The 115,343-nt window shown below is 61.6% G+C and carries 99 protein-coding genes and 3 tRNA genes (2 of these 102 cut by a window edge); 47 read left to right on the forward strand and 55 right to left on the reverse strand.

All coding sequences use genetic code 11. The features are described from left to right. Nucleotides 1-326, reverse strand: partial view of a metal-sensitive transcriptional regulator gene (locus GLS_RS03790; RefSeq protein ID WP_011252248.1) — the 5' portion only. 16 nt of this gene lie to the left of the window's left edge; 326 of the gene's 342 nt are visible here — the first part of the coding sequence; it begins with the start codon at nucleotides 324-326; the stop codon falls past the left edge of the window. Between the two features lie 410 nt (nucleotides 327-736). Here GLS_RS03790 and GLS_RS03795 point away from each other — a divergent pair, with 410 nt between their 5' ends. From GLS_RS03795 to GLS_RS03805, 3 genes are read left to right on the forward strand one after another with little or no spacing between them, the layout of a single operon-like run. Beyond that, nucleotides 737-979, forward strand: coding sequence for a FeoA family protein (locus GLS_RS03795; protein ID WP_011252249.1), 243 nt, complete (start codon nucleotides 737-739; stop codon nucleotides 977-979). 5 nt (nucleotides 980-984) lie between these two features. Further along, nucleotides 985-2,853: a ferrous iron transporter B gene (feoB, locus tag GLS_RS03800; RefSeq protein WP_041111276.1), complete on the forward strand. Its 1,869-nt coding sequence runs from the start codon at nucleotides 985-987 to the stop codon at nucleotides 2,851-2,853. Beyond that, complete coding sequence (locus tag GLS_RS03805; RefSeq protein ID WP_041111278.1) at nucleotides 2,853-3,044, forward strand: hypothetical protein; 192 nt, start codon at nucleotides 2,853-2,855, stop codon at nucleotides 3,042-3,044. Before feoB ends, GLS_RS03805 begins: the two co-directional genes overlap by 1 nt. 18 nt (nucleotides 3,045-3,062) lie before the next feature. Here GLS_RS03805 and GLS_RS03810 read toward each other — a convergent pair whose 3' ends face one another. Then, nucleotides 3,063-4,652 (reverse strand): alkaline phosphatase D family protein, encoded by a 1,590-nt coding sequence (locus GLS_RS03810; protein WP_319424404.1) that lies wholly within the window; start codon nucleotides 4,650-4,652, stop codon nucleotides 3,063-3,065. 248 nt (nucleotides 4,653-4,900) lie between these two features. On the opposite strand from GLS_RS03810, the gene GLS_RS03815 reads away from it, so the two are divergent. The 4 genes from GLS_RS03815 to hpnR all read left to right on the forward strand — a co-directional run bounded on the left by GLS_RS03815 (nucleotide 4,901) and on the right by hpnR (nucleotide 11,004). Continuing rightward, nucleotides 4,901-5,374, forward strand: coding sequence for an RNA polymerase sigma factor (locus GLS_RS03815; RefSeq protein WP_052327451.1), 474 nt, complete (start codon nucleotides 4,901-4,903; stop codon nucleotides 5,372-5,374). A 12-nt stretch (nucleotides 5,375-5,386) separates the two neighbouring features. Continuing rightward, the gene (locus GLS_RS03820) at nucleotides 5,387-6,301 is read left to right on the forward strand and encodes a FecR family protein (RefSeq protein ID WP_052327452.1); all 915 of its coding nucleotides are present in this window, start codon (nucleotides 5,387-5,389) and stop codon (nucleotides 6,299-6,301) included. A 99-nt stretch (nucleotides 6,302-6,400) separates the two neighbouring features. Next, nucleotides 6,401-9,085, forward strand: a complete 2,685-nt coding sequence (locus tag GLS_RS03825) for a TonB-dependent receptor plug domain-containing protein (RefSeq protein ID WP_041111282.1) — start codon at nucleotides 6,401-6,403, stop codon at nucleotides 9,083-9,085. Between the two features lie 365 nt (nucleotides 9,086-9,450). Beyond that, a complete protein-coding gene (gene hpnR / locus GLS_RS03830) occupies nucleotides 9,451-11,004 on the forward strand; it encodes a hopanoid C-3 methylase HpnR (RefSeq protein ID WP_041111284.1) in 1,554 nt (517 codons plus the stop codon). A gap of 3 nt (nucleotides 11,005-11,007) precedes the next feature. On the opposite strand, the gene tmpT is transcribed toward hpnR, so the two are convergent. Continuing rightward, complete coding sequence (gene tmpT, locus GLS_RS03835) at nucleotides 11,008-11,670, reverse strand: thiopurine S-methyltransferase (protein ID WP_041111286.1); 663 nt, start codon at nucleotides 11,668-11,670, stop codon at nucleotides 11,008-11,010. A 97-nt stretch (nucleotides 11,671-11,767) separates the two neighbouring features. Between tmpT and GLS_RS03840 the strand changes: the two genes are divergently transcribed. After that, the gene (locus GLS_RS03840; protein WP_041111289.1) at nucleotides 11,768-13,090 is read left to right on the forward strand and encodes an ATP-dependent DNA helicase; all 1,323 of its coding nucleotides are present in this window, start codon (nucleotides 11,768-11,770) and stop codon (nucleotides 13,088-13,090) included. On the opposite strand, the gene panS is transcribed toward GLS_RS03840, so the two are convergent. Next, entirely contained in the window at nucleotides 13,062-13,982 is a 921-nt protein-coding gene (gene panS / locus GLS_RS03845) for a ketopantoate/pantoate/pantothenate transporter PanS (RefSeq protein WP_041111290.1), read from the reverse strand. The two genes, GLS_RS03840 and panS, sit on opposite strands and share 29 nt — an antisense overlap. A gap of 264 nt (nucleotides 13,983-14,246) precedes the next feature. On the opposite strand from panS, the gene GLS_RS03850 reads away from it, so the two are divergent. From GLS_RS03850 to GLS_RS03860, 3 genes are all read left to right on the forward strand, one after another. After that, nucleotides 14,247-15,452 carry a GGDEF domain-containing protein gene (locus GLS_RS03850; protein WP_080691887.1) on the forward strand — a complete coding sequence of 402 codons (1,206 nt, stop codon included), beginning with the start codon at nucleotides 14,247-14,249 and terminating at the stop codon, nucleotides 15,450-15,452. A 208-nt stretch (nucleotides 15,453-15,660) separates the two neighbouring features. Then, complete coding sequence (locus tag GLS_RS03855) at nucleotides 15,661-17,706, forward strand: FUSC family protein (RefSeq protein ID WP_041111292.1); 2,046 nt, start codon at nucleotides 15,661-15,663, stop codon at nucleotides 17,704-17,706. Nucleotides 17,707-17,917: 211 nt separating this feature from the next. Continuing rightward, on the forward strand, nucleotides 17,918-19,099 hold the full coding sequence (locus GLS_RS03860; protein ID WP_041111294.1) for an MFS transporter: 1,182 nt from the start codon (nucleotides 17,918-17,920) through the stop codon (nucleotides 19,097-19,099). Between the two features lie 19 nt (nucleotides 19,100-19,118). On the opposite strand, the gene GLS_RS03865 is transcribed toward GLS_RS03860, so the two are convergent. The 6 genes from GLS_RS03865 to GLS_RS03890 form a co-directional block, all read right to left on the reverse strand. After that, nucleotides 19,119-19,595 carry a hypothetical protein gene (locus GLS_RS03865; RefSeq protein ID WP_041112635.1) on the reverse strand — a complete coding sequence of 159 codons (477 nt, stop codon included), beginning with the start codon at nucleotides 19,593-19,595 and terminating at the stop codon, nucleotides 19,119-19,121. A gap of 135 nt (nucleotides 19,596-19,730) precedes the next feature. Beyond that, on the reverse strand, nucleotides 19,731-20,699 hold the full coding sequence (locus tag GLS_RS03870; protein ID WP_041112636.1) for an arsenic resistance protein: 969 nt from the start codon (nucleotides 20,697-20,699) through the stop codon (nucleotides 19,731-19,733). Between the two features lie 103 nt (nucleotides 20,700-20,802). Next, nucleotides 20,803-21,150 (reverse strand): hypothetical protein, encoded by a 348-nt coding sequence (locus GLS_RS03875; protein WP_024716630.1) that lies wholly within the window; start codon nucleotides 21,148-21,150, stop codon nucleotides 20,803-20,805. Between the two features lie 12 nt (nucleotides 21,151-21,162). After that, nucleotides 21,163-22,629, reverse strand: a complete 1,467-nt coding sequence (locus GLS_RS03880) for an efflux transporter outer membrane subunit (RefSeq protein ID WP_011252264.1) — start codon at nucleotides 22,627-22,629, stop codon at nucleotides 21,163-21,165. Next, nucleotides 22,626-25,802: an efflux RND transporter permease subunit gene (locus GLS_RS03885; RefSeq protein WP_041111298.1), complete on the reverse strand. Its 3,177-nt coding sequence runs from the start codon at nucleotides 25,800-25,802 to the stop codon at nucleotides 22,626-22,628. Before GLS_RS03885 ends, GLS_RS03880 begins: the two co-directional genes overlap by 4 nt. Nucleotides 25,803-25,808: 6 nt before the next feature. Then, nucleotides 25,809-27,005, reverse strand: a complete 1,197-nt coding sequence (locus GLS_RS03890) for an efflux RND transporter periplasmic adaptor subunit (protein ID WP_405002433.1) — start codon at nucleotides 27,003-27,005, stop codon at nucleotides 25,809-25,811. Nucleotides 27,006-27,137: 132 nt separating this feature from the next. Between GLS_RS03890 and GLS_RS03895 the strand changes: the two genes are divergently transcribed. Then, nucleotides 27,138-27,806: a TetR/AcrR family transcriptional regulator gene (locus GLS_RS03895; protein ID WP_225197490.1), complete on the forward strand. Its 669-nt coding sequence runs from the start codon at nucleotides 27,138-27,140 to the stop codon at nucleotides 27,804-27,806. Between the two features lie 7 nt (nucleotides 27,807-27,813). Here GLS_RS03895 and GLS_RS03900 read toward each other — a convergent pair whose 3' ends face one another. From GLS_RS03900 to GLS_RS03920, 5 genes are read right to left on the reverse strand one after another with little or no spacing between them, the layout of a single operon-like run. Next, nucleotides 27,814-30,363, reverse strand: coding sequence for a tetratricopeptide repeat protein (locus GLS_RS03900; protein ID WP_041111303.1), 2,550 nt, complete (start codon nucleotides 30,361-30,363; stop codon nucleotides 27,814-27,816). Then, the gene (locus GLS_RS03905; protein ID WP_041111305.1) at nucleotides 30,360-31,100 is read right to left on the reverse strand and encodes a MotE family protein; all 741 of its coding nucleotides are present in this window, start codon (nucleotides 31,098-31,100) and stop codon (nucleotides 30,360-30,362) included. The genes GLS_RS03900 and GLS_RS03905 overlap by 4 nt, the downstream gene beginning before the upstream one ends. 6 nt (nucleotides 31,101-31,106) lie before the next feature. Further along, nucleotides 31,107-31,604, reverse strand: coding sequence for a DUF6468 domain-containing protein (locus GLS_RS03910; protein ID WP_011252270.1), 498 nt, complete (start codon nucleotides 31,602-31,604; stop codon nucleotides 31,107-31,109). Nucleotides 31,605-31,618: 14 nt separating this feature from the next. Continuing rightward, a complete protein-coding gene (gene fliM / locus GLS_RS03915; RefSeq protein ID WP_052327455.1) occupies nucleotides 31,619-32,737 on the reverse strand; it encodes a flagellar motor switch protein FliM in 1,119 nt (372 codons plus the stop codon). Beyond that, the gene (locus GLS_RS03920; RefSeq protein ID WP_011252272.1) at nucleotides 32,734-33,207 is read right to left on the reverse strand and encodes a flagellar basal body-associated FliL family protein; all 474 of its coding nucleotides are present in this window, start codon (nucleotides 33,205-33,207) and stop codon (nucleotides 32,734-32,736) included. The genes fliM and GLS_RS03920 overlap by 4 nt, the downstream gene beginning before the upstream one ends. A gap of 63 nt (nucleotides 33,208-33,270) precedes the next feature. Between GLS_RS03920 and GLS_RS03925 the strand changes: the two genes are divergently transcribed. Next, a complete protein-coding gene (locus tag GLS_RS03925; RefSeq protein WP_041111307.1) occupies nucleotides 33,271-34,530 on the forward strand; it encodes a lytic transglycosylase domain-containing protein in 1,260 nt (419 codons plus the stop codon). A 191-nt stretch (nucleotides 34,531-34,721) separates the two neighbouring features. Beyond that, complete coding sequence (locus GLS_RS03930) at nucleotides 34,722-36,137, forward strand: amino acid permease (RefSeq protein WP_041111308.1); 1,416 nt, start codon at nucleotides 34,722-34,724, stop codon at nucleotides 36,135-36,137. Between the two features lie 69 nt (nucleotides 36,138-36,206). Here GLS_RS03930 and GLS_RS03935 read toward each other — a convergent pair whose 3' ends face one another. From GLS_RS03935 to pstC, 7 genes are read right to left on the reverse strand one after another with little or no spacing between them, the layout of a single operon-like run. Next, nucleotides 36,207-38,309, reverse strand: a complete 2,103-nt coding sequence (locus tag GLS_RS03935) for a prolyl oligopeptidase family serine peptidase (protein ID WP_041111310.1) — start codon at nucleotides 38,307-38,309, stop codon at nucleotides 36,207-36,209. A gap of 37 nt (nucleotides 38,310-38,346) precedes the next feature. Next, a complete protein-coding gene (locus GLS_RS03940; RefSeq protein WP_226986633.1) occupies nucleotides 38,347-39,600 on the reverse strand; it encodes a sensor histidine kinase in 1,254 nt (417 codons plus the stop codon). An 18-nt stretch (nucleotides 39,601-39,618) separates the two neighbouring features. Next, the gene (locus GLS_RS03945; protein ID WP_041111315.1) at nucleotides 39,619-40,341 is read right to left on the reverse strand and encodes a response regulator; all 723 of its coding nucleotides are present in this window, start codon (nucleotides 40,339-40,341) and stop codon (nucleotides 39,619-39,621) included. Continuing rightward, nucleotides 40,338-41,072, reverse strand: coding sequence for a phosphate signaling complex protein PhoU (gene phoU / locus GLS_RS03950; protein WP_011252278.1), 735 nt, complete (start codon nucleotides 41,070-41,072; stop codon nucleotides 40,338-40,340). Before phoU ends, GLS_RS03945 begins: the two co-directional genes overlap by 4 nt. A gap of 6 nt (nucleotides 41,073-41,078) precedes the next feature. Further along, nucleotides 41,079-41,867, reverse strand: coding sequence for a phosphate ABC transporter ATP-binding protein PstB (gene pstB, locus GLS_RS03955; RefSeq protein ID WP_041112638.1), 789 nt, complete (start codon nucleotides 41,865-41,867; stop codon nucleotides 41,079-41,081). A 38-nt stretch (nucleotides 41,868-41,905) separates the two neighbouring features. Continuing rightward, nucleotides 41,906-42,778 carry a phosphate ABC transporter permease PstA gene (gene pstA, locus GLS_RS03960; RefSeq protein WP_011252280.1) on the reverse strand — a complete coding sequence of 291 codons (873 nt, stop codon included), beginning with the start codon at nucleotides 42,776-42,778 and terminating at the stop codon, nucleotides 41,906-41,908. Further along, nucleotides 42,775-43,755, reverse strand: coding sequence for a phosphate ABC transporter permease subunit PstC (gene pstC, locus GLS_RS03965; RefSeq protein WP_041112639.1), 981 nt, complete (start codon nucleotides 43,753-43,755; stop codon nucleotides 42,775-42,777). Before pstC ends, pstA begins: the two co-directional genes overlap by 4 nt. 375 nt (nucleotides 43,756-44,130) lie before the next feature. Between pstC and dps the strand changes: the two genes are divergently transcribed. After that, complete coding sequence (gene dps / locus GLS_RS03975; RefSeq protein WP_041111318.1) at nucleotides 44,131-44,670, forward strand: DNA starvation/stationary phase protection protein Dps; 540 nt, start codon at nucleotides 44,131-44,133, stop codon at nucleotides 44,668-44,670. 63 nt (nucleotides 44,671-44,733) lie between these two features. Here the strand turns inward: dps and GLS_RS12925 are convergent, their stop codons facing one another. Further along, nucleotides 44,734-45,180 (reverse strand): hypothetical protein, encoded by a 447-nt coding sequence (locus GLS_RS12925; RefSeq protein WP_052327456.1) that lies wholly within the window; start codon nucleotides 45,178-45,180, stop codon nucleotides 44,734-44,736. Between the two features lie 194 nt (nucleotides 45,181-45,374). On the opposite strand from GLS_RS12925, the gene GLS_RS03985 reads away from it, so the two are divergent. Further along, the gene (locus GLS_RS03985) at nucleotides 45,375-46,520 is read left to right on the forward strand and encodes a glycosyltransferase family 32 protein (RefSeq protein WP_041111321.1); all 1,146 of its coding nucleotides are present in this window, start codon (nucleotides 45,375-45,377) and stop codon (nucleotides 46,518-46,520) included. A gap of 38 nt (nucleotides 46,521-46,558) precedes the next feature. Here the strand turns inward: GLS_RS03985 and GLS_RS03990 are convergent, their stop codons facing one another. From GLS_RS03990 to GLS_RS04020, 7 genes are all read right to left on the reverse strand, one after another. Further along, nucleotides 46,559-47,791 (reverse strand): glycosyltransferase family 4 protein, encoded by a 1,233-nt coding sequence (locus GLS_RS03990; protein WP_041111322.1) that lies wholly within the window; start codon nucleotides 47,789-47,791, stop codon nucleotides 46,559-46,561. 137 nt (nucleotides 47,792-47,928) lie between these two features. Beyond that, complete coding sequence (locus GLS_RS03995) at nucleotides 47,929-48,921, reverse strand: hypothetical protein (RefSeq protein ID WP_041111323.1); 993 nt, start codon at nucleotides 48,919-48,921, stop codon at nucleotides 47,929-47,931. 185 nt (nucleotides 48,922-49,106) lie between these two features. Next, complete coding sequence (locus GLS_RS04000; protein WP_226986634.1) at nucleotides 49,107-52,052, reverse strand: glycosyltransferase; 2,946 nt, start codon at nucleotides 52,050-52,052, stop codon at nucleotides 49,107-49,109. Nucleotides 52,053-52,057: 5 nt separating this feature from the next. After that, nucleotides 52,058-53,830, reverse strand: a complete 1,773-nt coding sequence (locus GLS_RS04005) for a tetratricopeptide repeat protein (RefSeq protein WP_041111325.1) — start codon at nucleotides 53,828-53,830, stop codon at nucleotides 52,058-52,060. Between the two features lie 93 nt (nucleotides 53,831-53,923). Continuing rightward, the gene (locus GLS_RS04010) at nucleotides 53,924-55,384 is read right to left on the reverse strand and encodes an HlyD family type I secretion periplasmic adaptor subunit (RefSeq protein ID WP_041111326.1); all 1,461 of its coding nucleotides are present in this window, start codon (nucleotides 55,382-55,384) and stop codon (nucleotides 53,924-53,926) included. A 2-nt stretch (nucleotides 55,385-55,386) separates the two neighbouring features. Then, nucleotides 55,387-57,591, reverse strand: a complete 2,205-nt coding sequence (locus GLS_RS04015; RefSeq protein WP_405002424.1) for a peptidase domain-containing ABC transporter — start codon at nucleotides 57,589-57,591, stop codon at nucleotides 55,387-55,389. A 379-nt stretch (nucleotides 57,592-57,970) separates the two neighbouring features. Then, a complete protein-coding gene (locus GLS_RS04020; RefSeq protein WP_041111327.1) occupies nucleotides 57,971-58,744 on the reverse strand; it encodes an SDR family oxidoreductase in 774 nt (257 codons plus the stop codon). A 132-nt stretch (nucleotides 58,745-58,876) separates the two neighbouring features. Between GLS_RS04020 and GLS_RS04025 the strand changes: the two genes are divergently transcribed. After that, nucleotides 58,877-59,794 (forward strand): LysR family transcriptional regulator, encoded by a 918-nt coding sequence (locus GLS_RS04025; RefSeq protein WP_041112641.1) that lies wholly within the window; start codon nucleotides 58,877-58,879, stop codon nucleotides 59,792-59,794. An 85-nt stretch (nucleotides 59,795-59,879) separates the two neighbouring features. After that, a complete protein-coding gene (locus GLS_RS04030) occupies nucleotides 59,880-61,334 on the forward strand; it encodes a protein adenylyltransferase SelO (RefSeq protein WP_041111328.1) in 1,455 nt (484 codons plus the stop codon). A 33-nt stretch (nucleotides 61,335-61,367) separates the two neighbouring features. Here the strand turns inward: GLS_RS04030 and GLS_RS04035 are convergent, their stop codons facing one another. Then, entirely contained in the window at nucleotides 61,368-61,574 is a 207-nt protein-coding gene (locus tag GLS_RS04035) for a hypothetical protein (RefSeq protein ID WP_041111329.1), read from the reverse strand. Nucleotides 61,575-61,824: 250 nt separating this feature from the next. On the opposite strand from GLS_RS04035, the gene GLS_RS04040 reads away from it, so the two are divergent. The 7 genes from GLS_RS04040 to mdoH all read left to right on the forward strand — a co-directional run bounded on the left by GLS_RS04040 (nucleotide 61,825) and on the right by mdoH (nucleotide 70,242). Further along, entirely contained in the window at nucleotides 61,825-63,105 is a 1,281-nt protein-coding gene (locus GLS_RS04040; RefSeq protein ID WP_052327457.1) for an adenosylmethionine--8-amino-7-oxononanoate transaminase, read from the forward strand. Next, entirely contained in the window at nucleotides 63,102-64,280 is a 1,179-nt protein-coding gene (locus tag GLS_RS04045; RefSeq protein WP_041111330.1) for an aminotransferase class I/II-fold pyridoxal phosphate-dependent enzyme, read from the forward strand. Before GLS_RS04040 ends, GLS_RS04045 begins: the two co-directional genes overlap by 4 nt. Then, complete coding sequence (locus GLS_RS04050; protein ID WP_041111331.1) at nucleotides 64,277-64,903, forward strand: alpha/beta hydrolase family protein; 627 nt, start codon at nucleotides 64,277-64,279, stop codon at nucleotides 64,901-64,903. Before GLS_RS04045 ends, GLS_RS04050 begins: the two co-directional genes overlap by 4 nt. Next, nucleotides 64,890-65,702: a methyltransferase domain-containing protein gene (locus GLS_RS04055; protein ID WP_041111332.1), complete on the forward strand. Its 813-nt coding sequence runs from the start codon at nucleotides 64,890-64,892 to the stop codon at nucleotides 65,700-65,702. The genes GLS_RS04050 and GLS_RS04055 overlap by 14 nt, the downstream gene beginning before the upstream one ends. Beyond that, nucleotides 65,699-66,349 (forward strand): dethiobiotin synthase, encoded by a 651-nt coding sequence (gene bioD, locus GLS_RS04060; RefSeq protein WP_041111333.1) that lies wholly within the window; start codon nucleotides 65,699-65,701, stop codon nucleotides 66,347-66,349. Before GLS_RS04055 ends, bioD begins: the two co-directional genes overlap by 4 nt. Nucleotides 66,350-66,511: 162 nt before the next feature. Beyond that, nucleotides 66,512-68,080 (forward strand): glucan biosynthesis protein, encoded by a 1,569-nt coding sequence (locus tag GLS_RS04065; RefSeq protein WP_041111334.1) that lies wholly within the window; start codon nucleotides 66,512-66,514, stop codon nucleotides 68,078-68,080. Next, nucleotides 68,056-70,242, forward strand: coding sequence for a glucans biosynthesis glucosyltransferase MdoH (gene mdoH, locus GLS_RS04070; protein ID WP_052327458.1), 2,187 nt, complete (start codon nucleotides 68,056-68,058; stop codon nucleotides 70,240-70,242). The genes GLS_RS04065 and mdoH overlap by 25 nt, the downstream gene beginning before the upstream one ends. A gap of 77 nt (nucleotides 70,243-70,319) precedes the next feature. On the opposite strand, the gene GLS_RS04075 is transcribed toward mdoH, so the two are convergent. Continuing rightward, nucleotides 70,320-70,832: a DUF2501 domain-containing protein gene (locus GLS_RS04075; RefSeq protein ID WP_041111335.1), complete on the reverse strand. Its 513-nt coding sequence runs from the start codon at nucleotides 70,830-70,832 to the stop codon at nucleotides 70,320-70,322. Between the two features lie 266 nt (nucleotides 70,833-71,098). On the opposite strand from GLS_RS04075, the gene GLS_RS04080 reads away from it, so the two are divergent. Then, on the forward strand, nucleotides 71,099-73,210 hold the full coding sequence (locus GLS_RS04080; RefSeq protein WP_041112644.1) for a S9 family peptidase: 2,112 nt from the start codon (nucleotides 71,099-71,101) through the stop codon (nucleotides 73,208-73,210). Between the two features lie 104 nt (nucleotides 73,211-73,314). On the opposite strand, the gene GLS_RS13240 is transcribed toward GLS_RS04080, so the two are convergent. The 5 genes from GLS_RS13240 to GLS_RS04100 all read right to left on the reverse strand — a co-directional run bounded on the left by GLS_RS13240 (nucleotide 73,315) and on the right by GLS_RS04100 (nucleotide 79,615). Next, nucleotides 73,315-75,516, reverse strand: coding sequence for an NACHT domain-containing protein (locus tag GLS_RS13240; protein WP_148295886.1), 2,202 nt, complete (start codon nucleotides 75,514-75,516; stop codon nucleotides 73,315-73,317). A 287-nt stretch (nucleotides 75,517-75,803) separates the two neighbouring features. Then, nucleotides 75,804-76,754, reverse strand: a complete 951-nt coding sequence (locus GLS_RS04085; RefSeq protein ID WP_041111336.1) for an efflux RND transporter periplasmic adaptor subunit — start codon at nucleotides 76,752-76,754, stop codon at nucleotides 75,804-75,806. A 52-nt stretch (nucleotides 76,755-76,806) separates the two neighbouring features. Then, a complete protein-coding gene (locus GLS_RS04090) occupies nucleotides 76,807-77,007 on the reverse strand; it encodes a DUF1656 domain-containing protein (protein WP_011252304.1) in 201 nt (66 codons plus the stop codon). Beyond that, nucleotides 77,001-79,010, reverse strand: coding sequence for an FUSC family protein (locus GLS_RS04095; RefSeq protein ID WP_041111337.1), 2,010 nt, complete (start codon nucleotides 79,008-79,010; stop codon nucleotides 77,001-77,003). Before GLS_RS04095 ends, GLS_RS04090 begins: the two co-directional genes overlap by 7 nt. Nucleotides 79,011-79,177: 167 nt before the next feature. After that, nucleotides 79,178-79,615 carry a hypothetical protein gene (locus GLS_RS04100; RefSeq protein ID WP_041111338.1) on the reverse strand — a complete coding sequence of 146 codons (438 nt, stop codon included), beginning with the start codon at nucleotides 79,613-79,615 and terminating at the stop codon, nucleotides 79,178-79,180. A 215-nt stretch (nucleotides 79,616-79,830) separates the two neighbouring features. On the opposite strand from GLS_RS04100, the gene ykgO reads away from it, so the two are divergent. The 3 genes from ykgO to GLS_RS04115 all read left to right on the forward strand — a co-directional run bounded on the left by ykgO (nucleotide 79,831) and on the right by GLS_RS04115 (nucleotide 81,003). Beyond that, nucleotides 79,831-79,956 (forward strand): type B 50S ribosomal protein L36, encoded by a 126-nt coding sequence (gene ykgO / locus GLS_RS04105; protein ID WP_007281615.1) that lies wholly within the window; start codon nucleotides 79,831-79,833, stop codon nucleotides 79,954-79,956. A gap of 41 nt (nucleotides 79,957-79,997) precedes the next feature. Further along, on the forward strand, nucleotides 79,998-80,669 hold the full coding sequence (locus tag GLS_RS04110) for a tetratricopeptide repeat protein (protein WP_193363846.1): 672 nt from the start codon (nucleotides 79,998-80,000) through the stop codon (nucleotides 80,667-80,669). 91 nt (nucleotides 80,670-80,760) lie between these two features. Next, nucleotides 80,761-81,003 carry a hypothetical protein gene (locus GLS_RS04115; protein WP_041111340.1) on the forward strand — a complete coding sequence of 81 codons (243 nt, stop codon included), beginning with the start codon at nucleotides 80,761-80,763 and terminating at the stop codon, nucleotides 81,001-81,003. Between the two features lie 10 nt (nucleotides 81,004-81,013). Here the strand turns inward: GLS_RS04115 and GLS_RS04120 are convergent, their stop codons facing one another. Then, complete coding sequence (locus GLS_RS04120; RefSeq protein WP_041111341.1) at nucleotides 81,014-83,254, reverse strand: primosomal protein N'; 2,241 nt, start codon at nucleotides 83,252-83,254, stop codon at nucleotides 81,014-81,016. Nucleotides 83,255-83,287: 33 nt separating this feature from the next. Between GLS_RS04120 and GLS_RS04125 the strand changes: the two genes are divergently transcribed. Continuing rightward, on the forward strand, nucleotides 83,288-84,253 hold the full coding sequence (locus tag GLS_RS04125) for a tyrosine recombinase XerC (RefSeq protein WP_080691890.1): 966 nt from the start codon (nucleotides 83,288-83,290) through the stop codon (nucleotides 84,251-84,253). After that, entirely contained in the window at nucleotides 84,250-85,170 is a 921-nt protein-coding gene (locus tag GLS_RS04130) for a retroviral-like aspartic protease family protein (protein ID WP_041111343.1), read from the forward strand. Before GLS_RS04125 ends, GLS_RS04130 begins: the two co-directional genes overlap by 4 nt. A gap of 82 nt (nucleotides 85,171-85,252) precedes the next feature. Here GLS_RS04130 and GLS_RS04135 read toward each other — a convergent pair whose 3' ends face one another. Beyond that, on the reverse strand, nucleotides 85,253-86,089 hold the full coding sequence (locus tag GLS_RS04135; protein WP_041111344.1) for an alpha/beta fold hydrolase: 837 nt from the start codon (nucleotides 86,087-86,089) through the stop codon (nucleotides 85,253-85,255). A 97-nt stretch (nucleotides 86,090-86,186) separates the two neighbouring features. On the opposite strand from GLS_RS04135, the gene GLS_RS04140 reads away from it, so the two are divergent. Beyond that, entirely contained in the window at nucleotides 86,187-86,696 is a 510-nt protein-coding gene (locus tag GLS_RS04140; RefSeq protein ID WP_041111345.1) for a MerR family transcriptional regulator, read from the forward strand. Here GLS_RS04140 and GLS_RS04145 read toward each other — a convergent pair. Beyond that, a complete protein-coding gene (locus tag GLS_RS04145) occupies nucleotides 86,693-87,385 on the reverse strand; it encodes a type 1 glutamine amidotransferase domain-containing protein (protein WP_041111346.1) in 693 nt (230 codons plus the stop codon). The genes GLS_RS04140 and GLS_RS04145 overlap by 4 nt on opposite strands. Before the next feature lie 151 nt (nucleotides 87,386-87,536). On the opposite strand from GLS_RS04145, the gene GLS_RS04150 reads away from it, so the two are divergent. Next, entirely contained in the window at nucleotides 87,537-88,466 is a 930-nt protein-coding gene (locus GLS_RS04150; protein WP_041111347.1) for an SDR family oxidoreductase, read from the forward strand. A gap of 176 nt (nucleotides 88,467-88,642) precedes the next feature. Here the strand turns inward: GLS_RS04150 and GLS_RS04155 are convergent, their stop codons facing one another. The 4 genes from GLS_RS04155 to GLS_RS04170 form a co-directional block, all read right to left on the reverse strand. After that, the gene (locus GLS_RS04155) at nucleotides 88,643-89,164 is read right to left on the reverse strand and encodes a hypothetical protein (protein ID WP_041111348.1); all 522 of its coding nucleotides are present in this window, start codon (nucleotides 89,162-89,164) and stop codon (nucleotides 88,643-88,645) included. Nucleotides 89,165-89,238: 74 nt separating this feature from the next. Next, complete coding sequence (locus GLS_RS04160) at nucleotides 89,239-90,597, reverse strand: ammonium transporter (RefSeq protein WP_319424405.1); 1,359 nt, start codon at nucleotides 90,595-90,597, stop codon at nucleotides 89,239-89,241. Further along, nucleotides 90,597-90,935 carry a P-II family nitrogen regulator gene (locus GLS_RS04165; RefSeq protein WP_024716650.1) on the reverse strand — a complete coding sequence of 113 codons (339 nt, stop codon included), beginning with the start codon at nucleotides 90,933-90,935 and terminating at the stop codon, nucleotides 90,597-90,599. Before GLS_RS04165 ends, GLS_RS04160 begins: the two co-directional genes overlap by 1 nt. A gap of 147 nt (nucleotides 90,936-91,082) precedes the next feature. Then, nucleotides 91,083-92,306 carry a mechanosensitive ion channel family protein gene (locus GLS_RS04170; RefSeq protein ID WP_024716651.1) on the reverse strand — a complete coding sequence of 408 codons (1,224 nt, stop codon included), beginning with the start codon at nucleotides 92,304-92,306 and terminating at the stop codon, nucleotides 91,083-91,085. 343 nt (nucleotides 92,307-92,649) lie between these two features. On the opposite strand from GLS_RS04170, the gene GLS_RS04175 reads away from it, so the two are divergent. From GLS_RS04175 to cysE, 3 genes are read left to right on the forward strand one after another with little or no spacing between them, the layout of a single operon-like run. Further along, complete coding sequence (locus GLS_RS04175) at nucleotides 92,650-93,330, forward strand: hypothetical protein (protein ID WP_041111349.1); 681 nt, start codon at nucleotides 92,650-92,652, stop codon at nucleotides 93,328-93,330. Nucleotides 93,331-93,382: 52 nt separating this feature from the next. After that, a complete protein-coding gene (locus GLS_RS04180) occupies nucleotides 93,383-94,600 on the forward strand; it encodes a UbiH/UbiF/VisC/COQ6 family ubiquinone biosynthesis hydroxylase (RefSeq protein WP_041111350.1) in 1,218 nt (405 codons plus the stop codon). Then, complete coding sequence (cysE, locus tag GLS_RS04185; RefSeq protein ID WP_052327459.1) at nucleotides 94,597-95,379, forward strand: serine O-acetyltransferase; 783 nt, start codon at nucleotides 94,597-94,599, stop codon at nucleotides 95,377-95,379. Before GLS_RS04180 ends, cysE begins: the two co-directional genes overlap by 4 nt. A 46-nt stretch (nucleotides 95,380-95,425) precedes the next feature. Here the strand turns inward: cysE and GLS_RS04190 are convergent, their stop codons facing one another. After that, nucleotides 95,426-96,586 carry an aldose epimerase family protein gene (locus GLS_RS04190; RefSeq protein ID WP_041111351.1) on the reverse strand — a complete coding sequence of 387 codons (1,161 nt, stop codon included), beginning with the start codon at nucleotides 96,584-96,586 and terminating at the stop codon, nucleotides 95,426-95,428. 316 nt (nucleotides 96,587-96,902) lie between these two features. On the opposite strand from GLS_RS04190, the gene GLS_RS04195 reads away from it, so the two are divergent. The 3 genes from GLS_RS04195 (at nucleotide 96,903) to GLS_RS04205 (ending at nucleotide 100,012) form a co-directional block, all read left to right on the forward strand. Next, the gene (locus GLS_RS04195; protein WP_041112647.1) at nucleotides 96,903-97,721 is read left to right on the forward strand and encodes an MlaA family lipoprotein; all 819 of its coding nucleotides are present in this window, start codon (nucleotides 96,903-96,905) and stop codon (nucleotides 97,719-97,721) included. Nucleotides 97,722-97,731: 10 nt separating this feature from the next. Beyond that, the gene (locus tag GLS_RS04200; RefSeq protein WP_011252324.1) at nucleotides 97,732-98,325 is read left to right on the forward strand and encodes an MlaC/ttg2D family ABC transporter substrate-binding protein; all 594 of its coding nucleotides are present in this window, start codon (nucleotides 97,732-97,734) and stop codon (nucleotides 98,323-98,325) included. 106 nt (nucleotides 98,326-98,431) lie between these two features. Then, on the forward strand, nucleotides 98,432-100,012 hold the full coding sequence (locus tag GLS_RS04205; protein WP_041111352.1) for a hypothetical protein: 1,581 nt from the start codon (nucleotides 98,432-98,434) through the stop codon (nucleotides 100,010-100,012). A gap of 12 nt (nucleotides 100,013-100,024) precedes the next feature. On the opposite strand, the gene GLS_RS04210 is transcribed toward GLS_RS04205, so the two are convergent. The 3 genes from GLS_RS04210 to GLS_RS04220 form a co-directional block, all read right to left on the reverse strand. Beyond that, complete coding sequence (locus GLS_RS04210) at nucleotides 100,025-100,522, reverse strand: GNAT family N-acetyltransferase (protein ID WP_041111353.1); 498 nt, start codon at nucleotides 100,520-100,522, stop codon at nucleotides 100,025-100,027. A gap of 74 nt (nucleotides 100,523-100,596) precedes the next feature. After that, the gene (gene ettA / locus GLS_RS04215; RefSeq protein WP_041111354.1) at nucleotides 100,597-102,276 is read right to left on the reverse strand and encodes an energy-dependent translational throttle protein EttA; all 1,680 of its coding nucleotides are present in this window, start codon (nucleotides 102,274-102,276) and stop codon (nucleotides 100,597-100,599) included. A 76-nt stretch (nucleotides 102,277-102,352) separates the two neighbouring features. Then, a tRNA-Ile gene (locus GLS_RS04220) sits at nucleotides 102,353-102,426 on the reverse strand. Between the two features lie 218 nt (nucleotides 102,427-102,644). Between GLS_RS04220 and GLS_RS04225 the strand changes: the two genes are divergently transcribed. The 4 genes from GLS_RS04225 (at nucleotide 102,645) to GLS_RS04240 (ending at nucleotide 107,889) form a co-directional block, all read left to right on the forward strand. Further along, complete coding sequence (locus GLS_RS04225) at nucleotides 102,645-104,813, forward strand: FUSC family protein (RefSeq protein ID WP_148295887.1); 2,169 nt, start codon at nucleotides 102,645-102,647, stop codon at nucleotides 104,811-104,813. Nucleotides 104,814-104,967: 154 nt separating this feature from the next. Further along, entirely contained in the window at nucleotides 104,968-105,369 is a 402-nt protein-coding gene (gene adhS / locus GLS_RS04230; protein WP_011252329.1) for an alcohol dehydrogenase subunit III, read from the forward strand. 174 nt (nucleotides 105,370-105,543) lie between these two features. Then, the gene (ppa, locus tag GLS_RS04235; RefSeq protein ID WP_011252330.1) at nucleotides 105,544-106,065 is read left to right on the forward strand and encodes an inorganic diphosphatase; all 522 of its coding nucleotides are present in this window, start codon (nucleotides 105,544-105,546) and stop codon (nucleotides 106,063-106,065) included. A 411-nt stretch (nucleotides 106,066-106,476) separates the two neighbouring features. Next, nucleotides 106,477-107,889 carry a carbohydrate porin gene (locus GLS_RS04240; protein ID WP_405002434.1) on the forward strand — a complete coding sequence of 471 codons (1,413 nt, stop codon included), beginning with the start codon at nucleotides 106,477-106,479 and terminating at the stop codon, nucleotides 107,887-107,889. Nucleotides 107,890-107,893: 4 nt separating this feature from the next. On the opposite strand, the gene GLS_RS04245 is transcribed toward GLS_RS04240, so the two are convergent. The 3 genes from GLS_RS04245 to GLS_RS04255 all read right to left on the reverse strand — a co-directional run bounded on the left by GLS_RS04245 (nucleotide 107,894) and on the right by GLS_RS04255 (nucleotide 109,735). After that, nucleotides 107,894-109,270: an FAD/NAD(P)-binding protein gene (locus GLS_RS04245; protein ID WP_080691990.1), complete on the reverse strand. Its 1,377-nt coding sequence runs from the start codon at nucleotides 109,268-109,270 to the stop codon at nucleotides 107,894-107,896. A gap of 168 nt (nucleotides 109,271-109,438) precedes the next feature. Next, nucleotides 109,439-109,513 (reverse strand) — tRNA-Gly (locus GLS_RS04250). A 147-nt stretch (nucleotides 109,514-109,660) separates the two neighbouring features. After that, nucleotides 109,661-109,735 (reverse strand) — tRNA-Gly (locus GLS_RS04255). Nucleotides 109,736-109,933: 198 nt separating this feature from the next. Between GLS_RS04255 and GLS_RS04260 the strand changes: the two genes are divergently transcribed. From GLS_RS04260 to GLS_RS04270, 3 genes are read left to right on the forward strand one after another with little or no spacing between them, the layout of a single operon-like run. Beyond that, nucleotides 109,934-110,887, forward strand: a complete 954-nt coding sequence (locus GLS_RS04260) for a thioredoxin family protein (RefSeq protein ID WP_041111356.1) — start codon at nucleotides 109,934-109,936, stop codon at nucleotides 110,885-110,887. Nucleotides 110,888-110,891: 4 nt separating this feature from the next. Further along, nucleotides 110,892-111,566 (forward strand): LON peptidase substrate-binding domain-containing protein, encoded by a 675-nt coding sequence (locus GLS_RS04265; RefSeq protein WP_041111357.1) that lies wholly within the window; start codon nucleotides 110,892-110,894, stop codon nucleotides 111,564-111,566. Between the two features lie 2 nt (nucleotides 111,567-111,568). After that, a complete protein-coding gene (locus tag GLS_RS04270) occupies nucleotides 111,569-111,748 on the forward strand; it encodes a Trm112 family protein (RefSeq protein ID WP_011252335.1) in 180 nt (59 codons plus the stop codon). 15 nt (nucleotides 111,749-111,763) lie between these two features. On the opposite strand, the gene GLS_RS04275 is transcribed toward GLS_RS04270, so the two are convergent. Continuing rightward, nucleotides 111,764-113,326, reverse strand: coding sequence for a globin-coupled sensor protein (locus GLS_RS04275; RefSeq protein WP_052327460.1), 1,563 nt, complete (start codon nucleotides 113,324-113,326; stop codon nucleotides 111,764-111,766). A 100-nt stretch (nucleotides 113,327-113,426) separates the two neighbouring features. After that, complete coding sequence (locus GLS_RS04280; RefSeq protein ID WP_226986635.1) at nucleotides 113,427-113,732, reverse strand: hypothetical protein; 306 nt, start codon at nucleotides 113,730-113,732, stop codon at nucleotides 113,427-113,429. 177 nt (nucleotides 113,733-113,909) lie between these two features. On the opposite strand from GLS_RS04280, the gene GLS_RS04285 reads away from it, so the two are divergent. Beyond that, a complete protein-coding gene (locus GLS_RS04285; protein WP_011252338.1) occupies nucleotides 113,910-114,572 on the forward strand; it encodes a protein-tyrosine phosphatase family protein in 663 nt (220 codons plus the stop codon). A 3-nt stretch (nucleotides 114,573-114,575) separates the two neighbouring features. Here the strand turns inward: GLS_RS04285 and GLS_RS04290 are convergent, their stop codons facing one another. Beyond that, a complete protein-coding gene (locus GLS_RS04290) occupies nucleotides 114,576-115,178 on the reverse strand; it encodes a helix-turn-helix domain-containing protein (RefSeq protein WP_041111358.1) in 603 nt (200 codons plus the stop codon). 38 nt (nucleotides 115,179-115,216) lie between these two features. Then, nucleotides 115,217-115,343: the 3' end of an apolipoprotein N-acyltransferase gene (gene lnt / locus GLS_RS04295; RefSeq protein ID WP_041111359.1), read on the reverse strand. It continues 1,397 nt past the right edge of the window; only the last 127 of its 1,524 coding nucleotides appear in the window; its start codon lies beyond the right edge, outside the window; its stop codon occupies nucleotides 115,217-115,219.

Below are 115,343 nucleotides of genomic sequence, written 5' to 3' on the forward strand. Positions count from 1 at the left end.
CGGACGACCTGGAGAAGCTCGTCAATCGCGTCTTCTCCACCGTCTTCCTGCACCGCGCGGCGCACACAGCCATTGGCGTGAGACGACAGGATCTGGATGGACACCCCATCCAGCGCCGACTTGATCGCGGAGATCTGGGTCAGGATATCGACGCAGTAGCGGTCGTTCTCGATCATGTTGAGAACACCGCCAACCTGCCCCTCGATCCGGCGGACCCGGTTCGTTAGGGCCTTCTTGCGGGGCTGTTCGACACGCCGGCTGTCATCGTCCAGCGGCGCGCAGCTCTCGCAGACATCCACTGCATGTTCTTTATGGGATAGTGCCATTCCAGGATCCGCCCTCTGCCAGACATTCCGAACGTAACATCATGGGTTCATGCCCGCCCAATCCGGCGCCCACTGGCCGGTGTATGCCCCCCTGCGTCCGGAATTTCCAGTCCAACGATACCCTCTCGTGTTTCGGGATCGGAAAAAACCGAGTCTCCGGGCAGGAAAAACATACCCCCCTCTTCCTCGGACAGTCAGGTCTTTCCTGTTGTTCCGGCTGCTTGTGCCGCGCCCTGCCCACCTGGCGGCGGGTTTCATAAAATTTATTATAAAACCGGCGATTTCGTTCAGTCTGCAGCACTCTTGATGCAAATCATTCTCACTCCTCTTCCCGGACGGGCAGGATGCGCCTATCTAGGATAAAGGTCCGGGCCGCTGAGCCCGCGCCATATTACCGGGGTACCGAACTGATGCTGTATCTGGATACACTGCCCAAGGGCGCTCATGCCGTGATCGAGAAGATCGAGCAGCGCGCGCCTCTGGACCCGATCGCCACACGACTGGAAGAGCTGGGCTTCGTCCCCGGCGAGGCTGTTCAGGTGGTCGCGACCGGGCCGATGGGCAGGGATCCGATCGCCGTGCGTCTGGGAACGTCGCGCTTTGCCCTGCGCCGGGGCGAAGCCGCCCGCGTGGGTCTGCGGACTGCCGCCTGATCTCCATGAGTTCGACAGCCTCGACGCAGACGCCCGCCCCCAGCCTGCATATCGCCCTCGTCGGAAATCCGAACTGCGGCAAGACGTCCCTGTTCAACCAGCTGACGGGAAGCCGGCAGAAGGTTGCCAACTATGCGGGCGTGACGGTCGAGCGCAAGGAAGGGTTCTTCACGACGCCCAACGGCCGCGCGATCCGCGTGCTGGATCTGCCGGGCGCTTACAGCCTTGATTCGACCAGCCCTGACGAGGACGTCACGCGCGATGTCTGTCTGGGCCGCCACCGCTCCGAACCACAGCCCGAAATGCTGGTGGCCGTCATTTCGGCGACCAATCTGCGCCTGCATCTGCGCTTTCTGCTGGAACTGAAGCAACTCGGCCTGCCCGTCATCGTCGCGCTGAACATGATGGACGAAGCCCGGCGCAACGGACTCCAGATCGACGTCGCCGGATTGCAGGCCGATCTGGGTATGCCCATCGTCCCCGTCATCAGCCTTAACCGCGCGGGCGTCGTACCGCTTCTTCAGGCCCTCGATCTGCCCCTTCCCGCGCCACCGGCCCCGCTCCCGCCAGGGATTGATCCCCACATGGAAGTGCGGCGGCTTCTGGCGACCTATGTCGTCGATCCTTCCGCGGGAACGGACCACCTGACCGACCGGCTGGACCGGCTGTTCCTGCATCCGGTCTGGGGTCCGGTCATTCTTCTGGTCGTGCTGTTCGTCATGTTCCAGACGGTTTTCGCCTGGGCACAGCCGCTCATGGACGGGCTGGACAGCGGGATTTCGACCTTCGGGCAGATCGTTCTCAAGCCCCTGCCGGATGGCATCCTGCACAGCCTGCTGGCCGATGGCGTGATTGCCGGTGCGGGCACGGTCATCGTGTTCCTGCCGCAGATCCTCATCCTGTTCCTGTGGATTCTCGCCCTTGAGGAATCCGGCTATCTGCCACGCGCCGCCTTCCTGCTGGACCGACTGATGGCGCTGGCCGGGCTGAGCGGCCGGTCCTTCATTCCGCTGCTGTCGAGCTTTGCCTGCGCCATTCCGGGCATTATGGCGGCCCGGACCATCCAGAACCCGCGCGACCGGCTCGTCACGATCCTGATCGCGCCGCTCATGACGTGCTCCGCCCGGCTGCCGGTCTATACGCTGCTGATCGGCGCGTTCGTGCCGCATCGGACCATCCTGGGGATTTTCGGGCTTCAGGGGCTGGTACTGTTCGGGCTCTATGCCGTGGCCATCGTCAGCGGCGTCATCGCGGCCCGTGTCATGACACGGGGCGTGAAGTCCGAAGAGCATCCGCTGCTGCTCGAACTACCGCCCTATCGCCGCCCGAACCTCAAGAGCCTGGCACTCGGCCTGTGGCAACGCGCGGTGATGTTCCTCTCCCGCGTGGGGACGATTATCGTCTCGCTGAACGTGCTGCTCTGGGCGTTATCAAGCTTTCCGTTGCCGCCCGCTGGTGCTCCGGGAGCCGCCATTGACTACAGTCTGGCCGGACGCATCGGCCATCTGATGCAATGGGTGTTCGCGCCCATCGGCTTCAACTGGCAGATCTGCGTCTCGCTGATCCCGGGGCTTGCGGCGCGTGAAGTGGCGGTCAGTTCACTGGCGACGGTCTATGCCATCGGGGCCACGGATGATGGCGCGGCCGACAAGCTCCTGCCGCTGCTCTCGACGCAGTGGAGCATGGCCACCGCGTTTTCGCTGCTGGCCTGGTATGTTTATGCGCCACAATGCATTTCCACGCTGGCTGTCATGCGGCGGGAAACCGGCTCCATCAAAACCGTTCTATGGGCTGCGGCGTATCTGTTTGGACTGGCCTATCTGGCGGCGTTCCTGACCTATCACATCACCCGCGCCATTACGGGAGTTCCCTGATGATCGAAGTTGCTGTTGCCCTGCTGATTGTCTGCGCCGCCGCCATTTACTGGTATGCGCGGCTCTTCCCCCAGGGGTGGGGCCGCCTGCGCACGGCCGTAGGCTTCGCCCCCACGCCGCAACCCACCATCGGCAAGGGCTGCGGCGGCTGCTCGGGCTGTGACCGGTCGGGCAAGGGCGGCTGCCACTAAGACAGCCGCCCGGCGGGATCAGGCCTTCTGAAGGCCCGGATTGCCGCGCTCGACGGCGAAGCTGGCATAGGTGGACAGCGCACCGTCCCGCACCATGACGCGGTCGATGATCTTCAGATCGGCATGCCACACTTCCGGCCCGACATCACACAGAACATAACCGCGCCTGTCGGTCGTGGCCTTCAGATGCGGATTCAGGCTGCGGGCGATCCGGCTGAAATGATCGTCGTCACCCAGCCCGTCCGCGCCGGATGAAATAGACGTCGCCAGAAACTCTACCGAGACCGGCTTGCCCCGACCCGGTTCGACCAGCAGATCCCCGGCGAAATGCCGATGCGCGTCTCCGGTCACGTTGACCACGTTGCCGGGGCAATGCGTGTCGATAAAATCCAGCAGGCGCTTGCGGCTGTAGAGATAGCCCGACCACTGATCCATGCTGTAGGTCAGCTCGGAATGGGCGGATTTGCGATGCACCAGATCCATGAGCATGACCTGATGCGCCAGCAGGTTCCATTTCGCATCCGACCGACCCAGACCATCGAACAGCCACTGCTCCTGCTGCGCGCCCATCATGGTGCGCTCGGGCGACCAGACGTCTTTGCCCTGCGCCGCATTTGTGTCGCCGTAAGCCTGATCGCTGCGATACTGGCGCGTATCCAGCACGAACATGTTCATCAGGTCGCCGAAGCGGAAGCTGCGATAGAGCTGCATGTGGCCGCCATCGGGAATGGATGTCGCCCGCAGCGGCATGTTCTCGTAATAGGCCTGTAGGCCCGAAGCCCGGCGCAGACGGAAAATCTCCGGCGGCGTGCCGTCCTGATCGGTATCCCCGGCCCAGTTGTTGTCGATCTCGTGGTCGTCAAAGCTGACGATCCAGGACGTCGCCGCATGGGCCGCCTGAAGATCCGGGTCCATTTTGTACTGGGCATAACGGCGGCGATATTCGTCCAGCGAATAACATTCCGGCCCGACATGGCGGCGCAGGACATGGGCCTTGTGACCGTCGATCTCGCGCAGATGATCGCCGCTGTCCGGGCCTTCGTAAATATAGTCGCCATAGTGGAACACGAAGTCGATCGGCTCGTTCGCGATGGCGCGCCAAGCGGTGTAGTAGCCATATTCGTAATGCTGACAGCCCGCGGCGGCAAAACGGACGCGCGACAGCGGTGCACCCGGCAGCGGCAGCGTGCGGCCCCGGCCAGTGGGGCTTTCGTAGCCCGCAATATGGAAGCGGTACCAGTACGGACGGTCCGGCTTCAGCCCTGCCACCTCGACATGAACCGAGTGCCCCAGTTCGGGATGCGCCAGCGTCTGTCCGCTCTGCACGGGTTTCGAGAAACTCTCGTCCTCGCTGACCTCCCAATCCACCAGAACCGGCTTGAGCACTTCCATGCCCCCTGCCTCTTCCAGCGGGTTCGGCGCCAGTCGCGTCCAGAGCACCAGCCCGTCAGCCGCAGGATCGCCGGACGCCACGCCGAGCTGAAACGGAGACGTCTTGAAGCTCGGGTTCTTTTCCAGATCGCGCGGGACAGCGGCCCGCAGGGCGCGGACGCGCGTGGACAGGAGGAGACCCGCGCCAAGGCCGGTCAGCAGGCTTCTACGTTTCATGAACACCATGGCAGCACTTCTTTCCAACAGAGCCCGGTCCGCAGCGGAACCGGGCTCTCAGAGGTCTTGGGACACACACCCTCCATTGTGTGGACACATGACAGAAGGTTTTGCCCACACCCCGAAGCGGCATTTCATGAAACTGTCACGAATGAGAGCGTGCGAATTCCCTAAACGCTTGTCCGCCATCGCCCGGGCAACGCCCCGGCGCGACGGTGATTCGAAAACATCCAGCAACGGGAACATGGATGCGCTGTCAGCAGGAATGGTTGCGTCTTTATCGCAGGGTGCGTTCCCGGACCCGCCGGGAGGATGCGGATGATCACCTTCAGAATGCGCTCGTGAATTATTTCGAGCGGCCCGAAGGCAGCGTGCAGCATCAGGAAGCCTATATCACCCGCAGCGCCATCAATTCCTCACTCAATGCGATCCGTCGCGAACAGCAGGGATACGTGCAGGCGGCGGAGGGGTTCGAGACGCTCCTCGAGACCCCGGATCCTGCGCCGTCGCAGGAAGAGATCTATGAATCGGGTCAGAAACTGGCGCATTTCCGTGCGGGCTGCGAACAGCTTCCGGACAGGACCCGTCAGATCTTTCTGATGAACCGTGTTGAAAAAATGAAGTACAGCCATATTGCGAAATCACTGGCAATCAGTGAAAGCAGTGTTGAAAAACATATCGCAAAGGCGCTGGTCTTCCTTTCAACATGGATGGATCATTGAAATACCGATCTGATGGATGTCACCAAAACCCGTGCGGCAGAATGGATTGCGCGCCTGCATGCCGAGGACTGCACGGAACTCGATCATGACAGGTTCCGGGACTGGCTGGCGAGCGATCCCCGGAACGGTCCGGTCTTCGAACATCTGACCGAACTGTGGGAACTGGCAGGTGGCGTCGCAGCACCCTCCGTTACGGTACCGCACCAGACAGTACGCCGTCGTGCGTTCAGCCGGCGCCATGCGCTGGCGGGGTTGGTCGCGACGGTTTTTCTGGCAGTGCCTTCCTGGGAAGGCGCGCATGCCAGCCGGATCGAGGAAACGGGAACCGGCAGCATCCGCGATATCCGCATCACGCCCCATACCCATTGCCGCCTCGATACCCAGACGCGCCTTGTGGTGGGGCGCAGCGGACAGCAGGCGCGGCTGTGTCACGGGCAGGTCATGCTCTCGACGTCGGGACCGGACGCGTTCCATCTGTCCGCCGATGGCATGACCGTGCAGCTTCACGGGCAGACGGCCGCCGATATCCGGATCAACAGTGGCGATACGGAAGTCACGGCCGTCCGGGGCAAGGTGTTTCTGAGTGCCGCGGCCCTGCGGGCGGCGGGACGCTGGGTCATGCCCGGGCAGCGCCTGCGGATGTACCGCAATGGTGGATGGAACATCGATTATCCCGATCTGGAAACGCTTCTGTCCTGGCAGGGGGGAGAGCTGGTGTTCCGGAATCAGCCGCTGGCGGACGTGATCCAGGAAATCAACCGCTATGCCTCGCGCCAGATCGTCCTGTCCGCGCCGCGTCTGGCCTCGCAGCGGCTGAGCGGCGTTTATCATGTGCGGCAGGGCGATGCGTTTTTGCAGATGCTTCCCCGTCTGCTGCCACTGCGCATCCGGCCCGCCCATAACGCTTACGAAATCGTTGCTTTGTGACGTTTCGATGAAAACCGTCACACCACGCTGAGGGTTCCGGTTTTTCATCTGTCTTCCTGTCGAGACCGCATTCAGGCCCGACGACAGGAAACGAGCCCCATGACCCCGCCCACCCGTTACCCCCGCCGCACCGTTCTGCTTCTGTCGGCAGGCGCGACCATTCTGACGCAGACGCTCTCCAGCGCCTTCGCTGCCCCCGCATCCAGCGTGCATATCGCACCGCAGCCCATGGGGCAGGCCCTCGTGACACTGGGGCAGCAGACGGGTCGCAACATCATCTTCACGTCCGATGCGGTGGCCAATCTCCGTGCCCCGGCTGTGGATGGCACCCTGTCGCCGGATGAGGCCGTCAAGCGCCTGCTGCGCGGCAGCGGACTGAAGGCCGAGGCCATGCCGGATGGCGGCGTCATTATCCGCAAGGGCACGTCCCCCCGCCCAAAGCCGCAGCGCCTGCGTGAGACGCAGGCGCATGAGATCGAGCAGATCGTCGCAACCGGCCACCGCACACGTTCGGTCATGAGTGTCAGCGGTGACGAAATGCAGACACTCATGCCGGGTCAGAGCCCCATGCAGGCGCTGGACCTGCTGCCAGGCGTGACGTTCACCAACGTCGATCCCTGGGGCAATAACGAGCAGAACTCCAGCATTTACGTCCACGGCTTCAACCAGAACCAGCTTGGCTACACGATGGACGGCGTGCCGCTCGGCGCCGGGGCTTACGGCAACTATAACGGCCTGTCTCCGCAGCGCGCGGCCATCAGTGAGGATATCGGATCGACGTCCCTGTCGTCAGGCGCCGGTGCGCTGGGCACGGCCTCGACCAGCAATCTGGGCGGTACGATCGAGTTCACCACGCGTGATCCGAAGCAGAAGGCCGGCGCTACGATCAACCAGACCTTCGGTAGCTATTCCACATTCAGAACATTCGCGCGCGTTGATACGGGCAATTTCGGCAACGGCAATTCGGCCTATATGGCCTTCGCCCGTCAGGATGCGCGTCCGTGGAACCTCGGGAACGCCAACCGTCAGGGCGGTTATCAGGTGAACGGGAAATTCGTCCATAAGGGCGAGGACACCACCATCACCGCCTATTTCGACTGGCAGAACAAGGCGGAACCGAACACTCAGGGTCTGACGGCGCCGACGGATCTCTATGCCCGCGGCGCCTTCTATCCGGACCTGAACGCCGCCATGGCAGGATACCCGGCTGAAAGCTCCACGAAGGCCGGTCCGGCAACGCCGAACAACAAGTATTATTTCTCCGCCGCGCAGCGGACCGATTACCTGACCTATCTGAAGATTTCCCACCGGTTCAGCCCGAACCTGACCTGGGACAACCAGCTATACTTCCATTACGACGACGGCGCGGGCGTGGTGGCGACGTCCATCCGCACGAATGCGATCCTGACCATTCTGGGCACGTATCTCGATCCGACCGGCACGAAATACATCAAGAACGGACAGTTCACCTATAGCGTCGCGGGGATCGATCCGAAGGTCTGGAACGCAACGGGCGGCACGGGTTTCGCTGTCCGCACCACGGAATACAACGACTATCGCGGTGGCCTGACCAGCACGCTGCATTACCATCTCGGCCATCACAACATCGAACTGGGTGGCTGGTATGAGCGCAACAACAACATGCAGGCCCGGCGCTGGTATCCGCTGACCGCCACAAATACCCTGACGCCCTACGAGCGCCCCACCAACCCGCTCTTCACGCAGTGGCAGAACAATTTCTACACCAACACGTTCGTCACCCATCTGCAGGACAGCTGGAAGGTGACGCCGCGCCTGACCCTGACGGCAGGTTTCAAGTCCGAACTGGTCTATACGAATGGCACGCTGCCGATTGCTGCCCTGCCGCAGTCCCTGGCCTCGTCGGTGAAGGGCGCGAAGACGATCGTCGATACCAGCACCCAGACCATCGCAGGCGGCACGATCCCGTCCTACAATCCGTTCCTGCCGGCCTTCGGCGCGCTGTGGAACTTCACGCAGCACGAGCAGCTTTTTGCCAATATCCAGGAGAACATGGACTCCTTTGCGTCCACCGGATACGGCTCGACTTCTCCCTGGGCCGTTTCCAGTCAGGCGGATTTCGAGAAGTTCAAACGCAGCGGCAAGCCTGAGTCTTCATGGACGTATGAAACCGGCATCCGCACCAGCCATCCGATCAATACGCGCATCCTGACCGGGATCAGCGGGCAGCTCGAATATTATCACGTCGATTTCTACAACCGTCTCGGCACCATCTCCCCGCCGGGTCAGGGCATTTCGGGCGTCGGCAATACGGTGGCGAACCTCGGCAGCGTCTCGACGAACGGCATGGACCTGTCCTTCACGCTGCGCTTTGGCCCGCATTTCTCGATCTATGACGCCGTGTCCTATGTCAGCAGCATCTACGGCAACGACTTCATGGACGGCGCGACGCTGTATGCCACGCAGGGCAAGAAGGTTCCGGCCATTCCGGCCTGGTCCGACAAGTTCGCCGTCAACTACAACCAGGGCGGCTTCAATGCCCAGTTCAGCGGCAGCTATATGGGTGTGCGTCCGGGCACGATCACCAACAGCGTCATGGTGCCGCCGCGTGTTCTGCTCGCTTTCAGTTCCAGCTACACGTTCCACCAGATCCCGCACATGAACAGCCTCAAGCTCCAGTTCAACGCCAGCAATCTCACGAACTCCCGCTCCTGGTCCTCGATCTCCGCGGGCGATGGCAGCACCTATACCGGCTATCCGACGGCACCGCGCATGTTCTTCGGGACAGTCTCGGCCGCCTTCTGAACCCGACACTTTACCCGTATCAAGCCCAGAGCCTCTTCCCGCGCAGCCTCCCGCTGTGGGGGGAGAGGCTTTTTCATGCTGGCAAGAGTCCCGCCGTCCACCCCTGCTGAACACCTCAGATCACGCAGTCGTGAAGCCAGAAATTTTCCCGCTGCCCCCTGAACCCGAGGGCGGTCTGAAGAATGCAGGTTTGCCGGGGCCTGCGGACATCTCGCCCTTTTGAAGAAGCGTGCATTCTCCGCCCCATATCAGCGCAACAGGATGTCATCACGGAAGTGTGTCATTTGATTGCAGCAAACCGAGCGCCTATGTCTCCCTGTGTCGAAGTTGTGACGCGACACGCCACAAGAGAATGGGATGACTTCATGAAACTTCTGGCCGTTCACCCAAGTGCCCTGATGTACACACGTGTGTTCCTGAGGCTTGAGCCACTTGGTCTTGAACTTGTGGCGGGTGCCGCGCGCAATGAAGGACATGACGTTCAGATCATCGATCTCCAGGTCGAGACGCATGAAGACTACTGGAAGCGTCTCGCTGACTTCAAACCGGATGCAATCTGTTTTTCCGGAAGCTATCTGGCGAACATTCCCGAGATCCTTGACCTGTGCAAGGAAACGAAACAGCGGATGCCCGGGAAGTTCATCTTCGTGGGCGGTCACTCGGTTTCCTTCATTGCACCTGACGTACTCCAGCTTTCCGAAGGCGCCATCGACTGCATCCTGAAGGGTGAAGGCGATGCGACGGTCGGCCTGCTGCTGGAAGCCATCGAAAAGAAGACGGACCTGCTGAAGGTTCCCGGTGCCATCACGGTGGATGGCGAAGGTCCGCCGCCGATCTTTGTAAAAAGCCTCGATACCGTGCGCCCCGCGCGTGACCTGCTACATCACCGCAACAAGTATTTCATCGGCACGCTGGACCCGGCGGCTTCCATTGAATTTGCCCGTGGCTGCCCCTGGGACTGCACATTCTGCAGTGCCTGGACGTTCTATGGCCGCTCCTACCGGACCGTCAGCCCGCAGGTCATTGCCGACGAGCTTGAGGCCCTGAAGGAACCCGGCATCTTCATCGTCGATGACGTGGCCTTCGTCCATCAGGAACATGGCATGGCCATCGCCGACGAGATCAAGAAGCGCGGCATCAAGAAGGAATACTATCTTGAAACCCGCGCGGACGTGCTTCTGCGCAACAAGGAAGTCTTCAAGACCTGGAGCGAGATCGGCCTGACCTACATCTTCATCGGGCTTGAAGCCGTGGATGAGGAAGGGCTCAAGCAGTTCCGCAAGCGCGTCTCGCTGGATGCCAATTTCGAAGCGCTGGAATATGCCCGCTCGCTCGGTCTGACGGTTGCGATCAACATCATCGCTGATCCATCCTGGACGCGCGAGCGCTTTGAAGCCGTGCGCCAGTGGTGCCTCGAAATCCCGGACATTGTGAACATCTCCGTCACGACGCCCTATCCCGGTACCGAGATCTGGCACCGCGAGGCCAGGCGTCTGACGACGCGCGATTATCGCCTGTTCGACATCCAGCACGCCGTCCTGCCGACCACCCTGCCCCTGCCCGAGTTCTACAAGGAACTGGTCAAGACGCAGCAGGTGCTGAACACCAAGCACATGGGCTGGGAAGCACTTAAGGGCACGGTCGGCATTGCGACGCGTCTTCTGCTGCACGGGCAGACGAACTTCGTGAAGATGCTGTGGAAGTTCAATTCGGTCTTCAATCCGAAGCTCCAGCTCTCCGACCACATGCGCAAGCCGCGCTACGAAATGCCGGTTCAGCCGGATGTCGTGGACAAGATCGACCGCAAGGCGCTTTACGTCCATGGGCCGGGTGGCCGCCGGACGCGCGCGCTCGACGATGCGACCGAGGGCTTTGTGGACAAGACCCGTATGGGCGCGGAAGCTGCTGCCGCGGAGTAAGGGTCAGGACGAAGGCGGGAGTAGGCTGAGGCGCCAGACGTTTTCGGACGCCGGGCATCGGCCTTTCAGCCCGCCTTCGACCACCTGGCTTTCCAGAAGCGTGAAAGCATAAGCCTGACCGTAGCATTCACGCAGGAACGCCTCGTCGACGGAGAAAGGCGGTCCTTTCAGGCAGGACTGATCGTAATCCAGCGTTACGAGAAGTTCGGGCACCGGACCGGTCAGGGACAGGAGATGAGCGGCATAAGCCCGGCGCAGATCTTCCGGCAGGGCGATCAGCGCGGCACGGTCATAGATGCCGTCCATCGCACCGAGCAGATCCGGCGTCAGATCGAAAATATTGCCTGCGAAAATACGGATGGTCCCGGCGGAAAAACAGCGCAACGGTCCGGCATCCACAATGTCGGGCGTGAGGCCGAGATCGCTGAAGAACCGGCGCACGGCGATATCGCTCAGCTCACATCCGGTTACGTAAAAGCCCTGCCCCGCGAGCCAGACCATATCCTGACTCATGCCGCACAGAGGGACGAAAATCCGCGCTTCCGCCGGAAGATCCAGAGCCGCGATATGACGGGTCAGGAGCGGATTGGCCTGCGTTTCATGAAAGCCCGTCTCACCGCGTTCCCATTTTTCCTGCCAAAAAACGGCATTCGATTTTGCGTCCATAAGTCCGGCTTTCTTCCTGCTTTTCCCGGCTGAGACTGTGCCGGGTTCTGCGGGCGAGGCAATGGCATGTGTCGGGAAAATATGAGAAAAGCCGCTCATGGTCATGCTCACCCCCTCCCAGCGGCAGGCGCTTGATGAAATCATTGCCGCACATGCCGCAGGACGGCCGACGCATCTTCTGACGGGATATGCGGGCAGCGGCAAGACAACGCTGATGCAGGCCGTCGCCCGGCATTTCATGGCCGAAAAGAAGGTGGTGGTCATCACGGCGCCCACCCACAAGGCCACCGCCGTCCTGCGCTCGAAGGTCGACCGGGACGTCGACTGCCGGACCATCCAGAGCCTGTTGAGCCTTCAGCCGTCCTCGCAGGGCACGACCACGACCCTCGTGCGCTCCAAGCGGCCGCAGACGATTGCCGATGGCATTGTGATCGTCGATGAATGCTCGATGCTCTCCGCCGAGCTGATGAACTGGATCCGCGATCTGCTGCGCTACTGTTTCGTGCTGTTCGTGGGCGATCCGGCCCAGCTTCCGCCCGTGGGAGAGGCTGCATCCCCGTCCTTTTCCGTACCCTCGCGCTCCCATCTGGAAACCGTCGTGCGGCAGGCAGCGGGTAATCCGATCCTCGAAGCCGCGACCATCATCCGCCAGAGCCAGGGCGGTGAAGCCGACTGGAGCTGGGTCCGCGATGCGCGTCAGGAGCAGACAGGGCTGTTTCTGCCGAAAGATGTGGAAAGCTGGGTTCGCAAGGCATTCCTGTCCGATGCCTTCGCTGAAGACAACGACTGGTGCCGCTATCTGTGCTGGACGAATGCGCGCGTCCATCAGATCAACCGGATGGTCCGGCTCTGGCGCTATGGCGGCGAAACGCCAACGCCTTTCATGCCCGGCGAGCGGGTCGTGTCACGCGCGCCGTTTTCCGTCCAGCAGGAAGAAGGTGGCCCGCGTCAGGCGATTGCCACGAACGAGGAAGTCCTCGTCATGGACATCAAACCCGGACGGCTTTCGTACAAGTTCGAACTCTGCAAGGACGTCCCGGCCTGGGTCGCCGATCTGGCCTCATGGGAAGTCACGCTGCTGACGATGGCGGGCGAGGAAATCACCGGCCATATCGTGCAGAACAAGAAGGAGCTGGAGGCTGTAGACCGGCGTCTGGTGCAGGAAGCGAAACAGCAGCACCGGCGCTGGAGCCATCGTTTCGCGTTTCACAATGCCCTGCTCCAGCTTCAGGCGATCTATGCCATGACGGTCCATACGGCACAGGGCAGCACGTTTAAAAACGTGTTCGTGGATCTCGGCGATATCGGCCGCCGCGCCCGCCAGAACCCGCTGGAGACGCAGCAACTCTGCTATGTGGCGGTGACGCGCGCCACTGACATGGTGTTTCTCGTCAACACGACGGGTCTTTCCGCGCGATAGGCCGCGCCGCCCAGAGCGACGCCAGAATGGACCCAGAAACATTGTGCCAGATGGAGAAAACCGCTCCCGGCAGCGCTGCCAGCGGCGAGAAATAGAGACGCCCCAGCGTGGCGGCGAGGCCCGAGTTCTGCATGCCGACTTCCAGCGCCAGCGTGCGGCAGATGCTTTCATCAAAACCGAGCAGCCGCCCGCCCCAGTAACCACCCAGAAGCCCGATCCCGTTATGCAGAATGACGGCCAGCAGCATGATCGGGCCCGCCTCTTTCAGGGACGGCCCCACGCCGGCGACGATGGCCCCGATAATGAGCAGGATCGACACCATGGCCACCAGCGGAAGCACGGGTTCCACGCGCTTCACTGCGCGATGGCATAGTGTGTTGAGCATCACACCGGCCAGCACGGGAAGCGCCACCATCGTCAGGATACTGCGAAACAGCGCCCAGCTATCCACGGCAACACCGGCAGACACATAGAACCGTACCAGAAGCGGCGTTGCGACAATCCCGACGAGGGTGGAGAAGGCACTGATGCTGACGGAAAGCGCAACGTCTCCGCGCGACAGATAGATCATGACATTCGAGGCCGTGCCGCTCGACACGCAGCCGACCAGCACCATGCCCGTGGCCAGCGCGGGCGGCATCGACAGCAGATGCGCAATCCCCCAGGCGGCGAGCGGCATGACGAGATAATGCAGCCCCACGCCCGCCAGAACCGGCGCGGGACGACGCAGGATGCGGCCGAAATCGGCGGGCGTCAGGGAGACACCCATCGTAAACATGACGAAGGCCAGAAGCGGCGTGATGACAGGGACCAGCGTCAGGAACGGTCCGGACACCAGCAGGGCGAAACCGGACACCAGAATGGCCCAGAGGGGAAAGAGGCGCGTCATCATCGGGGCGGAACCGGGGGGAAAAGGTATTTTTCAGGAGACATTCGACTCATCTTGGTGAAGATGACAGAAATGCCCTTATGCCGGGCAACAGCCGGCCCGTCATCCCTTCCAATGGAGAGCGCAGAACAGAGGCAGCCCGAAAAATGCCATTAACGCGGAGGTAAGGTCGTCCTGTGTTTATTACGGTTCAGGGAGTCGACGAGCGTCTTCCTGCCTTTAACGGGAGTGGCCTGTACAGCCTGTTCAATAGCCTATGCGCCATCAATGACTCCTGATCCACCTACCCTGCTTGGATGCAGTGCGGTTATTTTCCTGCTTCTGGGTGTTCATTTCATCCTGTCTGAACTCTCCAGCAGAAGATGGTCGCGTATGGCCTGGTACGCCGCACCGTTTCTTCTGGGATCGGCTTCCGGCCTGTTTTTCATTATTCCGACCATGCTTCCCGGATTGTGGGGACTGCGGCTGGGCGCCCTGTTCATGGTCATGGCCTATGGAGCCGCATGGCAGGCACTGCGCGTCATGCTGGGCTGTCAGGCGCGCCTCGTGCTGCTGGTGTCTGGCTGCGGCCTGTCTTTCATACTGTCGGTTCTGGCCGGACCGACTGGCCTGTTCCATGTGATCAGTACGGCCTTTCGTCTGGCGATCATCGCGGCCTTTCACGCTCTGGCGGCCCGTGACCTCCAGCAGAAGGCCCCGATCAGAACCCCGGCAAGACGCAGCCTGCTGAGGCTGCTTCACTTTTATGCCGCCCTCCATCTCCTTCTGGTACCCTTCGTCTTCTGGCTTCCGGCCCCCCTCGGCGCGGCACCGGCCACCATCTGGGCCGTAACGACCTACAATTTCCTGGTTGTCATCGAAGTGGCGCTGTTTGCGCTGGCGATGATTGCCATTCCCTGGGAACAGCTGGCGTTCCGGCAGCAGGAACTGATCCTGCAGGATCCCCTGTCAGGTGGCAGCAACCGCAGGGCCTTCCAGGCCTGGCTGGAAAACGATGGCAAGGTCTGCGCGCACGAAGCCCTGCTCATGGTCGATATCGATCATTTCAAGTCCATCAATGACGCCCATGGCCATGCGGTCGGGGACCAGATCATCATTGCCATGGGCCGTGTCTGTACGGACATCCTCTATCCCCCGACTGTCCTGTTCCGCATTGGCGGCGATGAATTCGTGGTGGTGTTCCAGTGTGGCAGCCTTGACGAAATGCTCGCAACCGCACACCGCCTCAGAAAGGCCTTCTCGACAGAAACCCGCCTTATCGGCGGCGGAGCCGTTACGGCAACGCTCAGTATCGGCGCAGCCCTATGTCCCGGCCGGGGCATCCCGCGCACAGAGCTTCTGGCCCAGGCCGATAACGCGCTCTACATCGCCAAGCAGTCCGGCCGGAACCGCGTGGTTCACGCCCCATGGGACGAAAGGCCCGCCCCGGCCCAGCATATCTCCCTGGCCGACAGGACTGCTCATCAGGCCTGAAAACCAGACATGAAACCCGACGCCTGCGGCAGTGGTCCGGAGAAATGTGTCCAGAAATATGAATAATTATTACAATTGATTTTCCTGTCCTCGAAGGACACATATCAGCCCGTCCAATCTGTTTTACTGGAAGCGGGGTTTCATGGGGCCATTCTTCAACCGGGCGGCACAGGAAATACAGTCATCACTTACTGTATTTTTTCGTGATTTGTCCTGGTTATATGCCCCTCGTCTTTCCGCTCTCGGTTTTTCGATCCGCACGACAATTGCTGCCCTGGTGGCCCTGGCCATCGCATTATGGATGGAACTGGGACAGCCCCAATGGGCGCCCATGACGGTCTGGATCGTGGCACAGGGCACCCTGGGCGAAAGTCTTTCCAAGGCGCGCTGGCGCGTGGCCGGAACACTGGGCGGGATCGTCTCGGCGATCGCTCTGGCCTCGGCCTTTCCGCAGGCGCCCTGGCTGTTCTTTCCGGCTCTGGCAGTATGGATCGGGCTGTGCACGGCGCTGGGAACGCTGGTCCATAACTTCCGCAGCTACGCGTTCGTTCTGACGGCCTATACCTGTTCCATCGTCTCCCTGAGCGCACAGGCGCAGCCCGATCAGGTGTTCAGCATCGCGATGGCACGGGGCACCTACATTCTTCTGGGCGTGATCTGTGGCACGGTGGCGGACATGGCCTGCCGGAGCAATGTTCCCGGCAAGGCCCGCGCCGCCATCCGCACCCAGCTTCAGCAAATCGTTCTCGAAGCCGCCAATGCCTCGCGCGATATCCTGCTCGAACATGGAACGCCCGAAAGCGATCTGCACAACATCTTCTCGCTGTCCCTCAGCCTGAGCGACCGGATCGAGTTCAGCGCCATCGAGGTCGGCCGCACACGGGGGATCGTCGATTATGCCCGGGCCACGCTCGGCCTTGCCTCCCGCCTGATGTCACGGGCCCTTGGCATGCGCAGCCGTCTGGGCGCCGTGACCAGACGCTCCGCACGGACCCAGGACCTGCTGCAGGACGCGGCCGGGCTTCTGGATCGGCTGCGTGCGGATATCGATGACGAAAAGGCGCTTCAGGCCCTGCGCCAGGCGGTTCTTGCCCTGATCGAACGATGTCAGGAGGACGTCGAACAGACCGTAAACCTGCCCCGCGCGGAGAGTGACAGCGGCATCGTTTTCAACGACCGCATCCTGATCCAGGGGCTGCAACTCACACTGACGGAGCTTCAGCATCTTCTGGGCTGTCTGGCGGGCGATCCCGGCGAAGACCCCAGGGCCGAAAGCTACAGGCTCGCCCGTCCCCGCAACTGGTACGCCGCCATCCATAACGGGCTGCGCTCCTGCGCGGCGGTCCTGATGGCGGCCTATGTGTGGGAAGTGACGGCATGGCCGGACGGACCGCTGTTCATCACGTTCGTCTCGGTGGTCTGCGCGCGGTTTGCATCCTTCAGCAACACGGTTCTGGCGAGCAGCGCGTTCTTCTCGGGTGCGGTCTGGGCCGCGATCGCGGCGATCATTCCCGTCTTTCTGGTCATGCCAGCCACGGCGTCCTATGCGATGCTGTGCCTGACGATTTCGGTTCCGATGCTGATCGGGGGGCTCGCAACGCGCACGCCCGCCCTCGCCGCGCGGGCGGCATCCTTCAGCAACTTCTTTCCGTATCTGATCGGTCTGGACAACCACAGCCGCATCAACGAGGCCGAGTGGTTCAACACAGTGTTCGCGCTGCTGAGCGGCCTCGGCTTCGGCGTTCTCGTGTTCCGCTATGTCTTTCCGTTCCAGCTGACACGGTTTTACCGGAATTTCCGGCTGGATCTGCTGTCCGACCTGCGGCTGATTGGCAGGAACCGCCGGTCCATGACTGAGGCCGTCTGGGTCGGGCGGATCGTGCTGGGCATGGAGCAGCTGATCGCCCATACCAAAGCCACCAGTTCCGGCTCCAACGACCGATGGCTTCATGCTGCCTTTTCGATGATGACGGTCGGGCGCAACCTGCTCCAGATCCAGGCCTATCGCGGCCAGAACAGCCTGCCCGAGAATGCACGGGCCATCCTTTCGCGCCTGTGCCAGAGCTTTGCCAGCCCCTTTACCGGCCCCGAGACGCTGGAACTCCAGTCCCGGGATGCCCTGGAAAGTTTTTCCACAATGGAGACGGTGGAGACCAACAGCACCCTCCGCCTGCTCCTCTCCAGCATCACGGGATGTCTCATCATCATTTCGAGTGAGCTGGGACGCCGGAACGACATTCTGGAAGGAACCTGAAGCAGTCTCCCGAATCCGTGATGTCAGGGCGCAGAAATGAAAGTCATTATGTTCGTAATCCCCTGAAAAACCGGCTCTCCCGGAGCATTCCGCCGCTTCAGGGGCGATGATGGTCCTGAGCTGAATTTTTGGGTTTCCGTGATACGATCAAAGTGCCAAAAGCCCTCGCGTTCGGGACGCTCAGGTCGCCGTTCCAGTCAGGAAGTCCGTCGTGTTCAAAACGCTCTCCGGTCCGGTGATCGCAGGCCTCTGCGCCCTGTTCGCCTCGACCTTCATTGCGGTGACGACCGAGGTCGCGCCGGTTGGTCTGCTGATCGACATGGCCAAATCCTTCAACATTACGGAAGGTCACGCCGGGCTGGCCGTCAGCGCCTATGCGCTGCTCGTCGCATTCGGGGCCGTGCCCATCACGATCGCCACGAGCCGCATGGACCGCAAAATGCTCATGTTGCTCTGCCTGGCCGGATACGTCACCTCCAACCTGATTTCCGCCATGGCGCCGAACTTCGCCATCGTCTGCGCAGGACGCGCCCTTGGCGGCCTCTCGCACGCGCTGATGATGTCCATTGCCGCCGCCTATGCCGCCCATCTGGTGCCCGAACGCATGACGGGGCGCGCCATTTCCTTTGTCTTCGGCGGCACGTCGCTGGGGTCGGTTCTGGGCGTTCCAGGCGCGGCCGCGATCAGCCATTTTGCAAGCTGGCGGGTGGCACTTTACGTCATTGCCGGGCTTGCGGCGCTTCTGACGATCTTCATCGCGCTCTATCTGCCGCCCGTTCGCGGAGCGGACACCAAGGCACTCAAGGTTCCGACCATCCGCTCCCCGCAGGCTGCGCGCATTTTCGGCGTCGTGATCGGCGTGAACGCCGTGTTCTTCTTCGCCCATAACCTGCTCTACACCTATGTCTCCCCGCTTCTGCTGGCGCATGGCCTTCCGGAGCACCTGCTGAGTGTCGCGCTGCTCATCACAGGTGGCGTCAGCATTTTTGGCCTGTGGGGCGCGGGACAGGTCGTGGACCGCTGGCCGGCAGCCGGACTGTTCGGCGGCGGCCTGGCCATGCTCACGGGCATGATCCTGGTTTACGGGCACCTGATTCCCGCATGGCCGAGCGTCGGCGCCGTCGGGCTGTGGTGCATGGGGTATGCCGCCATCATCCCCTTCGTCATGTCGGGCGCAATCCGTGCGCGTGCGACCAGCGCGGATGTGGCCGGCGCGGCCATCAACAGCAGCAGCAATTTCGGCATTCTTCTGGGCTCCGCCATCGGCGGCCATCTTCTGAGCACGCTGGGATTTGCGGTGCTGTGCCCGGCCTCCGTCGTGATCGCCCTGGGCGGCATCCTGCTGGCAGCCTTCAATCCCGCAGCGTTTCCCCGCCGCCTCCAGCAGGACTGAAAGGCACCGGCTGATACCCCTAGCCGATCATGTCCTTTTCCTTCTTTTCGCGCTCTGCCCCAATGCTGAGCTTCTGGTAAATCCCTAGGGCAACGACCATGCCCGTCGCCACAACGAGAAGGGCGGCGGGGTAGAGAATATCGCCAGGTGCTTTACCACTGCGCTCGAACACGCCGACCAGCCCTTCGATGAAGACGGCGATGATGACGGTCGTCATGAACTTGGTCAGGCTGACGCGGGCTTCGGCGATGGATTGCTTGCCCTTGGGCCGAAGGACTTCTTCCTCGATGAAGTATTTCGCCACGTCGAAAACAGCAATCGAGATCACGACATAGCTGATGGCCTGAAGGATTTCCTCGCGCCCTTCGCTCAGGGACGCCGCAAAGGCGGCCACCAGGCCAACGCCGCCCGAGAGGATCAGGAAGCTCGCCAGCAGGATCAGGAGTGCGCTGGCGCCCGCAAAGGCCCCTCGGGACACGGAATGAATATTGGGCATGATGTGTCGCTCTGCATCCATGAAAAAACCGCAGACGGATCCGGACATTTTCAGCGACAGGGACCGTCCGCAAGACAGGATCACATTATCCGACCTGATGGCGCAGATGCGAGCAGGATTTTCGGGCCGGCCAGACTAGGAGCGGCTGGCTCCCAGCCGGGGCATGACCCGGATGAAGAGCAGTTCCGAGGCCAGTTCGACCAGCGTCTGGGTCACGATCACGGCGGCCAGCAAAGGCGCCGCACCGGGCACGGCAAGCGCAAGCGGCAACACGACCAGCGAGTTGCGGGTCGCTCCGCTAAAGGCAAGCGCTCGGCCTGCGGGCGCCTCCAGCCTGAACAGCTTCGAAATACCCCAGCCCAGAAAGGGCGCGAGCAAAGCAAAAGCCGCATAGACCGGCACGACATGCAGCACGACGGCCGTCTCGTGCCCAAGATGCGGGACCATAGCCGCAATGACGATGAACAGGACGAGGGCCGTCACCGGAACCGGCAGCAGGCCCAGTCCTGACGCGACCCGTTCGCCCGTTGAGGCCCGCTGTGCCCAGAACTGGACCAGCCATGCCAGACACAGCGGAATAACAATCAGCCACAAAAACGCATGCAGGAAGGGCCCGACCTGCACCAGCCGTGACATGCCCTCGCCCAGAAAGAGATGGAGCCACAGCGGGAGCATCACCATCTGCACCGCCAGAAGGACGGGCGTGGATGCGAGCAGGAGTGCCGCATCAGCCCGCCCCATCTGGGCGAAGGTCACCACCCAGTCGATACAGGGGCAGAGAAGCACCATCAGGATGCCCAGCCGGATCATTCCGTCCGCCGGCGCAAACGGAAGCAGCAGGGCCACCAGAGCGGGGACAGCCACAAAATTCGTGACCAGAAGCGCTGCGAGGAAGCGGACCTTGCGGAAAGCCTGCCCCAGTTCCGCAAGCGGGATCTGAAGGAAGGTCACGAACAGCATCAGGCCCAGAGCGGGATTGATGACCACGTCCCAGGACGCGGTTCCCGCCACCAGCGCAGCCGCCGTCCCGCCAAGAAGAACGGCAAGGAAATACAGCGCGATCTGACGGCGCTCCAGAAGATCCCGCACCGAAGCAGGACTCATGGCGCGCACCTGACGGCAGCAGATGCAAAAAGCCACCTCCCGGACGGGCACACCGCCCGGGCCGGCCTCCCCATGCCGGACGTCAGGTCACGGCAGCGGGGCATCAGTCGGTCGTCGCATCTTCCGGCAGGGGCTGGATCTGACGCAGCTTTCCGTAACGGTCATAATAGAAAACCGAAGTTCCGCGCCGCTCGGCATAGCCGTCGGGCTGGCCGTCCTTCGTCTGGAACAGCAGCCGGAACGCGTCCGGCTGCTCGATCACCTTGTCCCCTGGCGGACGATACCGGTAGCGGCTGAAGTCGGCATGGCTCTTGGGCAGCGACGAGTTATGATACAGGTCGTGCATGCTCGGCTTCTTGGGACCGTCATCCGCATCCTGTGCCACAGCCGTGCCAAGGGCCGCGCCTGAAACGGCAAGGGCGGCCAGTACTGGGACAATCAACCTGCGCATGAGGCTCTCCGGTCAGTGCGTTTGTGAGGGCACCTTAGGCGAAACCGTCTTCTGGCTCCACCCACCTCCGAGCGCGCGATACAATGTCACAATATTCTGGAACCGCGCGGCCTTGACCGTGATGGCGTTCTGCTGCGCCTGAAACAGTGTGCGCTGCTGCGTCAGGGTCGTCAGGTAGCTGTCGATTCCGGCCCGATACCGCATCATGGCCAGATCAAACGCTTTCTGGGACTGCTCGACCAGTTGCGCCATGTGGCGGTCCTGCGCCGTATAGGTCTCTCGCGCCGTCAGGGCGTCGGAGACTTCACGGAACGCCGTCTGCACCGCTTTTTCATACTGCGCGGCATATTGCAGCTTCTGCCCCTTCGCCATCATGAGGTTGCCCTCACTCTGCCCCCAGGTGAAGATCGGCACGCTGATCGACGGCGAGACGGTCCAGGTTTCCGCGCCCGGCGTGAAGAGCTTGCGGAACTGCAGCGAACTCGTGCCTTCCGAGGCTGTCAGCGTCACGCGCGGGAAGAACGCCGCACGGGCCGCACCCACATTGGCGTTCGCACCGATCAGCGTATGCTCGGCCGCCCGGATATCCGGGCGCTGAGCCAGCAGATCCGACGGCAGGCCTTCGGGCAGGTCGCTGATCATGGTCTGGGCACCGAACGGAGCCGGGGGCGGCAGATTGGCAGGCAGCGGCGTACCCACCAGAAGCTGCAACGCATGCTCGTCATCCGCCACCGCGCGAACATACTGCGCTTCGTAGGCCGAAGCCTGCTCGACCTGCGTCTTGACCTGCGCCAGCGTCAGCGCGTCCGCTTCCCCGTTGTCATACGCAAGCTGCGTCAGACGCAGCGTATCGTTTTCGGATTTCAGCGTATCGCGCGTGACCCGGAGCTCTTCGCGATCCGCGAGCCACTGGATGTAGGTCGTGCCGATCTGCGAGACCGTCGTAAGCAGGACATTGCGGGTATTTTCCACACTGTTCAGCACCGTCTCCGCCTGCTGGCGGGTCAGGTTCCGGATGCGGCCCCACAGATCAACCTCATAGGACGAAAAGCCGATCGATGTCTCATACAGGCGCAGCGTGGAGATGTTGGTACCCACGCCCGGTGCGAACGAGAAACCCGCCGTCTTGGACGGGCCCAGGAACATGCCCTGCCCCCCGGCCGAAATGATCGGGAAAAGGGAGGCATTCTGGATTTCATACTGCCCGCGCGACACCGTAACGGCCGCAGCCTGCGCGGCGAGATCACGGTTGTTACGCAGGGCAAGTTCCACCAGCGCCTTCAGACGCGGATCGGTATAGAAATCCTCCCATCCCAGATCGGCCACCTTGGCCGCGGACGCCACGTTCTTCGCGCCCGTATCGGCCGGATAGCTGTTCTGGATCGCCTGGTTCGGCTGATGATAGGTGGGGGCCATGTTACACCCCGACACCAGCAGCAGGCCGGGAAGCCCAAGAGTAAGTCCGAGACGGGCCTTCATGCGCCGTGCTCCCCTTCGGCGACAGGTGCCGCCTTGTTGTCCAGATGGGCGTACGGGTCCTTGCGGTCACGCACCCGCGTGACGCGGAACAGACGCAGCACCACCACGAAGAAGACCGGCACGAAGTAGATCGCCAGCAGCGTCGCGGAGAGCATGCCGCCCACCACGCAGGTGCCGATCGCCACACGCGCCGCCGATCCCGCACCCGTCGCAATCGCCAGCGGAAACACACCGCAGACAAAAGCGATCGAGGTCATGAGGATCGGACGCAGACGCTCGCGCCCGGCTTCCAGAACCGAGTCTTCCAGCGTTTCGCCGCTTTCAAAGAAGGCCTTGGCGAATTCCACAATTAGGATCGCGTTCTTCACCGACAAACCCACCGTCGTCAGCAGACCCACCTGGAAATAGACGTCATTGGAAAGCCCGCGGCCCAGCGTCGCCACGATGGCACCGAGCACACCCAGAGGCAGCACCAGCAGCACCGCGAACGGAATGGCCCAGCTTTCATACAGCGCCGCCAGACAGAACAGGATGACCACCGTGGCCAGCGCATAAAGCGGTGCCGTCGATCCACCCGAAGCAAGCTGCTCGAAGGACAGACCCGTCCATTCGTAACCGATACCGCGCGGCAGCTTGGCCAGCAGCTTCTCCATTTCCGCCATGGCCTGACCCGAGCTTGCGCCCACGGCCGGCTGACCTTGGATTTCATAGGCGTTCAGACCGTTATAGTCTTCGACCTTCTGCGGACCATTGACCCAGTGCCCCGAGGCGAAGGCGTTGAACGGCACCATCGTCCCGATCGCATTGCGGACATACCAGCGGTTCAGATCCTCCGGCGTCATACGCGCCCAGGGTTCACCCTGGATATAGACCTGCTTGACGCGGTCGTTGCGCATGAACTGGTTGACGTAGATCGAGCCAAGGGCCCCTTCGAGCGTCGTGTTAATATCCGCATTGGTCAGGCCAAGCGCGTTGGCGCGCTCACGGTTGATGTCCAGACTGAACTGCGGCGCATCTTCCATGCCCAGCGGACGCACCGCCTGAAGCAGCGGATTCTGGGCCGCTTCACTCAGGATCTGGTTTCGCGCCGCCAGCAGGGCGTCATGACCCAGATGCCCGGTGTCCTCCAGTTCAAGATCGAAGCCGGTCGCATTGCCCAGTTCCATCACGGCCGGCGGATTGACGGCAAAGATCTGCGCTTCCGGATCCATCCAGAAATGCATCATGATTTCGCGCGACACCGTCATGGTCGTATGCGCGGAGCCCGGCCGCTGATCCCAGGGCTTCATCCGGATGAAGAATGCACCCGCACTCTGCCCCTGACCCGCGAAGCTGAAGCCCGTCATGGTGAAGACGGATTCAACATACTGGCCGTAGGTCTTGAGAACGTAATCGGTGATCTTGCGGTTGACAGCGGCCGTCTGCTCCTGGGTTGCCCCGTTGCGCATGGTAACCTGGCCGAAGATGATCCCCTGATCCTCATCCGGCAGGAAGCCGCCCGGCACCCGCATGAACAGGAACGCAACCAGACCGGTCAGTAGGGCGAACCCGATCATGCTGACGACCGGCACGCGGATCAGCCATTTCACGCCGCCGATATACCCGTTCGTCAGACGATCAAACGTCCGGTTGAACCAGGCCGCGGGGCCACGTTCATGGCCCTTGTGCGTCGGCTTGAGCATGGAGGCACACAGCGCCGGTGTCATAACCATCGCCACCAGAACTGACAGCCACATGGCCGCGACGATGGTGATGGAGAACTGGCGATAGATCACACCCGTCGAACCGCCAAAGGCCGCCATCGGCAGGAACACCGCCGTCAGCACCAGCACGATGCCGACAAGCGCGCCCGAAATCTCGTCCATGGAGACACGGGCCGCTTCCTTGGGAGACAGCCCCTTGTCCGTCATGACACGTTCGACGTTCTCGACCACAACGATCGCATCATCGACCAGCAGACCGACCGCCAGCACCATGGCCAGCATGGTCAGCGTATTGATGCTGTAGCCCAGAATGGACATCAGCCCGAACGTTCCCAGCAGCACCACCGGCACCGCGATCGTCGGGATCAGCGTCGCGCGGAAGTTCTGCAGGAAGATCAGCATCACGATGAACACGAGGACAATCGCCTCGATCAGCGTCTGGACCACTTCATGGATCGACAGCGTGATGAACGGCTCGGTATCCAGCGGATAGACGAGCTTCAGACCCTGCGGGAAATAGCGGCTCAGCTCGTTCAGACGCGCGCGGACAGCTGCTTCGGTCTTAAGCTGGTTCGCACCCGGCGCAAGCTTGAGCGCCATCGCGGATGCAGGGTGGTTGTTATAGACCGATCCCAGCGCGTAGCTCTGCGCCCCAAGTTCGACGCGCGCCACATCCTTCAGGCGCACCTGACTGCCATCCTGCTGCACTTTCAGCAGAATTTCCTTGAACTGCTCCGGTGTGCTCAGACGGGTCGGGCCAATGATCGTGGCATCGAAACCAATGCCCTTCTTGGCCGGCAGACCACCCAACTCACCCGATGAGACCTGAATGTTCTGGGCAGAAATTGCCGCCTGCACATCGCCGACCGTCAGGCCGAAATTGTACAGCTTGGACGGGTCCAGCCAGACGCGCATCGCATATTCGGAGCCGAACAGCGTGTGATCGCCCACACCCGAGACACGCGACAGCGGATCGGAAATATTGGACGCCACATAATCCGCAATGTCCTGCCCGGACATGCTGCCGTCTTCGGAAATGAAGGCCAGAACCATCATGAAGTTCTTGGTGGCCTTCGTGATGCTCAGCCCCTGGGCCGTCACTTCCGACGGCAGGCGCGGCTGGGCGAGCTGGAGCTTGTTCTGGACCTGAACCTGCGCGATGTCAGGATCCGTGCCCTGCTCGAAGGTCAGGTCGATCTCCATCTGGCCGCTCGCATAAGACGAAGCGGACAGATATTCGAGATGATCCAGACCATACATCTGCTGCAGGATCGGGCGGACGACCGTGTTGTTCACCGTCTCGGCAGACGCACCCGGATACATGACCGAAATGGCGATCTGCGGCGGGGCAATGCTGGGATACTGCGCGATCGGCATGCGCGTGATCGCGACAGCGCCGACGAGCATGATGATCAGACCGATGACCCATGCAAAGATGGGCCGGTCAATGAAGAAGCGGGACAATGACATGCGGGGTTACTCCGCCTTTCCCGCAGGGGCGTCAGCCGGGACATCGTGAGGTGTGACTTTCGCGCTAGGCTGCACTTTCTGCAGGCCGTTCACGATCACCTTCTCACCCGCCTTCAGCCCGTCTGAAACAAGCCAGGAATCCCCCACCGTCCGCGAGACCTGAATGGAACGCTGGGCGACCTTGTTTTCACCATCCACGATCATGACGTAGGGATTGCCCTTGGCATCCCGGGCGACCGCAACCTGCGGCACCAGCAGGCCGTTCGGATCAATGCCTTCCTGAATATGCGCATGCACGAACATGCCCGGCAGCAGCAGATGATCGGGGTTCGGGAAAACCGCCCGCATGACGAGCGTTCCGGTCGACGGATCCACCGTGACTTCGGAAAGCTGGAGCTTACCGCGCGTCGGATAATCGGAACTGTCTTCCAGCTTCAGGCTGACAGCCGCCGCATCCGCACCACTGCGCTCAACCTGACCGTTCGCCAGCTCCCGCTTGAGGCGCAGCATGTCGGCCGCTGCCAGATTGACGTCCACGTAGATCGGATCAAGCCGGGTCACGACCGCAATCGCCTGGGTCTGACCTGCCGTCAGCAGCGCGCCCGGCGTATAGAGCGTACGGCCAATCCGGCCGCTGATGGGCGCACGAACATGCGTGTAGTTCAGATTGACGGCGGCTGCTTCCACGGAAGCCTTCGCCTGCGCCACCTGGGCTTCCGCCTCACGCGCGGTTGCCAGCGTGTTGTCGAAATCCTGCGAACTTACAGCATGGGCTGCCACCAGCGGACGATAACGCTTCAGCTGACCATTGGCCCGGGCAGCCGCGGCCTGTGCATTGAGAAGCTGCGCTTTCGCCTGATCGTAAGCCGCCTGATAGGGCGCAATATAGATCTGGAAGAGCTGCTGCCCCGCCTTGACGTCCGCACCCTGCTCGAAATCACGCGAGACGATGACACCATTTACCTGCGGCCGGATCTGTGCCTGTTCATAGGCATCCGTCCGACCTGGCAGGGACGTCTCAAGCGTAACGGGCTGCGTCTTCAGCGTCACCACATCGACAGGCTGCGGCGGCATCTGGGGAGGGGGAGTTTTTTTCTGGCATCCCGCTACCAGCAGCGGCAGTGCCAGAAGCGACACCAGAAAAGTTCCCTTCCCACCCCACGGACCGACCGGAGACAGGGCGGCAGAAGAATTCAAAGACATTTTCTGAAAAGAAGGCATGATACGGCCGCTATCCTGTGATACAGAAACCCGCTAGTTTCCCGCGAGGACGGAAACTAGCGGGTTTCTTTGACAGACGTCAATTCAGTCTGTGAAATAATATCGGAGTTGATCTTGAACAGTCCGTCGAGCAGCCAGTCCGAAGACCGGAAACAGCCCTGCTGTGGCCGTCCAGCGCAGCTCGATGAAGCCGAAAGACGCATCCGGATCCTGGATGCGGCCAGTGCGGTTCTGACCACCCACGGCTATCATGCCGCGTCGATGGACAGCATCGCAGCCTGCTCGGGGATGTCCAAAAAAACCCTCTATCAGTTTTTCGACTCCAAGAAAGTTCTTTTCGAGACCCTGATCCTGGAACGGCTTTTCGCCCCCATAGATTACACGCCGCTGCCCACAGATCCCATGGAGAAACAGCTTCTGGGCCTGATGACCAGCATCGCAGCCTGCATGTTCTGCGACGAGCGCCTGAGCCTGCTCCGCTCCGTCATTACGGAAACCAGCCGCAACCCGGCCGTCCGGCAACTCGTCGCAGACCTCTTCCAGCTTTCGGGCCGTGTGTTGCCGATCCAGAACTGGCTGGCCGCGCAGTCCGAAGCCGGCAGACTGGATATTCCCGACATTACCGAAGCTTCGGATCTGCTCTTCGGCATGACGCTGGGCGGCCCCATGCTGGGACGGCTCACCCACTGCAAACCCCATCGGTCAAAAGAAAACCTCGAAGAATTCATGGCGTATGGCATCAGGGTTTTCCTCGAAGGCCATCGTCCGGTCACTCAGGCCTGAAGAAGACCTACCCCCCTGCCGAAACCGGCGGTGAAGCATCCTCACCGCCCCCTGTCAGCAGACGGAAAACACCTTCAGAAGGCGTCCCTTTCATCAGTGCCCCAAACCGGGTCTGCAGGTTTTTAAGCGTCTGCTGATCCTGCGCTCTCGACGCATCCCCCCCGATTCGCAGGACGAAAGCCTGCTGTTCTGACGAAAGCGTTTCTTTCGAAACGCCGCCCGCTCCGGGGAGACTTTCCAGCATGGGCACAAGCGCCTCAACCGCATGAGACCAGTCCCCGGCCTTTTCAGCCATCTGCGCCCGCAATGTCCACGCACGCGGATCCCGAATGGTCGCCAGCTCTGACGCCGCTTCCTCCGGACGATGATCCGCCAGTGCAATACGCGCTTTCAGAAGCGCCACCTCCACGGACTGGCTGCTGCTGCCGCCCGGAAGCGCCAAGGCAGCATCCGGAGATCCCTCGGCAAAAACCCCAAGATCCTGTCGTGCCGCCTTGAGGTCTCCCATATTGAGCTCAAGCGTCGCCAGCCGGATCCGGACATTCATCTCCTGGGCGTTACTCCCGGACGCCAGAAGATCCCGCAGGGCCTCACGTTCCTGATCCGGCAGGCCAAGTGCCTCGTAACGACGCGCCAGACCATCGAGAATGTCACCGCGCAGGGCACTGTCTGACGCTTTGAGCAGCGCATCTTTCAGAAAGGCAACCTCGTTCATGTTCTGCCGCGCGCCTGAAGACGCAGACCTGGCCATCTGCCGGATAATGTCCGTTTCCTGCACAGCGACCCTGGCAGCATCATCCGGATACAGACGCCCCCATTCCTGCACCGCCGCAGCGGCCCCTTCGAGGTTTCCGCCTTCCATCAGGGCTTTGATCTGTAGAAGACGCCCATCCTTCTCGCGTTCCGCAATCCGAAGAGCAGGCAGGATGCCATCCACCTGATCCGCAACAGCCTGCGGGGGAAGAGTCTTTTTTTCCAATGCCAGCCGGAGCGAAGCTTCACGAGCCACCGGCCAGATCAGTGGCGATGGGTCATGCGCAAGAACAGAGAGCTTCGCTTCTGCATCCGGCGTATTCCGCCGCGCCGCCAGCAGGGCCTTCGCCAAAGCCACCAGCGGACCGTCCGGAAACTGATCGAGCACTTTTGTGGCGCCATCACTTCCATAACGCGCGATCCACTGGGCGGCCAAAGGCAACAGACGCTCCTTCAGCGGACCTGCATAAGCCTGAAGAACAGGAAGTCCTGTCGCAATCAGATCCGCCGTCTGAAGACGGTCGCTTTCCGGAGATCCTGAAGCACTTTGTCCAACCCGACGGGAAGATGGCAGAAGCATCCGCATCATTCCGCGCCAAAGCTGGTCTTCCGGCGTACTCCCGCCATCTTCTGCCAGCGAGGAAGAGCCCGGCCGGGCATTGAGCACCGCCGATATCTGTTGCAGCCGGCGTGCTTCGGGCTTTTCCACCCCCTCAGGCCAGTCCTGCAAAGCCACGTCCATGACTTCGCCCAGAAGAGGGCCATTGCCAGCCCGTGCTGCCGCCTGCGCAACCCGCATCCGGGCATCAAAGCGATCACCCGAAGACGCCACGGCAGCAGAGGCTACACTCCGCCTGAGCGCTTCCCGCAGTTCTTCTGGGCTTCCCGTCCCCAGCCTGACACCGCTCAGGGAGGAGCCATAGGGTTGAAGCCGGTTGGATGCCATCAGCGGAAAACTGTCCGGCCCCATCGTATCCAGGATCAGTTTCCCACCCGCCTGACGCAACTCTATGGTGTCGGAATCAGCCGCAACCACGATACCGATCAGACTGCTCCGGACCGCGAAGCCGGTTCCCAGGCGCCGCATGGGCTGCTGAATGCGGCCTGAGCGCGTCATTCCCAACAGAAGCCTTCGCCCTGAATCAGGATCATCCAGTGCGACAACCTGCGGCAGACCTTCCGCAACCGGCGGCATGAACGTCAAGGCGTTTGCATCCTGCCCGAGCAGCATATCGGCCTGAGGCTTTACATCCGTGGCAACTGACAGCGTCCACCCGGCCCCGACAGGACGAAGAACAGGATCGCGTTCGTCGGACAACGTTACGGTAATGACCGTCACATCTGACAGGATCCGGCTGGAAACAGATTTGAAAGGCCCGATCCCGGCCAGACCCGCCGTATCCAGGACATGCCGCCCCGCCGCCACGAGCACGATATTCTGCCCATTGCGGAACGCCGCAACAGGCGTCAGTTCACCCAAAGGCAGCCACAGTCCGGTTGCGCCGGGGACCTGCACGGACGTTCCATAAGCGGGAGCTGTCGTCGCCTGTGAGGGAGTTCCGGTGAGTGAGGCCGGCCCAGCAGAAACCCGTTTTTCCTGTACTGCTTTTTCAGGATGCGGAAAAAGCGGCGACGGGTCGTTCAGAAAAGCCCAGCCCGCAGGCAACAGCTTCTCATCAGCGGCTTTTGCAGGGCCTGCATCTACCTTTTCCGGCTTGGCGCTGACAACTTTAGGCGCAGGCGCGGCCACAGCAGTTTCGAGCAGCGACAGGGTCAGTGCAGTGGCCAGAAACGCCCGTTTCATCCGTTACCACCGATCCGGGTGGCAGGCCGCGCATGAGAGTTCACAAGAAGCTGCGTGGCGAGAATGGCGCGCTGGGGGGACATGGCTTCCATGATTGCGGACGCCTTGCGCGGATTCATCCTGTTGAGCAGCGCCACACCAACACGCAGATCAAGAATATTGAAGATTGCTGCGGCATCTTCGGGTTTCATCGCCTGATAGATCTTGACCAGCCTGTCAGCATCATCATTCCGCAGCTGGTCCGTATGCTGTTCGCTGTTCTCAAGGGCAGTCCGGGAATTTTCCAGCGCTGTCATCCGTCGCTGCAGCTCTTCCTCAGCCGCATCAACCAGGCGCTGGCGGTCATTCAGTGCTGCATCACGCCGATCCAGCTCCTTTTCCCGGGCAGCGAGCTGTTCCACGAGTGCGGGATCTGCTGGCTGAGCCGTTGGTGCTGGCGCAGCTGGCACGGGTCCCTTGCAGCCCCCATGCGCACACAGATCATCCGTTTTCGGAACAGCCATCGCCAGGGTGGGGGCAGCTCCCGCGGGCTTGGGTGCCGCCGGTGGAGCTTCTATCGGCGCAGCGGGCTGCGGCTGCGGCTGCGGCTGCGGCTGCGGCTGGGCCATCGCAACAGTTGTCAGAGACGAAGAGGGAGAATCCGCGTCGCCCATCAGATCACCCGCGATCGCGTAGATCTTGACCCCGAGAAGAACGATCATGAGACCGCAGGCAAGATGCAGGATACGGAAAAACATGACGTCTTATCCCTGCTTCTGACGAAGAGCGCGCAGAAGTTCACGCTCGGCAGCACTCTTGCTGCCACTGGGCTTCATGGTCCGCACTTCGTCCGGCTTCAGGCGAAGCGCAGAGCGGAACGGGGCTTCCTCGGGCCGTTCCTCAACACGGGGAGACGCCTTCATGCCTGCGGTGGCGACACGCCCGGCGGGAAGGAGAGATTCCAGTTGCTGGGCCAGCGTCTCGGAGCGTTCGCACAGCATGGCCAGATCCCGCTTCAGGCTCTTGCCGGACTCAACGGTTTTCCCCAGGGCACGGCCGACGAGTTCCGTCGTCTGGCGCAGATGATCAATGCCGGACTGCGCCTGCGCACTACTGGACTGGAGACTAGCGATCAGGGCATCGAGCTGTCCGCGGTCACGCCGCAGGACGGAGAGGGCACGCCCCAGATAGAGACTGTAGAAAATCGTCACCAGCAGCAGCACTGACAGGGCGATCTCGATCCCAAGCTGAAATCTGTCCATGAAATATGCTCCGCTCAGCTATAGGATGTGGCACGATCCGTGCCGGGTTTCTGGTTAAGAACGTCTTCGATCTTGACGGCGACCTGTCCCTGCTTTCGCCCGACACGCCCCGTAAAAAGGACATGTTCGCCACACCGCAGGCTGACGGGAGCATCCGGCTTGCGACGCAGGACAAGCTGATCCCCCGGAGCGAGCTTCATGATGTCTTTCAGATTCATGGTCTGCTCTTCCAGAACGGCATCCAGGGTCAGATCCGTCTGCCAGAGCTCTCGGGCGAGATGGTTTTCCCAGATGCCGTCATGACCGAATTTCTCACCCATGAACTGCTGCAGGAGAATGTCTCTGACAGGCTCGAGCGTGGCGTGGGGCAGTACGATATCCACGTCTCCGCCGCGGCCTTCCATATCGATGCCGAACCGTGCGGTAACCACCCCGTTTCCGGCCCGGCAGATCATCGCGAAACGTGAATTCATCTCCAGTCGCTCGAAATGAAAATTGACGGCGCAGAGCGGGCTGAAACTCGTTTCCAGATCATCCAGGATGATCCTGACCATCGGCTCGATCAGCGCGCGCTCAATGGCGGTATGATGCCGTCCGGTCTGGCGGCTGGCCGGAGCGGTAAGAGCGCTGTCGCCACGGACATGCCCCCCAAGAAGGGCATCAACGATGCTATAGATCAGAGAGGAACTCAGTACGACGACGCCGTAATTGTCCCACTCTTCCGCCTTGAAGACCGCGAACATGGCCTGTCCTGGGACGTTTTCGAGATAATCTCCAAAACGCTGGGAGCCCAGGCGGTCCATGGACGCCTCGACGTTGTCGCTGGTGAAATTGCGCAGGCTTGTCGTCAGGATTCTGGTAAAACGGTCGAAGACCACTTCAAGCATCGGCAGCCGCTCGGACGAGACACCCGATGTGCTGACCACGCGCTCGATGCCACTGCTGTCAGCAGCGCCCGTGACCACAGAATCCTTGCCGAAAAAGCTGTCGATCTCGGCCTGGCTGAGAACATGGTCTTCATCGCTGTCATGGCCCAGCCCTGCCATGCCCTGTCCAGACAGAGGAAAGGCGGCGGCAGGTATGTCCGTGCCCTGGTCCGCAAAAGCGGTATCAGCCTGTCGGTCGTCACTCACTGCACCAGCACCTCTACGAAAAAGAGATCCCTCACACGCAGGGGCGCCACGATATTGGTGATCTGTGCCAGCATTGTTTCGCGCAGCCGGTAGATACCGCTGCCGGAAAGCTCCGAAGGCTGCATTCCGTGCAGACAGGTCTGGAACGCATCCTGGATCTGCGGCATCAGGGCCGCGATATTGGCGGCGTCCTTGCCGTCTTCGACCTCAAGCCGGGCACCGATCCGGACGTATCGCGTGCGATCCGTCCCGGAGTCGAGATTGGACAGAATGGTCGGAATGGTGATGGTGGTCCACTTCACCGGCTGAGGGGCAGTCTTGGCGACCGGGGTTGCCGCATGATGAAAATGCTTCCATGCAAAGGCTCCACCACCAGCCAGAAGCAGGCATGCCAGCACTGCAAGGATGATGATCTTGCGCTTACCCCCCTTCTTGACCGGGGTTTCGTTTTCCGGAGTCTCCGTCGTCACCGTTTGTCTGCCTTCTCTTTCGGACAGCGCTCATCATCGGCATAAAAGATTAACAGTGGGTTTATGATGCTCAGGAAAAGGCGAGTCTTCCTTCAGACGGGAACCATCATCCTGAGCCTTGCGGCCCTTGCAGGCTGCGCGTCCCAGCGTTCTCCGTACAACCGGTACTATTCCTCAAGCGGCGCCTATCGCGCGCCCGGTCCGGCCAGTGATCCGTGGGGCCCGTACATCATTCAGGCCGCAAACCGCTTCTCGATTCCCCAGGACTGGATCCGTGCCGTGATCCATCAGGAATCGGGGGGGCACCAGTTTCTGGATGGACGGCCCATCACGTCCCATTCCGGGGCAATGGGCCTGATGCAGCTCATGCCCCAGACCTATGCCGACATGCGCTCGCGCTATGGTCTGCGGTCGGATCCTTACGAGCCTCATGACAACATCATGGCAGGCACGGGCTATATCAGCATTCTCGCCCGGAAATACGGGGCTCCGGCCTTTCTGGCCGCTTACAATGCCGGGCCGCAGCGGCTTGAGGACTATCTGTACGAAGGGCGGCAACTACCCAACGAAACCGTCAATTACGTTGCGAGCATCACGCCGCATCTTGGCACGCAGGTCGCCATGACAGGTCCGCTGGCGGCCTATGCCACCGCCGATCAGCTGAACGCCTCGCAGTCGGGCACCGCCCTCGCAGGCCTGGCCCCGGCCCAGACAGCGCCTGCGCCGGTCATGACGGCGTCAGCCCGCAGTGTGGGACAGGTCTGGGCCAGCCGGCATGTCACGAGTGCCGCCGCCCAGACACCCATCGCAGCCCCCAGCGCCGTTCCGTGCAACCCGGACGATGCTTACGATCCCGATGTGCCGTGCGCTGTCCAGCCCGTCAGCACGCCTCCCCTCGCCGCACCGTCCCCGACCTTTGTTTCCAGACCTGCTGGCGATACGCTGACCATTCAGGAGCCGGTCTCTTCCCGGCCACTCCCGCCTGCTCCCGCCATTCCGACGCCCCATACGCTGCCGACACAGCCAACGGAATCGACCACCATGGTTGTCGGCTACAGGCGTCCCGGAAGCTATGGCCCGTGGGCGGTTCAGGTGGGGGCCTTCGGCAGCATCGGACAGGCGAAATTTGCGGCCACCATGGCACGACAGGCCGCATTTACGTCGCTTCAGTCCGCCCGAATCGAAGTTCATCCCACTCCCAGCCATGGCACCACAGTCTGGCGTGCCCGTCTGACGGGGATCAGCCGTGTCGGAGCGGCTCAGGCCTGCTCGACTCTTTCCGGACAGGGAATGGCCTGCATGGCTGTCCCGCCGGGACATTGAAGGCACAGTCCGGGGAACAGTTTCGGCCTCAGAAGCAATCCGCGTTGGCAATGCGGTCACTTTCGCCTATGTTCCCATGCATGCCACACATAGCTGACGCGCATGAAGCGTAGGCCCTCACGGCCCGGCCTCTCGTCATGCCCCATACAGCTTTACCGACACCTTTTACGACGACTTCCCAGGACGCGCAGATGACGACAAGCCCGGCTCCCGATCACACCCCGACCCATGCAGGGGCCATCAGTGAGGAAGGCTATCACAAGGACCTCGGACGCCGTCATGTGCAGATGATCGCCATCGGTGGCGCCATCGGAACAGGGCTGTTTCTGGGCGCGGGCTCACGGCTTCAGGTGGCCGGGCCGTCCCTTGCGATCATCTATGCGATCTGCGGCGTCTTCTCGTTCCTGATCCTGCGTGCGCTGGGCGAACTGGTCATGTACCGCCCGACCAGCGGCAGCTTCGTGACTTATGCGCGTGAGTTCCTCGGCGAGCGGGCCGCCTATATGGCGGGCTGGCTGTCCTTTCTGAACTGGGCCATGACTGGCATCGTCGATATCACGGCCGTGGCGCTCTACATGCATTACTGGGCGGTGTTCCTGCCGGTTCCGCAATGGGCCTTCGCGCTTGCGGCCCTGGCGATCGTCGGTACCATGAACATGATCGGCGTGCGCTATTTCGGCGAAATGGAGTTCTGGTTCTCCCTCATCAAGGTCGTGGCACTGGCGCTCTTCCTTATTGCCGGTGCCATCATCCTTGGGACACGCATGCCGGTAGCAGGCCATACGACCGGCTTTCATCTGATTACCGAAAACGGCGGAATCTTCCCGCATGGCCTGTTCTCGGCCCTCATGCTGCTTCAGGGCGTGGTGTTCGCCTATTCGGGCATCGAACTGCTGGGCACCGCCGCAGGCGAGTGCGAGGACGCGCGTGAGATCCTTCCGCGCGCCATCAACAGCGTCATCTGGCGTATCGCCCTGTTCTATGTCGGCTCCGTCATCCTGCTGGTCTGCCTGCTGCCCTGGACCGAATATCATGCCGGGACCAGTCCGTTCGTGACGTTCTTTCAGGCGCTCGGCATTCCGGGCATCGGCACCATCATGAACATCGTGGTCCTGACCGCTGCGCTTTCCAGCCTCAATTCCGGCCTGTATTCCACGGGCCGCGTCCTGCGTGCCCTCGCCCTTGGCGGCTCTGGCCCGAAGGCTCTGGGCAAACTGAACCGCAGCTCCGTGCCTTATGTCGGCATTCTTACGACGCTGGGTGTCTATCTGGTGGGCGTGATGCTGAACTACCTCATCCCGTCGCGCGTGTTCGAAATCGTCCTGAACTTCTCGGCGCTGGGCATCATCAGCACCTGGGGCTTCATCCTGCTGTGCCAGCTGCGTCTGCGGGCTGCGATCAACCGCGGGGACATCGCGCCGACAGGCTTCAACATGCCCGGCGCGCCCTATACGACCTGGGCCACTCTGGGCTTTCTTGGCTTCGTTCTGATCATGATGGCCTTCGACTATCCGGACGGCACAATCACGATCGGCGCCATCCCCCTGATCGGCGCCATCCTGATTGGTGGCTGGTGCCTGCTGGATCGCGGTCGCCGCCACGGCTGATCTTCTTTCCGGGCACAAAAAAGGGCGCTCCTCAGAGCGCCCTTTTTCATGTCCGCATGATGCGAAGCCTCAATGCGTCCGGCCCAGTTCGGACCACAGATAGGCGTAGCTGAGCGCCTGCGTCTGGGCGATTTCCTTCTGGCTGGCCCCAAAGCCATGACCACCCGCCACCTGCTCCCAGTAATAATACGGCAGCTTCAGCTCGCTCATCCGCCATGCAAAACGACGGGCATGAACCGGGCCAACCCGATCATCCTTGGTGGTCGTCTCAATGAACGGCACCGGGTATTTCACATCCGGCTTCAGGTTCTGAAGCGGGGAAATTCCGCGCAGGAACGCCTTCTGCTCCGGGATGGAGACCGTCCCGTATTCACCGACCCAGGACGCACCCGCCGACATGTGCTCGTAATTCATCATGTCGAGCAGCGGGACCTCGATATCAACAGCCTTCCAGAAATCCGGATGCTGCGTGAACTCGACACCCATCAGCAGACCACCGTTAGAGCCGCCCTGAATCGCCAGATGCTGCGGGGAGGTCACTTTCCGGTCCATGAGATCCTTCGCGACGGAAGCGAAGTCGTCATAGATCCGCTGACGATGCGTCTTCAGCCCTGCATCATGCCAGGCCGGTCCGAACTCCCCGCCACCACGGATATTCGCCAGAACATAGACCCCACCGCGCGACAGCCAGTTATTGCCGATTCCTGCCGAATAGAACGGGAAAAGCGGCACTTCAAAGCCGCCATAGGCATAAAGCAGCGTCGGGTTGGTGCCATCCAGCTTCATGTCCCGCCGATGCACGATGAAGTACGGGATGCTGGTCCCGTCCGTCGAACGCACTTCCTGCTGCTCCACCGTCATATCCGAAGCATCGAACTGTGCCGGCAGCGTGTGCAGCTTCTGCACCGAAGCCGTATCGCTGTTGAGTTCCCACAGGGTGGTCGGGCTCAGAAATCCGGTCGAGACGGCATAGGCCACGGGGCTATCCTCGTCGACGCTGGCCAGATCCACCGACATGTTCTGCGGCAGCGGCAGATCCCGGTGCGTGAAACCCGTACCGGACGGCGTATAGATCGAGATCCGGCCCCGTACGTTGTCATAAAGCGTGACGATCAGATGGCCGTGGCTCGTGGACACTTCCTCGATCATCTGCTTCCCGGTCGGTGCCAGCAGAAGCTGGGGCGCAACGGTTACGGCCGCCGGATCGACCAGCACCACACTCCCCTGCCGGAAAGTCTGCGTCCCGACCTTCCAGTCTTCCTTCAGCTGAACGACCAGACGGCCATTGAACAGCGCCGCCACGTCTGCCTTCAGGGGAATGGCAACCGGCGTCACCTGACCATCGCGATACAGGAACACTTTTGCCGAAAATGCATCCAGACCTTCACGGATCAGCGTGACCTGATGCCCCGCCCCGTCATGCAGGACTTCCGGCCCGACCTCGACGTCCTTGCGGTTGCCGGTAAAGACCGTCTGCGCTTCGGCCAGAGACTGCCCGCGCTTGAGCAGTTTCACGATATACGGATAGGACGATTCCGTAACATCGGCATCCGTCCAGGGATAGCTGACCAGAAGCGTGTCGCGGTCCAGCCAGCTGGAATCCTGCTTGGCATGAGGCAGGCTGAACCCGCTTTCAACAAACTTTCCGGTCCGCAGATCGAACTCCCGGACGGTCCTGGCGTCCTCGCCCCCATCCGAAAGATGCAGCAGGCAGAGATTCTGCTGGCTGTGCAGGCAGTCCACGCCCTCATAGACCCAGTTGCGCTTTTCCTTCGCCGCCAGTGCATCGAGATCCAGCGCGACCGTCCATTCCGGATGCTCGGTCGCATAGGAATCCGGCGTTGTCCGGCGCAGGATGCCGCGCAGATGCCGGTCATCGCGCCAGAAATTGTAGATCATCCCGTCAATCTGCATCGGCGACGCCAGACGGTCATGCGTCTGAAGCAGTTTCAGCGATGTGTTGTACAGACCCTGATACAGCGGCCCATGACCCAGAAGACGCAGGGTCCGGTCGTTCTGTGCCTTCACCCAGGACATGGCCTGCGCGCCATTGATATCGCTCAGCCAGGCGGGGATGGTGTCGGGGGCATCGGCCGCATGAAGCGGCGTGAACATGCTGCCCGTCAGCAGAGCGGCCAGGCCGACACGGCGGAAACTGCGGAGAACTCTCACTGTCACAACACCTTCTGATTGTTTCAGAAGGAAACTGTCATTCCACCACCGAAACCGCAAGTGTCGCCCCCGCCGGCGGCAGCCAGACCAGACAGGTCGTCCCTTTTCCCGGCGCACTCGCAATCCGCAGTCGGCCGCCATGCCGGTCCAGGATGTGCCGCACGATGGACAGACCCAGCCCCGTCCCCTGCCCCGCACCATCCGTTGGCGCGCCCACGCGATAGAAACGCTCGGTCAGGCGCGGCAGATGATGCGCTTCCATCCCGCAGCCATTGTCCTCGATCCCGAGAATGACGCCTCCATCAGCAGGCCAGCGATCATCCGGACTGGCCGCACGCCGTGCGGACAGGGTGATGGTCAGCGGATCGCCCTCCTGCGCGCCATAACGCAGGGCATTTTCGATCAGGTTGAGCAGGACCTGTACCATCTCATCTTCATCAGCGCGGACCAGCAGATCGTCCTCGATCTCCAGCTTCAGGGTACGCCCTTCCTGCTCGAAACGTGGCGCAACTTCCCCGAGCACCACCGCCATGAGATCGGCCACGTCCACCACGTCCCGGGGGCGCTGATGCTCATGCGCCTGTACGCGCGACAGGTACAGCAGACGGTCGATCAGCCGTTTCAGCCGCTCGGACTGCTGGCGCATGATGTCGAGGAACTGATGCCGCATGACCGGATTTTCCCCGGCCGCCCCCTGCAACGCATCGATGAACCCGCTCAGCGAGGCAAGCGGCGTGCGCAGCTCGTGGCTGGCATGGGCCACGAAATCCATGCGCATCCGGTCCGCCGCCTGCGCCTCGCTCCGGTCGGTCAGCACCACCAGAACTCGCCTGTCCTGCCCCTTCCCGCCCGGGAGCCGGCGCAGCATCAGGTGAAGCGTGCGCGGAACCGGCACATCGAGCGTAAAGGTCGTGGAGCAGACCGGCGGCAGATCCCCCCGATTGCTGCTGCCTGATGGACTGGCCGGAACCGGAGCCCGCAACGCCGCGGAAAGTGCGGCGCGCGCTGCGGGGTGACGCAGGATGGCGCCAACCGTTTCGCCGAACTGGGACGCGGCTTCCTCGTTGACCTGCACGATCGCGCCAAGCCCGTCCAGCACCACGGCGCAGGCTGGCAACGGATCAACCGGCAGGTCGGCCGGCGACACGGGTGTCAGATAATCGTCGGGCGGAGACGTCGGCACCCGCGGCTGGCGCAGAAGCAGCCAAACCGCCAGCACCCATCCCGCCAAGGCCACGCAGACGAGGACCATGCCCACCTGCAGTGGCAGCGTATCCGCTGCAGGCGGCAATCCTCCCGGCGGCACGCGTCAGCCGCCGTCCGTCGTCGGGCCGTCATCCAGGGCATAACCGGCCGCGCGCACGGTCCGCACCAGATCGACTTCTCCCGGACCGTTGATGGCCTTGCGCAGACGCCGGATATGGACGTCGATCGTCCGGATCTCGACATGGATGTTCTGGCCCCAGATCCGGCGCAGCAGATCCTCGCGGGAGAACACCTTGCGCGGATTGCGGATCAGCAGGTCCAGCAGGCGGTATTCCGTCGGTCCAAGTGAAAGCATCCGCCCTGCCCGCTCCACGCGATGCGTTTCAGGATCCAGCGTGATGTCCGCAAAGGACAGGCGGTCATAGGAAGACTGATGCCGCCGCAGCAGCGCCCGCAGGCGCGCATCGAGCGTATCGATGCTGCACGGCTTCATCAGATAGTCATCCGCACCCGTATCCAGCCCGCGGATCGCATCCTGCTCGGCCGAACGCGCCGTCAGGAGCAGGACCGGAACGTCGCGCAATGCGGGATTGGCGCGGATCCGGCGGCACACATCCAGCCCGGACAGGCCCGGAAGCATCCAGTCCAGCACCACGGCATCCGGACGGGCCGTCTCAAGCGCCAGAAGGGCCGCTTCCCCGTCCTCTGCCGTCTCGACGCGGTATCCGCGCTGCTCGAGATTGTAGCAGGTCATCAGAAGCAGGGCCGGATCATCCTCGACCAGAAGAACAAGCCCCTTGGCACGCGCCAGCGATGGTCCCTTCACCGAACGTCAGGCTCCTGCATCGTCTCTGCCACCGTCAGGGCCGACGCCGGGGCCCCGCGCGGACGCAGGGACGGCAGGTTGTCGCCCGTCACAGCATAGAAAACACGCTCGGCGATGTTGGTCGCATGATCGCCGATGCGCTCGAGGTTCTTGGCGATGAACAGCAGTTCCGTGCAGGCGCGGATATTGCGGGCATCTTCCATCATGTACGTCACGAGTTCGCGGAAGAGCGCCGTGTAATACTCGTCCACGGCGCGGTCCGAATGCCAGACTTCCATGGCACGGTTGGAATCCTGCTGCGTGATGGCATCAATCGACCGGCGCAGGTTTTCCTGCACCAGACGGCCCATGCTACGCAGGCCCGAAAGCGAAATCTGGTTTTCCGGCATCCGGATCCGCAGGGAACGCCGCGCGATGGACGAGGCGTAATCGCCAATGCGCTCCAGATCGCCGGTGATCTTCAGGGCGGCCACAATCTCGCGCAGATCGCCCGCCATGGGACTGCGAAGGGCCAGCAGGCGGATCGCAAGGCCTTCGACCTCGCGTTCAAGCTGGTCGACTTCCGGGTCCTGACGGGCGGCCGCATCCGCGGCTTCCTCGTTACGGTCCGCAATGGCGGAAAGCGCGAGGGCCACCTGGTTTTCCACGATGCCGCCCATCTGCGCCATCATGGACCGGAGCTGGCCCAGCTCCTGCTCGTAGCTTTTGACGATGTGAGATCTGTCAGCCATGACGCGTTATCCAAACCTGCCGGTGATGTAGTCCTGGGTCTGCTGCTGCTTCGGATTGGTGAACATCCGGTCCGCGCTGTCCACTTCGATCAGCCGTCCCATGTAGAAGAATGCCACCTGATCCGCGCAACGCGCAGCCTGCTGCATGTTGTGGGTCACGATCGCGATCGTGAACTCTTCCTTGAGTTCGTCGAGAAGCTCTTCGATGCGCGCTGTGGAGATCGGATCCAGTGCCGAGGTCGGCTCGTCGAGGAGCAGCACTTCCGGACGTGTCGCAATCGAACGGGCGATGCACAGACGCTGCTGCTGACCACCCGAAAGACCGGAAGCGGGTGCATTCAGACGGTCCCGGACTTCGTTCCACAGTGCCACACGGGTCAGCACGTCCTGAACACGCGCGTCCATCTCCGCCTTGTTCAGCTTCTCATGCAGCCGCACACCAAAGGCAATGTTGTCGTAGATCGACATCGGAAACGGCGTCGGCTTCTGGAACACCATGCCCACGCGGGCACGCAAGATGTTCAGATCCAGATCGCGCTCCAGAACATTGCGCCCGTCGAAAATCACCTCGCCTGTCGCGCGCTGGCCGGGATACAGGTCGTACATGCGGTTGAAGACCCGCAGCAGCGTCGATTTACCACATCCGCTCGGCCCGATCATGGCCGTGACACGGCGGGCCGGGAAGTCGATCGAAATATCGTGCAGGGCGTGGTTTTCGCCGTAGTAGAAGTTCAGGTTGCGGACAGCCAGCGCCACTTCAGGGCTTTTCGCCACCTGCGGATCAGTCTCGGTCATCATGGAATCCTGTATCATCCCCTGCCTTGTTCCCGGGGTCATCCGCGTCGCGCCGAAACGCGGACGGCAATGTTGATGGCCAGCACACCCATCGTCACCAGCAGCGCGCCGGCCCAGGCCAGCTGTACCCAGTCTTCATAGGATGCACCGGCATACTGGTAGATCGTCACCGGCAGGCTCGCCATCGGCCGGTTGAGGCTGAAAGACCAGTTCTGGTTACCGAGCGACGTGAACAGCAACGGAGCCGTTTCACCGCTCACCCGGGCCAGAGCCAGAAGAATACCCGTCAGAACGCCCGTCTTGGCAGAACGCAGGCACAGCGAAAGAGTCACCCGCCAGCGCGTCGCACCAAGAGCAGCCCCGGCCTCGCGCATGGACGTCGGGACAAGCCGCAGCATGTCCTCGGTCGTACGCACGATGATCGGCACCGCCAGGATCGCCAGCGCAACGGAACCCGCAAGCGCGGAAAAATGGCCAAACGGCGCCACCAGGACCTGATAGACGAACAGGCCCACCAGAATGGACGGCACCGACATCAGCACGTCGGACACAAAGCGGACGCAGGACGCGAACTTGTTGGTTTCTGTCCCGTATTCCGAAAGATAGATCCCGCATCCAAGGCCAAGCGGCGTCGCCATCAGCAGCGCCATGAAGGTCTGGATCAGGCTGCCCACGATCGCGTTTGCCAGCCCCGAAGAGGAGCCGGGCGGTCCCATCGGCTTCATGATCGCGGCGGCAGACAGACCGGCAAGTCCGCGTGACAGCAGCGTCCACAGAATGGATGCCAGCACCAGCACGAGAATGCCGGCCATCACCATGCCAAAAGCGGTCGCCAGATGATCGGCGCGGCGCCGACGGGCTGCGCGCGGGTTGGGCTTCCAGCCGGTTGTGGAGACGACGGTTTCGCTCATTTCGTATCTCCCCGCAGCATCCGCGCCAGCGCCAGGCTGGCAAAGGACAGCAGCATCAGGATGAAGCCCAGCGCCAGCAGCGCGGACAGACGCAGCGACCCGGCCGGGCTTTCCGGGAACTGAAGGGCGATCAGCGACGCCACCGTGCTGCGGGGCGCAAACAGCGACCAGCCGACAGCCGTCACGTTTCCAATCACGAAGGTCACGGCCATGGTTTCACCCAGGGCACGCCCCATCCCGAGGACGATCGCACCGATCATGCCCGTCCGGGACCAGGGCACCACGACCTTCCACATCACGTCCCATCGCGTGGCGCCGAGACCATAGGCGCTTTCCCGCAGCATGGCCGGCATGGCGGCAAACACGTCGCGCATCACGGCCGTCATGAAGGGTGCGATCATGACCGCCAGCACCAGACCAGCCGTCATGAGGCCGGTGCCGAAGGGCGCGCCATGAATGATGAATCTGATCCCCGGAACATGCCTGAAATGGTGGGTCAGGAAGGGCTGGACCGTCCGCGCCATGAAGGGGACGATCGTGAAAAAGCCCCACATACCGAAGATGATGGAGGGCACGGCAGCCAGAAGCTGCACAGCCGTTCCAACGATCGCGGCAATCCGGGGGGGAGCCATCGCCGTCAGCCAGAACGCCGTCCCGAACGCCAGCGGCAGGGCAATCGCCACACCAATCAGCGTGCTGACGATGGTGCCGAACAGCGGCGCCCAGGCCCCGTACTGGTCAGCGACCGGATTCCAGACATCATGGAAGGCAAACCCGAGACCAAACGTCCGGAAAGCCTGGCTGCCTCCCACGCCCATAAGGACCACGAGACCACCCAGCACCACCAGAACCAGAAGCGCCGAAGCGGCGACCAGAAGGTGAAATGCGGTATCGGGCCCGCTACGGCGGCTTCCACTGTGGGAAACACCGGCCTTGTCGCGGGCCTCTTCGGGCTGCGTGGCTGTGGCAAGGGTCATGCGTGAGGAGCTCTGACTTGAAAAACGGGCATTATCCGGCAGCTTCAGCCACCACACCAGTGCATTAGCCGTCCTGTCATGGAAGAACAACCGGAACAGGAACGACACGGGATGAAAGATTTATGTCATCCCCGCAGGCCATGGCCGTTACAAACCGCCCTGAACAGTCAATGGAACGGGCTGGGAGCAGCTCCCAAAACCGCATCCGGCAGCAGATCATGAAATTGTCCGCCTGAACCTGAATTCGCAAGGCAACCGTGGCACGGATGACACGTTTGAATGAACGCCGGCCCCGAAACGCCAAGGGGCGCGAGAAGATTTTCACGACCTGAATCCAAGCTTCGGGTCGCATTCCGATGTTCAGGAGTAGTCCAAATGGTTTCCAGAACCGACCGCCACGTGACGCAGAACAACACGGCGGACAACACCAAGAATGTTTCCATCGAGACGCTGAACGCCCGTCTTTCCGACCTGATCGACCTGGCGCTGATCACCAAGCAGGCCCACTGGAACCTCAAGGGACCGCAGTTCATCGGCGTTCATGAAATGCTCGACGGCTTCCGCTCCAGCATTGATGGCTTCTCCGACACAGTCGCCGAACGCGCTGTCCAGCTTGGCGGGACGGCACTGGGGACCGTGCAGGATGTGGCCAAGAACAGCGCCTGCAAGCCTTATCCGAACAACATCTATCGCGTAGCCGACCATCTGGCGGCGCTGATCGACCGTTATGCGACGGTTGCCAACAACATGCGTGAATCCATCAAGGTGACGGACGAAGCTGGCGACGACGATACGGCCGACGTTTTCACGGAAGTGTCCCGTGGCCTCGACAAGCATCTCTGGTTCCTTGAGGCTCATGTTCAGGAACCGACGGGCCAGATGCGCGATGGCGATCACAAGGGAAGCCGGAGCTGATCACCCCCGGTACCGACTGAGCCTTCCAGCGCCCTGCAGGTCTCCTGTGGGGCGTTTTTCTGTTCAGAGACAGCGCTCCAGATGCTCGCGGGCAAACACCAGTTCCGGGGCCTCGCGCGTCCAGCGTTCCACCACCTCCGGCTGCGGCTGAATATCGGTCTGTGGCGGCTGCTGTTGTGCCACGGCCGGCTCCGAGGCCGCCTGAGGTGCGGGCCCATCTGGAAGTAGCGGTGAGATCAGGGCAGCCAGATGTTCGAAATCACGCGTCTGCAACGGCCCCGGCGCGACGCCCGGTTTCTGCTGGACGATCCAGTCCTTCGTCAGCTCCCTCAGATTGCCCCATTCCCGCTCCCCCTCCGGTGAGGGCGGGCTCGACATCCCTGCCTGTGTCGCCACTGCAAGAGCATGAAGATCCGGTTCCGTAAGCAGGGACGGATGGGATGACACGTCTTTTCTGCACACCCAGCGGCCCAGAGCGCTTTTCAAAACCGATACGACGTCATTCACCATTGTAACTTCTCCCTGCCCTCATTTTGCCCGATTCCCTACCCGGACGTCAGTCGGTCGGACCTTCGAAATACAGAAAAATCGTGAAAAAGACGGGAAATATCTAAAATCACACCAAGACCATTGATAAATACAATCGCGTTACATTATGATTAACGAAAGATACCCGCAGACATTATAGTATAAATGGTTAATAAATGCTTAATTCAGAAGCCATTAGCTCACCAGATTCGACGTATGTCAATATACTGCATTCCTGCCATGACCATCAGGCGGTTGCCTATTACGAGAAGCATGGCGCGTCGACAGTCGAGCACGCCTTTGCCATCGCCAATATTCTTCATATTCACAGCAAGGTTCTCGAAGCTTCCTATTTCTACAGGGTGGCTTTCGATCTGCATGGCAAGACGCAGACGGAATTTCCACTGCCCCAGTCTCTTCTTCAGGTCAGACTGCTGTGTCTCCTGAAATCTTCCAATGTGCCGCCACCGGAGGAACTTGAGGAGCTGGCGACATATTCACCTGCGCTCGCCAATTACATTCGGGGCATCCAGATCGCATGGCAGGATGGGAAAGTCGGACAGGGCCTTGATCTCATCGGAAATGCTTTTGAAATATTTCATTCCGGAGAAGAAATAGACAGACTTTATCTGGAACTGGCCCTGCGCTACCCACCTGTCGGCCTCAGGAGCGGGGAAGATATCGCCAGTCCGAACCCGATCCCTCCCCACCTTTACATGTACTGGGATCGTGACCCACCGGAAGAAATCAGGGACAACATCCGGTATCATCAGGAACTGCTTGGCACCCGGTTTACGATCTTCGATCGCGAGTCCGCCTCAAAATGGCTTTATGATCATTACGGAAAAGAAATTTCCGAGATCTTTCGGAAGGTCCGTCATCCTGCCGAAGGTGCCGATCTGCTCCGCCTGTATGTCATCATGGCCAATGGCGGATGGTGGCTGGATGCCGATCTGCGGATCCGTTCCCTGGAGGCCTGGAAGAAGCTCACCACCGGAAGCATCAAGGAATGTCATCTTTTCACGACACATAATTACGTCCTGCATAACGACTTTTTCGGCGCAGCCCCAAGCAATGCGATCGTTTCCAACGCTGCCATGATGGCGCTGGTCAACACATTTGAACATTGCGGTCTGTATATTGCCTTCAAGACCGGCCCCGGCGTCCTCAACAGAGCTGTCAGCCGTGCGATCTACAATGCGCTGCAGAGTCACAGACCACTCTGTGACCTTCAGATTGACGACCAGCACCGGTTTCATGAGACAGTCGAGGAATATGAGGTTTCTTACAAACACCTCGGCTCAAGCTGGCATAGCGCCTGAGGCGACAGGAGGGGCTGAATCCTCTTGTTGCCCCTCTCTTAGGACCGGTGCGTTTTCGTAATCCGGTCGACCAGATCGTCGTAACGCTGCAGATAGTCGTTCAGACAGAGTTCAGCCTCGGCGTAACGCCGGGCTTCCTGCCCCAGACGACGGGCCGTCCTGCGATCATCCAGAAGCCCAAGCGTGGCTTCGGCAATCTTTTCGGGCTCCAGAAACGGCACCAGCCGGCCCGTAACGTCATCCGTAATGAACTCCCGCACCGGTGCCGTGTCACTTCCGATGATCGGGCAGCCTGTGGCCATGGCTTCGCGCAGGGACCAGGAGGCGACGAACGGATAGGTCAGATACAGATGGGCATCCGAACGACGCAGAAGAGCGCGGAAATCGTCATATTCGACCTTGCCGACAAAATGCACGCGATCGAGATCCAACCTGTCTCCCAGTTCGCGGAGCATAACCTCGCGCCAGCTTCCGCCATCCGGCGGTAGCGTGCCATAGCTGACCCTGTCTCCGCCGACGAGAATGACATGCGCGTCCTTGCGTTCGGAAAGAATACGGGGGAGCGCGCGCATGACGACGTGGAAGCCGCGATAGGGTTCTAGGTCACGGGCCACATAGGTGACGAGCGGGGTTTTGGGCGTGATCCGGACGTCCTTGATGACAAGGTTGCGCCGTCTGGCCTGCGGTTCGGGGGAGCAGAGTTCCAGATTGACGCCTTCGCGCAACAGGGAAATCTTTTCCTGCGCCCAGACAGGATAGGTTCCGAGCTGGAACTGCGTGGGGCACTGACCATATCCGTTCGCCAGGCAGAGCGCCTGCAGATTGATCGCGTTCTTGACCCGCACAGACGCGGCGAGCTCCGGTGAGGGCGGAAATTCCGGGTCGAACCCCACGTCGTTCTGGTCGGCGTGATAGAAAAACTCGAAATATCCGAGAATTGGGCAGTCCGGAAAGACATCGACCAGATTGAGCAGTTCACCCCAGCCGTGATGGCCGATGATGATATCGGGCTCATACCCCAGCCCCTTGAGCGTTCGAGCGGCCGTTGCGACGGCTTCGGCACGGAGCAGGCCGTATTCGAATTCCCTCAGGCTGCGATGGGTTTCCATCGAAGGCAGGCGCGGCACGCGGTAAATGGCGCGGCGGACACCGGGAATATGATTGCTGTTCGCTTCGGAGATGAAGACGATCTCATGACCCTGCGCCAGAAGATGGCGGACAAAATGCAGGAACTGTCCTGGAAAATTCTGATGGACGAATAGATAACGCACGTCTTCTCCGGAGCGACAGGACGCCTCTGCGGTTTCCTGTTCGCGCACGGAGAGGACAGCAGATGACAGCGGTTTTCAAAGACGACCGGAGAGGGAAAGTTCCCTTGCCGGTCACTTGGTCGGGCATCAGCGACGGATCAGGATGCCGGGGTGGACTTGCGCTTTCTGGGGGATGCCGTCTTGGCGGGTGCTGCGGCGGCTTTCGGAGCGCGGGGCTTCGCCGCGGCCTTGGCGCGGGTCGCTTTGGGAGCGGCCTTGGGCGCTGCGGTTTCCTCACCCTCGGGCAGGATTTCCAGCAGAAAGGCTTCCAGCGGCGCCAGGCTTTCGGCTTCCAGCGCTTCGGAACCGTCCACGGGCCCAAGACGCGTGCCGTCCGTGAACGTCGCCGTCAGGCGGATCCGGTGCGTCTCGGCGGACTTGCCCTTCAGGCGGACGCGCAGGCCCAGAATCGGGAGCGCCATGCCCCGTGAACCGCAGTACTGGCCACCTTCAGCCCAGGGAGACAGCCAGCCCTTGCCGAGAACAGCCTGATATTCGATGTCCGACGCCGGGATGCCCTCTTCGGGAGCGACACTGAAACCTTCGATCCAGCTCTGGCTGCCGGGGACACCCATCCAGTGTCCGATGCCGCTCGTGACATCGCCACGGCGCTGGATATGGGCGGAAATGTCCTTCGAGATCTTTTCCGCAACGGTCTCCGCCACTTCAGCGGCAGCCGATGCGGCCACAGGGGCCGGAGCCGCGGCCGGCTGGGGCACAGGCTGTGTGGGAGCCGAGGTCACGGGACCGGCAAGCTGTGCCACCTGCAGACGCGGTGCGGCATGCGTGCTGCCCGGTTCCTGATAGGTGGTCACGAGAACAGCAGCCGGGCCGCGCATCACACGGACCAGCGCAGCGCCGTTCGAACCACCGATCCAGCCATCTTCCTCGAAGGTGCTGACGGTCACGATCCCCGGCGGCGTCCCCGGAGCACGCGAAATCCGGACTCCCGGCAGTCCGGCCGGACCTGCGGGCGCCTGGCCGGCAGCATGGAAGATGCAGAAAATACCTGCATCCAGAACCATCATGTGTGCACCGGCTTTGAGGTCGATGACCCGGTTCTGTCGTGGTGCTTCGGCGGCGTTAGACATTCCCTACTCCCAATTGCGTCCGTTCTTGCGGGCAATAATACTGGCATGTTTCATAAACTGTCACGAGTGGTCATGACAGTTACAAGCAGCAGCCCGACGATGCGTTGCACCAGTTTTCATAAATACCGGCTTCTCTTTCGGCATTATAGTGGCCTGTTTCGATAAAAAAGGTAAATCACCCGTCATCATACTGCCCCCCATCGCCCCAACAGAATCATGGCAAGCTGGTAGGGTGCGACACCAAGTGGTACTGCAAGACCGGTTGCGCTTCTTCTGACCCGTTCGCCCTGCGCGCCCAGGTCAAAGCAGACCGCTTCCAGCCCGCTGCGCCAGACCTGCCCCAGGGCGTAGCACCATGTTTCGGGCGCGATGGAGGGAATCAGTCCCACATCCGGCTGCTGCTGGCGGATCAGGGCCTGGACCTCGTCTTCGCGATATTCCCCCGTTACCCGGACACCCCGCGAGATCAGGGCCTCGTCGTCATGCGTATGGCCCACCAGGGACAGCACGATGGGCAGGCGATGGGTCTGGATCTCGGTCGCCAGCGCCAGCAGGACGTCATAGCCTTTCCACTGGCTGATTCCCCCCACGACACAGACCCTGAGCGGCTGCCCCCGGGTCGCGTGACGATGGGGCATGATGTCTTTGTGAAGCGCCGCGTCATCTTCCAGCGGCAGGGCCTCGATAGTCAGACCGGGAAAATGCCGGCAGATGCGCCGGACCGTATCATCGGAAGGCGCCATGAGCCTGCGCGCGCCGGATAGCTCCCGGGTGGAGCGGGCCAGAAGATCGGCAATGGAGAGGTCTTCGCCGAGATAGCTTCCCCATCGTGCCACACAAAGTTCACATCCCGCCGGGTCCGGTTCGCCGCAGTAACGCCCTGCCCCGTCACAGAGCGAGATTCGCGGGCAGAACCAGACATGATCATGGATGAAGACGTCATACGGAACGCCGAGCGCCTCATGCAGGGTCCGGACGCATGGCGCGTGACCGATCAGATGGTGCCACTCCACTGCCCGGACACGCAGGGCAGCGAGCAGGTCCAGCAGGGACGGCAGTTCATCCGGGAGACGGTATTTCAGGTTGGGAAAGCGTTTTCCATCAAGGGCGTATTCGAGCAGACAGCCGTTTTCATGCGGACGAAGCGCGAGGGCCAGAACACCATCCGCCTCGAAAGCCTCCGACCGCTCACGCACGACCCGCCCGACGCCGCCGCCCGCATCATGCTGGACCATGAGAATGGCAGGCCGGCCCGCGCCCTGCTGGAGCAGCCGTGCGACATCCAATCTACGCCGCGTTTCGTGCAGGGGATCGGCGGCAATGAAACGCCCCACGAGGGCATGATAGCCGGGGTGCAGGGCATTGAGGATGTCCAGATTCCGCGCCCCGAGCGCGTTTCGGGCGGTTCCGAATGATGCAGATCCGACATGGGCGACGTAAAGCTCCGGCGCGGCCAGATGCCGGAAGCCCCGGGCCGTCGCACGGAGGCAGAAATCATTTTCCTCGCCATAACCCTGGGCGAACAGGTCTTCGCGGAACAGACCCGTTTCGGCCAGACAGTCCGCGGAAATCGCCATGCAGAACCCGTGAGCAGTGGGCAGATCGATTTCTGTGGAGACGGCTCCATTCTTCTGGCACAGCCGGTCCATCCCGCGCATTTCCGCAAGGGACGGAACCGGGTTGGGACGGTCCGTGGACGGGTAGGACAGGATGGTCGCATCGTTGGAAAGCGGCGTGACCGTGCCAACATCCGATCCAGCAAGCCTTGCCCGCAACCGCTCGACCCAGCCTGCGGGAACAAGCGTGTCGCTGTTGAGCAGCAGGACATCCCGCCCTGCCGCCGCGCGCATTCCGTCATTGGCGGAGATCGGAAAGCCCCGGTTCCGGTCGTGACGGATGAGGATAATCCGTCCGTCCTCCGCCAGTTGATCAAGTGCCTGTGCGAGAGATGGCTCCGGGGTCGCATCATCTACGACAATCACCGGCACATCTGCCGGGCAGGTCGCCAGAACGGTCCGCAGGCAGGCCATGGTCCGGACCCGATCAGCATAGACCGGGATCACGACCGCACAGCCTGGGCTCCGGCGCGGAAGATGCGGACGCATCCTGCCCGGCTGGATCTTCACAGGACGTAAGCGTGCCGGCAGACCCCGTGTCTGTCCCGAAACCAGTTTCCCCACCAGAGGATCAACGGGAGCACCCGTCAGAAGACGGCCGTTTTCGTTCCACAGATCGAGGGGCCCCTCATCGCGTTCGGGGCACTCTCTGGCCGGAACATGAAACACCCGGTAGCGCGCCAGGGGGACGTCGCTGTCCACATCCTGCGCGAAAGCCTCAGCCCAGAGGGTGGATCCGTTCCAGAGTGTGATCACCGGGACATGCTCGGGTTCGGCCGGTGTCCAGATCCAGCCCCTCAGGCCATCCGCCGTTGCTTCCACAAAGGACTCGCACCGGGTCAGGGCGGCGATATCCAGCGGGCTGCCGAGAACATGCCGACGCCCGACGCGGACCGCCAGATGCCGTGCTGAACGCCAGCCTTCCGGAAGGTCATATCGACCGCCCGTGGCGCCCTGTACGATTTCCCGCCCATCAAGAAACAGACGGACCGGGCGGGACGTCCCGATATGGACAATGCCCGCATTGGACGCCGTCATCCATCCTGGCAGCCCTGCGGAAACTGCGATCTGTTCCGCCAGAGGATAGGTTTCCGGGGTCGCATGAAAGGCGGACAGGGCCGCCTGCATCCGGATTGTGGCCTCTTCCATGCGCTGCAACCGCGCCAGACAGACGACTTCCAGAAACGCGGCTTCCCGCAGCCCGAAATCCTGGCGTAGCTCTTCCATGCGGACCAGACAGTCCATGAGTCTGCCCGCGGAAAGACAGGCCAGCCCGACGGACCATTTCAGATTGGGGTTATGCCGCGACATCCGTTCGGCACGCTCCAGCCAGAACAGGCCAAGCGATGTGTTGCCGGCCTGAAGGGCGGCCTGCCCCCGGGCAAAGGCTTCCTGCGCTCTGCGGCTCATGGCCTCACGCCACAGGGCGCGGTCCTCGTCGCTGACAGTCCGTCCGAACCCGGCAAACGCTGCGCCGGGGGTCTTCGGACCGGGGGGAGGACGATCAGCAGACACGGAGATCAGTCATCGTCGTCCGGCTGCGCTTCGTCCAGAAGGGCGAGTTCCGCTTCAGCGTCCCTGATATTCTGCGCTTTTGCCCGCTCCAGCCAGATACGGCCTTCCACCGGGTCCGTCACGCCGGCCAGTCCGCGCACGAGATAACGGCCGAGCATCATCTGGGCGAGGCCGTTTCCACGCTGGGCGGCCTTGCGGAACCACAGTTGCGCCTGCGGGCGGTTCTCGGGGACGTCATGACCGCCGCCATACATCGCGGCCAGCGAGAACATGGCGTCCACGTTGCCGCTCTCGGCGGCCTTCCGGTACAGCGTCAGGGCTTTTTCATGATCCTGACGGCCGTTGATGCTCCCGTCCACGAGCAGCCCCGCCACAGTGACCTGTGCCTCGGCCATGCCCGCATCGGCGGCCTTTTCCATCCAGTAGAGCGCCTGCGTGGGATCGGGCTGCACGCCCCGTCCTTCCAGCAGCATCCTGCCGTACCAGTACTGCGCGTTGACGACACCATCGGCGGCTTTCTGCATCCAGCGGGCCGCTTCACGTCCGTCCTTCGTGCCCGTCACGCCTTCCGCAAAGCACACACCCAGATTATAGGCCCCGACCAGATCCCCCTTTTCGGCGGCTTTTTCGAAACGGGCATGCAGGGCCTGTTTTTCATCAGGGGTTGCGGATGCCCCGGCGAGAATCAGGTTCCCGAAATCCGCATCCGCATGGGCATCCCCCGCTTCCGACGCGACCTTGAACCAGTGCGCCGCGACATCGGGGTCCTGATGGACACCATTTCCTGTCAGATAGAGCAGCCCGAGGGCCCGTGCGGCGCCGGCATGTTTCTGCTCGGCAGCCAGACGGTACCATTTGGCGGCTTCCACAAGATTGGGAGGCAGATCGCCACCATTGGCACACAGATCACCAAGCAGGGCGGCGGACTGCGTATCGCCATTCGCCGCAGCGCGCTTCAGCCAGGTTTCAGCCCTGCCGTAATGCCGGGGCGTGCCCGTTCCTTCCAGCAGCATCAGCCCGTAGCGCGCCTGGGCCGTTACGATGTTGCGTTCCGCCGCCTGATGGAAATAACTGGCGGCCTTTCCGAGATCCCGGGGCACACCCGAGCCTGACTCGTACATCCTGCCCAGAATATCGAAAGCCGTGCCGAGACCGCCTTTCGTCGCTGCGGTCAGATGCCGGGCGGCGGAAGACAGGTCCTCGTCCGTGTGGGCCTCATGGAGAATGGCAAGCGCCACGCCAAGATGGCCCTGCGAACACCCTGCGGCCGCGGAACGGTCGTACCAGGACCGGGCCTGCGTCAGATCGCGCAGGTCTTCCGGTCCATTGGTCAGGATATATCCCAGAAGGGCCTGTGCATCCGGGGAACCGGCATCCGCAGCGATTTTGGCCCAGCGCAGACCAAGGTGGAAATCCGGATGTCTTGGGCCTGCCTGCGGCACATGCGACAGATCCAGTCCCTCGCTGGCCGTGCGGATTTCAAATCCTTCAGGCAGACCGACCGTATAAAGCGTGGCCAGCACGAAGGCCGCTTCAATATGCCCTGCCTCGGCGGCCTGATAGATCCACCGTGCGCCATCTTCGAGACTGGGCGGAACCCCAAGCCCGTCCAGATAGGCGCGTCCGACCCGGAACGCGGCCTCCGCGTCTCCTGTGGCGGCGAGGCGGCTGAGAAGCGCGAACCCCTGAACAGCCTGACCGGTTTCCGTGAGATGGATCGCATATTCCAGCTTTCCCCGGGAGGAAAGAAGAGCGGAAAGGCGACGTTTGAGCGACATGAGCGACACAGGTCCTGAATAACTGTCATACAAGAACGCCCGGTCTGCGCCGGGCGTTCCTTTGAGCGCTTCTAGGGACGCTCCGTGCTTTTATTATGGCTCTCTCATACCATTGGTAAGTGCTGGTGTAATCTTGTTGAACAGATACTGCAGCACGGTTCGTTTTCCGACATCGATATCAGCCGTCAGGGACATACCCGGCATCGGATGGAAGAAGGAGGGCTGGCCATGCAGGGTATAACGGTCGATCCGCAGACGGACACGATAGACCCCCGAAGCGGTGGCATCGTCCGACGGCGCATTTCCGTTACCGCCAGCACCGGCGTTCTGCGAGGACGGCGTAAAAGCATCCGCACTGATGACGCGAACCGTCGCTTCCGCGCCGCCGTACTGATCGTACGGGAAAGTCACGAATTTCAGCAGCGCATGATCGCCGACCTGAACGAAGCCCACATCCTGCGAGCGTAGGACAGCTTCCATTTCAAGTCCGTAGCCGGTGGGCACGAGAGTGATGAACTGACCGGCAGATTGCAGGACCGAGCCGACAGAGCCCTGCGCAATGGTCAGGACAATTCCATCTTCCGGAGCGCGCAGCAGAACGAGATCCTGACGAAGATGCGCCTTTTCATAGGAACTGCGGTATTCGGCCAGATGATGCCCGGCTTCGGTCAGGTCCGAATAGATCTTGGCCTGCCAGTTCCCGATATATCCGTCCCGTTCGGCCTTCATGGCGGCCAGCTTCTTTTCCGCGGAGTTGGCGCTCTGCTGGGCAGCGATCTCCGCACGCTCGGCTTCCATCAGTTCGGTCTGGGCACCCAGGGTCGAAAGACGGGATCCGACCTGATCGGCCTGTTCCCGCTGTCGCATCTGCAGGACCTCGGAGGCAACGCGCATCTTGCTGCCATACATGGCCGCATTGGCCCTGTAGCCCTGGATATCGCTTTCAAGACCAGCGATCTGCTGAGCATAGTTCTCGACATGCGCCTGGTATTCGGTTTTGCGGCGCATGAAGGCAGCGCCCTGCTCGACCGACGCAGGGTCATTCAGATTGACATGATAGTCCTGCCCAGCGGCCTCCGCCTTCAGACGGTCGTATTCCGCCTGATAGGCATCGCGCTGCAGACGCATGTTGGTGATGTCTGCCTCGGTAATGGTCGGATCCAGATGGGCGAGCACATCGCCCTTTTTCACGAAATCGCCAACATGGACATCAATGGAACGGATGATGGAGGTTTCAAGCGGCTGCACGACAATGGTCGGCTGCGTCGAGATCAGCCGGCCCGGCGTCGAGACGACGCGATTGATCGGAAACAGGGCCATGGCAGCGATACTGGCCACGACCAAGCCGCCAATCAGCAGGACGATATAGCGCGCAGAGGGTGTCGCCGGAAGATTGACCAGTCCAGCCGTCGGCGAATGGAACTCAAGGAGTGCCAGCGGCATGTCGTTGGGCGCGAAAGGATCGGTGGCCGTCCGCGGAACATGCTGGTTGAAATCTTCATCAGACTGGCCGGACGACCGGTCATCCTTGGGGATCATGTCGGAAGAGCTCATGATTACTCTCCTTCCGTCAATTGCCCGGCCGAACCGGGAACGTCGTTATCTGTCATGTGCCGGTTCTGCTGCAGCCATAGCATGCGGTAGATTTCACAGCGCTCCAGAAGGACCCGGTGAGGGGCGATATCGACCAGTTTGCCCTGATCCATGACCGCGATCTGGTGACAGTTTACAAGAGACGACAGACGGTGGGAAACGATCACCATCGTCCGGCCCTTGCCGATCCGTTGCAGATTGGCGTTCACGAGCGCTTCGGACTCCGGATCCAGCGCCGATGTAGCCTCATCCAGAATCATCAGCTTCGGATCACTGATAACCGCACGGGCGATGGCAAGCCGCTGCCGCTGACCACCCGAGATGTTGGTCGAGCCTTCTTCGATCCAGGTGTCATAACCCGCTGGCATGCGTTCGATGAACTCTTCCGCACCGGCAAGACGCGCGGCGCGGATCGCATCATCAATCGTCAGTCCCGGACGGCCCGCCGTGATGTTGTCGCGGATCGTTCCGCGGAACAGGAAGTTGTCCTGAAGCACCACGCCAAAGGAGCGGCGCAGATGGGTCAGGTTGATTTCACGCAGATCCACACCATCGAGACGGAGATAGCCGGTATAGTTCCGGCTCACACCCTGCAGAAGGCGCGTGATCGTCGATTTACCGGACCCCGACCGTCCCACGAGACCCAGCATCGTGCCGGCCGGGATATCGAACGTGACGTCGTTGAGGGCCTTGTTCGTCGAGCCGGGATAGGAGAAGTCGACATGGTTGAACGACAGCGCGCCCTTGATGACAGGACGCATTCCGGTTGTCAGGGCCTTGGTTTCTGTCGGCTGATTGAGGACTGCGCCTGCCTCGCCAAGAGAAACACTGACCTCGTTGAAGGCTTCCATCAGCTTGGCGAGATTGACAAGCGGACTGGCGACACGTCCACCCAGCATCATAAAGCCCATGAGAGCACCGGACTGCATGGAGCTGGCATTCGTCAGGATCAGATAGGCACCCACCAGGATAATGCCCCGGTTGATGAAGATCTCGAACGGCATGACCAGGGTCTGTGGCCAGCTGACCATGCGGCCAGCTGCGAGTTTCCAGCGCACCACATCTGCCGTACGCTCATCCCACAGCTCGCGTCGTGTCGATTCCAGAGCCAAGGTCTTGACCGTCCGGATACCGGCAACCGTCTCGTAGAGAATGGAGCCACGCTTCATTTCCGCCAGAACCTGCCGGCTGATGGTGCGTGTCACGGGCGGCAGGAAGACCACCACGATGAGACCGATGCAGCCCGCGGCAGCCAGTGTCATCCATGCAAGGGTGGCGCTCATCACGAAGAGGATGGGCAGGATCACGATGAGGGTGAAGAGGTCCAGCAGGGTGCTCATCAGTTGCCCGGTCAGGAAGTCCCGGACTTTGAAGACGGCCATGAACCGACCCAGGATTTCGCCCGTCTGTTCGCGCTCATAGAACTCGAGCGGAAGGGCGAGAAGCCTGTTGAAGGCATGCAGCGAGATACGGGCGTCCAGTCGGGTGGACAGGATGAGGGACAGCTCGCGCCGGGCGTAGGTCAGCAGGATTTCGTAAAACGAAAGAATGATGACAAAGCCGGTCAGGGAGATCAGCGTCGCCATTGAGTGATAGTTCACCACCCGATCGACGACCTGCATGACGATCAGAGCGGGAAAGACCTGCAGAATACTCAAAATCAGCGAGGCAAAGGCGATGTCCCGCATCACCTTCTTTTCGCGAAGCACCATCTTCGCGAACCAGAGCAGATCAAACTTGGCATCCGCCTCGGATTCGTCACGCCGGCGTTTGACCAGCAGCACATCGCCGGTCCAGACCTGCATGAGGCGCAGTTCGTCGACGGGGACCGGGGTATCGCCCTCGCCGCCCATCGGATCACGGAGCCACACCACGCCCTTTTCGGCGTCGGCACGGACCATCAGGCCGGCTGAGCCATCCTTGAACATCAGGACGACAGGCGGGGAATTGCGGATCTTGACGAGATAACGCCACCGCAGGCGCATGCCTTTGGCAACGGCGCCCTGCTCGTTCAGCCAGCGTGCGAGGGTGGCGGGAGACGGCGAATCCTCACCTGGTTCCGCCGCAAAATCGCGGATATCCAGTTCCAGGCCGTGATAGCGGGCTGCGGCCAGGACAGCGTAAAGCCGGATGACGGTCGGACTGACCCTTCCGTCGGGGCCTGACAAGCTCTGGGTATGCTCCACGAAATGTCCTCTATGCTGTTGTCGCGCCAGGGCAGACCAAAGGGCGGCACCACAGGCAGGAACGCCAGTTCATCTTCTTATGAATAGAGAAGACTCTCTTTTCCGTCACCACCCCTGCAGGCAGGAACTGAAAAATACCTGATGCCAGCATAGTCCAGACAGATCAAAAACTCATTAACGCCTTCAAGCATAAACACCCTCGTCACGAGGACGTTTTATTGAAAACACGGGATATGATCAGAGAAAACCATATCCCGTGTCCTGTTATTCCCGGGCGGGCGTTTTTGTCTTTTCCCTTTTCGTCACGGGGTTCGGGCTTTTCAGAAAGTGTTGGCTTTCCTCTCCGCCCCTTCAGGGACCGTTACTTCGTCGTGTACCCTCCGTTGACGAGAATGGTCTGTCCGGTCATCCACCAGCCGTCCGACACCAGGCAGCGAACGATGGGCACGATGTCCTCGATATCGGTCAGACCCGTTTTGCTCAGGGACGACAGGGCGGCGGCCGTCTTGTGATAGGCCACAGCTTCCGGGGTCTCCTGACCATAGAAGAACGGCGTATCCATCGGGCCCGGACCGATCGCGTTGACGGAGATGCCCCGTGCCCCGAATTCCTTCGAAGCAGCACGCGTTACATGCTCGACGGCAGCCTTCGAGCCGGCATAGGTCGAATAGAAGGGCGTATAGGCGCCGAGCAGGGACGTCACGATGGTCACGAGCTTGCCGTTGTCGTTGAGATGCCGCCCGGCTTCCTTGATGAAAAAATAGGCAGCCTTGGCGTTGATGGCGAACATCTCATCATACTCGTCCTCGGACGTCTCCAGGATCGGCTTCTTGAGAACCTTACCTGCCGTATTGATGGCGATATCCGGTTTTCCCAGTGCCGCGACAACGTCGGTAAACAGTTTTTCATTCGCAGCAGCCGTCGTCAGATCGGCCTGGAAGGCCTGTGCCCGCACGCCCTGCATTTTCAGGGCCGTGACCGTGGCCTCGGCATCCAGACGCGTGGCGGCACTGTTATAATGAATGGCGATGGCGGCTGCGCCCTGAGCGGCAAGATCGAGAGCGATCAGCCCGCCCAGATTCTTGGCACCGCCCGTGATGAGAGCGGTTTTTCCCTTGATGCTGTGATCGGCCATGTTGAGGAGTCCCTCGCGCTGTATGGATGATGACAGGAACCATGATTTGTCAGACAATCCGGAAAAAGCATGAAAACCTGACATCATCTGTCAGGATTGACGAACAGAATCCCCCAGCATGCCGGAGACATCATGGACCGCATTGACCTGCTCCGTATTTTCATCCGGGTCGCGGAAAGTGGCAGCTTCACGCATGCGGCCGATACGCTCCAGATGCCCCGCTCCACGGTTTCAACCGCTGTACAGGAACTGGAAAACCGGCTTGGCACCCGTCTTCTGGCCCGTACCACGCGATCGGTCCGACTGACGGATGATGGCCGGATGTTCCAGCAGACTGCCCTTCGGCTGCTTGGAGACTTCGAAGACGCTGAAAACCGGTTCCGGCTCCACAGTTCCCAGACGCGCGGGCATGTGAAGGTCAATCTTCCCAGCCGCATCGGACGGCTGATCGTCGCGCCCGCCCTCCCGGAGTTTCTGGACCGTTATCCGGGGCTGGACATCGAGCTGGGCATGACGGATCGCAGCATCAACCTCGCTGAAGACGGGACAGACTGTGTGCTGCGGGTCGGGCCTTTGCAGGATTCGAGCCTGATCGGCCGGAAACTGGGGCTGCTGCCGGTCTTCAATGTCGCGAGCCCGTCCTATCTGGCGCAGCATGGCACCCCGCAGACTCCCGCCGATCTGTCGGCACATCAGGCCGTGCTCTACGCCTCGCCCACCACGGGCCGTATCGAAGACTGGGAATGGGAGCACGATGGCCGGGAAAACAGCAGACCGGTCCGGGGGCGCGTGACGGTCAACAGCGCGGAAGGAGCCGTGGCCTGCTGCCTGGCGGGGCTGGGGCTGGCGCAGCTTCCCGCCTATGACGTCCTTCCCCACATCCGCAGGGGCGAACTCGTTGATATCCTGCCGCAATGGCGGGCCGCTCCGCTTCCGATGACGCTGTTATACCCGCACCGGACGCATCTCTCCCGCCGACTGGAAGTCTTTACGGAATGGCTGACCGGGCTTCTGGACGCGCACTGTTTTCCCAAAGATGCCGAAAGCTGAACCCGGAAACCGGCTGTCGCCCTTCCCTTTTCCGGCTCTCTGGCCCATCTGAAGACAGACTCCACAAGTCCCGATTGGAATTCTGATGCAGCTCTCCCGCATCTATGCCTCCCTGCCCGAGCGTTTTTCCGCCCCCCTCGCCCCGGCGCCGTTTCGCAATCCGCAGATCGTGGCGCTGAACGAATCTTTGGCGCGGGAACTCGGGATGGACCCGGACTGGCTGCGCAGCCCGGCGGGGGTCGCCTTTCTGAGCCAGGGCCTGCGACCGGACGGCGCTACACCGGTGGCCATGGCTTATGCCGGCCATCAGTTCGGGCATTTCGTCCCGAGCCTCGGGGACGGGCGAGCCATGCTGGTCGGTGAAGTGACGGACCGGTCCGGATGCCTGCGGGACATTCATCTCAAGGGCTCCGGGCCAACGCCGTTTTCACGACGCGGGGACGGACGGGCGGCTCTGGGGCCGGTTCTGCGCGAATATGTGGTCAGTGAAGCCATGCATGCGCTCGGCATTCCCACGACACGCGCCCTCGCTGCCCTGACGACGGGGGAAAGCGTCGCCCGCGAGACGATGCAGCCCGGTGGCGTTATCGTGCGGGTCGCCTCCAGCCATGTGCGGGTCGGGACGTTCCAGTATTTCGCAGCGCAGGGCGATATCGAAGGGGTGCGCATTCTTGCGGACCACGTGATCGGACGCCTGTATCCCGAGCTGGCAGAGGCGGAAAATCCCTATCTGGCGCTTCTGGAAGCCGTGACGGCACGGCAGGCGGATCTGGTGGCGCGCTGGATGCTGGTCGGCTTCATTCATGGCGTCATGAACACGGACAACGTGTCCATCGCAGGCGAAACCATTGATTTCGGTCCCTGCGCGTTTCTGGATGCTTATGACCCGGCGAAGGTCTTCAGCTTCATTGATCAGAACGGACGCTATGCCTACGGGAACCAGCCGGACATGGCGCTGTGGAACCTGGGGCGACTGGCGGAGGCGCTGCTGCCCCTGCTGGACAGCGATCGCGAGAAGGCGATCGAACAGGCCAAAGACGCGCTGATGCGCTTTGATGACGTGTTCAACGACACCTATCTCGGCGGCTGGCGGCGGAAGCTGGGTCTGGCGCGGGAAGAAAACGGTGATGCCCGGCTGACGGGACGTCTGCTGACGGCCATGCATCGGGGCGAAGCGGATTTCACGCTGACATTCCGACGGCTTGGCGACGTGGTTCGGACCGGACAGACGGACAGTCTCGTGGCGCTGTTCGGGCCGGGGTCGGGGATTGAAGACTGGATCGGGGACTGGCAGGCGCGGCTGGGCCGGGAAGAGCGTCCGGCCGAAGGCTGTTACATGGACATGCAGGCGACCAATCCGCGCATCATTCCGCGCAATCACAGGATCGAAGAGATGATCCGGTCAGCGATGGCGGGCGATTACGCGCCGTTCCACCGTCTGGTTGAGGCGCTGTCACATCCGTTTGATGATGCGGCAGACGGATTTGAGGTGCCCCCGGCACCTCATGAGAAGGTCATGAATACATTCTGCGGCACCTGACGCGCCGCAGGGGAAAGGATCAGAACAGCCGGATCAGGCGATTTTCGGCGTCAGCAGGCGGCTGCGGTTGAACAGGCTCTTGACCTGGGCATACAGCGCACCGAAATCCGGCATGCAGGCGTTGTGAAGCGCGCGCACGCTCTCATGCGTGGCATAGAAACGCAGGGTGCTCAGGCTTCCACTCATGATGGCCGTCCCCAGAAAGACGCCATCGACATGAATGACCTTGGAACTCAGCATTGGTCTTCAACCTCGTCATGACTCCCGCGTCGGGAGCACAGAATGTTTCCACGTTCCACACGAGCCCCTCCTCAGGGCTCCACCGATCTGGAACGCGTCACTAACGGGGCTCATGCCACATCGTTGCTTAATGGAACGTGACCTTTTTATGATAGGGCGTGCCGTCTGCGGAACGATCCCGCCCCTCGCTGTGGCGTCACAAGGGCCGGGGGGATGGACTCACCCCGAGCCATGCGGGAAAACGCAAGCCATGTCTCGCAACGCTCCTTCCGCCCCTCACCTGACCGCCGCTGACCAGCCGAATCTGTGGCTGCCCTATACCCAGATGCAGACCGCGCCTTTCCCCGTGGAGGCCGTCAGCACTTCGGGAAGCCGGATCACGCTTGCGGACGGCCGCGAGCTTGTGGATGGCGTGGCGGCCTGGTGGACGGCCTGTCATGGCTACAGTCATCCGCACATTCATAGGGCACTGGTCCGGCAGGCGGAGCGGATGCCGCATGTGATGTTCGGCGGCATGGTGCATAAACCCGCCATCCGTCTGGCCGCGCGGCTGGCAGCGATGCTGCCGGGCGATCTGGAGCGGGTGTTCTTCACCGATTCCGGATCGGTCGCGATGGAAGTCGCGATCAAGATGGCGGTGCAGTATCACATCAACCGCGGCACTTTGGGCCGGACGAAGATCTTGTCCTTCCGCGGCGGCTATCACGGGGACACGCTGGGCATGATGTCCATCTGCGACCCCGAGGAAGGCATGCACAGCCTGTTCGCCGGCGTTCTGCCTGAACAGGTCCTAGCCGATCTACCCGTGGAGGCGGACAGCATGGCGCGGCTTGAAGCCCTGCTGGCGGAACGCGGCAACAGCATCGCGGCCATGGTTACGGAGCCTCTGGTTCAGGGTGCGGGCGGCATGCTGTTTCATGACCCCGAGGTCCTGCGCCGTCTGCGCGAACTGTGCGACCGTCACGGAATCCTGCTGATCCTCGACGAAATCTTCACAGGTTTTGGCCGCACGGGAACGATGTTTGCCTGCGAACAGGCAGGGATCGTGCCGGATATCGTGGCGCTGTCGAAGGCCCTGACCGGCGGGACCATGGCGCTGGCCGCGACTGTGGCCCGGCGGGGTGTCTTCGAAGCGTTCCTGTCCGACAGCGCCGGGCACGCCCTGATGCACGGGCCGACCTTTATGGCCAATCCGCTGGCCTGTGCGGTCGCCAATGCGTCGCTGGACCTGTTCGAGACCGAGCCACGACTGGAGCAGGTCGCGGCCATCTCAGCCCAGCTTGCGCGGGAACTGGAGCTCTGCCGCACGCTGCCCGGCGTGAAGGATGTACGCGTCCTTGGTGCAATCGGCGTGGTGGAACTTGAGACGCTGGACGATCCCGATGCGCTCCGCCGGGCCTTCGTGGAACGTGGCGTCTGGATCAGGCCCTTCCGCAACATCCTCTATCTGACGCCTGCCTTCACCATCACCCCCGAAGAGCTCACGCGTCTGACAACGGCCATCGTGGATGTGCTGCGGGAGCGCGCATGAGCCTGTTCGACAGCCATTTCATCGCCACCCTGACTGAACGCGAGGCCATCGGAACACGCCGAAGCCTGCGTCCCGTAGTCCGGCAGGACGGCATGATCATCCGCGACGGGCGGCGGATGCTGGATGTGTCGTCCAACGACTATCTGGGGCTGGCGGATCATCCCCTGCTGCGCGAACGCGCGGCTGACTGGGCGCTGCGCTTCGGGACGGGCGCGCGGGCCTCACGGCTGGTCAGCGGAACGCTGGAGCTGCACCGGCAGGTCGAGACGAAAATGGCCGCCTTCAAGGGCTGTGAGGATGCGATCCTGTTCGCCTCGGGCTGGCAGGCCAATGCGTCCGTTATGCCTGCACTCTGTGCGCTGTCCGTGGCCCGGACGGGCGCGCCGATGCTGGTATTTTCAGACCGGCTGAACCATGCCAGCCTGCATCATGGCTGCGCGGCAGCAGGCGTGCGGCAGATCCGGTTCCGGCACAATGATCTGTCCCATCTGGAAACTCTGCTGGCCCGCGAGGCCGAAAAACCCGGCCTGCGGATGATCGTGACGGAAAGCGTGTTCTCCATGGACGGAGACCGCGCCGATATTCCGGCTCTGCGGACGCTGGCCGACCGGGCGGGGGCGTTCCTTTATGTGGACGAAGCCCATGCGACCGGCGTTCTGGGGCCGAAGGGGCGCGGCCTGTCCTGCGGGATGGCCGATCTGACGATGGGAACGTGCAGCAAGGCGCTGGGCGGGATGGGCGCTTATGTCGCAGGCTCGAAGCCGCTCTGCGACTATCTAATGAACCATGCGTCGGGCTTCATTTACAGCACGGCCCTGCCCCCTGCGGTTCTGGGCGCGATCGATGCGGCACTGGATGTCGTGCCGGGTCTGGATGAAGAACGCGCCCAGTTGCTCGGACAGGCCGAGCGGCTTCGAGCCACACTGCATGGAGCGGGGCTGTCCACGGCGGACTCCACAACGCAGATCGTTCCTGTCCTGATTGGGGGGTCTGAACGCGCCATGGCTGTGGCTGCCGGACTTGAAGAGGCGCGGTTTCTGACGGTGGCGATCCGCCCGCCGACCGTGCCTGCCGGAACCGCACGGCTGCGGCTGGCGCTTCATGCCGGGCTGAGCGATGCGGAAATCGACCGTCTGGGACAGGCTGTCATCGCTCTGACACGAGACATCGCATGACACGGGCGCTCTATCTTGTGCATGGCTGGGGGTTTGATGCGTCTTTCTGGACGCCAATGCTGGCGCATCTGCCGGATGTGAGCGCGCAGGTCGTGGATTGCGGTTATTTCGGCTCGGAACATCGCCCGGCCCTGCCGGATGCACCTTATCTGGCTATCGGGCATTCGGCGGGATCGCTGGCACTGCTGGAGCAGGACCTACCGGGATGTGAGGGGCTGGTGTTCTTCAACGGCTTTCCCCGTTTCACAGCCGCGCCGGACTTTCCAGACGGGACGCCAGAACGGGTTCTGACCCGGATGCGGGCACGCCTGAAACGTGATCCGGTCGCCGTTCTGCATGATTTCCGCGCTCTTTGCGGAACGGATGCGCCACTTCCCGGCACACCGGATGTGGATGCACTGGATCGGGGACTGGAAGCGCTTCAGACTCTGGATCATCGCCCGCAGGCTGCGGACTGGAATGACCAGCTGCACTGGATGACGGGCACCGACGATCCGTTCGGCGCGGCCAAAGCTGGTTTTGCGACAGCGGGCGAACGGGTTGAGGGCGGCCATCTGCTGCCCCTCACCCATTCCGGACTTTGCGCGGATTTCGTGCGGCGGTGGCTCGATGACCCGCGCTGACACTCCTGAAGATATCCTGCGTCGCAGCAGCATTGCCGCGCGGTTTGATGCGGCTGAGGACTATGACGCGGCGGCTCATATCCAGCGCCGCTGCACCATGGCCTTGATGGACCGCATCCGAGCCGCCACGGCGGATGATGCCCCTGCCTCCATTCTGGAATTCGGCTGCGGCACAGGCTTCCTGACGGCGCGGTTGGCGGATCATTTCCCGCAGGCCAGCCTGCTGGCGACCGATCTGGCACCTGGCATGATCGCACGGGCGCGTCAGCGGCTTTCGGGCGAAGCCATCCGCTTTCACGTCATGGACGCGGAACATCCAGACGTATCCGGACCGTTCGATCTGATTGCTTCCAGCTTGTGCCTGCAATGGTTCTCGAACCGGAGCGACGGCTTGCGGCGGCTTTGCGACCTGCTGGCGCCACAGGGGCGTCTGATGGTCACGACGCTGCTGCAGGGCAGTCTGGACGAATGGAAACAGGCCTGTCTGGCGGAAGGGGCGCCGTGTGGCGTACCGGATTATCCATCCGCGCAGACAGTGCGAACCGAATGCCCCCCGGGCGGCATGGGAACATGGGAGGTGCTGACGCTGCAGGATCCCGTAGACAGCGCGCGGGACTTCCTGCGGGGCCTGCGGCAGATCGGAGCATCGGTTCCACGCGCTGGCAGCACGCCCGCCAGCACCGCGGCCCTGCGCCGGGCCATGCGGCATTTTGACCGCACGCATTCCAGCGTGACCTATCAGATCGGCATCGGGACATTCGTGAAATCCGGCGTGAAAACGGAAAGGACAGAGCCATGAATTTTCAACGCGGGGTTTTCGTCACGGGAACGGATACCGGGATCGGCAAGACCCTGGTCAGCGCCATTCTGTGCCGTGCCTGGAACGCCACTTACTGGAAACCGCTTCAGACCGGTCTTGCGGATGAGGAAGGCGATACGCCTACCGTCCGGGACCTTGCGGGGCTGTCTGCTGCACGGATCATCCCCCCGGCCTATGCCTTTCAGGCCCCGCTTGCCCCACTGGCGGCGGGCGATCTGGAGAACGTGACCGTCAATCCGGGACGGCTCGTCCTGCCGCAGGTGCAGGGGCCGCTGGTCGTGGAAGGCGCGGGCGGGCTGATGGTGCCGGTGCGTGAAGACATGATGATCGTGGACCTGATCGAAAGCCTGGGCCTGCCGGTCGTGCTGGTTACACGCAGCGGATTGGGGACGATCAATCACACGCTGCTGAGCCTTGAGGCGCTGCGGCGGCGCGGCATTCCCGTGGCTGGCGTGGTGCCTGTCGGGCCGCCAAATTCCGGCAATGAACGGGACATTGCGCGCTTTGGCAAAACGCAGATCCTGTTCCAGGTTCCGCATCTCGACGCAATAACGGAAACATCTGTCGCCGAATTGTCTGGCAATGTTCCGTTACTTGATGTCTTGCAGCAACAGATTTCACAATAATGTGTCATCCGGGGCGCATGCCATAAAAAGACCGCGCCAGACCTTGTGAAATGGCATCCTCATCATAGAAGAGCACTTCGCAACGAAGGGCTTCCGGCGTATCGCTGGAAGATCGGACTTCGTTTCGGAGATGCCGACAGAAACTGGGATATTGGGAAGAGTATGAGTATCCTGCGCCGTGATCTGGTCAAGCTTGGGGCCGGACTGACCCTTCTAGGAACAGCCTCCCGTATGGCCCATGCCCAGTCCACAGCCACACCCACAGCGGCTTCTCCACCGGCGGGAACCGCCGCGCCGGAATCGACGCCTTTTGACAATGGCACGGTCCGCCTTCTGGCGCAGCGCCTGTCGAAGAAGCCCTATTCCCCGCCGTCTCCGACGCTGCCCAATGCCATCGCGAACATGGATTTCGACCAGTTCCGCAGCATTGCCTTCAATCCAGAGAAGGCGCTGTGGCATGGTCAGAACCTGGCGTTCGATGTGGAGTTCTTCCCGCGCGGCTTCCTGTACAAGCCCCGGATCGGCATGAACGAGGTCACGGGCGGGCAGTCCACGCCCATTCCCTACGATCCCGATCTCTTCACCTATTCCAACCCCGTCCTGCGCGTCACGGATGATCTCGGCTTCTCGGGCCTGCGTCTGCGCTATGCGATCAACACGCCGGGCGTCATGGAAGAATGTGCCGTCTTCCTTGGTGCATCCTATTTCCGCGCCGTGGCCAAGGGTCAGAATTACGGACTGTCCGCCCGTGCCTTCGCGGATGGCACCGGCAATCCGAAAGGCGAGGAATTCGCCCTGTTCCGCGAATTCTGGCTTGAAAAGCCGGAGCCGGGCGTGGAATCCATCGTCATTCACGCGCTGCTCGACAGCCCGTCCCTGACCGGCGCCTTCCGCTTCACCATCCGTCCGGGCGATACGACCGTCTTCGATGTGCAGTCCTCGCTGTTCCCGCGTCAGGACATCACGGAATCCGGGATCGCGCCGCTCACGGGCATGTTCTATTTCGACGCCAACGAGCGCAATCACGTCGATGACTGGCGTCCGGCCGCGCATGACAGCGAGGCGCTCCAGATCTGGACGGGCGCAGGGCAGCAGCTTTACCGGCCGCTCATCAACCCGACCGATCTCCAGTTCTCGGCCTTCGAGGACAGCAGCCCGCACGGTTTCGGCCTGATGCAGCGCAAGCGCTCCTTCCACGACTACGAGGATCTGGCGCTCAACTACCAGAAGCGTCCGTCGCTGTGGATCGAGCCCATCGGCAACTGGGGCGATGGTGCCGTCGATCTCGTGGAGATCCCGACGCCCAACGAAGTCAACGACAACATCGTCTCCTTCTGGCGTCCCAAGCAGCCCATGAAGGGCGGGCAGGAATACAGCTACATCTACCGGATGTACTGGGGCTGGGACACGCCGTGGCCGACCCAGATGGCCCGGGTTGCGGCAACGCGGATCGGTGGCGTGACCGATCATGCCGATGCACGGTTCTTCGCGATCGACTTTACCGGCGCACCGTTCCAGAACGTGCCGCCGGGCACGAATTTCCATCTGATCTCGCAGGCCACACCCGGCACGATCCGCAACGTCGTGGTCGAGCCGAACCCCGAAATCCAGGGCTGGCGCACGACCTTCGAGTTCGTGCCCGGCGATGCGAAAATGTGTGAACTCCAGGCCCAGCTCGCCGGCGATCAGGGTCCGATTTCAGAAAAATGGATGTATCGTTGGACGCCGTGACCGAATTTTCCCCTTCAGCCGGGCCGGCCACAGCCCCGTTCCTGCCGCCGGAAGCGCCGCTGGCCATGAAGGCGCAGAACCTTCACCAGCAGCCGGACCGTCACGGCAGACCTTTCCGTATCCTGCCGACCACGCCGTCCTTTCTGTGGCTGCGCCGCCTGTTCGTTTTTGGCGGCGCGCTGCTGCTGACGGGCTACGGCATGTACAGGATCAACCAGGTCTTCAACTCGCTCGGTGTCTCGGCACTGGGCGTCATCATTCTGGTCCTGTTCGCCATTCTCGCGTTCTGGATCGCCCTGTCCTTCACGTCCTGCCTGGGTGGTTTCGTCTCGCTGATCCGGCGCGGCGGACTGGGGCTTGGCATCCATCGCACAGGACCGCTGCCGGAGCTGAAAAGCCGCACCGCCGTCCTGATGCCGACCTATAACGAGGACCCGACGCGCGTCCTCGCCGGTCTGCGCGCCATTCACGACAGCATTCTCGCGACCGGACAGATCGACGCCTTCGATTTCTTCATCCTGTCCGACACGACCAATCCGGATGTCTGGGTGCAGGAAGAGCGGGCTTTTCTGGAGTTCCGCAAGGCCACGAACGGCGACAGGCGGATTTTCTACCGCCGCCGTCACAAGAACATCGACCGCAAGGCCGGCAATCTGGGTGACTGGGTCACGCGGTTTGGCTCGTCCTATCAGCAGATGCTCACGCTCGATGCGGACAGCGTCATGGATGGCAGCCTGATCGTGCGCATTACGGCAGCCATGGAGCAACATGACGGTGTGGGCCTGATCCAGACCCTGCCGGTCATCGTGGGTGGCCGCACGCTTTTTGCCCGGATGCAGCAGTTTGCAGGCCGCGTCTATGGGCCGCTGATCGCGCATGGCATTGCCTGGTGGCATGGTTCAGAAGGCAATTACTGGGGCCATAACGCCGTCATCCGCACGCAGGCTTTCGCGGAGCAGGCCGGTCTGCCGCATCTGAAGGGCCGTGCGCCATTCGGCGGCCACATCCTCAGCCATGACTTCGTGGAAGCCGCGCTCATGCGCCGTGGCGGCTGGGCCATTCACATGGTGCCAGGCCTGTTCGGTTCCTATGAGGAAAGCCCGCCGTCCCTGACGGATGTCGCCATCCGCGACCGTCGCTGGTGCCAGGGCAATCTGCAGCACAGCAAGATCCTTGGCACGAAGGGCCTGCACTGGGTCAGCCGCGTGCACATGCTGACCGGCATCGGCTCCTACATCATGTCGCCGCTCTGGCTGCTGTTCCTGCTGTTCGGCATCCTGATCTCGCTTCAGTCCCATTTCTATCATCCCGAATATTTCGGTACGAAACCCACGCTTTATCCGCACTGGCCGCGGGTTGATCCGGTCCAGGCGAAGCTCGTCTTCATCGGGACGATGGGGATTCTGCTGGCCCCGAAGGCTCTGGCATTCATCGCCATGATGTTCGACCGCGCGGCTCTGCGGGGTTCAGGCGGGATTTTCCGGCTGGCAGTTTCCATCGTTCTGGAGACGCTGATCGGCGGCCTGATCGCGCCGATTGCCATGCTGATCCAGACCTCCGGCGTCATCTCGATCCTGCTGGGCCGGGATTCCGGCTGGAACGCGCAGAACCGTGACGATGGCCGGGTGTCGCTGAAGGAAGTGGCGCACGGCTACTGGATCTACACAGTGTTCGGGCTGCTTCTGGCAGTCGCGGCCTGGTCGGTCTCACAGGCGCTGTTCCTGTGGATGACGCCGGTACTGCTGGGGCTGGTCCTTGCCATTCCGCTGGCAGCGCTGACGGCGAGCCGGGATGTCGGGCTGGGCCTGCGCCGGGCCGGTCTGCTGCTGATCGAAGAAGAAACGGCACCGCCGCCAATCCTTCAGCTTGCCGCAGCCAATGACGCGGCGCGGGAACGCGCGGCCCATGCGCCGAACGCTCCGCCGGAGGAGGCTTTTGCCGCACTTCGCCAGAACGCCACCCTTCTCGCCGCCCATGAAGGCGCCCTGCCCCCTCCCCGCAAGCCGGGGAGTCCGATCGATGCCAATCTGCTCGTCGGGCTGGTCAAGCTGAGGGAGGCACCATCCCTGCAGGTCGCGCTGGAATGCCTCTCACGTCAGGAGAAGGCCGCCGTGCTGGGAAATCCCGAGGGCATCCAGCTCATGGAGCAGCTCAAGGCCTGAAACCCCCAGCGCTTTACGGCATAAAAAAACGCCCCGGCCATGACAGCCGGGGCGTTTTTCGTTGAGACGATGAAGCCTCAGTGTCCGACGACGGAAGAGTCTCCGAAGGACTGGGCCTTCTTGACGATGTCGTTACACGTCGTGACGCGCTTGTCCTTGGGCAGGGTGCTGATGTCGAAGACATTGCCGCCAGCCGTCTGGAGCAGGCCCTTGCCACCAAGCGAATAGAACTGGTCGTTCTGAACGTCCGGGCGCTTTGCCAGCGTGCGGGAAGCCACGATCGGCGACGTGCCGAGTACCAGCTTCTGCTGCACACAGTAGTAGCTCAGCCCCGCGACGTTGCCGGCCTGGGCGTTTTCGATGGACGGAAGGCCATCCGCGCCCAGCGTGCCCGGCGATGCGGCGGTCAGGATGTTCTTGCCACCCGCAACAGCCTGAAGATTGGCGGACGGCAGGGTCGCCTGTGTTCCGGCCGGGATCGTGGGGACGGGGCTGGTCTGCGGGACCGGCGGTACCGTCTGGGCGACAGCTGCACCCGAAATGGTCAGGCCGGCAGCAGCAAGAACAGCGAAATACTTGTTCGAAATCATGGCACTCTTCTTTCCATATACAGGATGTCCTGTGCGCCCCTGAGAAGGAGATACAGAAATCATCCGGTCTGGAACATCGTGAAGGATGCTCCGTTGCCTTGAGTAACACTCCAGACCGGACGTGGTTTCTTGCGAGATGTCCTTTTTCCTCATGGCGGTCATGCGGGAACTTTTGGATCATCACGTTTTACCGAACACATCAGGGTCCTCTGTTTCCCCCGCAGGAGCGGATTGAACGGCGACGGTTTCTGCGTCACAGTTTGCCCATGTCACAGAACCCCGATGCTCCCTCCGCCGCACCCGTTCCTCCCGTCGCCCGCCGTGAGCCGCTGACCACCACGCAGCTTGGGCGGACACGCACGGATTCCTATGCCTGGATGAAGGATGAGAACTGGCAGCAGGTCCTGCGCGATCCGTCTGTTCTGCGCGAAGACATCGCCACGCATCTGAAAGCGGAGAACGCCTATGCGGAAGCCGTGCTGGCTGGCATGGAACCGCTGCGCGAGACACTGCTTCAGGAAATGATCGGCCGCATCCCGCCGGCGGAATCCTCTGTGCCGGTGCCGGATGGCCCATGGGAATATTATGTCCGCTTTGAGGACGGAGCGCAGCATCCCCTGCGGGTCCGTCGTCCGCGCGGCGGTGGCGAAGAACAGGTTCTGCTCGATGCCGATGCTCTGGCGAAGCAGCATGACTATTATGCGCTGTCGCAGACCGACCATTCCCCCGATCACCGCTATTTCGTTTATGCGGAGGACATTCAGGGTTCCGAGGTCTATCGCATTCAGGTCGAGGATCTGGAGACGGGTGAACTCTGTGCTCCGCCAGTGCCGAGCACGACGGGCAGCTTCGCCATTTCACCGGACAGCCAGTGGCTGTTCTGGATCTATCGCGACGATAATGGCCGCCCGTCGAAGATCTATCGCCGTCCGCTGACAGGAGGCGAGGACGTTCTGGTCTTTGACGAAACCGATCCCGGGTTCTTCCTCAGCATCGGCGTCAGCGCATCCCGCAAGTGGATCGTCATCGAGCGCGGCGATCATGATACCAACGAGACGCTGCTTATCCCGGCTTCCGACCCGACGGCCCTGCCCGTCGTCGCAGCCCCTTTGGTGCGGGGCGAGCGCTATTCCCTGACGCACTGGAACGACCGTTTCATCATCCTGACCAACGCAGGCGGCGCCGTGGACTTCCAGTTCATGCAGACGCCCGACACGGCAACAGGACGCGAGAACTGGACGCCTTTCGTGCCGTACCGCGAAGGGCATTATCTGCTGGGGGCCAGCGCCTCGCGCGGGCATCTCGCCTGGGCCGAGCGGCGGGACGGAAACATCCATATTCTCGTTGTGCCCGAGGGCACGGAAGGCGATATCCGCGCGCAGGCTAAAGCCATCGGCATGGACGAGGCCGCCTATGACCTGACGATGTTGGGCACGCTGGAATATGACGCTTCGGCCCTGCGCTATATCTACCAGTCACCGACCAATCCGGCGCACTGGTACGATTACGACATGGCGAGCGGCGAGCGCGTTCTGCGCAAGATCCGCGAAGTCCCGTCCGGCCATGATGCAAGCCGCTACGAAACGCGCCGCCTGTTCGCAACATCCCCTGACGGAGCGCAGGTTCCCATCACGGTCCTGATGCGCAAAGGGCAGGCTCTGGACGGATCGGCACCGCTGCTTCTGTATGGATATGGCTCCTACGGCATCGCCATGGACGCCGATTTCTCCACGACCGTGTTCAGTCTGGTGGAGCGGGGCTGGATCCATGCCATCGCCCATGTGCGCGGCGGGTCCGAAAAGGGCTGGAACTGGTTTCTGGACGGGCGCGGGACGAAGAAGCCCAACACCTTCATCGATTTCATCGCCTGCGCCCGACACCTCGTCTCGGAAGGTTATGGCTCGGCCGGGCGCATCGTCGCGCAGGGCGGCTCGGCTGGCGGTCTGCTGATGGGCGCAATCACGAACATGGCGCCGGAGCTATTCGCGGGGATTGCCGCGCAGGTGCCGTTCGTGGACATGCTCAACACCATGTCCGACGTCTCCCTGCCGCTGACACCGCCGGAATGGCCGGAATGGGGCAATCCGCTGGAAGATCCCGCCGCCTATGACCTGATCGCCAGCTACTCGCCCTATGACAACATCGAAGCCAAGGCCTATCCGCCGGTTCTGGCGATGGGTGGCCTGTCCGACCCGCGCGTTACTTACTGGGAGCCCGCGAAATGGATCGCCAAACTGCGGGAAGTAACGTCCGGCGGCCCGTTCCTTTGCCGCATCAACATGGAAGCCGGCCACGGCGGCTCATCCGGCCGCTTCAAAAGACTGGAAGAAGTCGCGCTCGTTCAGGCCTTTGCGATTTGGGCGATAGATCGCGCTTAATGAATGACCGCTATGGGGGGGGGGGGAAGCGGAAGGTCGGTTATCTATCTCACACGTATTATTAGGGTGCTGCGTGCATCAACCAGATTAATCGCAAATAATTTCTAGAATCGCGACACCTCCAGCCAAATCGGGTCGTTGCTCTGCTGAAGCTGTGACATCATTTTACTAGCACGAGACGTCTTTGATCTTTCTGGAATGTACAATTTTCCAGACCTTCCATTAGCTTCTTGCAAAAATTCAGAAGAGACAAGAATGCGCAGTACCTTTCCCTGAAGCTTCGCATCCCCATACTCTCCGAGACCACGTAGTAATGCTTCCTCTTTGCGACCGCTGCCGGGCTGAAAGAAAGTTTTTCGCAAAATAGTAACTAGTATTATTTCTGAAGGCTTAAGATGTGTTTTCCGGATACGAGCTACGGTATCCAGGTTCGATTTTTTTTCGATTTCACAATTCTTAATCCAATCAGGAACTTCGCTACCCGAGACCCCATCTAAAGTCTCAATAATTGAGTCGGAAATAATTGTATCTATAGTATTAGAATTAAATATATTCAAATATCCGATTTCACAACCCGATAAGTGAAGACCTTCTATTTTCTTTTCCGACAAATCAAAGGTAGAAATGTAACCACCGCATATTTCTGACCCGGAAATATCAATCTCGCTAACCGACGATAATGCAATTCCCCCAACAATATCGCAGTTAAGTGGGCCTTCATTTTCTCCTCTTCCATTCTGAATACGCTTAACCGCATCAATGATAGTAAATGATTTATTTAGCCTATTTGCAATTATCTCTAGGCCAAGATTTCCTGCGCCATGTTTCCATTCGGAACTTTTAATATTCTCTTCAAAAGTTGCAAGAATACTGCTAACATCAAAGCCGCGCAAACCTTCAGCGATAAAATCATCAATAAATTGACGATCATCTGTTTCAGCAGCGACACGCCCTAATCCAGGTAGCCGTTGCAACATTGAAATTGCTTCCTGTGCAGGATGTTGTCCTACTATAGAAGTAAATGCTTGCTGTACATCTGTCGGTGTAATGGGGCCCCGTCCATCTGGAGCTATTCGTGTTTTCCGTGATAATAAACGGAGGATATTTTTTATGGTCTCGGGATCATAGCTTGCGCGAATTTGTGAATCACGACTGCAAAGTGCGTCAATAAAACTTTCCCAAAACTCTGGTCTTCCCGAAGAAGCGTCTATTAATTTTTTCTGGGAAAAGTTTGCGTACATTTCTGCTATTAAAGGCTTACGAGGCAACCATATTGGAATGTGCCCATCATAGCCTGCGGTATGCAAAAACTTCTTCGCCTCGTCCATGGAAAACTCTGGAGGGGTTTCAACTATTATAGCAGTTTTATTTAGACCTAGAGCCGCAAGCATCTCATTATCACTACTGAAATAGTGCTCTCTCCCACAAATTATTGCCCCAGATTTTGTTCTATTTAATATGTCTCGAATTGGTTCCATTGTACGTGCGCGAGATTTTGCAATCGCATCTGGCTCACTACCCCACTCTTGTATTGCTAGTTCATCAAATCCATCAAGCAAAAGAAATAAATCACCCTTGTGAAGGGCCTCAACCGCCCGTTCCTTCATTCCGTCAAGTTGGAGCATTGAATAGTGACGATAAATTAGTTCTTCTGCGCTTTGAGTGCCCCACATTGTTCGCAGATCTATTGATATGGGAGATTTTTCCGTGGCATTCTTTGGAATGAGCTTTGAAAATAATTCTTGAATACAGCGACTTTTCCCAGTTCCAAAATCGCCGATCATTACTATTCTAGCACCATGCTGAATTCTGGTAACTAAGTCCTCAAGTTTGTAACGATGTCCACTTCGGTCGTCGAAAAATACCGGAACGTAAGGTCGAGTATCCGGACCCTCTTGCGTTTCATTGATAGCACTTCCAAAAGACCGTTGGAGCCGTGCCGCAACATAAGATGAGGAATCATACCAATTTCTATAAAATATTTCGAACGAAGTTATTTCGATTCTAGCGGCTCTAGCCGATTCTATCATAGAAGTTGTAGGCTCTTTTTCTAAAATTATATAAACCTCAGCAAAAACCCCTTCCCCTAATAGTTTTTGCTTTACAATCTGAAGCCGAGCTACATCGCCTCTAATTTTCTCTAAAGTATGATTTACAGTTGCCTCAATAATAATTTTATAATCATCTCGCCGGCTTGCTACGCAATCAAAATTAATTCCCGCTAGATGCTCTTGTCGAAATGGCAAACTAAACCGTACAGCTGAAAATTCCCTAACTTTCCGCTCAAATAAGTCGCCTTTAGACATAAATATTTAATCCCATTTTCGTAACACATATTAGGTTCAGTAACTTTCCATACCCCGAAATTAAATGTCAATAACAAATATGAATTCTAGGAATGTCTGCTTTCTGATGACTAAAATGTCGTCACGACGTCTCTTATGAGGCGTAAGCGGACGTAGTCATAAATGGGACGATGGCCGAAAGGAAAAGCCACAAATAAAAGTTTTTGGGTTCCGCCTTTTTCCAAAAAGGCGGAGAGCCTCAAAGCTTTTTGAAAAAAGCTTCACCAAAAACTTTTATTTTAAAATCCTTATCTGTGGCCGAACAGATGGCGGATGTCGTCGCCGAAGTGCTGGAAGGCGGCGTGGGTGGAGCGGTGACGGCGGTTGCCCTCTTCTGACACGACGGTCACGGTGGCTGTCATGCCGGCAGCGAGCGTCAGGTCATCGGGGATCTTGTCGATCTTTACGCGGACCGGGATACGCTGCGCCAGACGCACCCAAGTATAGACCGGGTCCACTTCCGGCAGGCCCTGCTTGTTCACCAGCGCGTTGTTGCTGGCGATACCGCGGGTGATGCTCTCGACATGGCCGAAAAGCGGGTCGTGATAGCCCATCAGATCCATGCGGACGAGATCGCCCTCGTCGAGGTCATGAACCTTGGTTTCCTCGAAATAGCCGTCCACCCAGTAGGAACTGGTGTCGATGATGTGGATGTTGACCACACCGGCCGTTGCAAAGTCACCGGGACGCATGATGAGGTTGGTCACGATGCCGTCGATGGAACTGCGGACTTCCGTTCGCTCCAGATTGATCGCGGCCTGACGCTCGGCGGCCTGCGCCGCATCGTACTGGGCCTGCATCTGCTGAGACAGAGCTTCATACTGCCGCTTTTCCTCAACGGAGACGGCGGTGCCGGGAATGGCCTTGCGCCACTGGGCCTGAACGACACGGAATTCCAGATCGGCCTTGCGTTCGGCCACACGCGCTTTGGCAGTATCGAGCGCCACCTTGAAGTCGAACGGATCAATGACGTAAAGCACGTCCCCCTTGTGGACGAACTGGTTGTCCTTCACCCGCACGTCGAGGATCTGTCCCGACACACGGGGCGCGATATTGGCGACCTGTGCACGGACCTGTCCGTTCCGGGTCCAGGGAGAGGCCGTGTAGTAATCCCACAGAATGACGACCACGAGAGCCGCCACCACGAGAATGCAGAGCGTGATGGTCAAGCGGATCAGGCGATGGGCACTGGCAAGCACGGGACGGTCACCTTGGTTTCGGAAAAAGGAATTCGAAGCGGGGATAAAGGGGTCAGAGGATCAGTGTGTAGATACCGATCAGGCAGATCAGGATGCCGAACTGGGCCAGTGGCGGATCCCAGACGAAACGCCACAGATCGAACCAGCCCATGATCCAGCGCAGGATGGCCAGCGTCAGAAGCGCCAGCGCCAGATTGATGACGAACGCCGAAACCAGCACGCCATCGAGATCGACAACCTGTGTCATCACCATCGTTTGCGTCCTATTCCATAATGATGCACGGCGGAACGGTTCAGGCGCACCATGGTCCGCACGGCTTCAAGACCACCAATACAGTTGATGATCATGGACTGCTCTTCGCGGATACCGTCGGACAGACGCTCGAAAAACATGGCCTGAAGTTCGGGAATTTCGGCTTCCAGAAGGCCGAGCCTGTCGTGGGCCAACAGGCGACGGACATGACGGACCATAGGCCTGAGGCCATGAAGATGCCCTGCCTGATCCAGATAATGCCGGACACGGGCGATGGTGCTGGAAAAGTCCTCCAGGGCCACGAAGCGGTTGAAGACACGCCGGGAGCGCAGGCCGGGATCATGCATCCGGTCCGTCCACATCAGGAACTGGCTGAGGCGTTCGTATTTCCGGCTGAGAAGTGGCGGCCCCATGCGCTCGCCATGCCCGGCGAGTTGCGTCTCCAGATCATAGGCGATGGAAACCGCCAGCCGGAACCGGTGCCGCCGCGCCGTGGGGGGCCAGAGCAGGACCAGCAGCACGAAGGAGAGCACGGCCGCCATCGCATAGAAGGTGTTGCGGGTGATGAAGGCCAGGGGGTCGTAATTGTGGTGATTGCCGAGCCCGATGAACACCAGAAAGAACACGCCGTAATTGAAGCCGATGGCGCTCGTTTTGGGATTCATCAGCAGCAGGCAGGAAATGATGGTCTGCGGCAGAAGCACCAGCGCCAAACCCAGCATGCTTTCAACATGGGGCAGAATCATGAAGTCCAGCCACGCCGCCACGAGAATGCCCGCGGGCATGCCGATGATCGCGCCCTTGCCGAACTGGGCCGTGTCAATGGCCGTGGACGCCAGCGTCAGGACCAACGCCGTCTGCGAGAGGGCCGTAACGGAAGCCGGAATGCTGGACGCAAGGCAGAGCGCGGAGGCGACACTGAAGCCCAGCAGGACGCGCATCGCATTGATGAATGCCGTCACATAGTCCGGATTGCTCTCGAGATGGGCCAGTTTGAGCGCATCGCCCGCCGGTGTGGCGCGCAGGAGCGTGTTCATGCCGGTGCGGATATGCAGACGGTTACTGAGCAGCGTCGAGCAGCGCTCGAAAAACCAGGCTTCCCGCGCCGAAGGGACGAAATCCGGGTCTTCCTTGCGGATGCCGTCCAGAATCGTATCCATCGTCTCAAGACGGGTCGTGCCGTCCTCGGAGCGCTCGTGCCAGGCCCGGACGTGACGGATCAGGATGTCGGAAATGCCCCCCGTTTCCAGAAGCCACGCGATGGCACGACTTGTAGTCAGAACCGTCAGCATGCCGATGATGCCGAGCCTCGCACCCGCCATCCGCAGGCGTCCGCGCTCGACTTCGGTCCGCGCATAGGAAATCTGGGTCATGAGCGCGAGGATCTCACCGCTCAGCCCGATCATCTCTTCCGGCGTTGCGATCGGCTCGCCCATGATGGCGGACTTGCCGGTCTGCCGCACGCGATGGGACAGCGTCTCCATGGCCGTGGACAGTCTGCGCCAGGCTTCCGGAGAGCCCGAGAGAATGTTCACTACGGCGATGGACGCGACGCCGATGGCGATGTCAGAGGCGCGCGCGATGCTGACGGGATAGATGTTCTGCGGGTCATCCATCGTGGGAATGGCCACCAGCGCGACCGTATAGCCTGCCAGAAGCGCCCCATAGGACCGGAAGTCGCGCTCCAGAGAGCCTACGAAGGCACAGGCTGAAATCCAGAGGGCTGCGCCCCCCAGCGAGAGGGCGCGCTCCTCATTGAACATCGCGACGAGAATGATGGAGACGCTGACGCCCAGCACGGTGCCGGCAAGGCGGTAGAACGCCTTGGACAGCGCCTGACCACGCAGGGGCTGCGCCAGGATCATGACGGTCACGCCTGCACTGGCCGGAGAGTCAAGCTGCGACCAGAAGGCTGTTCCAAGCGCCAGGACAAGTGCAAACCAGGTCCTGAGACTGAACTGGAGCCACCCCGGGCGAAGAACTGACTGTAGTGCCGCGGTCAAGAGCGATACCCCTTACCCGGCACAGACTTCATCAGAAACAGTCCCACGGCCCTCATTACCAGAATCAGACTACCAACCTTAGGAGCGCTTGCCCGGAAAAGTTAGTCCTCGAATCCTCTGGACACGTTTTGACAGACGGCGTTTTCGCATCTGCGCCGTCCGGGAGACTAGTCTTCCTCGGGCGGGAGGGCGTTGCAGGCCGCAGTCAGCTTGGGATCCGGATGGGATGTGGCCGTGCGGCAATAGGTTCGGGCATCGGCACCACACATATTCGTGACATCCTCCATTTCCGAGGAAAGAACGTCACGCGCAACGCCGATATCCTGATTGTGTTCGGGATCGATGCCTTCTTCCTTGCTCAGCGCCGTCTGCGCCTGGTGCATCTCCTTGAGCGCGTTGATGCAGGAGTCGCCCGCCGCGTCCGGGTTGGTCTGCAGCACCCGGAGGATCTTGTTGATGGCAAAACCCTGCTGGTTGATCGTGGGATCGTCGTCATTGGTCTTGGCCTCGCCATCATCGGCCCGGGCCGCGACAGGGCTGGCGAGGGCGACGGCGAGAGGAAGAAGAGCCAGCAGCAGGGCGGGACGGGAATGGCGCTTGATCATGACTCTTACGTTAGGAGAAAATCCGGACCGGACAAAGACCCTGAACGAGGCTGTTGCAGGTTGTTGCAAACAGGCCGCAGCGAGGAATTCCGCCGCCTGCATGGCTTGCCAGCTTGACTCTGCAGGGCGGGATGGGTAATCGGGGCCATTCTTTCGCGGGCGTTCCGGCCCGCTGTCCGGTCCGCAAGGGCCTTACCCGTCGAGAGCCTGTCACCATGAAGATCCGCAACAGCCTGAAGTCCGCCAAGGTCCGCGACAAGGACTGCCGCGTTGTCCGCCGCCGCGGCCGCGTTTACATCATCAACAAGAAGAACCCGCGCATGAAGGCTCGCCAGGGCTGAACCCCTTGGTCTGCCGGATGACGGACGGGCGGCGCTGGCTGATGGCTGGCGCCGTTCTGCTTTGTAGCCCGGCCCTGACTTTTCTGCCCGTTCAGGCCGCACGCGCCGCAGATCCTGCCGCGTCCGGCCCCGCAGCGCCTTCTGCTGCACAGCCTGCCCTTCCCGGCTCCCAGGCGGGAACCGCAAAGGCCACGGCCCCTGCTTCCTCCCCCCGTCCGCCACGCAAAACGCTCCATGACCGCCTTGTGGATGCGGAAAAGGCTCTCGCCATGGCGGGGAATGAAAAGCAGGCCGGCGAAATTTCCGAACGTGCCGAAGCCCTCCGCAGCCGCGCTCTGACCGGCAGCGTGCAGATGCTCATCAGCGATTCGCATGATGCGCTGGAGAAACATGATTTCCAGCAGGCGCAGGATGATCTGACGGCCGCAATCACGATCCAGCCTGACCAGTCCGTGCTTTACCGCCAGCGCGCCGCCATCCGGCTGGCTGCGGGTGACAGCAACGGGGCCATCGCCGATCTGGGCGTCGAGCTTCAGGCTGATCCCGGTGATCCAACGGCCTGGGGCATGCTCGCGGAAGCGGAACATGAGCGGCATGAGCCCGAGGCCGCCCTTAAGGCCTTCCATCAGATGCTGCTGCTGAATCCGAAATCGCCCGATTCCGACAAGCAACTCAAGACACTGGAACAGGCCCGGGACGGCCAGCAGGACTGACGCTCCTGCCGGTGCTGCCCACCTGTTGCTCTGGCAACCCCTTGTATTGCCGCGTGTTCATCCCCTGATTCCTTTTTTCAGGAGATTTTATATGACCAAGCAGTCCCCCGCCCATGCAACCGCTATCCCTCAGGCCGAAGCCAAGAAGAGCTGCTGCTCCAAGATGAAGACCTGCTGCCAGAAGGCCACGCGCGCTCGCGAAATCGGCCTTGCCGGCATGACGGCCATGGCAACCTTCGGGCCCAAGCGCTTCCGTCCGTATTTTCAGCAGATCCTGGCCGTCATTGCGGTCGTAACCGCCACGGTTGAGTTCTTCCGCAAGCGCAAGGACTGATTTTCCAGCTCTAGAGGAAGGAAATGGGGTCGATATCGATATCGACCTTTGCTCCGCCGGTGGGTTTGATATCCCCAAGCCACTGACGCAGGATCGGTTGCACGGCGATGCCCCGCATTGTCCGTAGCAGCAGGCGCCTGCGATGCCGTCCGCGCAGGACGGCGAGCGGCGCCGGAGCCGGTCCCAGAACCTGCACCCCTTCCCGCTCCGGCGCAGAGAGCGCGATCTCCCGCGCCAGCGCGTCCGCGGCTTCGGCACTCGGGGCACTGACGATCAGGGCGGCCAACCGTCCGTACGGCGGCCAGAAAGAGGGGCGTCTCTGCTCGGCTTCCTGTTCCATGAACGTCTGGAAATCGTTGGACACCAGCGCCGTCATGACCGGATGCTCGCCCACATAGCTCTGAAGCAGCACGCGGCCGCGATGCTCGGCACGGCCTGCGCGACCCGCGACCTGATGCAGAAGCTGCACCGTCCGCTCCGCCGCCCGCAGATCCCCGCCGCCCAGCCCCAGATCGGCATCGACGACGCCCACAAGCGTCAGCTTGGGGAAATGCCAGCCCTTGGCAACGATCTGCGTGCCTATGATGAGATTGACCTCCCCGTCCGAAATCTTCCGGACGGCTTCTGCCGTGGCCGCCGGAGAGCCGAGCGTATCAGAGGACATCACCAGCAGTTTCGCGTCCGGGAATCGCAGCTTCGCTTCTTCGGTAATGCGCTCGATCCCCGGTCCGATGGGCACAAGCGAGTTCTCGGCGTGACATTCCGGACAGTCCTTCGGAATCCGCTCGGTATGGCCACAGTGATGGCAGGTCAGGATGCCGCGCGCCCGATGCTCCACCAGCCACGCCGAACAGTTCGGGCACTGCATCCGGTGCCCGCATGCCCGGCAGAGCGTCAGAGGCGCATAGCCGCGCCGGTTGAGGAACAGCATGGCCTGCTCCCCCTTCTCCAGCGTCTCGTCGATGGCGGTGCAGAGCTTCGGAGACAGGAACAGACCCCGCTCCGGCGGATCGGCCCGCATATCCACCAGTGAGACATCCGGCAGGGTCGCCCCACCATGCCGCGCGGTCAGGAGTTCATGCCGGTAGCGGCCGCTTTCCACATTCGCGAGTGTTTCGAGCGACGGCGTGGCGGAGACGAGAATGGCCGGCGCATCCGCCAGACGGGCGCGGACGACCGCCATGTCCCGGCCGTGATACATGACGCCCTCTTCCTGCTTGAAGGCGCTTTCATGCTCCTCGTCCACCACGACGAGGCCCAGATCGGAAAACGGCAGGAACAGCGCCGAGCGGGCACCCACCACGACGCGGGCACTCCCTTCCGCCACCGCACGCCATGTCTCGCGCCGCCTTTTGGCCCCGAGATCGGAATGCCAGACAGCGGGTTCTGCGCCGAAGCGGCGGATGAAGCGGTCCGTCCACTGGGCGGACAGCGCGATTTCGGGCAGCAGGACCAGAACCTGCTTCCCTTTGGCCAGACAGGCCGCCACGGCCTCGAAATAAACCTCCGTCTTGCCTGATCCGGTCACCCCTTCCAGCAGCGTGACCTGAAACCGACCCGCCTCGACAGGCCCGCAGAGTTCCTGCGCGACTTCGGCCTGTTCTTCGGAGAGCTTTGGCGCGCCATGGCTCGGGTCCGGCGTTGCGAACGGGGCGGCCACGGCGATGACGGCCTCGCGCAGCAGGCCAGCACTGGCCAGCCCACGGATCACGGCAGCACTTGCCCCGCTTCGGGAGCCCAGTTCGGCAGTCGTCATGGGCGTGGACGAGGCAAAATTGAGCACCGAGCGACGGGCTGGCGTGATGCGCAGATCGCCTTCGGGCATCTCCGTCCGCACCCAGCCCAGAGCGGGTTTGGGCGCGTCCTTCAGATGGATACGCGTCGCCATCGCCAGCACCAGGCCCGGCGGGGTGAGCGTATAGGCCGCGACCCAGTCGATGAAGCGGCGCAGGCTCTGCGGAAGAGGACGAACATCCAGCTTTCCCGCCACGGGACGCAGACGCGCAAGCGGAACTTCACGACCGACCGGCAACGCAAAATCGGCCGGCAGGGTGCGATCGGTCTCCCAGACACAGCCCACGGTTTCCCGCCGGCCCAGCGGGACCGTGACGAGGTCTCCGGGCTCAAGCGGCATGGGCGCGAGGTAATCGAGCGGCCCCGGAAACGGCAGCGGCACGAGCACCGAAACGCGCGTTCCGGTGGAAGGTGGCTTTCGCCGGGGATCAGGCTTGGATAGGCTGCTGGATGCCATGACCGTATCTAACCTCCCACGCTCCGAAATGCCATGACGGCCACATTAATGGCGCTCGATGCCCTGCGGGACTGGACCGAATGGCTGACTCACGAGAGGCGTTCGAGCCCACGCACGGTCGAAGCCTACCGGCACGACATCCTGCTGGCGCTGACGTTTTTCCAGCAGCATCTGGGCGCCGAGGTGACGCTGGCGGACCTGGGGAAACTCTCGCTGGCGGACCTGCGGGCCTGGCTCGCCCATGAAACGGCCCGCAGCGAACAGCCCACCCGCCGCACTACCAGCGCCGACTCGCGGGCACGCTCGCGTGCGCGGCATGTCTCCGCATTGCGGTCGTTCTTCCGGTATCTGGGCCTGCGGCACGATCTCTCCAATCCCGCCCCCTCACTGCTCGCCACGCCGCGCACGAAAAAGCGCCTGCCCCGCCCTCTCGGGGAAGACGCTGCCCGGGCGGCGGCAGAAGGCATTTCCGATGATGCCGAAACCAGTCTGGCGGCCTTGCGGGACCGCGCGCTATTCACGCTGCTCTATGGCACCGGGCTGCGGATCGGCGAGGCGCTCTCGCTCGACATCCGCGATCTGACCAATGCAGGGCACAACATGCTCCGGGTCGTCGGCAAGGGGGGCAAGGAACGGCTCGTGCCCCTGCTTCCGGCTGTGATCGAGGCGCTGGAAAGCTGGAAAGCGGCCCATCCCTCTCCGACGCCTGATGCGCCCCTGTTCTGCGGGGTGCGTGGCGGCCGTCTCAATCCCGGCGTGGCCCAGCGCGCCATGCGGACCTGGCGCAAGGGCGAAGGCCTGCCCGATTCCGCAACGCCCCATGCCCTGCGCCATTCCTTCGCGACGCATCTGATGGAAGGCGGGGCCGATCTGCGCACCATTCAGGAACTGATGGGCCATGCCAGCCTCTCCACCACGCAGGCCTATACGCTGGCGGACGAGAAGCACCTGCTGGATGTCTGGCGCAAAGCCCACCCGCGGGCGGGTCAGGAGTCATGAGACGCCTTCTGCCAGCCGCCCTGATCCTGGGCATGGCGCTATACGCGACAGCGGTTCATGCCGCCCCTGTCTGCGAGATAAGCCGCGCCGTCGTGCTGCCGCTTCGCGATGACGGGGGGTATCTGAGCGTGTCCGTGACGGTGAACGGGCGGGCGGCCTCGATGATCGTGGATACGGGCTCCGAAGGCAGCCTCATAACGCCGGCCGGAGTTGCCGCCCTGCGCCTGCCGACCGATCCCGAACACCGCACCATGATGCAGGGCCCCAATGGCAGCCCGCGCCTGGTACCGAACGTCCGGATTCAGGATCTCCGGCTTGGCACACACCCTGCGGCGGAGCTTCCCCTTGGCCCCGGAACAATGGCCGTCGGGATGTTGCCGGGTTCGCCCATGATCACGCCCCCCGTTCTGGGCCTGCTCGGCGCGGATGTGCTGGCGGATTACGATCTGGAATTCGATGTCCCGCATCAGCGCCTGACTTTATGGACCATCCGCCTGGGCTCGCGTCTGTGTCAGCAGCCTCCCGCCTGGGCCGGGCACTGGACGACCACGCCCGTACACCGGCAATCCGGACGCCTGACCGTGGCCTTTACGCTGGACGGCCTGGGAGGCACGGCTCTTCTGGACAGCGGCGCGCGCTCACATATCGTGAGTACGGATTTCGCCCATCGGCTAGGCCTGACCGACGACCAGTTCGCGCTCGACCCGGGTGGCCTGACAGCGGGCGTGGACATGAAGGAGCGCGAGTACCACTGGCACCATTTCGGGCGCCTTGAACTGGGAGGGACCGTCTGGACACGACCGGTCCTGACAGTCGCCCCGGTTCACGATCAGGCAGACATGCTGCTGGGCTCGGACTGGTTCGCCCATCACGAAATCTGGCTGTCCTACGCCACGCAGCAGCTCTTCTTCCGGTAAATGCCGACCATGCCGGGAAAGTTTCCCAACGGTCATCAGGCAGGTAAAGCCACAAAGTCTTCACCTGCCTGAGGTACAGGCTTTATCGGGTGATAAACGCCAGAATATCGGCATTGATGACGTCTGCATGTGTCGTGTGCATGCCATGCGGATAACCGGAATAGATTTTCAGCGTGCTATTCTGAAGCAGCCTGTCCTGCAGGACCGCCGCGTTCTGGTAAGGCACGACCTGATCATCATCGCCCTGCAGCACAAGCACCGGCACTGTGATAGCCTTCAGATCCTCGGTCTGATCCGTTTCGGAGAAGGCCCGGATACCCTCGTAATGGGCCTTGGCGCTGCCCATCATTCCCTGACGCCACCAGTTGCGGATCGTGCCTTCGGAAACCTCAGCACCAGAGCGGTTAAAACCGTAGAATGGTCCTGTGGGAACATCGAGAAAGAACTGTGCCCGATTGGCTGCCAGTCCGGCCCGCAATCCATCAAGAACTTCGATTGGAGCACCCTCCGGACTTCGGTCCGTCTGAACCATTAGGGGCGGCACTGCGCTGATGAGCACAGCTTTGGCAACACGCCCCTGAGGTTGACCATATTTCGCGACATAGCGGGCAACCTGTCCGCCGCCTGTCGAATGCCCGATATGGATGGCATTCTTCAGATCGAGATGTTCCACAACGGCCGACGCGTCGGCTGCGTAATGGTCCATGTCATGACCGTCACTCACCTGTGCCGACCGTCCGTGACCGCGACGGTCATGCGCGATGACGCGAAATCCCTTGCTCAGGAAGAACAGCATCTGCGCGTCCCAGTCATCGGCACTCAGCGGCCAGCCATGATGGAACACAATCGGCTGGGCATCCTTCGAGCCCCAGTCCTTATAGAAAATCTCTACACCGTCAGATGTGGTGACAAAGGACATGATATGCCTCCTGGCTGATCAAGAACGGGATACTGGTCAGAGCCTAACCTTGAAGCTAACTTTAAGGTCAAGCTGCGTTCATGACGGGGGGTAAATCATGAAGATTGGAGAACTGGCACAGCAAAGCGGACTTACGCCCTCGCGCATCCGCTTCTATGAGCAGATTGGCCTCCTGAAGACGGTCGAGCGTCGTCCCAACGGATACAGGACCTATCCGCCGCAGGCCGTGATGATCCTTGGTCTTATCACAACGGCGCAGCGGGCCGGGTTTACATTGGACGAAATCCGCACACTGCTGCCCTCTGATCTGACACACTGGGATCATGCTGCGCTGATGGAGGCCCTGACCCGCAAGATTGCGGATATCGAAGCGCTGCAGGCGCGCCTGGCCCAAAGCAGAGCGCATCTGCTCCGTCTGATTGAGGATATTCAGGAGCGGCCCGACGACATGGACTGTGCTGCCAATGCGCATCGTGTCCTGACGAACATGCTTGCGGAGCACCCCGAAGCTCTCGACGTCACGTCAGGCGATATCCGCCTTCTGGATACGAAGGACCGCCGTCAGTCGATAAGCCCTGGCCGCCGTAAAAAGACGGCATCCCGTTAGGCTCCATCCAGAAGCGCCACGACTTTCCTTGCCGTCGCCCTGGCGGAAAAGGGGTTCTGTCCTGTTACCAGTCGACCATCGCTCACGACATGGGACATGAATGGCAGGAGTGCCTTTTCGTAAATCGCACCCCGTGCCTTCACCTGTGCTTCCGCATTATAAGGAACTTCGCGCGCAACACCTGCCAGTTTCTCCTCGGTCCATGAAAAACCGGTGATCTTTCGACCGGAGACCAGAAAAGAACCGTCTGCACAGCGAGTATTCAGAAGCCCGCAATATCCATGACAGACAGCGGATACGACGCCACCCTTTTCCCAGATCTCCCCGGTAATGGCCTGAAGACCTTCACTGTCCGGAAAGTCCCACATCACGCCATGGCCGCCAGTGAAGTAGATCGCATCATAATTCCCGGGCCGAACGTCATCAGGACTTTGCGTAGAGTCCAGTAAAGCCATTCTTGCCGGATCGTTCAGCCAGGCCCTGGCCGACTGATCGCACATGGGCCACTTCAAAGCCTTGGGCTCGAGCGGAACCTTCCCGCCCCGAGGGCTGACAATGTGCTGTTCAAACCCCTTGGCAGCAAACACATCCCAGGCATGGGTCAGTTCCGACAGCCACAATCCGGTAGGATGAGCAGGATTGTCGAAATGGGCGACGTTGGTGGCAACGTGAAGGATACGGCGGTTCATGACGGTTCCCTTTCATGTGGCAGGGTACTCAAACACCCATCCTGTAACGTTCGAGCCTGGCTGAAGGTCAATCTCCTGTTTGACCTTAAATCTGACTCGAACGTTAAGCTGCATGTCCCTCATCTGTCAGACAACGCAGAGGCTAAGACATATGCAGACAATTCTTGGCGCAAACGGTCAGATCGCCACCGAACTGGCGCGGAGCCTGCATCATTACCATACGCGTGACCTGCGTCTTGTGAGCCGCACCCCCCGCAAGGTCAATGAAGACGATGCTGTTATGGCTGCGGACCTGATGGACGTCCGACAGACAACCGAAGCGGTGAAAGGCAGCGACATCGTCTATTTTACAGCCGGTCTGCCTCCGGACAGCAAACTCTGGGAAGACCGGTTTCCCGTCATGCTGAAGAATGCTTTGCAGGCCTGCCGGACTGCTGGCGCCAGCTTTGCCTATTTCGACAATACCTACATGTATCCGCAGGACAGCCAGCTTCAGACGGAGGAAACCCGCTTCGCTCCCGTTGGCCGGAAAGGCCGGGTCCGCGCTGCGATGGCCTCCATGGTTCTGGAAGAAATGGCGCGGGGAGACATTCCCGTGCTCATCGCCCGCGCACCGGAATTCTATGGCCCGGGAAAAACACAGAGCTTCACCAATGCCCTGATTATCGACAGGCTGAAAGCCGGCAAAAGGCCTCTGGTTCCTGTCCGTGACGATACGCGCCGCACCCTCATCTGGACGCCGGATGCGAGCCGTGCGCTGGCAATCCTGGGCAATACACCGGCTGCTTTCGGGCAGACCTGGCATCTCCCATGCTGTGATGAGCGGCCGACCTATAAGACATTTGTCGCCATGGCGAGCAGAGCTTTCGGAGGGACGCCTTCCTATTCGGTCATCGGAAAGTGGCCGCTGATCATCGCAGGCATTTTTTCAAAGCAGGTCCGGGAGATCAGGGAACTGCTCCCGCGTTATGAACAGGACAATCTTTTTGATTCAACGAAATTCAAGCGTCATTTTCCGGAGTTTTCTGTCACGACATATGAAGAGGGCCTGGAACTGATCGGGAGGGAGCAGAAAGGGTGATGAAGCCTTCCTTTAGCCCTTTATGATCAGGAGGGTCTCAATGATGAGTCTGCTTCTGATCGCCCAATGCCGCTAGCGGGCTTTCCGCCCCCCAAAACAGCCGTGCTTATGAGACATATGATCAAATAAAAAAAGGCCCCTTCCCAAAGGAAGGAGCCTTTTTTGGAAAGCGGTGCTCATTCACCCTTGAGGCGCGAATTGCACTCCGACCAGTAGCCACCACCCTTCTGGATCCATTTCAGCGAACCGTTGCCGCCATTCGCCTTGTTGGCGTTATACTGGGCCACGCAGGTCTTCTGACGGGCCTTGCCGGCAGAGAGCTTGCTGAACTCCGGCGAGATGGCCGTCGGGAACACGACGTTGCCCGAAGACGCAACGGAAGCTTTTGGAGCGATCGGCGCTTTTGTCCCTGCCGGAGAGGAATCCGGCCCTGCAGCCGTTGCGGGAGCCGCAGGCGTTGCCGTGGTCGTCGGGGTTGCGCCGGATGCGGCCGCCGGGGCAGCAGCGTTGGACGTGTCACCACAGCTTGCGGCCTTGAACGCCTTGTAGGACTGGCCGTTCAAGGAGCCGTTCTGCTTGGCGGTCTTGAATGCGGCATGGCAGTCCTTGGCGGTCAGCGCATGGGCGGGAGCAACGCTCAGACCAGCGGCCAGAAGAGCTGCAAGTGACAGACCCGAAAAGACTTTTGTAAATGTCATGCAGAAAGAACCTTCATTCTGAAATCAGCGGGAGACCGCAGCCTCCCACGCGTTTTACTGCCGGATGACTGCAGTCAGTTGATGCGCTCACCATGCAGAACCATATCGAGACCTTCAAGCTCCTCTTCCGGCGAGACCCGCAGGCCCATCACCAGATCCAGAACCTTCAGGATCAGCGTCGTCATGATAACACACCAGACCACCGTCACACCCACGGCCTCGGCCTGCGCCACGACCTGATGGACACTGGCGACCGTCCCTTCCGGGTTGGACGCCGTGGCCGAAAGCGGGCCATAGGCAAACGCGCCTGTCAGGATGGCGCCGATGATGCCGCCGGTGCCGTGGACGCCGAACGCATCGAGGCTGTCATCATAATTGAAGCGGTGCTTGAGCCAGGTGGCGCTCCAGAAGCATCCCGCACCAGCGATCAGACCAATGAGAACCGCGCTACCCGGCAGAACGAACCCTGCGGCCGGCGTGATGGCGACCAGACCGGCCACCGCACCCGAGATGATCCCCAGGGCCGTTGGCTTGCCCGTGCGCGCCCATTCGACGACCATCCAAGCCACACCACCCGCAGCGGCAGCGACCTGCGTCGTCAGCATGGCCATGCCCGCACGGCCGTTGGCGCCCAGCGCGGAACCCGCATTGAAGCCGAACCAGCCAACCCAGAGCAGCGACGCACCGATAATGGCGTAGGTCAGGTTGAACGGAGACAGGTCTTCCGTGCCGAACCCCTTGCGGCGTCCCAGAATGATCGCGCAGACCAGACCGGCCACACCGGAATTGATGTGCACGACCGTGCCACCAGCGAAATCCACCGCACCAAGCCCCGCGACCCAGCCGGTCGGGCTCCAGACCCAGTGCGCGACCGGCGCGTAGACCAGCAGAAGCCAGGCCACCGTAAAGAGGCACATGGAAGAGAACTTCATGCGCTCGGCATAGGCACCCGTGATGAGGGCCGGGGTAATGACGGCGAACGTCATCTGGAACATCATGAAGACGCTCTCGGGGATCGTCATCGTGACGGCAGCAGGGGTTCCGGCACCGAGCGTGAAAGCGGAATCAACGCCCTCATGGAAGTTGTCCGCAACCCCCCGCAGCAGGACGCGCGACAGATCCCCGATCCAGGGCGATCCTGTCGAGAACGCCAGACTATACCCGGCGACCATCCAGACCAGACTGCCGATGCAGCAGATCATGAAGGACTGGATCAGCGTCGCCAGCACGTTCTTCTTGCGGACCATGCCGCCATAGAACAGCGCCAGACCCGGGATGGTCATCATCAGGACAAAGGCCGTGCTGACGAGCATCCAGGCCGTGTCACCCGTATCAATGGGGGCAGCGGCCGGAGCGGCATGCGCGATGGCGGGCAGCGCGACGGCACCGGCTGCAAGGGAAAGTACGGAGCGCCTCAGCGCAGGGGCGGCCATCAGAGAGCGCCCTCGCCGGTTTCTCCCGTACGGATGCGGATGAGCTGGTCGAGGCTGGAGACCATGATCTTGCCGTCACCGATCTTGCCGGTGCGGGCTGCGGTCATGATGGCCTCAATCACGTCCTCGGCGATCGTGTCGGAAACGGCGACCTCGATCTTGAGCTTGGGCAGGAAGCTGACGTGATACTCGGCGCCGCGATAGATCTCCGTCTGGCCTTTCTGGCGGCCAAAACCCTTGACCTCGGTAACAGTGAGACCCTGCACCCCAAGCGGGGTCAGGGCTTCGCGGACGTCATCAAGCTTGAACGGTTTGATGATGGCAGTAACGAGCTTCACGAACGGCATATCCTCGTTGCGGTCTGGCAATCTGTATCAGAGTATGCCCCAGATCATGCCAGTCTCATAATGATATTGGCAGTCCGCCCGTGCCGTTTTCAGTGAATTTTCCCTGAACGAATGAGCCTGTTGCCCAAACGCTTCTCCTCAGGACCGTCCGGGCATCGCTGCGGGCGGAGAAGCCGGCATGTCCGGGCCGCGATAGGGGCCATCCTGCGGGCGATTGACCGGCGGGGCGACCAGATTGTCCGGCCAGGGGCTCTGGTCCGGCGTCCCGGAGACGATGGCGGTGCGGCCACGGGGCAGACATTCCGGCATTTCCGTGCGGAGACGCCGCAGCATGCGCTCGCGGATATCGCAGCCCAGATTCCACATCCCGTTCGCATCGGCCGCCCCCGCGATCAGACGGATGGAAATGACCTGCGCGTTGGTATCCGCGATCTGGCAGCCGATAGAGGTCTTGTCCTGATCCCAGTCAGGGCACTTGGCGAGTTCCTCGAAATAGATTTCCCGCAGGCGCTCGACCGGCGTCTGGTAGTCCAGCCACAGGAACAGCGAACAGATCAGAGACGGCGAGCTGTGCGTCCAGTTCTGGAACGGATTTTCCAGAAAGTACGAAATCGGCACGATATAGCGGCGGCGGTCCCAGGTGCGCAGGACGACATAGGTCGCGTTGATTTCCTCAACCCAGGCCCAGTCCCCGTTCAGGATCAGCATGTCTTCCATGCGGATCGGCTGGGTGACGGCGATCTGGATACCGGCAATCAGGTTCGACAGGGCCGGACGGGCGGACAGACCGACGATCAGGGAGGCCGCACCGGCAGACGCAAACAGCGAGACGCCGAATTTCTGCACCGAATGGAAGACCATCAGCGAGGACGCGACCGTCAGCACGCCGAACGAGATCTCGATCAGGCGCCGCAGGACGCGGATCTGCGTCTGGTGCGAGCGCGCGGTGATGTCGTCCGTGTGTTCCTTGGCCGTGATGCGGTTGAGATACTGGTCCGTCAGCAGGCGGAACGTCTTGATGATGCCGAAGCCGAGATTGAGGATGAACAGGCACAGGAAAGCCTGTTCCAGAAAGGTCATCGTCGAAGACGTGAAGCCGGTCGTGGCCTGAAGGGCGGCACTGGCGGCGATAATCATCAGGAAGTTGCGGATGGTCGTTCGCAGGCGCGCGATGATCGCATGAATGAACTGGATGCGACGCAGGCCCGGCAGCCGAGGCAGGGCCTCCGTAATGACGCGGCTGAACAGCAGCGCAATTCCCGCCGCCAGAAGCAGCAGAAGGATCGAACCCAGCGGAGCGGGAAGCCAGCTCAGGAGATGCCCGACCCGGCTCATGGAATTGACGTAGGAATGTTCGATCATGCGCTGTGCGGTTCCCTTTCCTCTGCATATTCAAAGTCTGTCCCTTCCCGGCACGCCGTCAGGAAAGGGAGATGTGCGGCAGAGGCTCAGGCCTTTCTTCCGCGAACGGTCATGATGACGCAGGACAGAACATCAGGGGGAATGAATTGTTCCCTGCCATCCGGCCATCATGCAAAATTACCGGAAGAAAAATCTCTCCCACAGGATGACAGTGAAGCACAGCAATGGCAGCCTGAGTGAAATTTTCTCAACGTAGACGCTCCCGGCATCATGATTGACTTCGAAAATTATGCATCCCGTCGCCCCTCTTTAACGTTATAGTTTGCGGATTTCAGGAACACTCATGGGTTATGACCTCAGTATTACCCGCGACCCCATCTGGACAGGACGCCCGGGCTGCAGCCTGACACTGGAAGAATGGTTTAACGTCATCCAGCGCGATGACGAACTCTGCTTCGCCCTCTCCTCGGAACCCCGGAAGTATCCGTCCTGTGATGCCGAGTGGCTGGCCCATCCCAAACCTGAAGAGGCACCGCATGGTACGTTTTTCGTGTGGGGCGGAGGCGACGTCACCTGCAAATATCCGGACGAACACCAGATGATCAAAATGGTCCGGATCAGCCGCAAGCTGAACGCGATCGTCATAGGCGACAACGGCGAACGCTATGATCTGGATGAAAACGGGAAGCTGGTCGTCCATGACGAAAGCACCCCTCCTCCGTCTCCGAGACCGGTCACTTATGGCATTGGCTGCAATCCCTGCGAAAAATTCACAAAGGCCGTGGCAGCCTCCAAAACACCGGACGGTCTCATGTTCTACCAGTGGTATCTTGGTCTGATCACAGCCGTGAATGCCATGCGATACGAGGACGGCAAATCGGTCATGACGTTTCCCCTGACACCCGAATTCATCAGGGAAGATCAGATTTTTCTTGCGCAATACTGTCAGGAGCATCCGGAGCGGCTGTTTCATCAGGCGGCTCTGGCATTACTGCAGTTGCGGCTGGCGCGCTGCGGGTCGTAACGCGCGCCCCCTTCCGCTCAAACCGCCGCAGGAGTAGGACAGGGGCAGGGAGATGAGTACGATGAAAAAAACCCATTACGACCTCTGCATCAACGGCGCCGGACCTGTGGGTGCCACGCTGGCGTGTCGTCTGGCGGCAGAGGGCGTGCGCGTCCTGCTCATCGACCGTAGCGCCCTGCCCGGCATGGAAGACCCTGCGCTGGACGGCCGGGCCTATGCCATCGCGGAAGGCTCCCGCCGGATGCTGGCCGATGCCGGGATCTGGGACAATCTGCCCAACGTGGCCCAGCCGATCCATGAGATCCTCGTGGCGGACGGGCGCCCGCATGAGGCCCCGTCCCCGCTGACGCTGCATTTCGGCCCCGAAGACGCACCCGAAGGCCAGAGCTTCGGCTGGATGGTGGAGGCGCGGGACCTTCGGCTGGCGATCAACCGGACGCTGAAGCAGTATGACAGCCTTGATGTTCGGGCGCCGGATCTGGGGAGCTTCACGTTCCATCCGGATCATGTCTCCATCCGTCTGGCATCGGGCAGAACCGTGACGGCAAAGCTCGCCGTGGCGGCTGAAGGACGTCGCTCCCCGCTGCGTCGTCAGGCGCGGATCGGCCTGACCAAAATCCCCTATAATGAGTATGGCATCGTCGCGACCATCGCGCATGAAAAGCCGCATCACGGCGTGGCGCTCGAACATTTCCTGCCGGAAGGTCCGTTCGCGCGTCTGCCCATGCCTGGCACGGCCGAGCACCCGCACCGCTCCGCCATTGTCTGGGCCGAAGGCGAAGGCCGCGCCCAGCGCTTCCATGCCCTGCCGGACGAAATCTTCGGACGCGAGATCAAGGCCCGCATGGCGGATGAGGATCTGGGCGAGATCATCCCGACGGGCCGTCGCTGGATTTATCCGCTCTCCGCCCAGTACGCTCAGAGCTATATCGGCCCCCGCCTGGCACTGGCCGGTGACGCCGCTCACGGCATCCATCCGATCGCAGGGCAAGGCCTGAACATCGGCTTCCGGGACGTGATTTCGCTGGCAGACCTGCTGATCGAGGCCCACCGGAACCGCAAGGATATGGGCAGCCGCGAGCTTCTGGTCCGCTATCAGCGCAACACCCGCCCCGGCAACATGGCGATGCTTGCCGCGACGGATGCACTCGAGCGCCTGTTCGGCAACGACAATCCCGTCCTCCGCCGCCTGCGCGATATCGGTATCGCGGGCGTCCAGCGCTTCCCTGCCCTACGCCGGGCCTTCGTGCGAAAGGCCATGGGCGTATGACGGGAGCGGCCGAGGAGACTTCCATTACCGACAGATCATCGGACCTCGTGGCCTTCTGGAAGGACATGCAGTCCCAGGCATGCAGTTGCCATGACCCGCTGATCCAGGATGTCTTTTCCACCAATATCGGCGACCATCCGGATTTTGCGTCCGCACTGGCGTCCCTGCTGGGCACGAAGCTTGCGGACCGCTCCATTCCCGCGACGACGATCACACGCCTCGTCGCCTCGATCCTGAGCGCCGAGCCCGACATCGCGGAAGCGGCGGCGGCAGATATTCTCGCGACCTATGACCGCGATCCGGCCTGCCCGGACCTCGTCACGCCGTTTCTGTTCTTCAAGGGATGGCAGGCACTTCAGGCCTACCGGATTTCGCACCATCTCTGGACGAAGGGGCGCCAGCATCTGGCGCATCATTTCCAGAGCCGGATCAACGAACTCTTCGCCATCGACATCCACCCCGCCGCCCGTCTCGGACGGCGGCTGAGCATCGATCATGGAACGGGGATTGTCATTGGCGAGACCAGCATCGTCGAGGACGACGTCTCACTGTTCCAGGAAGTCACGCTGGGCGGAACCGGCAAGCTGACCGGCAACCGTCATCCTATCGTACGCCGCGGCGTCATGATCGGATCGGGGGCCAAGGTCCTGGGCCGGCTCGTTATCGGGGAATATGCCCGGATCGGCGCGGCATCCGTGGTGCTGGAAGACATCCCGGCCTATTCCACCGCGGTCGGCAACCCGGCCCGGATCGTGGGAACCGTGCCCCGGCCGGCCTGATGTGCATTTCAGGGTCCGGAGCCAGCGCCCCGGACCCTGAGAGGGGTTACTTGTTCGAGAATTTGAACGTCGTCGTGTAATCGAAGGTCTGGCCCGGCTTCAGTTCCGTCGTCGGGAAAGACGGGTGGTTCGGGCTGTCGGGATAGTGCTCGGCCTCGAACGCAATCGCGTCGCCCTGACGATAGGCATGACCGGACACACCGGCATAGCCGCCATCCAGCGAGTTGGACGTGTAGACCTGAAGGCCAGGCTGGTTCGTCAGGATTTCCATGCTGCGGCCCGAACGCGGATCATAGACCTTGCCGGCCAGACGCGGCGCCTGACCATAAGGCCCGTTGACGACCCAGTTCATGTCATAGCCGCGGGCATACATCATCTGCGGATCGTTGCTGCGCAGACGGTCCCCGATGACGGTCGGCTTGCTGAAGTCGAGCGGCGTGCCGGCAACAGGTGCGATCTGACCGGTCGGAATGGACGTTGCGTCCGTCGGCGTGAAGCCATCGGCGTTGATCTGGAGCACTTCCGGCTCAATGGAGCCCGAGCCTTCGCCGTTCAGGTTCCAGTAGCTGTGGTTCGTCAGGTTCAGAACCGTCGGCGCGTCGGTCGTGGCGACATAATGCAGCGACAGGGCATTATCCGTGCCGAGCGTATAGGTCACATGTGTCGTCAGCTTGCCGGGGAAGCCCTGGTCACCGTCCGGGCTGACCAGCTTGAGCGTCAGATACGCGCCGCTGGCATTGGTGCCGGTCTTTTCGATCGTCCAGACGTTCTTGTCGAAGCCCTTTTTGCCGCCATGCAGGGCATTCGGCGGGGCCGTCACATCCGTGTGATAGATCTTGCCTTCAACGGGGAAATTACCGCCCGCGAGACGGTTGGCATAGCGGCCGATGATGGCGCCGAAGAACAGGCCGCCCTTCGCGCTGTCAACCGTGTAACCCTTCAGGTTGTCGAAGCCGAGAACCACGTCCTGGACATGCCCCTCACGGTCCGGCGTCTCGACGGACTGGAGGATGCCGCCATAGGTGATGATACGGGCCGTCGTGCCGAGGCCGTTCTTCAGGGTCACGATCCGCACGGGCTTGCCGTCCGGCGTGCTGCCCCAGGGCTGGCTTGCAACGGTGGGATGCGCCTGTGCCACACCGGCACCCACGGAGAGGGCCGCGACAGTCGCAAGAAGCGCGCTTCTGGAGCCGAAGAATCTGGACATTGAAAACCTCCCGGGTGTTGAGTTGGGGCCACAGTGGTCCCAAAAACCCTGAGGGGTCAAAGCCCCGAAAGTGACGGAAGAGCATCTGGATCGTTAAAGCAGATGCCCTCTTCAAACGACCAGCATTTGCAGACATACAGGGATGCACGCTATCGGAGGATACGTTATGACTACGCCCCTCCGCAGTTTTCCGCGACGGATGGCGTGTGGCCCATCGGGGTTCATGGAGTCCTGCAGGGAACGGATTATGAAAATTTCCGTTTTCCTGTGACTTCTTCGTGAGCGCAGGGCCGGGAAGGGCATTTTGGGGATGGTTATGGACTTTCGGCAGGACGAAAACGAAATCCGGGAGACGCGCTCACGTCGTGTGTCACGCCGCGGCAGGGCTCTCGCAGGGGCCCTCGCCCTGCTGACGCTCGGGGCCTGTGGCTCGCTGCGCAACCCGCCGCCGAAGGATCCGGACGACCTGGCGGACTACAAGGCCGCCAACGACCCCTACGAACCCGCAAACCGCAAGATGTACAACCTCCAGATGTGGGCCTACCACAAGGTCCTGCGCCCGGTGGGCAAGGCCTGGATCTGGGCGGTTCCCAAACCCGTGCGTCATTCCATTGCAAACGTGAATGAAACCTGGCGCGAGCCTTCGGTGTTCTTCTCCGACGTTGGCGCAGGCAAGCCGCGCCGCGCCGGAGATGCCTTCATGCGCTTTGCCATCAACATGAGTGCCGGTGTGGCCGGCTTCTTCGACGTCGCGGGCCTCGTCGGCTACAAGCAGCATGAGACCGATCCCGGTCTGACGCTGGGAACCTGGGGCGTGGCCGGCGGCCCGTACCTGTTCGTTCCGTTCGTCGGCCCGACCAACATCCGCGACGGCATCGGCTACGGCATCAGCCAGGGCCTCACGCCGATCAACTATGTGCCTCGCGGCTATGATCTGCTAACCTTCAACTGGGCTTACAACGTGGCCGGGACCATGGAAGGCTATGCCAGTTCCATCGACCAGATCGACCATCTCGAACAGGACAGCCTGGACCCGTACTCCTATATCCGGAGTGCCTGGCAGCAGAACCGTCAGAGCCAGATCGACACCATCAAGGGCGACGATCGCGCAACCACCCCTGACTGGTACAACTGAGGAGAACGACATGTTCAACGTATTTTCGCGCCGCACTGTTCTTGGGGCCGTCGTCTCCCTCGCCGTCGCAACGGGGGCCGCTCACGCCAGCACGGCGACGGATTTCGTGAACTCCTTCGGTGGCCGTCTGGCTGCCGTGGTCAACTCGGGCAAGTCGCTGGACGAGAAGAAGAAAGAAGTTCTCCCGCTGCTGCAGGAGAATGTCGACATCACCGGGATCGGCCGTTACTGCCTCGGCAAGTACTGGCGGACTGCCACTCCCGCCCAGCGTGACAAGTACATCTCCCTGTTCGATCAGGTGCTGGTCAACACCATCACGGACCAGATCGGCAACTATCAGGGCGTGAGCTTCCGCGTCACGACGACCAGCACGACGCCGGAAGGCGAGCGCGTCAACGCGCTGATCGACCGTCCGGGCCAGCCGGAAGTCAACATGCAGCTGATCATCGGCGGCAACCCGCCCAAGGTCGTGGACATGTATGGCGAAGGTGCCAGCCTGCGCATGAACCAGCGCGGCGATTACAGCTCCTATCTGGCCCGCCATAACGGCGACGTCGATGCGCTGAACGCCGCCCTTGAGCGCCAGCTGAACCACCACCAGTAAGATACTGCTCCCAACACCGCTTCTGCGGTTGTGAGTTCCTGAAACGGACGGCTTTCCAGCGGGGGGCCGTCCGTTCTGCTATCCAGCGCCCATGAGACAAGACCGGATGACAGACCCGACATTTCCAGAAGCCGGAACAACCGCACGGAGAAAGGGTTTTCCCGGTTTCGGGCTTCAGGGCGGACTTCTGGCAGTCTTCACCCTCGCCTGTCTGACATTCTTCGGTTGGGCGTGCTGGAAAGGCCTGTGGTTCCTCTCGTTCTGCGACGAGGGCGAACATCTTCTGGGCGGCCGGATGCTGAACGAGGGCGGCAGGCTGTATGTGTCCTATGTGGACACGCACGGGCCGGTCATCTTCATGCTGCCCCAGCTCTACGGCGCCCTCTTCGGATGGCATTTTCCGCAGGGCGCACGGCTGTTCCTGCCGCTTCTGGCGCTCATGGCCGCCGCTTCCGTCTGTGCCACATCCACCCTGCGCGGACGCCGACAGCGCCTTCTCGCCAGTCTGGTCTTCGTCGGCGGGCTTGCGTCCTACTGGCTGATGGACGCGTTCTACATGGTCAGTTTCTACGCCGTGGCCGGGTTTCTGACCGTGGGACTGCTCGCCCTGTTCGTGGTGCCGGCGTGGCTCGGCAAAAGCCCGCCTGCGCTGCCTTCAGCACTTGCGGGGCTGTGCCTGATCCTGATCCTGGCATGCGCCTACGCCTATGGACCGGGGGCGCTCCTGATCGTGGCGTCCGCCCTTTGGCTTCTGGCCGGACAGAAGAACTACCGGGCCATCAGGGCCTTCGCAGGGGGCATCCTCCTTGGCGTGTTCCTGCTGGGTCTGTGGTTCGTGAGATATGCGGATCTCGGAAGTTTCGTGGTCTTCCATATCCTCTTCAACCAGATCGCCTATGCCCCGTTCATCCATTTCGGACCGGGCACCTTCCTGCTCTCGCTGCTGCCCTCTTTTCAGGGTGAGGCGTTTTACCCCACCCTCGCCCATATCCTGCTCATCGGCTCGCTTCCCCTGCTGCTCTACCGACGGCCGGGACGCAACAGGATCGCCATTCTGATCGGGTTCGTGGGCATTATCCTTCTCAACGCCCGTGCCGCCGTGGGCTTCAAGGACGGGCAGACCCTGATCGTGGCGTTTGCGCTGGCAGGACTGGCGCTCATGGCATTTTTCGAACAGCGGGGAGAGCCGGGCAAAACAGTCGGTAAGGCTTTACCCTGCGCCATTCTGACAGTTCTGGCGTTCTGGGGCAGCAGCCATCTGGCCACCAACACCCCTTTCGGCTGGACCTACCGGGACACCACCCACAGACCGCCCTATACGCTCTATCAGCCGGTCAATGACGCCATCAGCCAGAAGGTCCGAGCCCTCGTGCCGCCGGGACAGCCCATCCTGATGCTGCCCTACATGCCCGAGTTCTACTGGATGGCCGACCGGCGGCCGCCTTATGGCTATTACGAGTATCTGCCCTGGGACTGGGTTTATGCCCAACATTCCATCCCGGGCTATCCGCATGATCTGTGCCAGAGCCTGCTGAAAGACCCGCCGCCCCTGATCGTCTACATGCCCGAGAGCGATCCCGCGTCGCTGACCGTCCGGCCGTTTTTCGCCTGCGTCAGGGAAAGACTGGCCAGCCTGTACATGCCGGTCGAAGGGTTCCCGTCCCTGCACGTCCTGCGCCCCCGATAGGGCGGCCGACCGTCAGTCCGCCGTGATTTCGTACAGGAGCATGGTGTCGCCGTTGCGATCGAAGGTCTGGGTGTGGTGCAGGCCGAGACTGCCCAGAACCGTACGGGACGCGAGATTGTCTTCCCGCGCAACGGCCACGATCCGTTTCTCGCCACAGTCGAGCACATAGCGCAGGGCGGCTGCAGCGGCTTCACGGGCGATGCCGCGCCCGGCAGCCCAGGGGAACAGGGCAAAGCGCAGCCCGAGGCCGCGCCCGTCAGGACGTTCATGAACGCCGGTAATTCCGACGAAGCGGCCGTTCTCGCGAATGGCAAAGATCCCGACCCCCCGTCTGGCCCAGAAACTGACGTCCTCCGCCATTTCCTGTTCGGTGGTGGTGCGGTTGCGGACACCGCCCAGCATCCGCGCGAACGCTCCGGCATTGCCCTTGAGCGCCACCATGTCTTCGAGGTCCGGCCAGTTGACCGGAGTCAGGACAAGCCGGGCGGTACGGATTTCACGCCCCAGCACGCAGCTCTCCCCGGGCCTTCAGCATAGCCCCCCAGCGAACAGGATACCCCGCCCGCCGAGGGGAGAACGCCGGATCAGCGGGCCAGCGGGCGATACTTGATACGGCCGGGCTCGGTCGCATCCGGACCCAGACGGCGGCGCTTGTCGGCTTCGTAGTCCTGGAAGTTGCCTTCGAACCACTCGACATGGCTGTCACCCTCGAAAGCGAGGATATGCGTAGCCAGACGGTCAAGGAACCAGCGGTCATGGGTGATGATCACGGCGCAGCCCGCGAATTCCGCCAGAGCGTCTTCGAGGGCACGCAGCGTATCGACGTCAAGATCGTTGGTCGGCTCATCGAGCAGAATGACGTTGCTGTCCTGCTTGAGCATCTTGGCGAGATGGACGCGGTTGCGCTCACCACCGGACAGGACGCCCACGCGCTTCTGCTGGTCGGCCCCCTTGAAGTTGAATGCGCCCACATAGGCGCGGGACGGAACCGTGCGCTTGCCAAGCTGGATGACGTCCGTACCGCCGGAAATTTCTTCCCAGACCGTCTTGCTGTCATCGAGCGTGTTGCGGGACTGGTCGACGTAACCCAGCTTCACCGTCTCGCCGATCTTCAGCGAGCCGCTGTCGGGCTGGTCATCGCCGGTGATCATCTTGAACAGCGTGGATTTACCCGCGCCATTCGGCCCGATCACACCCACGATGCCGCCCGGCGGCAGCTTGAAGCTGAGATTGTCGATCAGCAGACGATCGCCGAAGCCCTTCGTGAGGTTCTCGGCCTCGATGACCGTACCCCCCAGACGCGGCCCCGGCGTGATGACGATGTCCGCCGTGCCACCAGCCTTCTCGGCATTGGCGGCCAGCATTTCCTCGTACTTCGTGATACGGGCCTTGCTCTTGGCCTGACGGGCCTTGGGCGAGCTGGAAATCCACTCCTGCTCCGCAGCCAGGGCACGCTGGCGGGCGCTCTCTTCCTTCTCTTCCTGGGCCAGACGCTTGCGCTTCTGGGTCAGCCAGGACGAGTAGTTGCCTTCGAACGGATAGCCGCGGCCACGCTCGATTTCGAGGATCCAGTTGGTGACGTTGTCGAGGAAGTAACGGTCATGGGTGATGACCATGACGGTGCCGGCATAGTCACGCAGCGTCTTTTCGAGCCAGCTCACGCTCTCGGCGTCGAGATGGTTTGTCGGCTCATCGAGCAGCAAAATGTCTGGCTTTTCGAGCAGCAGGCGGCACAGGGCCACGCGGCGCTTCTCACCACCGGAGAGGTTCGTCACCGGGTTGTCGGCGGACGGGCAGCGCAGGGCATCGAGCGCGATTTCGAGCTTGCGATCCAGCTCCCAGCCGTCACCGGCGTCGATCTTCTCCTGAAGATCGGCCTGCTCGGCCAGAAGCGCCGTCATCTCGTCGTCGGACATCGGCTCGGCGAACTTCATCGAGATCTCATTGAAGCGGTCCACGGCCTTCTTCAGCTCACCGAAACCCTGGGCGACGTTCTCTCCAACCGTCAGGCTCTCGTCGAGCTTCGGCTCCTGTTCGAGATAGCCGATGCGCGCGCCTTCGGCGGCCCAGGCTTCACCGCCATATTCCTTCTCGATGCCGGCCATGATCTTGAGCAGCGTGGACTTACCCGCGCCGTTCACACCAAGGACGCCGATCTTGACGCCCGGCAGGAAGGACAGGGTGATGCCCTTGAAGACTTCACGCCCACCCGGATAGGACTTGGTGAGGTCCTTCATGACATAGACGTACTGGTAGGCGGCCATGGGAGGTCTCCTCAATCGGTGGATGGGCGGGGAAGAAGCGGAACATCCGTCCCGCATGAATCAGGTCGACACACCGTGCGCCCGGAGGGACTCGAACCCCCAACCAAGCCGTTATGAGCGGCCGGCTCTAACCAATTGAGCTACAGGCGCGCGGGTGCAGTCCGAAATCGCCCAACTCGGGTCTTTTTGCAAGGGCCGACATGGTGGAACATGTCTTTTTAAGTTAGTGTGTCACGCCTTCCCGTTCCTGAAAGGCCGTTCAGGCGACCTTTGCTGCCGTTGCGAGATGGCGCCATTGGTCCGTATTGCCCGAAGGAATGTCCGATGCCTGCATATACTGCAAAACTGCACAGCGGTGCCCATCTGACATGATACAGGCCGGGCCGGTCGCGCTCATCCGCAAACTGCGATGGCTTTACGCCCCCGATCCGGTCATGGCCGGATATGCGCTCCGGACCACCTGCACGTCCCTGCTCGCCCTCGGCATCGCGCTTTGGATGGAGCTCGGCAGCCCGCAATGGGCCGCGCTGACCGTCTGGATGGTCGCGCAGGGCACGCGCGGGCGCAGCCTTGCGAAAGCCAAATGGCACCTGTTCGGCATGGTCGTCGGCGTCATCAGCGGCATTACGCTGGTCGCGGCCTTCCCGCAGGCGCCGCTGATGTTCATTCTCCTGCTGGCGGTCGGGATCGGCACGTTCTGCATGATCGGCACGTTCATGCCCGGTCCGGCATCGATGACGAACTACCGCATCCACGGCATGCGCGCCTCGGGCTTCACCTACGCCATCGTCTCGCTCGATGGCATCGCGGACCCGCACCACATCTTCGCCATTTCGATGTCGCGCGCCACCTACATCCTGCTGGGGATCGTGCTCGAAGCCTCGATTTCGGGCCTCTTCCAGCTCGGCCTAACCAAACGCACCCGCCACCAGCTCGCCAGCACGTTCGAGGACACGCTCAAACCGGCCCTGACCGCCATTGCAGGCATTCTGGTCGGCAAGGAAGGGGCCATGCAGAACGTGCAGGCCATCTTCACCCAGATCACGACGCTCGGCGATCAGGTGGAGTTCGCGGAGGTCGAGCTCGGCCGCCACGACCACGCCGGAGACCACGCCCGCGCGGCCCTGGCCGACATCGCGGTGCTTCTTGCCCGCGCGCTCGATCTTGCGACCCTCATGCGCCTGCCGCTCAGTCAGGACGACATGTTCCGCCAGGAAGCCGAAGCCATCCGCGACATGTTCCTGAAACTGCCCGCGCGGCTCGAAGGAACGGAGAGCATGGCCTCCATCCTGGCCGATCTGCTGACCCTGCGCCGTCAATGCCGCCAGAAGGTCGTCTCGGATTTCAGCACCGCGCAGCCGGACGATGCGGCCCGCGAGGCGGTCCTGCGCCACGGCATGCTCCAGCAGGCCCTCGTCGAGCTGATTGACGCACTGCGCATGGCGCTGACCCAGTTCGAGGCCAGCCGCCATCCGGGGCCCCATGACCATTTCCATTCGCCTATCCGGTCCTACCGCGACTGGCAGCAGGCCATCACCAACAGCCTGCGCTCTTCCGTCACGGTCTTCGGCGCGGGCCTGATCTGGATCTGCACGGCCTGGCCCAGCGGACTGACCTTCATCATGTTCGTCTGCATCGTGTGCAGCCTGTTCTCCACGCTTGAGCGCCCGGCACTGGCCACACAGGCGTTCCTGCGCGGTGCGTGCTGTGCGGTCGTCGCGGCCGGCATCCTGAATCTTGCGCTAATGGGCAAATCGACGACATTCGAGATGCTCGGCATGTGGTCCGGACTGGCGATGATGATCGGCGGCCTGGCCTTTGCCTATCCGCCCCTGACCCTTCCGGCCGTGTCCTACAACCTGTTCCTGCCCATCCTCATCGGGCCGTCCAATCAGGCGAAAACGGACGAAATCGTCTATTTCAACACGGCCCTGCCACTGGTTCTGGGTCTGCTCTACGCCTCATGGATGTACAGGGTCTTCCTGCCCTACGATCCCGCACACCAGCGCTGGACCATGCGCGAACACATCCTGCGGGACCTGCACCGCATCGCCGATGGCCGGGCGCAGGAAACGGTGGACAGCGTGGTGTCGCGCAACGTGGACCGTTTCGTCCGGCTCATGACCAATTCGGGCTCGACACCATCGCCGGTCATCCAGGCCTATCTGACGGGAATCCTGTCGGGCATGCGCGTCATGCTCAACCTGCTGCGGCTCCAAGCCATCCGGCGTGACACGCGTCTGAATCCGGCGGCCGGACAGGCACTGGCGCTGGTCATGGGACGCATGAGCCATTTCAGCGGCCGTTACCACGGACATTACGGCCGCACCCTGCGGGCGACGAAGCTTGCGATTCTCCGCCTGCGAACCTGCGAGCGCAACGAAGACCGCCCCCGTGAGCGCTTCGTCCTGATCGCGGCCCTGACCAGTCTGGACGTCATCGCCACGGAACTGGACACGAACCGCATCTTCTTCGATGCCCGCAGCCCGTATTTAGATCCTTCGCTCACGCCCGCGGAGCTGGAATCCACCGGCTGATCCCGCGGATTTTCCCCGGCTGACACAAACCTCACGAACTGATCACGAAGAAATGTTCTGCAACACACTTCCCTTTTCCGGGAAACAGGAGAATTGTTCGATTTCAACCGCGGGTGACCGCGGACGACAGGGTTTCAGAACTAAGGATACCGTGATGTTTCGTCGTATCGTGCCCGTCCTCGGCCTCGCCCTCGGGCTGGGTCTGGCTTCCCAGGCTGCCATGGCACAGGAACAGTCCCCCCCGCCCCCGCCGGCCGTCCAGGGTACGCCTGGCAAGGACTTCACGGGTGTTTCGCCCGCCAACCTTGCAGGCATCATGAACTACTGCGTCGAGCAGCAGTATGTCTCCTACGATGAAGGCAACCCGGTCCTTTACGGGCTGAGCGAGAAGTACAAGGCCACCGAACAGACGGTCGGCAACTTCGACTATGCGCTCGGCACGGCCGGCTATTTCGACAGCAACGGCAAGCGCTTCTACCTCGTGGCCTACACGAACGAAGACGACCGCCGCGCCGCCTGTCACGCCGCCGTCAAGGCCGCACAGCCGATGCTCTGAAGCCCTTTCCGCAAGGACAGGATCTTCAGAAGCTCCCCCTGCCACACGGCACGGGGAGCTTTTTTATGTCTGCTTCCCGCCGCCGGGCATGACTTCTCCCCATTCCACTCTGGGCAGAGGCTCCGGGCGCCGGTAGTATCGCCGCCTCTCCAAACAGTTCAGGACATGGACATCATGGACGTTTCCAAGATCTCGCCCGGCAAGGACCTGCCCAACGACATCAATGTCGTCATCGAAATCCCGCAGGGTTCGCAGGTGAAGTACGAAGTGGACAAGGACAGCGGCGCGCTCGTCGTTGACCGTTTCCTCTTCACGCCGATGGCCTATCCGGCCGCCTATGGCTTCATTCCGGGCACGCTGGCCGCCGATGGCGATCCGGCCGACGCCCTTGTCCTGACGCCGGCTGCCGTTGTTCCGGGCTCCGTGATCCGCGCCCGTCCGATCGGCATGCTGAAGATGGAAGACGAGAGCGGCCAGGACGAGAAGATCATCTGCGTCCCGCACGACAAGGTGCATCCGCAGTTCTCCAACGTGCACTCAGTGGACGACCTGCCGGAAATCACGAAGAAGGCGATCACGCATTTCTTCGAGCGCTACAAGGATCTGGAGCCCAACAAGTGGGTCAAGGTCACGGGCTGGGCTGACAAGGCCGAAGCCGGCAAGGTCATCATGGAAGCGCTCGCCGCCGCCAAGTAAGGCCCGTCAGGCTCAGGCCGGGCGTATCCGCCCCGCTCACGGGCCTGTCTGATGGTTTTGCAAAAAACCCTGTCTCCCCTTGGGAGGCAGGGTTTTTTCATGCCCAACATCACATGAATTTGTGATTATTTATGATACAAGTAACATTATTTTATGATCTTTAGCGGTCAATGCGTGTTATCCCGCCGTTGCTAACCTGCTTTCCAAGGAATCAGCGGCTTGTCTCGAGTCCATATCCACGCAGCTTTCTGCCTGGCCACATTTCTTCCGTCCTGCGCAATCGCCCAGAGCCTTGGAGCCACAAGCACCACAGCTCAGGATGGCACCGCACGGACATCTCCCATCTCCAGCACAGGATCCGCTTCCAGCTCAACGTCATCAACCGTCCAGAGCTACACGCCCAACGCAAAAGTGACCCAGATTCAGGTCACCGCACCCCCGCCGACCGATACGCCGGTCGTCTGGCCGTCCGAAAACTCGGAACTCCCCAGCGAGCGCGTCAACACGCCGCTGAACCAGATCTATTTCGGCAATGAATGGGTTCCACCCCTGCCGCATCCCGAAGCCATTCTCGTCGATCCGTTCGGCTGGAACACCTGGCTGCGTGACCGGGGCGTGGCCATCATGATGGATACGACCAACGAGTTTTCGGGCGCCATCACCAGCCCCACAAAGGGCTATGGCCTGCGTCAGGGCAGCAGCAATGCCGGCCAGTACAGTCTTGAAAACGATATCGACTGGGAAAAGCTCGCCAATGTGCGCGGCTTCTCGACCCATGCGCTCGTCGTCGGCCGGTACGGCATCCCCGCCAGCCGCATGTTCGGCGACAACCTCAACCCGAGCTCCGAAATCTACGGCGCCGGCGGCAACGTGGTCGTCCATCTCGTCTACGCCTATGCGGAAGAGACGATCGCCAAGGGCCGTGTGGACCTTGCGGGCGGCCGTATTCCGCTGCTGAACGATTTCTCGGCCAGCCCGCTGTACTGCACCTTCCAGAACAACGCGTTCTGCGGAAACCCCAAAGCGTCTTCCGACAACATCACCCATTCGTCCTATCCGGATGCAAGCTGGGCCTTCCGCGTGCGGACACGTCCCACCACCAGCACCTACATCCAGACGGGCGTCTATTTCTCCCAGGCCGGCATTTACGCCAACACGCAGTACCGTACGGGCTTCAAGTTCAACGGGGCGGACATCCATGGCGAGGCCATCCCGGTCGAAGCCGGCTGGGAACCGCTGTTCGGCAAGGACAAGCTGCCCGGCCATTACAAGGTCGGCTACGTGATCGACAATGCGCCGCACAAGGACAACTATTACGACGTGAACGGCCAGCCGTATGTGATCAGCGGCCTGCCCGCCCGTACCCTGCACTATTCATGGTCGGCCTGGGCCCTCGCGGACCAGATGGTCTGGCGCCATCACGTCAAGGGCAATGCTGATGCAGGCCTGATCCTGCTGGGCGGCATGTATGCCAACAGCCCCCGCACGCAGCTCAGAGCGCAGCAGTATTCCGCCGGGCTGATCGACAGCGGTTTCTGGGCCGCGCGCCCGCTGGATACGATCGGCATCAACTTCTCCTACGTGCGCGTCTCCAAGACGGCCACGGCGACGGAGCGTCTGCAGGCCATGTACGGGCTGCCCCTCATGTCCAGCTCCCTGACGCCGCAGACATTTGGCGAAGTGCTCGAAGCGACCTACCGCATCCATGTCATGCGCGGCATCACCTTCGCGCCCGACTTCCAGTATTACTTCCGCCCCGGCGCCCAGAAGGCCCTCAAGGACGCCGCGATGCTCGGCTTCAAGAGCCACATCCAGTTCTTCTGAGCCCCTATCCGGGAAGCACCGTCTCGCACGATGCTTCCCGGACATTCCGGCCACACCGGTCCTTCAGCAGAACGGCCAGATCTACCGCCTGCCTGCGGATTTCCGGAATGGCCGTCGTCTCGAACAATGTTCCCCAACGTACCGGCCCCAGCGCGAACAGGTCTCCGGAACACCACCCGGCCGCATCAGTCAGCGCGCCATCCTCGCGGCAGTGCAATCCGCCCAGAGCGGTCTCCCGCACCATTCCGGCCTCAAGAAGCGCATGGGGAAGAGTGTCCGCCATCTGCCGGTAAGCCCGGCTTGGCCCCGTACAGTTCACGACATGATCGGCGCACAGCGTGAACAGGCCCGTCCTGTCACGCGCCTGGACCAGCACCTGCCCGGCCTCCGGACCCAGATGGGTCACCTGCCCGCGCCGACAGTCCAGCGTGCCGTTTTCCAGTTCCGCAACCATGAAATCCGCCACTTCCGGCGCGACGCGATGCCGCACAATGTCCCAGCGTCGCTGAAGATGCCGCCGGAAGCGCTTTTTCTCAGACAGATCCAGAGCCTGCCACAGCGGATTGATCCGCGGACGCAGCGCATCGACCGCACTGCGCCAGCCGGTTCCTTCGGCCAGGCTGGCCCGGAACGCCCGGAAATACGCCCGCGCCGTCGCAGGTGTTCCGGCGGGAATGATGTCCGTTTTTGCGGGAGCGGAAGGCGCATGACGCTCGGGACACCAGCCATGACGGGACAGGGCCACAACCCGCCCCCGATGACCGTTTTCGCGCAGGCGCATCAGCACGTCGAGGGAGGTAAGCCCCGTTCCGATCAGAACAACCGCTGCAGCAGACGCGATCCGGTCATAGAATCCGTTATCCCAGCCCGAGGGATGATACTGCCCACTCAAAGCCAGCTCCGGCTCTACCCGGGCGACAGGCGCGGGGCCGAAATTGCCGGTCGCGAGCACAACCTGATCTGCCTGGAGCCTCTCTCCATCACCGAGCGCCAGTTCCAGCCGCCCCGCGACGCGCTGGCAGGACAGGACGCTGGTCTGCCGCCACTCAGGACGCGCCTCCGCCCAGAGGCTGGACAGATACTGTCCGAACACGGCCCTCGGCATGAACTGGCCGGGCGTGACGTCCGGATCGTGATGCGCGCGGAGCCAGCGCAGGAAATGCTCCGGATCATCGGGATCAGCACTCATGCCGCCCGCTGGAACATTGAGGAAGTGGCAGGGAGACAGCGTGGAATAGGCCAGCCCGACCGCAGGACGTTCCGCAGGATCAATCACGATGATCCGCGCCTGAACATGCTGCCTGCGCAGGCTCCAGGCCAGCAGCGTTCCGCTGGCCCCGCCCCCGATGATGGCAATGAGAGGCCGGTCTGAAGGGGACATGCTGCCGTTTTTCTCCACAGGATCGTCTGCGAAACGGAGCATGGCTGAAACAACGGAAACTGAGCGGGACGTTTCGTAACAGACGTTCTCGAAAACCGCTCAACAGGGCACCAGAAAGCCTGCCCCGGAAAGGAACAGTCCGTAATTTTCAATGTTCTGGAAATCTTCTGGAGCGGGCGATGGGATTCGAACCCACGACCCCAACCTTGGCAAGGTTGTGCTCTACCCCTGAGCTACGCCCGCACTCCGTGGGGGGCTTATGACCGAATCCCGAACATCGTGCAAGAGGCAACATGCGCCTTATGCCAACAGGCCTCCGACACGCAGACGGATGAATGTCAGGATGGGAAATCTGAAACGAAAAAAGGCACCCGAAGGTGCCTTTTTCGATGGAGCGGGCGATGGGATTCGAACCCACGACCCCAACCTTGGCAAGGTTGTGCTCTACCCCTGAGCTACGCCCGCACTCCGTGGAGGGGCTTATGACCGAATCAGCGCCCCAGCGCAAGAGGGATTTTTCGATTCAGGAGCAATATCCTCTTTCGGGCGCAACACCCCACGTCACAGCCCTGCACCGGGGACTTGCACCCAGGACTTGCACACGAGGCACGCACATCCGATCTTTCAGGGAACTTGTCTTTCCAGCGAACGGTTCCCGCCCCCATGAGCAGCACATTCGACGAACACCTGATTGGTCAGTCTTCCGGCAAGCCCCCGGCAGGCGCAGCCGCCACCATCATTGACGCCGATCAGACGAACTTCATGGTGGATGTCGTGGAAGCCAGCCGGGAAATCCCGGTTCTGGTCGATTTCTGGGCCCCCTGGTGCGGTCCGTGCAAACAGCTCACCCCTGTACTCGAAAAGGTCGTCCGTGCGGCTGGCGGGCGGGTCAGACTCGTCAAGGTCGATGTGGAAGCCAATCAGGCCCTTGCCGCACAGCTCGGCCAACTGGGTCTGCCGCTCCAGTCCATTCCGCTCGTCGTGGCTTTCTGGAAAGGTCAGGTGCTGGATCTTTTCCAGGGTGCCCAGCCGGAAAGCGAAGTCCGCCGCTTCGTGGAGTCCCTTCTGAAGCTGGCCGGTGACGTCATGCCCGCCACGGAAATCCTGGCCGCAGCCCGCCAGGCGCTGGCCGACGGACACGCGGATCAGGCCGCTGGGCTATTCTCGCAGCTTCTGGAAGCCGAGCCCGAAAGCCCTGAAGCCTGGGGCGGCATGATCCGGGCGCTCATTGCCCTGAACGAACCCGAAGCCGCCCAGGACGCTTCCGCTCAGGTGCCTGCAAAGCTGGACAGCCATCCCGAAATCACCGGCGCTAGGGCCGCGCTGGCGCTCCATGCCGAAGGCGCAAAGGCCGCCTCGGAGCTTGAAACGCTTCGCCAGCAGAGCGCCGCCGCCCCGGACGATTTCGACCTGCGCCTCAAACTGGCCGCCGCCCTCAACGGAGCAGGCGAACGGGCGGAAGCCGCCAATACCCTGCTCGATATCCTCCGCAAGGACCGCAACTGGAACGACGGGGCCGCAAAAACCGAGCTTCTGCGCTTTTTCGAGGCGTGGGGACATACGGATCCTGATACGCTGGCGGCACGACGCAAACTCTCTTCCCTTCTGTTTTCGTGAGCCGATGACCGAAACGCCCGACCTTCCATCCGCCGAACGTCCCCGCCGCGCGCCACCCCTGACGGAACTGACGCTGGCGGACATTCCGCCGCGCGTCGGCCTGTTCCCGCTCTCGGGCGCGCTGCTGCTGCCGGGCGGCCATCTGCCGCTACTGGTCTTTGAGCCGCCTTATGTGGCCCTGCTTGAGGATGCGCTGGCCGGGCGGCGGATGATCGGCGTGATCCAGCCCCTCATGGACCCGGACACGGACGAGCACCCCCTGCTCTACCGGACCGGAACGCTGGGCCGCATCACGGAATTTACCGAACATGTCGATGGCACGTTTTCCGTAACCCTGCTCGGCATTTCCCGTTTTCGCCTGATCCGCGAGACGCCGACAGACCAGGGCTGGCGCGAAGGCATCATAGACGCCACCCCCTTCGCGGCGGACCTCGTCGAGGAAGATCCGCTGCCGATCAACCGCGATCTGCTTCTGAACGGCCTTAAAACCTATCTCGAATCCCGCGACCTGCAGGCAAGCTGGCCGCTGATCGAGGATATGGACGATGAAACGCTGCTGGTTGTCCTGCCGATGCTCGTGCCGTTCACGCCGGTGGAAAAACAGTCTCTTCTGGAAGCCATGACGCTGGATGAGCGCGCCGGGCTCTTGCTGGATCTGCTTGAGAGGGGCATGGAATAGTCATGACTACAGAACTCGATCCCCGCCTCCTCTCCCTTCTGGTCTGCCCCGTCACCAAGGGGCCGCTAACCTATGACCGCGAGACCCAGGAGCTCATCAGCCCCCGGGCGAAGCTGGCTTTCCCGATCCGGGACGGCATTCCCATCATGCTGCCTGAAGAGGCACGCCAGATCGACGCCTGATCCCTGTTCGGGGGATCAGACCTTTTCTGCGGTACTGGCCGGGGAAGGCATTTTCCGGCCCTCCAAAGCGCGCTGTGACGGGCGGGATGGGCTTTTGCGGACCTTGAAGTTCCGTACGACGCGCGTCAGTTCGCCGGCGTCGCCGACCAGTTTCTGGCTGGCGCCGCTGGTCTGGTGAACGATCGCGGCGTTGCTCTTGGTCACCCCCTCAAGCTGCGTCGTACTGGCGTTGATGTCCATGATGCGCCGGGCCTGAGCCTCGGCCCCCGAGGCGATCTGCCCCACCGCTGTTCCCAGACGCTCGACAGACGTGCTGATATTGCCTAGGGCCGTGCCGGTCTCATCGACCATCTGCACGCCGCGCTGCACATCTTCCATACTGCTGGCGATCAGGGATTTGATTTCCTTGGCGGCCGTGGCGGAACGCTGGGCCAGGGCCCGGATTTCCTGTGCGACAACCGCAAAACCGCGACCCGCGTCTCCGGCATGGGCAGCTTCGACGCCGGCATTGAGGGCCAGAAGATTGGTCTGGAACGCAATCTCGTCGATCACGCCGATGATCTGGACGATGCGGTTGGAGGATGACGAGATCTTGGCCATGGCCTCGACGGTTTTGGCCACAATATCACGGCCCTGCTCGGTTTCCTGACAGCAGTCGGCCACGGTCGTATCGGCCTGACGGGCTTCATCGGCGACTTCCTTCACCGAGGACGTCAGTTCCGTGATGTTGCGCGCCACGGCCGCCAGGGCATCGACCTGTTCGGCGATGCGGCAGGTGATGTTCTCGGTGGAGCCGCTGATTTCGCGGGCGCGCTGCTCCACGGCCCCGGAAGTTTCACGGACGGCATGGACGATGCGTCCCAGCCCTTCGCAGGCCCGGTGGAAGGCGCCGCTCATGCGGGTCGAGCCGTTTTCCAGCGCCGGATCGATCTGCTGGACCAGATCGCCGCCCGCCATGCGATCGAGCGCATCCGCCAGCGCGTCCGACAGGGCGGCGAGGCTCTGGATCCGTTCACTTTCCGCGCGTGAACGCTCACGGACATCCAGATTCTGCGTGTAGGTTTCCAGCCCGAGTTCCATGTCCAGAAGACCGCAGCGGATCAGCAGGCCGATCTGCGCGGCAGCCTCTTCGCCGGAGGTTCCCCGGGCCGGACGCCGCAGAAGGCGGTCCAGAAAGCTGCGGCGCGGTTGCGGCCAGTACTGACGAAGCAGGTCCGTCACCATGCCTTCGATCAGCAGGGCATAACCGCCGACATACCACTGCGGCTTGAGGCCGATCCGGGCATGGGTGTTGCCGATGGCGCGGGTGCTCTCGACGTAATCGGCGCCGAAGTCACCTTGAAGAATCCGCTTCCAGTGCTTTTCCTGCTGGTTGCGCGCACCGATGCGATGCTGCTCGTTGGCAAAAAAGCGGTTCAGGGCCGGAGTCTTGTGAATCCGGCCATAGAAGCGGTCCAGCGCAGGCCCGAGCACCCCCAGCGCCTGAGGGCGGATTCTGGCCAGATGGGCTTTCTCAGCTGCGCCGATGCCAAGAAACAGCAGCCGCTCGGCAATGTCTGCCTTGACCTGCTCAGTCATAGTCGGAGTCTCCAGAGCGTGGATTTGGCGCGTGTTCAGGGCAATGCCCGTAACACACCAAGAGTTACGCAATCATGAAGAACGGCCGACGATCCCGGGGTCAGTTGGACGCGCTGTTCTGCCCGTAGGAGACTTCGGTATCGGGGGTTGCGGGCTGGGGCGCGATGTTGACGCTATTGCCCTGACCGCCGCCGAAGGACATGCCGCCCGGGGACGAGCTGCTGGCCGTATCATGGGAGGCCGAGGACGGGCTTTCCGCACCCGGAGGCATCGGCATGACCGGAGCGTCGTCGGCATAGGACATACCGCTGGCCTGACGGTGATGGGTGCTGCTGTGGGAGTGGTGGCCAGGGGCTGCGCCTGGCGGCGGGAGGGCGGCCATGTCTGGCGCGGGCCCGCTGAACATGGACCCGCATCCCGCCGTGGCGAGAAACGAGAGCATGAGGAAAGGGGAAACGAAGCGCATGAGACGCAATATAGCACTTTTCGGCGGTTGACGCATCCCTTTGCGGGATGGGACACAGCGCGTTCTTCCCGTCGCCCGCCCCTCCCGAGCGGCATGTCCAGCAAGGATGCATTCACCATGTTCGAAGGCCGGATCACGTCTCCCGCCGCGCGGCGCCGCGCCTGGTGGGACAGTCTGTTCGTGGACCACTCCATCTTCCGGCTGGGCTGGACCAATCTTGCGCCCGTCGTGCCGGGCAAGGTCTGGCGCTGCAACCATCCCACGCCCGCACGGCTGCGCAGCCTGACGCGGCGCCTGCATCTGAAGACACTTGTGAACCTGCGCGGGCATCGCAAATGCGGCTCGGACGCGCTGTCCCGGGGCGCCAGCGCCAAGCTGGGACTGACGCATCTGGACATGGCTTTCGAGAGCCGTGGCGCGCCGCACCGGGACCGCATTCTGCGCTTTTACGACATGTACCAGACGCTCGCCTTCCCCATGCTCATGCACTGCAAATCCGGCGCGGACCGTGCGGGTCTGGCATCAGGTCTGGTGCTGATGTTTGAAGGCGGCACGGCGCAGGATGCGCTGGGGCAGCTGCACTGGCGGTTCGGGCATTTCAACCGCTCACGCACCGGCATTCTGGATGCGTTTTTCCTGCGCTATCAGAAGGAAGCCGAAGGGCGTCTGCCGTTTCTGGACTGGGTTCGGGACGAGTATGACGAGGACCGTCTGCGGGCCGATTTCAAGGCCGGGAAGCTGGCATCCTTCGTAAACGACAGCATCCTGCGCCGGGAATAGACCTCAGTCCGGCTTGACGTCTGCCGGGCCGAGAGAGCGGATCAGGTCCAGCATCCGCTTGCGGACCGCAGGGTCGGGGATGCGGTAATAGGAGCGCACCAGATCGACCGTCTCGCGACGGCTGAACAGGGCGGCCTCGTCCACCGGAAGATCGAACAGACGCGGCGGCGGCGCAGCCGGACGGGGCGGTGGGGCCCCGAATGCCGACTGCGTCTCGGCGAACCCCGTGACGGGGGCCTGCGCGGCGGGCGTCTGTCCGAAAGCCGGATTGAATGTCGGAGCGGAACCGGAAAACGGCCGAGGCGCGCTGGACGGCGCGGACGGACGCGCCTCATGCATGTCATCGAAGAAGAAGCCGATCGGCACGTCCAGAACCTGCGCCAGATCGTACAGGCGACTGGCGCCCACGCGGTTGGCACCGCGCTCGTATTTCTGGATCTGCTGGAAGGTCAGACCCAGAGCCTCGCCCAGTTTTTCCTGCGACAGCCCCATGAGCGTGCGACGCAGCCGGATGCGGTTGCCGACATGGACGTCCACCGGTCCGGCCGCAGCGGAACTGCGGGATTCAGGGCGGGCGCGATCCGGGGAGGATTCTTTTTCTGACACATGTAAATGGTTAATAAGACAACCCTGGATTGTCAATGTTAACCTTTATACACCCCCAGGTCCCAGTCGCGCTTCTTCCGCTGCGTGGGGACGAGCGCCAGAACCATGCAGAGGATCGATAGCGACAGCGGCGTGGCGCGGCCGAAGCGGGAAAAGAAGGTCGGG

This window comes from Gluconobacter oxydans DSM 3504 (genome assembly GCF_000583855.1).
Classification (GTDB): domain Bacteria; phylum Pseudomonadota; class Alphaproteobacteria; order Acetobacterales; family Acetobacteraceae; genus Gluconobacter; species Gluconobacter oxydans.

Coding starts and splice junctions, on each gene's coding strand:
- GLS_RS03870 (WP_041112636.1), bottom strand. CDS start 20,699: ATGAGTCCTGCTTCGGTGCGGGATCTTCTGGAGCGCCGTCAGATCGCG.
- GLS_RS04075 (WP_041111335.1), bottom strand. CDS start 70,832: ATGATTTCGAACAAGTATTTCGCTGTTCTTGCTGCTGCCGGCCTGACC.
- GLS_RS04025 (WP_041112641.1), top strand. CDS start 58,877: ATGGACCGCATTGACCTGCTCCGTATTTTCATCCGGGTCGCGGAAAGT.
- GLS_RS04275 (WP_052327460.1), bottom strand. CDS start 113,326: ATGACTGAGCAGGTCAAGGCAGACATTGCCGAGCGGCTGCTGTTTCTT.
- GLS_RS04260 (WP_041111356.1), top strand. CDS start 109,934: ATGAGCAGCACATTCGACGAACACCTGATTGGTCAGTCTTCCGGCAAG.
- GLS_RS04205 (WP_041111352.1), top strand. CDS start 98,432: ATGACAGACCCGACATTTCCAGAAGCCGGAACAACCGCACGGAGAAAG.
- GLS_RS04270 (WP_011252335.1), top strand. CDS start 111,569: ATGACTACAGAACTCGATCCCCGCCTCCTCTCCCTTCTGGTCTGCCCC.
- GLS_RS04005 (WP_041111325.1), bottom strand. CDS start 53,830: ATGTCGCTCAAACGTCGCCTTTCCGCTCTTCTTTCCTCCCGGGGAAAG.
- GLS_RS04055 (WP_041111332.1), top strand. CDS start 64,890: ATGACCCGCGCTGACACTCCTGAAGATATCCTGCGTCGCAGCAGCATT.
- GLS_RS04145 (WP_041111346.1), bottom strand. CDS start 87,385: ATGAACCGCCGTATCCTTCACGTTGCCACCAACGTCGCCCATTTCGAC.
- GLS_RS04285 (WP_011252338.1), top strand. CDS start 113,910: ATGTTCGAAGGCCGGATCACGTCTCCCGCCGCGCGGCGCCGCGCCTGG.
- GLS_RS04155 (WP_041111348.1), bottom strand. CDS start 89,164: ATGACATTTACAAAAGTCTTTTCGGGTCTGTCACTTGCAGCTCTTCTG.
- GLS_RS04090 (WP_011252304.1), bottom strand. CDS start 77,007: ATGGTGATGACACAGGTTGTCGATCTCGATGGCGTGCTGGTTTCGGCG.
- GLS_RS03910 (WP_011252270.1), bottom strand. CDS start 31,604: ATGGACAGATTTCAGCTTGGGATCGAGATCGCCCTGTCAGTGCTGCTG.
- hpnR (WP_041111284.1), top strand. CDS start 9,451: ATGAAACTTCTGGCCGTTCACCCAAGTGCCCTGATGTACACACGTGTG.
- ykgO (WP_007281615.1), top strand. CDS start 79,831: ATGAAGATCCGCAACAGCCTGAAGTCCGCCAAGGTCCGCGACAAGGAC.
- GLS_RS04200 (WP_011252324.1), top strand. CDS start 97,732: ATGTTCAACGTATTTTCGCGCCGCACTGTTCTTGGGGCCGTCGTCTCC.
- GLS_RS04140 (WP_041111345.1), top strand. CDS start 86,187: ATGAAGATTGGAGAACTGGCACAGCAAAGCGGACTTACGCCCTCGCGC.
- adhS (WP_011252329.1), top strand. CDS start 104,968: ATGTTTCGTCGTATCGTGCCCGTCCTCGGCCTCGCCCTCGGGCTGGGT.
- GLS_RS03890 (WP_405002433.1), bottom strand. CDS start 27,005: ATGTCTTTGAATTCTTCTGCCGCCCTGTCTCCGGTCGGTCCGTGGGGT.
- GLS_RS13240 (WP_148295886.1), bottom strand. CDS start 75,516: ATGTCTAAAGGCGACTTATTTGAGCGGAAAGTTAGGGAATTTTCAGCT.
- GLS_RS03865 (WP_041112635.1), bottom strand. CDS start 19,595: ATGCCCAATATTCATTCCGTGTCCCGAGGGGCCTTTGCGGGCGCCAGC.
- feoB (WP_041111276.1), top strand. CDS start 985: ATGAGTTCGACAGCCTCGACGCAGACGCCCGCCCCCAGCCTGCATATC.
- GLS_RS04265 (WP_041111357.1), top strand. CDS start 110,892: ATGACCGAAACGCCCGACCTTCCATCCGCCGAACGTCCCCGCCGCGCG.
- GLS_RS03815 (WP_052327451.1), top strand. CDS start 4,901: ATGCGCTGTCAGCAGGAATGGTTGCGTCTTTATCGCAGGGTGCGTTCC.
- GLS_RS04120 (WP_041111341.1), bottom strand. CDS start 83,254: ATGGCATCCAGCAGCCTATCCAAGCCTGATCCCCGGCGAAAGCCACCT.
- GLS_RS04175 (WP_041111349.1), top strand. CDS start 92,650: ATGGGTTATGACCTCAGTATTACCCGCGACCCCATCTGGACAGGACGC.
- GLS_RS04110 (WP_193363846.1), top strand. CDS start 79,998: ATGGCTGGCGCCGTTCTGCTTTGTAGCCCGGCCCTGACTTTTCTGCCC.
- GLS_RS04040 (WP_052327457.1), top strand. CDS start 61,825: ATGTCTCGCAACGCTCCTTCCGCCCCTCACCTGACCGCCGCTGACCAG.
- GLS_RS03985 (WP_041111321.1), top strand. CDS start 45,375: ATGCTTAATTCAGAAGCCATTAGCTCACCAGATTCGACGTATGTCAAT.
- GLS_RS04225 (WP_148295887.1), top strand. CDS start 102,645: ATGATACAGGCCGGGCCGGTCGCGCTCATCCGCAAACTGCGATGGCTT.
- pstC (WP_041112639.1), bottom strand. CDS start 43,755: ATGACCCTTGCCACAGCCACGCAGCCCGAAGAGGCCCGCGACAAGGCC.
- mdoH (WP_052327458.1), top strand. CDS start 68,056: ATGGATGTATCGTTGGACGCCGTGACCGAATTTTCCCCTTCAGCCGGG.
- GLS_RS04010 (WP_041111326.1), bottom strand. CDS start 55,384: ATGAGCTCTTCCGACATGATCCCCAAGGATGACCGGTCGTCCGGCCAG.
- GLS_RS04180 (WP_041111350.1), top strand. CDS start 93,383: ATGAGTACGATGAAAAAAACCCATTACGACCTCTGCATCAACGGCGCC.
- GLS_RS03850 (WP_080691887.1), top strand. CDS start 14,247: ATGACTCCTGATCCACCTACCCTGCTTGGATGCAGTGCGGTTATTTTC.
- GLS_RS04030 (WP_041111328.1), top strand. CDS start 59,880: ATGCAGCTCTCCCGCATCTATGCCTCCCTGCCCGAGCGTTTTTCCGCC.
- GLS_RS12925 (WP_052327456.1), bottom strand. CDS start 45,180: ATGGTGAATGACGTCGTATCGGTTTTGAAAAGCGCTCTGGGCCGCTGG.
- tmpT (WP_041111286.1), bottom strand. CDS start 11,670: ATGGACGCAAAATCGAATGCCGTTTTTTGGCAGGAAAAATGGGAACGC.
- GLS_RS03825 (WP_041111282.1), top strand. CDS start 6,401: ATGACCCCGCCCACCCGTTACCCCCGCCGCACCGTTCTGCTTCTGTCG.
- GLS_RS04130 (WP_041111343.1), top strand. CDS start 84,250: ATGAGACGCCTTCTGCCAGCCGCCCTGATCCTGGGCATGGCGCTATAC.
- GLS_RS04190 (WP_041111351.1), bottom strand. CDS start 96,586: ATGTCCAGATTCTTCGGCTCCAGAAGCGCGCTTCTTGCGACTGTCGCG.
- GLS_RS03925 (WP_041111307.1), top strand. CDS start 33,271: ATGATGCTCAGGAAAAGGCGAGTCTTCCTTCAGACGGGAACCATCATC.
- GLS_RS03805 (WP_041111278.1), top strand. CDS start 2,853: ATGATCGAAGTTGCTGTTGCCCTGCTGATTGTCTGCGCCGCCGCCATT.
- GLS_RS04135 (WP_041111344.1), bottom strand. CDS start 86,089: ATGTCCTTTGTCACCACATCTGACGGTGTAGAGATTTTCTATAAGGAC.
- GLS_RS03795 (WP_011252249.1), top strand. CDS start 737: ATGCTGTATCTGGATACACTGCCCAAGGGCGCTCATGCCGTGATCGAG.
- GLS_RS04160 (WP_319424405.1), bottom strand. CDS start 90,597: ATGGCCGCCCCTGCGCTGAGGCGCTCCGTACTTTCCCTTGCAGCCGGT.
- panS (WP_041111290.1), bottom strand. CDS start 13,982: ATGATGACGCGCCTCTTTCCCCTCTGGGCCATTCTGGTGTCCGGTTTC.
- GLS_RS04050 (WP_041111331.1), top strand. CDS start 64,277: ATGACACGGGCGCTCTATCTTGTGCATGGCTGGGGGTTTGATGCGTCT.
- GLS_RS04045 (WP_041111330.1), top strand. CDS start 63,102: ATGAGCCTGTTCGACAGCCATTTCATCGCCACCCTGACTGAACGCGAG.
- cysE (WP_052327459.1), top strand. CDS start 94,597: ATGACGGGAGCGGCCGAGGAGACTTCCATTACCGACAGATCATCGGAC.
- ppa (WP_011252330.1), top strand. CDS start 105,544: ATGGACGTTTCCAAGATCTCGCCCGGCAAGGACCTGCCCAACGACATC.
- GLS_RS04280 (WP_226986635.1), bottom strand. CDS start 113,732: ATGTTCAGCGGGCCCGCGCCAGACATGGCCGCCCTCCCGCCGCCAGGC.
- GLS_RS03995 (WP_041111323.1), bottom strand. CDS start 48,921: ATGTCTAACGCCGCCGAAGCACCACGACAGAACCGGGTCATCGACCTC.
- dps (WP_041111318.1), top strand. CDS start 44,131: ATGGTTTCCAGAACCGACCGCCACGTGACGCAGAACAACACGGCGGAC.
- GLS_RS04020 (WP_041111327.1), bottom strand. CDS start 58,744: ATGGCCGATCACAGCATCAAGGGAAAAACCGCTCTCATCACGGGCGGT.
- phoU (WP_011252278.1), bottom strand. CDS start 41,072: ATGGCTGACAGATCTCACATCGTCAAAAGCTACGAGCAGGAGCTGGGC.
- GLS_RS04065 (WP_041111334.1), top strand. CDS start 66,512: ATGAGTATCCTGCGCCGTGATCTGGTCAAGCTTGGGGCCGGACTGACC.
- GLS_RS03930 (WP_041111308.1), top strand. CDS start 34,722: ATGACGACAAGCCCGGCTCCCGATCACACCCCGACCCATGCAGGGGCC.
- GLS_RS04080 (WP_041112644.1), top strand. CDS start 71,099: ATGTCACAGAACCCCGATGCTCCCTCCGCCGCACCCGTTCCTCCCGTC.
- GLS_RS04115 (WP_041111340.1), top strand. CDS start 80,761: ATGACCAAGCAGTCCCCCGCCCATGCAACCGCTATCCCTCAGGCCGAA.
- GLS_RS04150 (WP_041111347.1), top strand. CDS start 87,537: ATGCAGACAATTCTTGGCGCAAACGGTCAGATCGCCACCGAACTGGCG.
- GLS_RS03900 (WP_041111303.1), bottom strand. CDS start 30,363: ATGAAACGGGCGTTTCTGGCCACTGCACTGACCCTGTCGCTGCTCGAA.
- ettA (WP_041111354.1), bottom strand. CDS start 102,276: ATGGCCGCCTACCAGTACGTCTATGTCATGAAGGACCTCACCAAGTCC.
- GLS_RS03875 (WP_024716630.1), bottom strand. CDS start 21,150: ATGCGCAGGTTGATTGTCCCAGTACTGGCCGCCCTTGCCGTTTCAGGC.
- GLS_RS03810 (WP_319424404.1), bottom strand. CDS start 4,652: ATGAAACGTAGAAGCCTGCTGACCGGCCTTGGCGCGGGTCTCCTCCTG.
- GLS_RS04170 (WP_024716651.1), bottom strand. CDS start 92,306: ATGATCGAACATTCCTACGTCAATTCCATGAGCCGGGTCGGGCATCTC.
- pstA (WP_011252280.1), bottom strand. CDS start 42,778: ATGAGCGAAACCGTCGTCTCCACAACCGGCTGGAAGCCCAACCCGCGC.
- GLS_RS04100 (WP_041111338.1), bottom strand. CDS start 79,615: ATGATCAAGCGCCATTCCCGTCCCGCCCTGCTGCTGGCTCTTCTTCCT.
- GLS_RS03840 (WP_041111289.1), top strand. CDS start 11,768: ATGGTCATGCTCACCCCCTCCCAGCGGCAGGCGCTTGATGAAATCATT.
- GLS_RS03880 (WP_011252264.1), bottom strand. CDS start 22,629: ATGAAGGCCCGTCTCGGACTTACTCTTGGGCTTCCCGGCCTGCTGCTG.
- GLS_RS04195 (WP_041112647.1), top strand. CDS start 96,903: ATGGACTTTCGGCAGGACGAAAACGAAATCCGGGAGACGCGCTCACGT.
- bioD (WP_041111333.1), top strand. CDS start 65,699: ATGAATTTTCAACGCGGGGTTTTCGTCACGGGAACGGATACCGGGATC.
- GLS_RS04125 (WP_080691890.1), top strand. CDS start 83,288: ATGACGGCCACATTAATGGCGCTCGATGCCCTGCGGGACTGGACCGAA.
- GLS_RS03905 (WP_041111305.1), bottom strand. CDS start 31,100: ATGTTTTTCCGTATCCTGCATCTTGCCTGCGGTCTCATGATCGTTCTT.
- GLS_RS04245 (WP_080691990.1), bottom strand. CDS start 109,270: ATGTCCCCTTCAGACCGGCCTCTCATTGCCATCATCGGGGGCGGGGCC.
- GLS_RS04035 (WP_041111329.1), bottom strand. CDS start 61,574: ATGCTGAGTTCCAAGGTCATTCATGTCGATGGCGTCTTTCTGGGGACG.
- pstB (WP_041112638.1), bottom strand. CDS start 41,867: ATGACCGAGACTGATCCGCAGGTGGCGAAAAGCCCTGAAGTGGCGCTG.
- GLS_RS03885 (WP_041111298.1), bottom strand. CDS start 25,802: ATGTCATTGTCCCGCTTCTTCATTGACCGGCCCATCTTTGCATGGGTC.
- GLS_RS03820 (WP_052327452.1), top strand. CDS start 5,387: ATGGATGTCACCAAAACCCGTGCGGCAGAATGGATTGCGCGCCTGCAT.